This is a genomic window from Mesorhizobium monacense (assembly GCF_056781675.1).
Genome location: NZ_CM165567.1, coordinates 3,987,098 through 4,102,440 on the forward strand (window position 1 = coordinate 3,987,098; position 115,343 = coordinate 4,102,440).

The following is a 115,343-nucleotide window of genomic DNA, read 5'->3' on the forward strand; positions in this document are numbered from 1 at the left end:
GTGACGCGCATCAGCCGAGACCGAGTTTTGCCGCAAGGCCGATGCGTTGCAATTTTCCGGTCGCGCCCTTGGGGATTTCGTCGAGGATGAGAACCTTGCGCGGCACCTTGAAATCGGCGAGGTGCGTCGCGGCAAAGGAGCGGATGTCGGCTTCGCTGGCGCTCAGGCCTTCGCGCAGCACGACCGCCGCCGCCACCTCTTCGCCCAGCTTGTCATGCGGCATGGCGAAGGTGACGACCTGCGCCACGGCCGGATGATCCATCAGCACGCTATCGACCTCGAGCGGCGAGATTTTTTCGCCACCGCGATTGATGATCTCCTTCAGCCGGCCGGTAACGCGCAGATAGCCGTCCTCGTCGAGCACGCCCTGATCGCCGGTGTGAAACCAGCCATGGGCGAAGGCACTGGCGTTGGCGTCCGGGTTCTTCTCATAGCCGGCCGTAACATTGGGGCCACGAATGACGATTTCGCCGGTCTCGCCGGCTTCGAGCAAGCGCCCATCGAGAGCCATGACCGCGACCTCCGGCCCGGCGGCTGCGCCGACGCTGCCCGGCTTGCGCTGGCCGGGGGGCAGGCGGTTGGACGCCATCTGATGCGCGGCCTCGGTCATGCCGTAGGATTCGATCACCGGACAGCCGAAGGTCGCTTCGAGCTCGGCCATCACCTGCGCCGGCAGCGAGGCCGAGGACGAGCGGATGAAGCGCAGCGGTGCCGCGGCCAGCGCATCGGCATTGCGCGCGGCGCGCGGCAGGATCGCCTGATGCATGGTGGGCACCGCCGTGTACCAGTTCGGTCTCGCCTCGTTCAGCCAATGGAAGAAGCGCAGAGCGTTGAAGCCCGGCGTGCAGAAGACGCTGCCGCCGGCGGCGAGCGAGGACAGCACCGCCGCGATCAGCCCGTGGATGTGGAACAGTGGCATGATGTTGAGGCAGCGATCGCCGGCGGTCAGGCCCAGCGTTGCGCCGATATGGGCGGCCGAGGCGGCGAGGTTGGCATGGCTGAGCGGCACCAGCTTGGGGCGCGAGGTGGTGCCCGAGGTGTGCAGCAGCAGTGCGATGTCGCCATCCTCCGCCAGCCCGGACGAAACAGACTGACCGACCGGTTCACCCTCGATGCTGAAGCTTCCGGCCGGCGCATCGTTTTGCGCCACGAGCCTCAGCACGCGGATGCCAAGGCGCTCGGCAACGCCGACCGCCGGACCGTTTTCGTCCTCGGCGACCAGGATCGCCTTGGCGCCGATGTCGGAGAGATAGAAATCGAGTTCGTCGGCCCGGTAGGCGGGGTTGAGCGGCGCCGTCGAAGCGGCGGACGCCACCGCGACGAAGGCCGTCGCCATTTCCGGTCCGTTGGGCAGCACGATGGCCACTCGGCCGCCACGGCCGAGACCCAGCGCATTGAGCCGCACCGCCGTCTCGCGGATCAGGCGGCGCAACCCGCCATGCGTGAGGGTTGTCAGATCGGGTGCCGAAATCGCCGGCGCATCCTCTGCGCCGGGGGCGAGGCGGTGGGCGAGGTCTATTGCGTCAGCTTTATTGGTCATCGTCACCGACTATCTTTCCAACCTGCAAAAATCCAGCCGGAGGGCAGCACACTCTCGTGAGCCGGCTGGAGAATCCATCAATATCCGAGCGCCATTCCATCCTTGCGCGGGTCGGACGCGCCGGTCAGCGTTCCCTTCTCCCAGTCGATCAGCACCGCCTGCCCGCCGCCCAGCGGGTGATCGGGCTCCGTCACCTGATGGCCACGGCTGCGCAGACCCTCGACCGCATCGGCGCGGACGCTTCGTTCCGCCTCGACGACGTCCTTGTTGTAGAAGACGCGCGGCGCGTCCAGCGCCTGCTGCGGGTCCATGCCGAAATCGACCATGTTGGTGAGGAGATGGACATGGCCGAAGGGCTGGTAGCCGCCGCCCATGACGCCGAACGGCATCACCGCGCGGCCATTCCTCGTCATCATGCCGGGCATGATCGTGTGCATCGGCCGCTTGCCGGGCGCGATGCAATTGGGGTGGTTCGGATCGAGCCGGAAGCTGCAGCCGCGGTTCTGCAGCACGATGCCGGTCTTCGGGCCAACCACGCCGCTGCCGAAGGAATAATAGGTCGAGTTGATGAAGCTCACCGCATTCAGATCGCGATCGACGACGGAGATGTAGACCGTGTCACTGCCCGGCAAATCGAGGCGCGGCAGATGCGTCATCGCGCGCTCGCGGTTGATCGCGGCGCGCAGCCTGTCGGCATAGGTGGCAGACAGAAGCTCCTTCACCGGCACCGCGACATGGTCCTGGTCGGCAAGCAGATTGTCGCGATCCCTGTAGGCCAGCCGCCCCGCCTCGATCTCCAGGTGCAGGCGCTCGGCGCCGTTGGGGTCGAGCGCGCCGAGCTCGAAGCCGGAGAGCACATTCAGCATCAGCAGCGCCGTCAGCCCCTGATTGTTCGGCGGCATCTGATGGATGCCGTAGCCGCCATAGGAGGTGCCGACCGGCGTCGTGTAGTCGCCCTTTGTCGCGGCGAAGTCATCGAGCGTATGCAGACCGCCCAACTGGCGCAGCCGGCCGACAATGTCCTCGGCCGTGGCGCCTTCGTAGAAACCGGCGCGACCGGTCTTGGCGATGATGCGCAACGTTTCGGCGAGCTCCGGCTGGCGGTGGACGTCGCCCGGCTTGGGCGGCTTACCGCCGGGCAGGAAGATGCGTGCCGCCGCCTCGTCGAGCGATAGATCGGTCTCCGGATCCTCCCAGTCGAAAGCGACGCGGTCGTGCACGACATAGCCGTTTTCGGCATAGTGGATGGCGGGCGCCAACGCGTCGCCTATGCCCTTGCGGCCATGGTCCTCCAAGAGCCGGCACCAAGCGTCGACGGCGCCCGGCACGGTGACCGCGTGCGGACCTTGCTTCGGCAACTCGCTGAAGCCGTTCTCCAGATACCAGTCGACGGTCGCGGCGGCAGGCGCCCGACCCGAACCGTTGAAGGCCAGCACCTCGCCTTGGCCTTTCGGGCAATAGAGGACAAAACAGTCGCCGCCGATGCCGGTCGACTGCGGCTCGACCACCGCCTGGACGGCGGCGGCACAGACGGCCGCGTCCATGGCGTTGCCGCCGGAGCGCAGCATGTCGATGGCGGCAAGCGTCGCGAGCGGATGCGAGGTTGCGGCCATCGCCTCGGTGGCACGGACCGGCGAGCGGCCTGGAAACTGGAAATCACGCATGCTTTGTGGACATCCCTGCTTAACGCCTGCGGCCGAAAATCTGCGCGGCGGACAACAAAACGATCGATAGCACGATCAGGCAAGTCGAAATGGCGGCGATGGTCGGATCGATCTGGTCGCGCAGCGCATTGAACATGCGGCGCGTCAGCGTCGTGGTCTCGCCGCCCGAAATGAACAGCGACACGACCACTTCGTCGAAGGAGGTGATGAAGGCAAACAGCGCGCCCGACACGATCGAGAAGCGTATCTGCGGCATCGTCACCTGGCGAAAGGCAGAGAAGCGGTTGGCGCCAAGGCTGCGCGCCACCTTCTCCTGGTTCATGTCGTAGGACCTCAAGCCGGAAAGCACGGTCAGCACCACCAGCGGCAGAGCCTGCACCGTGTGCGCGATGACGAGGCCGGTCAGTGTGTTGTTGAGGCCGATGCGCGCGTAGAGGAAGAAGGTGCCGATGCCGATGAGGATCACCGGAATGATCAGCGAAGCGGTCAGCAGTGCGTTGATGGCGCCTGTCATTCGCAGAGTGCCGATGTTGATGGCGTAGGCGGCGGCGGTCCCGAGCGGCGTCGCCACGATCATCGTCATGACCGCGACTTTGACCGAGACGATGGTGGCATCGCGCCATTCCACCGAGCCGAAATAGCTCTCATACCAGCGCAGCGACCATTGCTCAGGCGGGAATTGCAGCAGCGTCGAGCTGGAAAAGGACATGATGACGATGATGACCGACGGCGCGATCAGAAACAGCAACACAAGGCCGCCGAGCGCATAGAGCCAGAGGCGTTGCCGGTGCGAGATGGGCAGGCCGGTTTGCGTGCTCATCGCGAGCTCCACACGCCGGTGGCGCGCGCGCCGAGCAGCCGCTGGAAGAGGCCGAGCAGCGCCAGGGTGACGGCCAGCAGCACGACGCCGAGCGCGGCACCCGCACCCCAGTTGGAATAGAGGCTGGTGGTCTGCTCCATGCGCATCGCCCACATGATGACCTTGCCGCCGCCCATCAGTGCCGGCATGACAAAGAAGCCGAGGCAGAGCACGAAGACAATGACCACGCCGGAGGCGAGGCCGGGAAGCGACAGCGGAAAGAATATCTGGCGGAAAGTGGCGGCCGGGCTGGCGCCCAGATTCATGCCAGCGCGCAGGCAGTCGGTGTCGATGGTCTTCATCGAGGCATAGAGCGGCAGCACCAGGAACGGCAGCATGATGTGCGTCATGCCGATGACGACGCCGGCAAAATTGTTGGCGAGCGGCAGCGGCTGGCTGATGACGCCGAGGTCGATCAGCCAGCTGTTGATCAGGCCCTTGCGCTGCAGGATGACCAGCCAGGCATAGGTGCGCACCAGCACCGAGGTCCAGAACGGCAGGAGGACGAAGATCAGGCAGATCGACGCCGCCCGTCGCGGCAGTTGCGACAGCATGTAGGCCAGCGGATAGCCCAGCAGCACGCAAGCACCCGTAACGACGAAGGCGACCTTGAAGGTGGTGATGAAGGTCCTGATGTAGGAGGCCTGCTCGAAGAAGCGCGCATAGTTGGCAGCGCTGAGCGTCCCGCTTTCATCGAACATCGACAGCCAGAAAAGCCAGCCGATCGGGATGATGATGACGGTGAAGACGAGCAGCAGGCCGGGCGACAACAGTGCCAGAAGCCCGAACGATTCCCGACGCGCATCGGCACGCAGAGCATCGGCGTTGAGCGTCCCGACCAAGCTGCCGGCACTGGCGTCGTGAAGGCGTGCGGATTGCATGCTCATCAGTCCGCCGCCACCAGCACCACGTCCTCGGCATCGATGCCGAGATTGACCGGCTCGCCGGGTCTTGGCAGCTTCGCCAGCACGTCGCTGCGGCAATAGTCGCGCAGCGTCACCTGGCGGCCGTCGCGCAGCACCGCGTAGCAGACGAAACTGTCGCCCTGATAGATGACGTCCCCGACCGTCGCCGGGATCACATTGACGCTGCCCGTCGGTTCGGCGTCGGCGACCAGGCGCAGCTTTTCCGGCCGCACCACCATCAGGTGACTGCCGGAGGACGGCGCCACCGCGGTCATGCGGATCTTCCTGTCCTCGTACCAGACGCTGCCATTGCGGCATTCGACCGGAATGAAGTTGGAGTCGCCGATGAAGCCGGCGACGAACCGGGTCTGCGGCCTGGCGTATAGCACTTCGGGGCGGTCGATCTGCTCGATGCGCCCGGCATTCATGACGGCGATGCGATCCGACATGGTGATCGCCTCACGCTGGTCGTGCGTGACATAGACGGTGGTCATGCCGAGCCGGCGGTGCAGGTTGCGCAATTCGATCTGCATGTGCTCGCGCAGCCCCTTGTCGAGCGCCGACAGGGGCTCGTCCATCAGCACGATGCGCGGCTCGAAGACGATGGCGCGGGCGAGTGCCACACGCTGGCGTTGACCGCCCGAAAGCTGGTCGACGCGGCGCTCGCCCAGACCTTTCAGCTGGACGAGATCGAGTGCCTTTTCGACACGCTCAGCCATGTCGGCAGCGGACACGCGGCGCTGCTTCAGCGGAAAGGCGATGTTGTGGAAGACGTTCATGTGCGGGAACAGCGCGTAGTTCTGGAACACCATGCCGATGTTGCGCCTGTGCGGCGGCGTGGTGATGATCTCCTCGCTGCCGACCTTGATGCTTCCGGAATTTGCCCTGACGAAGCCGGCCAGGATCATCAACAGCGTCGTCTTTCCAGAGCCGGAAGGACCGAGCAGCGTCAGGAATTCGCCGGCCGCGACATCGAGCGACAGGTCGCGCAGCACCGAGACGGCGCCGAACCGTTTTTCGATGCCGCTGATGCCGATGGGAAGCGCGGACGGCGCAATGGACAAAAGCATCTCCCTGGGCTCCGGATCATTGATGGCGCAGACGGAATGGAGCAGCGCCTCGGCGCCGCTCCGTTCCATCAGGCTGCCTGTCTACTGCTGGACCAGATTGTTGAACTTCTCCGTCGCCTCGACCAGCGTGTCGCGCCAGAATTCGGGATCTTGCAGGACCTGCTTCTTGACGTTCTCGGGCGATGAATTGATGTCCTTGATCCGCTCCGGCGGGATCTTGCCGGTCTCGAAAGCCTTCTCGTTGGCCGGCCCGTTGTCGACATAGAGCGGCAGATTGGCCTGGAGGTCAGGGCTGACGAATTTGGCCAGCGCCTTCATGGCGATGTCCTTGTTCTTCGAGCCTTTTGGGATGACCATGCAGTCGGCGGTGAGAACGCCCTGGTCGAAGGAGAAGCTGACCGGCGCGCCTTCCTTCTTCAAGGTGCCGGCACGACCGTTCCAGATGCTCGCCATGTCGACTTCGCCGTCCTTGACCAACTGCATGGCCTGCGCGCCGGAGGTCCACCAGGCATCGACATGGCCACGGATCTTGTCGACGGATTTGAGCGCGCCGTCGATGTCGACCGGATAGACCTTGTCGATCGGAATTCCCTCGGCGAGCGCGGCAACGCTCAGGGTCTCGGTCGCCTGGGCGCCGCTCAGCGCGCGGCGGCCCGGGAACTTTTCGACGTTCCAGAAATCGGCCCAGGTCTTCGGTCCCTTGTCGCCGAAGACGTCGGTCCGATAGATCAGCACGACTGAGGTATAGGAGATGCCGACCCAGTCGTCATGGACGAGCTTCGGGTTGATGCCGCTCTTGTCGATGACGTTGTAGTCGAGCTTCTCGAACAGGCCTTCCTTGGAGCCGCGCGCGCATTCGTCGGCGCCGAGTTCGGTGATGTCCCATTTGACGGCATTGCCGGTGACCTGCAGGCGGACATCGTCGAGGCCGTTGGTGGTGTCTTCCTTGATGGTGATGCCGAGTGCGTCAGCCGTCGGCTTGAAGAAGGCCTTGGTCTGCGCCTCCTGATAGGTGCCGCCCCATGAGGCGACGGTGATCGTATCGGCGGCCAATGCCGGAACCGCCGCCGACGCCAGCAGCCCCGCGAGCGCCAGGCTGTGAATGCAAGAGATCTTGGTCATTTTCGCTTCTCCAACCGGTGTTCCCATTATCGTTGATTTGGTATGCGAATTTGTATACAATTTTGAGTGTAGCCCGCCGAAGGCCGATGTCAACACAGGCATGCGTTTTTTCGCGGCAGAAAATGGGGGCGTCAGTTCAGGGCTTTTAGACCTTCTCGAAACGTCTGCTAAAAGGCTCTAGATTGCGAATCCATGACAGACCGTTGGAGGCGGGACGCTTGAGCAAGGAGAGGAAGAACACGCTGCGCGACTCGGTCTTCGAGTCGCTGAAGGCGTTGATCATCACTGGGCAGATTCCGCCCGGCGCCCGGGTGACGGAGAACGACATGGCGGCGCGCCTGAACGTCAGCCGCACCCCAGTGCGCGAAGCCTTCAACCGGCTCGAGCGCGACGGGCTGGTGATCGGCCGGCCGCGCCAGGGCTATGTGGTGACGGAATTCAACCTGACCATGTTCCGCGAAGCTTTCGACATTCGCGAAATGCTGGATGGCCGCGCAACAGAGCTCGCCGCCGCCAACGCGACCGCGGCCGACAAGGCGCGGCTTCGCGACATGCTTGCCGAATGCGAGCGGCTGGCGGCGATCCCCGACCGCAGCACCAGGGAGCAATTCGAGGAGCTGCAGGTCGGCATCGACCTGCATCGCGTCATCGCCGAGATCGGCGGCAACGAGATGCTGCACGGCATGGTGTGCGGCATCCTCGACAAGTGCCAGCAATATGTGTGGACGGAACTTTTGTGGCTCGACGAGTGGCAGCTCACCCGCGAGGAGCACACCGGCATCGTCGATGCGATCTGTGCGGGTGACGTTGCGCTGGCAGGCGATCGCGCCCGCGCGCATGTGCGTGGGTCGCGTGAGAACATCCTGCGCCTGCTGCAGGCCAAATCAGACTATCAGGGGTTTTTCGCCAAGGCCTCATGAAGGTTGCTTCCCGGCGCATCGCGTGCGCCGGGAGAGCAGTTGGTCAGCCTCAGGCGCCGTAGCCGATGATGCCCTTGACCTCGAGGAAGTCGTGGATGGCCCAGTCGGCATACTCGCGGCCGTTGCCCGACTGCTTGTAGCCGCCGAACGGCGCGAACGTATCCCACTCCGGATAGTTGATCGACACCTGGCCGGCGCGCAGGCGTGCGGCCACTTTGCGCGCACGCTCGATATCCTGCGACTGCACATAGGCGGCGAGCCCGTAGACGGTGTCGTTGGCGATCTTCACCGCCTCGTCCTCGTCATTGTAGGAAATGACCGACAGCACCGGCCCAAAAATCTCTTCCTTCTCGACGGTCATGCCCGGCGTGACGTGGCCGAACACGGTCGGGCGCACATAGTAGCCGCGATTGAGGTGCTCCGGCCGGCCGGGGCCGCCGGTGACGAGCGTCGCGCCTTCCTTGATGCCGGCCTCGATCAGCCGCTGGATCTTGTCGAACTGGATGTTGGAGACGACCGGTCCGAGCTTGGTCTCTTCCGAGCGCGGATCGCCGACCGTGTGGGCTTCGGCTGCTGTCTTGGCGATGGCCAGCGCCTCGTCGTGGCGGCCGGCCGGCACCAGCATACGCGTCGGCGCATCACAGGACTGGCCGCTGTTGCCAAAACAGGCGTTGACGCCCTGGCGCACGGCGGCCTCGAAGTCGGCATCCGGCAGCACGATGTTGGCCGACTTGCCGCCAAGCTCCTGCGCGACGCGCTTGACCGTCTCGGCCGCCGTCTTGGCGACGATGATGCCGGCCCGGGTCGAGCCGGTGAAGGAGACCATGTCGACATCCAGATGGCCGGTCATGACCTGGCCGACATCCGGGCCGGTGCCGTTGATCATGTTGTAGACGCCCTTCGGCGTGCCCGCGGCTTCCATCACTTCCGAGAAGACGATGCCGCTGATCGGCGCGATCTCGGACGGCTTCAGCACCACGGTGCAGCCGGCGGCGATGGCCGGCGCCACCTTGCAGACGATCTGGTTGAGCGGCCAGTTCCATGGCGTGATCAGCGCGCAGACGCCGATCGGCTCTTTGACCACCATGGTGCCGCCGCGCTTCTCCGAGAAATCGTAATCCTCCAGCGCCTTGATGGTGGCTTCCATATGCGCCCTGCCCGCCCAGGCCTGGGCTTCGCGCGCCCAGGTGATCGGCGCGCCCATCTCCTGGCTGACGGCCTGGGCGATGTCCTCGTAGCGCTCATTGTAGACTTCGAGGATGCGCTTCAGAAGCTTCAGGCGTTCGGCCTTGCTGGTCTGCGAGAAGGAGGGGAAGGCCGCCTTGGCGGCAGCGACCGCCTTGTCGACATCGGCCTTGGAGCCAACGGAAATCTTGGTGTAGGCCTCCTCGGTCGAAGGGTCGATCACGTCCAGCGTCGCTGGCACGACCGGTGCCACCCATTTGCCGTCGATGAAAAAGTTCAGGTGATTGCTCATGGTAGGGCTCCGTTATCTGGAAATGGCGAGAAGATTAGCTGGAGAGCATCGGGCAGTTGGCGCCACGGCGCAGGCTGATGTGCGCCACGTCGCCGACGCTGAACTGAAAACCCTCGGCCCGGCGCGGCGCATCGATCACCACCGGCATCCCCTGCCCCAGTTCGGCATGCAGACGCAAGGTGCGGCCGTGGAAGACGATGCTGTTGACCCGCGCCGGCGCGGTGCCGGAGGCTGCTTCGGTTGCCACCAGCAGATCCTCCGGACGCACGCCGATGGTGCGCACAGAACCTTCGCCCGGTGCCTCGCCGGTTTCCGACACGGCCTCCAGCGGCAAGGCGCCTGCGGTGAAACGCAGACGGTCGCCGTCGCGGCCGACAAAGCGCGACTGCAACAGGTTCATGGTGCCGATGAAGCTGGCGACGAATTTGGTGGCGGGCCGGTCGTAGAGCGTCGCCGGCGGCGCGATCTGCTCGATGCAGCCCTTGTTCATGACGACGATGCGATCGGAGATCGACAGCGCCTCGGTCTGGTCGTGGGTGACCATGACGAAGGTGGTGCCGAGCCTTGACTGAAGGCGCTTCAGTTCGACCTGCATCTGTTCGCGCAGATGCGCGTCGAGCGCCGACAGCGGCTCGTCGAGCAAAAGCACGCGCGGCTCGCAGACAATGGCGCGAGCGAGTGCAACGCGCTGGCGCTGGCCGCCCGACAGTTCGGAGACCCGGGCGCCGATCTTGTCGGCGAGGCCGACCATGTCGAGCGCTTCTCCGACGCGCTTGGCCTGTTCGGTTCCGGACAGCTTGCGCAACGACAGGCCGAAGCCGACATTTTCGGCGACGTTCATGTGTGGAAACAGCGCGTAGTCCTGGAACACGGTGTTGACCGGGCGGTCGAACGGCCGGAGCGCGGTGATGTCGCGACCTTCGAGCAGCACCTTGCCGCTCGACGGGCTCTCGAAACCGGCGATCACCCTGAGGCTGGTGGTCTTGCCGCAGCCGGAGGGCCCAAGCAAGGTCAGGAACTCGCCGCGGGCGATATCCAGGTCGACGGTATCCAGCCCGACGATGCCGCCGGGGAAAATCTTCGAAACCGCATCCAGCCGGACGAGTGGATCAGGCGCCATCGCGAACCTCGGACGGTTTTGTCGTGTTGACCCAGAGGATCTGGCAGCGCTCGGCACCCGGATTGCGGAAGGCGTGCAGAAGCGTGCTCTTGAACGCAAAACTGTCGCCGGTCTTCAGCGCATAGGTGGTCGAATCCACCACCAGCTCGACCTCGCCCGACAGGACATAACCAAATTCATGGCCGGCATGGGCATAGGCCTCGGCGGTACCACCGCCGGCCTCGACGCTCACCAGCATGCCGGTCAGCGTGGCGGCCGGCGGCGACAGCAGCGCCTTGGCGATGCCTTCCGACTTGACCGGGATCTGCCGCCGGCTGCCGGCGCGCACGCAATAGAGATCGTTGACCGCATCGTTGCCGTCGGCGATCAGCGCCGACGGTTCGATGTCCAAAGCGGCGGCGAGCGGCCAGATCACTTTGACCCTGAGTGAGGACATGCCGCGCTCGATCTGGCTGAGCGCGCCGATCGACACGCCGGCCTTGGCGGCAAGCTCGGCCAGAGACAGGTTGCGCTCGAGCCTCAGCGCCCGCACGCGCCGGCCGACCCGCACATCGGCATCGTCCTTCGGCCTGTCGGCCGCCTCGTCCAGCATGTCCATCCGTTCGTCCTCGTTGCAGTACTTCAGCAGGCGCCCGAAGGGCCGGCTTCAGGGTTGGATTCGCACTTTACAGGCGTCGGTGCCGCCCCTCACCTGCCTGCCGGCATCCTCTCCCCGTATGGTGACGGGGAGAGGGACGCTCTCATCGCGGATTTCGCCAATTGCCAGCGTTGCAGAAGAGCGCCGAGGTCGCACCCAGCCTCCTTCTCCCCGTCAATTACGGGGAGAAGGTGCCGGCAGGCGGATGAGGGGCGGCGCAAACTTCGCCAATTGGTCGTCTCCATCACGAGAGGCCGAAAACTCAACCGCCCGCCTTCACCTTCTCGAACATCTTGGCGAGGTCGTCATTCTGTTTCATTGGCCCGGTGAAGACGGTGGTCTTCAGCATCACCTCCGGGTCGGACGGCAGCTGCAGTTTGTCCAGCTCCTCCTTCGGCACGGCGGCGAAGGCCGAGCTGGTCGAGCTGCCATAGCCATAGGCCTGGATCAGGTATTTGCCCGAATCCGTCTCCAGCCGGCTGTTGATGAAGTCATAGGCGAGGTCGACGTTCTTGGCGTCCTTCAGTATGACGAAGCCGCAGGACCAGGTCAGCATGCCTTCCTTCGGCTTCATGAACTCGACCGGCACGCCCTGCTTCTTCAGCGAGGTGGCCGACGCGTTCCAGGTCATGGCGGCGACCAGCTGACCGCTGGCCAGCGCCTGCTCCACCGAGGTCATGTCGGTGGTGTAGTTGGAAAGCAGCGGGCGCTGCTCGCGCAACTTCTCCGCCACCTTGTCCATTTGCTCCGGCGTCATGTCGAACGGATTGACGCCGGCGAGAAGTGCCGCCACGACAGGCGTGTCATGCACGGCGTCGATCGTCGCCATGCGGCCGGCATACTGCTTGTCCCACAGCAGGTTCCAACTGGCTTCCGGGTTCTTCACCAGGTCGGTGCGGTAGAGGATCGAGGTGTTGCCCCAGTCCCACGGCACCATCCAGACCTTGCCGTCGCCGGCCTGCAAATCGGGCAGGTTCTTGAACACGGGGAAGATCGAATCCCAGTTCTTGATGCGCTTGGTGTCGATCGGCTGCAGCAGGCCTTCCTTGTTCCAGCGCGCCACCTTGTCGTAGCAGGGATGCGCGATGTCGGGGCGGAAACCGGCCTTGACCTTGGTGAAGGCGTCGTCGTCATCGCCGAAGATCGAGGCCTCGACGCCATCGGGATGCGCTGCAAGGAAGCTCTTGTTGAATTCGGGCAGTTCATAGCCCGACCAGGTGAAGTATTGCAGCTTGTCGGCAGCCAACGCGACGGTCGACGAAAGCGCCAATGCGAGTGCGGCAAGGCCGGCGCGGGCCTTGTGTCCGGCGAGCGATTTCAGGTGGAATGCCATTTTCGTTCTCCTCTTCGTTGTTATGGTCAGGCTGGATTGGCGGCGGCTGTCCGGCGGGCCGTACCGAGCCCGCGGTGGCGCAAAATTTCGGCGAGGGCAGCGATGACGAAGGACACGACCAGGATCGCCGTGCCCAGCGCCATGACGGTCGGCAGCGACCGCGGAAAGCGCAGCTGGCTCCAGATGTAGAGCGGCAGCGTCGGCTCGGTGCCGGCGAGGAAGAAAACGACGATGAACTCGTCGAAGGACGTCAGGAAAGCCAGCATGAAGGCCGACAGCACCGCCGGCAGGCTGAGCGGCAGCATGACGCGCCGGAACGTCGTCCAGTCGGAGGCACCGAGATCGAGTGCTGCCTCGCGGATGGTTTTGGGGATGGCGGCGAAGCGGCTGCGCATCACGACCACGGTCGTCGGCAGCGCCACCAATATGTGGCCGAGCACGATGGCGATGCGCGACGGGCCGAAGCCGACGAGGTTGACCAGGATCAGCAGCGATATGCCGACGATGACGCCGGGAATGAGAATCGGCAGCCGGGCGATGGCGCTGATGGTGGCGGCCAGCGGCGAGCGACCGTAGAGATCCATGTAGGAGACGGTGATGCCGCAGAGCGTGGCGCCGGAAGCGGCTATCGCCGCGATGACGAGGCTGTTGGCGAGCGCGCCCGACAGTGCCGGATTGCCGTAGAGCGTCGCGTACCACTGCAGCGTGAAGCCTTGCAGCGGAAACGCCGCCTGGATCGAATCGTTGAAGGAAAACAGCGGGATCAGCAGGATCGGCAGATAGAGGAAGACCAGATAGGCAAGCACATAGGCGCCGAGCCAGCGGCCGCCTGCATTGGCCTCGGTGCGCGTCGTGCTCATATGCGGCTGCCAAATCTGCGGTCGGCGCCGCGCGCCACCAGGACCACGCAGAGGATGACCAGCATGACGCAGACCGAAAGGGCGGCGCCGAACGGCCAGTCATTGGCCTTGCCGAACTCGGACTGGATCAGCGAGCCGATCATGGTGCTGGTCGGGCCGCCGACCATGGCCGGCGTGACATAGTCGCCGACCGTCGGCACGAAGACGACGAGGGCTGCCGCCAGCACGCCCGGCATCGAGTTCGGCAGCACGACGCGGCGGAAAGAGGTGAAGGGTCTGGCGCCAAGATCCGATGCGGCTTCGAGCAGCGATTTCGGGATGGTATCCAGTGCCACATAGATGGGCAGGATGGCGAAGGGCGCGTAGGCGTGCGCAAGCGTGACGACGACCGCGGCCGGCGTGTTGAGGAAGGCCAGTGTCGGCTCCGACCAGATGCCGCTTTCGATCAGCGCCGAGTTCAGCACGCCATTATAGGCGAGCACGATCTTCCAGGCGAAGACGCGCAGCAGATAGCTGGTCCAGAACGGCAGCGTCACCAGGAACAGCAGCAGGCCGCGCCGCCGCCCGGCATGGAAGGCAAGATAATAGGCGACCGGATAGGCGGTCACCACCGTGGCAAGCGTCACCAGGCCGGCGATCGCCAGCGAGCGCAGCGTCACTGTCCAGTAGAGCGGATCGGACGCTACCGTGGCGAAGTTCGCGATGGTCAGGCCGGCGCCGAGCAGCGACCCGTCATTGCCGCGAAAGGCGAGGAAGAGGACGAGGCCGAGGGCAAACAGGATGAGGAAGAACGTGACCAGCCCGCCCGGCAGCAACATCGCGAAGCGGAAAGCCGGTGAGGACCGGGATTCCGGCAGCGACTGCCCTGCTGCGATGGTCGACATCGAATTGTCCAACAGAATTATGAAATCGGGTTAACTTTTTTCATATTCATGAAACTGTCAAGCTGATTCATGGTTGGCCATGAAATCAGCGCTCGAAGGCGTCCAGCATCCGGTACCAGGCGATCGTCGCGGCAACGCCAATTTGGCGGAAGGCATGGAACGGAATCGGCCGGATCGGTGACAGCGGGAATGGCAACTGGTTGATATCGCCGTTCGCCAGATAGCTCGCCATCCGCCCGCCAAGCGCGGTCATCAGGCCGACGCCGCGGCCCTGGCAGCCGACCACGGCGAGCAGGCCCGGCTCAGGCTCGTGGACATGCGGCAGATGGTCCGGCGTCATCGCCACGCGGCCGAACCAGCGCTTCTCGATGGCGATGCCCGACAGCGCCGGATAGAGCCGCCGCAACGCCCGCTCGAGATGCGCCCAGTCACCCTCACTCGTCGGCAGCGCCATGCGGCCGCGACCGCCCAAGACCAGCCGGCCGTCGGCACTCTTGCGGTAGTAGACGAGGATGCGGCGCGAGTCCGACACCGCCTGCCCCTCCGGCAGGATGGTGGCTGCGAGATTGGACGACAGCGGCGCCGTCGCGATCTGGAAGGAATGCAGCGGCACGATGGTCTGGGCCAGGCCGGGAAGCAGCCCGCCGGTATAGGCGTTGGTTGCCAGAACGACCGCCTTCGCCCGCAATTCGACGCCGTTTGCGGTCGAGGCGCGCCAAAGCCCGGCTTCCTTGGTGAGTTTCACCACCTTCTGGCGCTCGGCGATCCTGGCGCCGGCGGCCGTGGCGATGCGCGCCAGTTCCGACGTATAGGCGAGCGGATCGATGACGCCGGCACGGCGGTCGAGCCAGCCGCCGAGATAGCCTTGCGCACCGGTCATCGCCGCGATTTCCGTCTGGCTCAGAAGCTGGACATCGGCGCCGCGCGCCCGCCACTGCCGGTCGCGGTTCGCTGCCGCCTTCAGCGCGGTCTCGGTGTGCGCGGCCTGAATCCAGCCATTGCGCGTGAACGGCACCGCCAGCTTCTCGTCGCGGATCAGGTTGAACACTGCATCAGCCGTCGCGGCCGCAAAATTGACCAGGGCCGCACCGCGCCCGGGGCCGAAATGCTCGACGAGCCATTCCGGATCATACTTGAGGCCGGGGATGACCTGGCCGCCATTCAGACCCGACGCGCCCTCCCCGATCGCGCCGGCCTCCAGCACCTGAACGGAAAGACCGAGGCGCGCCGCGTGCAACGCCGTCGACAGACCCATGATGCCGCCGCCGACGATGACGACATCGACAGGGCTGCCGGCCGGGAAAAGTGACGGGAATGCGGTTACCGCTTTGGGCTTTTGCCAGATCGGATCGGAAAACGGTGAGGACAAGGATCACCCTGGGTGTTGATTGTGCGTGAAAATCCTATTGTCGATTTCACAAATTTGAAAGAGCGTTTCGATCTTGTTGCGACGCATGTGGGCAATTTGCCGGCCGACCCCGTCGAAAACCGCATCACGAACGGGATAGACCTTTGACCGGAATCCGACGAAAGTGCCGCGCCGATCGGCTCGGCCTTTTCGATCGTTCGGCCAGGGAAGATCGCCGTAACCAGACTGGGGAGAACCGCAGACATGACCAATCCAAGCCTCCTGCCCGCCGACGGCCTCTTCATCGGCCGCGCCAGGACAGGCGAAGCGCCCTATCCGCTGGTGGTCACGGTGCGCGACGGCACGGTCTTCGACATCACCTCGAGCACGGCGCCAACCGTTCGCGACGTCTGCGAAATGGCGGATCCGGCCGGCCACGTTCGCGCCGCCAACGGCAAGCCGATCGGCTCGCTCGATGCGATCGCCGCCAACAGTTTCGAGAGCACGCGGGACGCGCAAAAACCCTATCTGTACTCGCCGGTCGACCTGCAGGCGGTCAAGGCGTCGGGCGTCACCTTCGTCGTCAGCCTGCTCGAACGCGTCATCGAGGAGCAGGCGCGCGGCTCGGCGGAAAAGGCCGATGCCATCCGTGCCGACATTGTCGGGCTGATCGGCCACGACCTGTCGAAGCTGAAGCCCGGCTCGCCGGAAGCGATGGAGATCAAGGCCAAGCTGATCCAGCGCGGCGCCTGGTCGCAATATCTGGAAGTGGGCATCGGCCCGGATGCCGAGATCTTCACCAAGTGCCAGCCGATGGCTTCGGTCGGTTTCGGCGCCGATGTCGGCCTGCATCCGGTGTCGACCTGGAACAATCCGGAGCCGGAGATCGCCATGATCGCCGCCAGCAGCGGCAAGATCGTCGGCGCCACGATCGGCAATGACGTCAATCTGCGCGACGTTGAGGGACGCTCGGCGCTGTTGCTCGGCAAGGCCAAGGACAACAACGCCACGGCCTCGCTCGGCCCGTTCATCCGGCTGTTCGACGACACCTTCTCCATCGATGACGTGAAGCAGGCCATCGTGCGCCTGAAGGTCGAGGGCGAGGACGGGTTTTCTCTGGAGGGCGCCAGTTCGATGGCCGAGATCAGCCGTTCGCCGGAAGAGCTGGTTGCCGCCGCAATGGGGCCGCACCACCAGTACCCGGATGGGCTGGCGCTCTATCTCGGCACCATGTTCGTGCCGTCGAAGGATCGCGGCGAGAAGGGCAAGGGTTTTACCCACAAGGTTGGCGACATCGTCACCATCTCGTCGGAGAAATTCGGCGCGCTGGTCAACCGTGTCCGGCTGTCGCCCGACTGTCCGCACTGGACCTATGGCGCCAGCCATTTGATGCGCGACCTCGCCAAGGCCGGTTTGATCTAGCCGGCTCGCCTCGCCTGCGACCGGGAGCATCTCGCCCCTTTCATTGTTGAATGCCCGGACGCTTCGGTGGGCGAGGACGACAGTCCGTGCCGATGAAGCTCCGGTTGCCCGGGAAATATCACCCCAGCTGATGCAATCTGATGGGATTGCTGATGGCGCTGTGCCGTGCGCCAACGTCCATTGGCGGGTGGAGGCTTGCCAGTGGCCGAAAATGGGAATGTGCTGAGAGCACCCGGTCGGCGCTGGCAGGAGATGCGATCTTTGGGTCGCATCGCACCTGACGGGGAGGTCGTTTTCAACATGGGAGGAAATCAAATGCTGACGAGGCTAAGACTGCTCGTGCTTGGCTTGATCATGGCGCTTGCCATTCCGGCGGCGGCACAAGCCAAGACCTTCTACTGGATTTCGCATGGCGGCCCGGCCGACCCGGTCTGGACCTACTTCCTCGCCGGCGCCAAGCAATGGGCGACCGACACCGGCAACACCGTCAACACCTCGTTCCACAATGGCGACGTGGCGTCCCAGCAAGAAGCGGTGCGCGCCGCCATTTCGGCCAAGGCCGATGGCATCGTCACCACCAGCCCCGATCCGGGCAGCCTTGTTGAGATCGTGAAGGAAGCGCGCGCCGCCAACATCCCGATCATCAACTTCAACACGCCCGACCCGAAGGCGAACTTCAATGCCTATGTCGGCGGCGACAATGTCACCTTCGGCAAGCACTGGGCGCAGTATCTGGTCGACAAGGGCCTGGTGAAGAAGGGCGATTTCGTCTGGATGCCCGTCGAAGTCCCCGGCGCCACCTATGGCGTGCAGGAAGAGGAAGGCATCAAGAGCGTCTTCGAGCCGCTCGGCATCACCTATGAAATCACCGAAGCCACGCTCGACCAGGCCGAAGTGATCAACCGCATGGTCGATTATCTCACCGCCAACAAGGCCAAGGTCAAGGCGATCATCGGCCTCGGCGACCTGGTCACCGGCTCGATCAAGCGGGTGTTCGACCAGGTCGGCGTCAAGCCGGGCGAAATCCCGGTCGTCGGCTGGGGCAACTCGCTCGACACCACCCAGGAAGTGCTGAGCGGCTACGTCAATGCCGCACAGTGGCAGGATCCGCAGGCGACCAGCTATGTGGCGCTTTCGCTCGCCAACATGGCTGCCGCCGGCATTCCTCCGGGCTTCAACGTCATCACCGGCGCGCTCTACGAGAAGGACACCGCCGAAGTGTACGACAAGATCCTGTCCGGCAAATAGCCCCATGACCGAACAGCCGCGACCGCATCGGCGGTCGCGGCTGTCCCGTCCGTTTCGCCGAGCTTCACCCGATGCGGTGCAGGTCTCAGCCCATTCCATTCATGTCGCGGGTTGCTCGTGGAAAATCGCTCCCTCATCCAAAGCCTGATCGGCAGGCCGGAATTCGGGCCATTCGTCCTGCTCGTCATCGAGCTCGTCGTGTTCTGGGGCATCAATCCCGACTTCCTGTCGCCGCAGAACATTTCCAACATACTGGCCTTCACCGTCGAGCTCGGCCTGATTGCATTGGCGATGACGCTTTTGATGACATCGGGCGAATTCGACCTCTCGGTCGGCTCGCTGTTCGGCTTCTCGCCGGTGCTGATGTGGACGCTGTTCAACAGCGGCGTCACCTCGCTGGAGATGGGGCTCGTCGTTGCGCTGGTCGGCGCCGCCTTCATCGGCCTGGTCAATGGCTGGTTCGTGACACAGCTCAAGATCCCGTCCTTCCTGGTGACGCTCGGCATGCTGCTGGTGGTGCGCGGCACGGCTTTGTTCGTCACCGACGGATTCCCGCAACGCACCTGGAGCGCCGAAGGCAGCTGGCTGGCGGAAGCGCTGGTCGGCGATTTCTTCATCGGCCCGTTCCGTGTCTACATGTCGCTGTTCTGGTTCATCGCCGCGGCGATCGCGCTGGGCTACGTGCTGACGCAGAGTCGCACCGGCAACTGGATCCAGGCGGCCGGCGGCAACCCCAACGCGGCGCGCGCCCGCGGCGTCAACGTCAATGGCGTCAAGATCGGCCTGTTCGTGCTGTCGTCGCTGATGGCTTCGCTCGCCGGCGTCATTTCTTCGCTGCGCACCTCGGCGGCCAACCCCAACAGCGGCACCGGCTACGAGCTCGAAGTCATCGCCATGGTGGTGATCGGTGGCACGGCACTGACCGGCGGACGCGGCACCATTATCGGCACCGTGCTCGGCATCCTGATCCTGCGCGTGATGCGCAACGGCATCGTGCTGATCGGCGTGCCGGGGCTCGCTTACAACATCTTCATCGGCGCCATCATCCTCGGCATGATGGCGCTCCACTCGTGGCTGGAACGCCGGCATCAGGCAGGGACGTGAACCATGGCTGAACCGCTCATCCGCATGACGAACATCCGCAAGTCCTACGGGCGCGTGCAGGCGCTGGTGGACGCCAATTTCCACGTCAACGAACAGGAGATCGTCGGGCTGCTCGGCGACAACGGCGCCGGCAAGTCGACGCTGATCAAGGTGCTGTCGGGCGCGGTGCCGCTGACCAGCGGCGATATCTTCATCCGCGGCAAGAAGGTCAATTTGCGCAGCACCAGCGACGCCATCGCCCACGGCATCGAGACGATCTACCAGGATTCAGCACTGGTCACGCAGCTTTCGATCGCCCGCAACCTGTTCCTCGGGCGCGAGCCGATCAAGCCGCCGCGCTTCCTCAACCGCATGGACCAGGAAGCCATGAACGTGGTTGCCCGAGACCTGCTCAAACAGGTCGGTATTTCGAAGAACATCCCGCCGACGACGCCGATCGGCTCGCTGTCCGGCGGCGAGCGGCAAGCGGTGGCGATCGCGCGCGCCATGCATTTCGACAGCGACCTCATCATCCTCGACGAACCTACCAACAATCTCGGCGTCGCCGAAACGCAAGGCGTGTTGAGCTTCGTGCGCAGCGCCCGCGATTCCGGCCACTCCTGCATCTTCATCGCCCACAACATCCATCACGTCTTCCAGGTGGTCGACCGCATCGTCGTCATGCGCATGGGCAAGGTTGTGGCCGACGATATCGACCCGAAGAAGACCAATGTCGCCGAGGTCGAGCGGATCATCACCGGCATGTCCGACAAGGAAATCCGCGCGGCTCTCGCCGAGGACACGCAACGGCCAAGCTGAGCACCACCCATTCGCTGTCTGGCACAGGATCGCACCAGCTCCTATGACTGTGACAATGAAAGCCACCGTTGCCGATATCGCCAGGAGCTGCGGGCTGTCGACCGCGACGGTCGACCGGGTGCTGAACAACCGGGCGGGTGCAAGTGCCGCCAACCGGCAGCGTGTGATGGAAGCTGCCAGGCAGCTCGGCTATCTGCCTGTGGTCGACCAGGTGGCGCTGCCGTCGAAGCCGGCGCATCTGGAGTTCTTCCTGCCGATCGGCTCGAACGCCTTCATGATCGATCTCGCCAAACATATCGAGGATTATGCGGCGCGCCTGCCGCTGGTCGCGTCCTGCCGCATCCACAGCCTCGCCGGCATCGCGCCCGGCGCGCTGCAGAGCGCCATCGAGAACCTGTCGCTCAAGGCAAACGGCGTCGGCGTCATCGCCGTCGATCATCCGAGAACCCGAAACATCCTGCGCGAGGTGGTCGAGGCCGGCATCCGTCTGGTCACGCTGGTATCGGACGTTCCGGCGGCGCCACGCTCGGCCTATGTCGGGATCGACAACCGGGTGGCCGGGCGCACGGCGGCGCTTCTGATGGGACGGTTCCTCGGCGGTCGCACCGGACATCTTGCCATGGTCGTCGGGTCGCGCTCCTATCGCGGCCATGAGGAGCGCGAGATGGGTTTTCGCTCGGTGCTCGGCGAGGAATTCCCCAACCTCACCGTTTCAAGCGCGGTCGAGATCAATGACGAGCCGGAGGTGAGCTACACCGCGACGATGAAGGCGCTGCACAACGAACCGGAATTGTTCGGCATCTATTGCGTCGGCGCCGGTCGCTCGGGCGTGGCCAAGGCGCTGCTGGAGGCAAGGCCGAAGAAGAAGCCGGTGTTCATCTGCCACGACCTGACCCGGGAAACGCGCGGCTACCTGGTCGACGATATCGCCGATGTCGTCATCGACCAGAATGCGCGGCTGATCGCCGAACAGTCGGTCATCCGCCTGCTCGGCTCGATCGCGTCTTCGGCGCCTTACCTGACGAAAAAATTCATCGAGCCGCGCCTGATCTTCAAGGAAAACGTGCCGGTTCAATAGGTTAGCGCGTCGTGGCAAGGTCGCTTTGTCCGGATTTGTAGGACGATTGGTGCGTGATGCGGCAATTCTGCACACCTGCTATGCAACTTTTATGGTTGCCGAATCATTAAGCAATCGGTAGATATCTGGGTGTCGGCCATCTACTCCTCCCAGATGCGATGCCGACGCTGAATGCGGCGCACCTCCTCCCGCGTCTCATTCGAAATCGAGCCCGCTGCCACCTCCTCCCGGCAGCGGGCTTTTTTTATTCTGGCCCGAAATTTTGAGACGCCTCCCCGCGCCGGGAAGGCAGAACCGGCGGCGCCGGCTGCCGTTACCGCGCCCGGAACGACGCGATCAGGCCTTCCGCCATGCGCACGAATTGTGCGCTCGGGCCTTCGGCGCCGACGCTCTGCATCGAGACGCGCGCGCCTTCGAGGAGCAGCGACAGCGTGTCGGCGAGAAGCTCGGCCTGACCGACGCCGGCGTCACGGCAGAGCGCCACGAGCCGTTCGCGCTGGGCCTCTTTGAGTTCCTTGATGACGCGCCGCGCCGGATGGTCGGTCTCGCTGAGCTCGATGGCGGCATTGGCCATGTCGCAGCCGCGGCTGTCGGCATTGAGCATATCGGCGGCCTTGCGAACCCAGGCATGCAGTTGCGCGAGCTTGTCGCCGGGATACTCGGCCTCGAACGCGTCCCATATTGCACCGGCCTTGCATGCTGTGGCGCGAAGGCACTCGATGATCAGGTCGTCCTTGGACTCGAAATGACGGTAGAGCGTCATCTTGTTGGTGCCGGCGGCCTCGGTGATGGCATCGACGCCGACGCCCTTGATGCCATGTTTGTGAAACATGTCCTGCGCCGTCTCCAGGATCCGATCCCGGGGCCGAACGCGTTCCGTAGTGCCGTCTGCCATCGAAGTCTCCTTGTCTCCCTAAAAATTCGGCGCACCTCTTGACTAGGGTGTTACCGGTCTGTAACGTGACGAATGTTACTTACTGGTAACACCCATCTTGCCTCCCGTCAACGACAGGTATCGCCGTTGGGCCCCACCGGGACGAAATAGGGCAAGAACACTGCCTGTCACGCGGCTTCGGCCGGTGAGAACGACGAAAAACGGTTCGCGATCATCCGATGCGAATCGCCAGCCAGGAGCCGCTCCTATGTCGCAGCGCAAGGATTTGACGATCGATGAAGCCATCCGGGATCCGATGATCCGGCTGGTGATGAAGGCGGACCGCGTCGATCCGCGCGCCTTCGAGGCGACGCTGCGTTCGCTGGCGGCCGCGCAGGCGCCAGCTCGCAAGGCGCCGCCGCGTTTTCTGGAAGACTCGGCGCGCAGCCGGCAGCTGTCCAGAATCGCCAACGCGTTTGGCGAAGCCAAAGCATTCAACGAGGCCTGCGTGTCATGGTGAACTATTTCATCCACCGCCCGATCTTCGCGTCGGCGATCGCCATCATCATGGTGCTCGCCGGGGCGATTTGTTATTTCCTCCTACCGGTCTCGCAGTTTCCCGACATCACGCCGCCGCAGGTCGTGGTCAGCGCCCAGTATCCAGGCGCCAGCGCGCAGGTGGTGGCCGACACCGTCACGACGCCGCTCGAGCAGCAGATCAACGGCGTGCAAGGCATGACCTACATGTCGTCGTCGAGCTCCAATGACGGCTCTTCGACCATCACCATCACCTTCGATGTCGGCTATCCGCTGAGCACGGCAGCCGTCGACGTCCAGAACCGGGTGTCGCAGGCGGCGTCCTCGCTGCCGGCGATCGTCAACCAAGGCGGCGTGACGATCAAGAAGCAGAACCCGAATTTCGTCCTCATCGTCGACCTCACTTCGCCCGACGGCTCCGTCGATCCGGTGGCGTTGAGCAACCTCGCCTACCTGCAGGTTGTGGACCCGCTGAAGCGGCTGCCCGGCGTCGGCGACGTGCAGATATTCGGCGAGCGGCGCTATTCGATGCGTGTCTGGCTCGATCCCGACAAGCTCGCCAATCTCGGCATCACCGCCGTCGACGTGCAGAACGCGATTTCCGAACAGAACGTCCAGGTGGCGGCCGGCAAGATCGGCCAGTCGCCGGCGCCTGCCGGCACCGCCTTCGAAATGCAGGTCAACGCGGTCGGGCGGCTGAGCGACCCGAAGGAATTCGGCGACATCGTCGTGCGCGCCAATTCCGCCAGCGGCTCGCTGGTGCGGCTGAAGGACGTCGCCCGCATCGAGCTCGGCGCGCTGCAATATTCCTCGTCGGCCTTCTTCGGCAAGGACCCGACCGTGGTGCTCGCCGTCTACCAGATGCCGGGCTCCAATGCGCTCGACCTGCAGCAGCGGGTCAAGGACAAGATGCAGGAACTGTCGGCGCGCTTCCCGAAGGGCGTCAGCTACGCCATGCATTACGATACGACACGCTTCGTCTCGGCCTCGATGCATGACGTGCTGATCACGCTTGGCGAGGCACTGGTGCTGGTCGTCGCCGTGGTGTTCATCTTCCTGCAGAGCTGGCGCACCACGATCATCCCGACCATCGCCATTCCGGTGTCGCTGGTGGCGACTTTGGCCGTCATGTACATGCTCGGCTTCTCGCTCAACATGCTCTCCCTGCTCGGCATGGTGCTGGCGATCGGCCTCGTCGTCGATGACGCCATCGTCGTGGTCGAGAATGTCGAGCGACAACTCGAAGCGGGCCTCAAGCCGCTCGCCGCCACACGTGCGGCGATGGCCGAGGTGACGGGTCCGATCATCGCCACCACCGCCGTGCTGATGGCGGTGTTCGTGCCGGTCGCCTTCATCCCCGGCGTCTCCGGGCGGCTCTACAACCAGTTCGCGCTGACCGTGGCGATTTCCGTCGGCATCTCCGCCTTCAATTCGCTGACGCTCAGTCCGGCGCTCTCCGCCGCCTTCCTGCGCCATCGCGGCGAAACGCAGTTCTTCCTGTTCCGCTGGTTCAATGCCGGCTTCGAGAAGCTGTCGCATGCCTATGCCAATGGCGTGCGCATCCTGATCCGCCTGCGCTGGATCATGCTCGGCGTTTTCGTGGCAGGCCTGGTGGCGACCTATTTCGTCTGGCAGAAGCTGCCCTCGACCTTCCTGCCGGTCGAGGACCAGGGCTATTTCTTCGTCGTCATCCAGCTGCCTGACGGCGCCTCGCTGGAGCGCACCGACGCGGTGGCGCAAAAGGCGCGCGACATCCTGCAATCGACGCCCGGCGTCGACATTGTCGGCTCGATCAGCGGCCTCAACTTCCTGACCAGTGCGGCGCAGTCGAACTCGGCGGTGGAATTCGCCATCCTGAAGCCATGGGATGAGCGCGGCCCCGACCAGAGCGCGTCCAAACTCGTCGCCGAGGTGCGCAACAAGCTGCTGCAGATTCCAGAAGCCTTTGCGCTGAGCTTCGATCCGCCCTCGATCCCAGGTTTGGGCACCACAGGCGGCTTCGAATTCCAGGTCGAGGATTTGACCGGTCGCGGCAGTGCAGCGCTCAACGACGCCACGCAAGCCGTGATCGCCGAGGCGCGCAAGCAGCCCGAGCTCAACCCGCAGCAATTGTTCTCGTCGTTCTCGACTTCGACGCCGCAGTTCAACTACGACCTCGACCGCGCCAAGGCGAAGCTTTTGGGCCTCAGCCTGCCCGACGTGTTCAACACGCTGCAGATCTATCTCGGCTCGCTCTACGTGAACGACTTCAACCTGTTCGGCCGCACCTTCCGGGTGACGATCCAGGCCGACAAGGACGCGCGCGCCGGGGCGGCCGACATCTCGCGGCTCTATGTGCGCAACGCCTCCGGCGGCATGGTGCCGCTGAGCACGCTGGGCAAGCTGGTGCCGATCGTCGGCCCCGAAACCGTGCCGCACTACAACAACAACGCGTCGGCCCTGATCAATGGCGGCGCCGCGCCCGGCTTCTCGTCCGGACAGGCGGTGGCGGCGATGGAACGCGCCGCGGCCACGGCGCTGCCGAGGGATTTCGGCTATGAATGGACCGGCATCACCTTCCAGGAGCTGAAGGCCGGGTCGATCGCGTCCGTCGTCTTCGGGCTGGCCATGGTGTTTGTGTTCCTGATCCTGGCGGCGCAGTACGAAAGCTGGGCCATGCCGTTCATGGTGCTGCTGGCGGTGCCGCTCGCCCTGTTCGGCGCTTTCGCGGTGCTGCTGCTGCGCGGCATGCAGATCGACGTCTACTCGCAGATCGGCTTCGTCATGCTGATCGGCCTGGCGGCGAAGAACGCCATCCTGATCGTCGAGTTCGCCCGGCGACGGCGTGAGGAAGGCCTCAGCATCGTCGATGCGGCCATGGAAGCAGCACGGCTCAGGCTGCGGCCGATCCTGATGACGGCCTTCGCCTTCATCCTCGGCGTGCTGCCGCTGATGTTCGCCACGGGTGCCGGTGCCGCCAGCCGGCAGTCGATCGGCACCACCGTCTTTGGCGGCATGGTGGCGGCGACGGTGCTGTCGCTGGTGTTCGTGCCGGTCTTCTATGCGGTGATCGAACAGCTGCGCGAGCGTCGCGAGCGCAGCGATGCCGAACATACTGAACCAACGACTGAACCGGCTCTCGCGCGATTGGCCGAGGCGGCCGAATAGGATTGGAGACATCAATCATGCGTAAATGGAAAGTAGCTTTGGGAACCGCTGTCGCGCTGGGCGCGATCTCGGTGGCGAGCGTGCATCTGCTCGACATGGGCAATCTCGGCGTCAATGCCGGCACCGCCGGGGCGGCTCCGGCTCCGGCCGCGTTCGTCATGCCGGTGCCGGTGGTCGGCGTGGTCCGCAAGACCATCCCGATCTATCTCGACTATGCCGCGCGCACCGAACCGATCCGCAGCATCACGCTGCAGGCGCGCGTGCCGGGCTATCTGCAGGAACAGGCTGCCGCCGACGGCAGCGACGTCAAGCAGGGCGACCTGCTCTACAGAATAGCTCCGGAGGATTTCCAGGCGGCTCTCGACCAGGCGAAGGCGCAGGTGCAGCGCGACACGGCAACGCTCGACTATGCGCGCTCCAATCTCGGCCGCGGCACCGAACTCGCCAAGAGCGGCTATCTCGCCAAGGACAGTTTCGACCAGCGCACCAGCACGTTGCGCGAAGCCGAAGCCTCGCTGGCGGTCAGCCAGGCCGCGGTGCGGACGGCGGAGCTCAATTTGAGCTATGCCGAGATCAAGGCGCCGTTCCCCGGCCGCATCGGCCGCAACCAGGCATCAGTCGGCACGCTGGTCAGCGTCGCCGGCACGGTGCTCAACACGCTGGTGCAGCTCGATCCGATCTACGTCACCTTCAATCCGAGCGAGACGGATCTGGTGCAGATCGAGCAGGCCAAGGCGGCAGGCCCGATCTATGTCGATATCCTGCTTCCCGGCAAGACGGAATCGAGCCAGAAAGGTCAGCTCACCTTCATCGACAACACGGTCGACCACTCGACCGGCACCATCACGGCACGCGCGACGATCGGCAATGCGAAGTTCGCGCTGCTGCCCGGCCAATATGTTCGGGTGCGGCTGCACATCAAGGAGCAGCCCGACGCGCTGATGGTGCCGCAGGTGGCGTTGGGCTCAAGCCAGCTCGGCAAATACCTCTATGTCCTCGGCAAGGGCAACACGGTCGACCAGCGCATGGTTTCGCTCGGGCCGGTCAATGGCGATCTCATCGCCATCTCGAGCGGCATTGCCGAAGGCGACCAGGTGATCACAGGCAACCTGCAGAAGATCGGACCCGGAATGCCGGTGTCGCCGCTGCCCCAGAAACCGGCCACCTGACAACCCCCGTCAGGCCCGGTCCAACGGCGCTCTCGGCCTCAAGCCGAGGGCGCCGTTTTGCTGAGCAGTTCGACAAGGCCGGCGACGTCGGCACGCTCGGCCTTCGCCGGAAGCATGAAAGCGCAATAGGGATGGCCAAGCCGCACCGAGACCGGTGACAGCGCGATCAGACGGCCGGCTTCCAGATCGGCGCGGGCCAACACCCGCTGTCCGAGCGCGATGCCGAGGCCGAGCCGGGCCGAGGCGATCGCCAGGCTGGACAGGCCGACGCGCCGTCCTTGCGAGGGATCCGGCGAACGGTTTTGTCCTGCAGCCGCGAACCAGTCTGCCCAGCTCGGATGCGTGGCATAGTTCGGCCCCCAGTTGGTGTGGATGAACATGCTGTCGTGCACGCCCTCGAGGCCGGACCCGCCATTGCCGTGGCGGCGCCAGACGTCCGGCGCGCAGACGGGCAGCACATCGTCGTGGATCAGGCGGACGAGCTTCAAGCCGGGATAGTGATAGTCGCCGTAGCTGATGCGCAGGTCGATGCTCTGGCGCGCAATGTCGACAGGATCATCCTCGGCCCGAACGTCGATCGCCATTTGCGGAAAGCTTTCCAGAAGCACGGCCAGTTTCGGCGCCAGCCACAGTTCGGCCAGCGAAAACGGCACGCTGACGACAAGACGCGTCTTCAAGCCGCCTTCCAGCATGCGCCGGCCGATCGCGGCGATGTCGCCCAGGGCGCGCGACGCCTGCGGGTAGATGGCATGGCCGGCATCGGTCAGCGCGATACGGTTGCCGCTGCGCACGAACAGCTGCTTGCCGAACCAGCTCTCGAGATTGCGTATCTGCTGGCTGACCGCGGCCGAGGAGACGCCGAGCTCGGTGGCGGCCAGCGTAAAACTGCCGGCCCGCGCGGCGACTTCGAACGCCTTGATCGCGTTCAGTGGCGGTAGCCTGTCCATGCTTATCCTCAATAAGCTTTTCTTTCGAAACCCTAATAATTTTCCACGTTGAGAGAAAGATTTTTTTGCCGTCTTCTGTTTCCGAAACCTCGGAGCCTATGACGATGAAAGACATTCTCGACCTCGACCGCTACCCGCTCGACCGCGAAGGCAGCGCCGAATGGAAGCTTCTTCTGGCTCAGTCCGTCGCCGCACTTGAGGCCGACGGCATGTTCAATCTCGAGGGTTTTCTGCGCCCCGGCGTCGCCGAAAAAGCGGTGCGGGAAATCCAGCCGGTGATGGACGCGCGCTCGCATGTTCACAAGCGGATGCACAACATCTACTTCAAGCCATCGATTCCCGAACTTGCCCCCGACCATCCGGCGCTGCGCAAGGTCGAGACCATCAGCCACACGGTCTGTGCCGACCAGATCCCCGGCAGCACCGTGCTCGCCATCTATGAATACGAACCGTTGCTGCGCTTCCTGGCGGCGGCGATGGGCAAGCCTCGATTGCATGTCATGCTGGACCCCCTCGCCCGCACCAATGTCATGGCCTACCGCGCCGGCGAGGCGCTCAACTGGCATTTCGACCGCTCGGAGTTCACCACCACGCTTCTGCTGCAGGCCGCCGAGCGCGGCGGCGACCTCGAATACCGCACCGATCTCCGGTCCGACGGCGATCCGAACTATGACGGCGTTGCCAGGCTGCTCGAAGGGCGCGACCCCGAAGCAAAGATCCTGCGCATGAAGGCCGGCACGCTGAACGTCTTTCGCGGCAAGAACACGGCGCACCGCGTCACCACCGTCGAGGGCGAGCGCGAACGGATGATCGCGGTGTTTTCCTACTACGAGAAGCCAGGCGTGATGTTCAGCGAGGAGGAGCGGATTGGTTTCTATGGCAGAGCAGCCTGACGCACCGCCGATCAAAAAAGCGGGCAGCTGAGAAACTCGCTATTGCTAGATTGTCGACAATCTGCTTGTCTTGCATCCGGTTCTCCCCGGAGTGAGCGCATGGCCAAGCTGGACTTCAGTCCGATCGCGGATACGACCCGCAGGGCCGAGATCGTGGCGCTGCTCAGGCGGGCGATCCTGACCGGCCAGCTGGAACCGGGACAAAAGCTCAACGAACTCAGGATTTCCGAGCAGATGCGGGTGAGCCGCGCGCCGCTGCGCGAGGCGATGCGCGAGCTGGTGCAGGAGGGCATCCTGACCAGCATCCCCTATGCCGGCACATTCGTGATCAATGTGACCGCCAAGGACATCGACGACGCCTATTCGTTCAACAAGGTGATGGACGAACTCGCCATCGAGCGCGCCTGGAAGCTGCGCGACCAGCGCTTCTTCGACGAGCTCGACCGGCGCCACGAAGCAGTGAAGCAGGCGACCCGCGATCTCGACACAACCCGCCAGATCGAAACGGCGCTGCAGTTGCACGGCCTGATCTACGAATGGGCCGACAATTCGGTGCTGCTGGAAACCTGGCAGCGGCTGACCAGCCGGCTGCAGATGTATTTCGCCCTCCACCAGCGAGCCCGCAACGAGCCGGTGCCATCAGAGGACGTCCACGAGACCTATGTGCAGCTGCTGAAGGGCAAGGACATGCGTGCCGCCCAGCGCCATGCCCGTGAACATATCGACCTCGATTTCGAGGAGCTCCTTGCCTACGCGCGCGGCCTCGAAAAGCGTGCGTCGAAGGGTGCCTGACCAATCCCGAACATTGGACAACAACGTGAAGATCAAAACCATAAAAGCCTATCATGTCGTGCAGCCCTTCGTGGACGGGCCCTACCGCATGTCGAAGGGGCGCGTCGCTGACGCGTTCGACGCGGTGATCGTCGCCATCACCTCCGACAGCGGGGTGACCGGCTGGGGCGAAATGGCTCCGCTCGGCAATTTCTATTCGCCCGCCTTCCCGGCCGGCACCCGTGCCGGCGTCGTCGAAATCGCGCCGCATCTGATCGGCCAGGACCCGCGCGGCCTAGCCGGCATCGGCCGACTGATGGACACGGTGTTCAAGGGCCATCCCTACATCAAGTCGGCTCTGGACATGGCCTGCTGGGATCTCGCCGCGCGCGCCGCCGACGTGCCGCTGGTGACGCTGCTCGGCGGCCGCGAGAGCGAGACGGCGGAGCTTTACAAGGTGGTCACGCACGGCACGGTCGATCAAATGGCCGCACTTGCCAAGCGCATCGTCGGCCAGGGATTCCACCGGCTGCAGGTCAAGGTCGGCGGCAATGTCCGCGACGACATCGAGCGCGTGACTGCTGTCGCCGCCGCGGTGCCGAAAGGCACCGTCATCTTCTGCGACGCCAATGCTGGCTGGACGCCCTACCAGGCGCGCCAGTTCGCCGACGCGACGCGCTCCATCGACTACACGTTCGAGCAGCCCTGCACGACGATCGATGAGAACATGTCGGTGCGCCGTTCGCTGGACAAGCCGATGGTGCTCGACGAATCCGTCGCCTCGCTGGACGACATGCTCGACATCCACCGCAAGGGTGCCGCCGATGGGCTGACGCTGAAGATCTCGCGTCTCGGCGGCGTGACCAAGACCCGCCAGATCCGCGACCTCGCCGTCGATCTCGGCTTCATGATCACCGTCGAGGATACCGGGGGCGCCGAGATCGACACTGCCGCGATGGCGCATCTGTCGCTGTCGACGCCAGAGGAACGGCGGTTGCATGCCATCGCCTTCCACGAATGGGTCACGGTGCGCACGGCCTCCAACATGCCACCGGTGACCGGCAGCCGCATGGGCATTCCTGACGGACCGGGCCTCGGCATCGATGTCGTGCCTGACCTGCTCGGCAAGCCCTTCTTCGAGATCGGCTGAGATGAAGATCCGGGGCATCAGGGCAACGCCGATCAATCTCAGGCTCGAAGCCCCGTACGCCTGGGTGTTCGGCGAGCTCGACGGCTTCTCGCCGACGATCGTCGAGGTCGAGACCGAGGACGGGCTTGTCGGCCTTGGCGAGGCGCCGACGCCGGCCGCGGCGGCGATCATCAACGACATCCTGGCGCCGCGGCTCGCCGGCCGCGACGCTTTCGATATCGCCGGCGCGGAAGAAGCCTGCCTGCCCTACTGGACCGGTGTGCAGTCGATCAACGACCGCAGCCGCATCATGGCCTTCGGCGCCGTCGAAATGGCGCTCTGGGACCTGCGCGGCAAAGCGTGGAAGCAGCCGCTCTATCAATTGCTCGGTGGCGCCGTGCGCAAGGACATCCCGTTCACCGACTATTTCTCGTTGCGCGGCGACGGTCCCAAGGTGAAGGGCGAGAAAACGCCGGAGGAAGTCGCCGACTATTGCGTCGAACTGCACGAAACCCACGGCACGACCTTCTTCGAAGGCAAGTTCTCGACCCATGACCCCAAAATCTCGCTCAGGATGATCGAGCTGATCCGCAAGAAGCTCGGCGACGATGTGATGATCCGCATCGATTCGAACCAGGCCTATTCGCTGGCGACCGCCAGGCGGCTGGCGCGGCCGCTGGAAGAGCTCGGGGTGCGCAACTGGGAAGATCCGGTGGCGACCATCGAGGAGATGCGCGAATTGCGCCGCCATTGCTCGATCCCGTTCTCGACCCACAATATCGACATTGCCCGCGCGATGGAGATCAGGGTGCCTGATGCCTTCGTCGGCAATCCGACCGCGCATGGCGGCATCGGCCGCATGCTGCGCTTCGTTGGCGCCTGCGAGCATTCCGGCATCGATTTCTGGTGCTACAGCGGCGACAGCGGCATCGGCAGCGCCGCCTATCTGCATCTGTGCTCAGCCCTCGGCTGGATCAGGGAGCCCAACCAGTCGCTGTTTCGCATGTGGCCGATCGACGTGATCGAGGAAGGGCCGTTTTCGCCGAAGAATAACGTCGTGCGCGTCCCCGAAGGCCACGGCCTCGGCGTCACCCTGTCGCGCGAGAACCTCGCCACCTGCCATCGCGACTTCATCGAGAACGGGCCGTGCAACAAGTATCACGATCCGGCGAAGCCCGGCACCTATCGGCGCCTGCCGTTGAACTAGGAGTGATCACACGAACCGACAGGAGACGGATACAACAAGAGAAGCCCGCAACCGCGACGAGGATCGCGTAACGCGGGACGACGGGTGGAAGCAATGCCTCGAAGATCCGGCCCTTGCCTCGCAAGGTCTGGATGGACCGGGCAAGACCGCATGCTAGAATCCCGGTCGAGAGACCTCGTTGGCGGCCGGGATATGGAGAACATCCACGGAATTCGCCAACCACAAAAAACAGGGGAAAGGGTAAATCCCATGAGCAAGAATTATCGCCTTCTCGATCTCATCCGGCGCTCGCGTTCGCCGCTCGAAAACCATCTCATCGACGGGCTGGTCGATGGCAGGGTCAGCCGCCGCGACTTCATTCGCCACGGCAGCCTGCTCGGCCTGTCGCTGCCGCTTCTCGGCGGCATCGGCGCGGCTGCCGGCTTCAGTGCCATGCCCTCGCTCGCCCGCGCAGCGGGCGCGCCCGGCGCCACCATCCGCGTGGCGAGCAGCGTGCCCGCCGCGGCGATCGATCCGGTTACCATTGCCGATGCCGGCGGCCTGCTGGTGATGCAGCAGGTCGCCGAGTTCCTGTGCATCGACGGTCCCGACCTGGTGCTGCAGCCGGCGCTGGCGGAAAGCTGGAAGCCGAACGACACCGGCACGGTGTGGACCTTCAAGTTGCGCAAGGGCGTCAAGTTCCACAGCGGCGGCGAGATGAAGGCCGACGACGTGGTGGCCAGCATCGACCGCCTCGCCGACCCGGCCAATTCGTCCAATGCGTTGTCGGTGTTCAGCGGCATATTGCAGAAGGGCGCGACCAAGAAGGTCGACGACTACACGGTGGAATTCCACCTCGACGCGCCGAACGGCAACTTCCCCTACATGGTGTCGTCGGACAATTACAACGCCGTCATCATTCCGGCGAGCTACAAGGGCGACTACGAAAAGAGCTTCGACGGCACCGGTCCGTTCAAGATCGAGAAGTACACGCCCAAGGTCGGCGCCTCCTTCGTGCGCAACGAGGATTATTGGGGGACGAAGGCGCTGCCGGAGCGCACCGAGTTCACCTTCTTCGCCGACATGCAGCCGCAGATCCTGGCACTGCAGGGCGGCCAGGTCGACATCATCAACCAGATGCCGGTGCTGGCCGGCGTCGGCCTGCTTAACGATCCGAATGTCGACATCATCAGCCTGAAATCGGTGGCGCACCAGCAGCTGCACCTGCGCTGCGATTCCGATCCGTTCAAGGATCCGCGCGTGCGCCGCGCCATCGCGCTCAGCCTCGACCGCAAGAAGCTGGCCGCCGGCCTGATGAAGGGCCGCGCCCTGGAGGGCAACGACAGCCCGTTCGCCTCTGCCTATCCCTCGACCGACCCGAGCGTACCGCAACGCGAGCAGGACATCGCCCAGGCCAAGCAGCTGATGGAAGCGGCAGGCGCCGGCAAGGGTTTCAAGGTGACGCTGACCACCGAGCGCTACCTGGAAATCCCCGAATATGCCCAGCTTATTCAGAACTGGGTCAAGGAGATCGGCATTGAGCTCGAGCTCAACATCCTCGACCAGGGCGCCTATTATGGCGATGCGGTGTTCGGCAAATCGAACTGGCTGGATTCAGTGATGGGCATCACCGACTACGGCCACCGCGGCGTGCCCAACGTCTATCTTGCGGCACCGCTGAAGAGCGACGGCACCTGGAACGCGGCGCACTTCAAGAACAAGGACTACGACACGCTGGCGACCAGCTATATCGCGGCGCTCGACCTCGAGGCGCAGAAGGCCTCGGCCGGCAAGATCCAGAAGCTGTTGCTTGAGGAAACGCCCGTCATCTTCGGCTATTTCTACGACTATCTGACGGCAACGGCGAAAGGCGTGACCGGTGTGCAGCCGACCGCGATGTCGCAGCTCTTCCTCGACAAGGCAGCGAAGACCTGAGCGGGAGGAAGAGCCGATCCCGCGACCGCCAGCCCCAAGCCAGGGGCTGGCACCCGGCGACCAATCGGGACAGGGCACGCGGCGCCTTGCCCGACATTGGCCAGCGGGATGATCCAGCATTGACGCGTCCCATGGAGTCCAAAATCCTGCTCACCACCATGCATTGGGGGACATACGAAGTTACTGCCGAGAACGGCAGGCTTGTCGGCGTTGAACCATGGAGCGGCGACCCCGATCCGTCGCCGATCGGCAGGTCCATGCTCGGCACGGTACAGGGAGACCTGCGGGTTTCCCGCCCCGCCATCAGGCGCGGCTGGCTCGAAGGGGACAGATCGGCGGCGCGCGGCCGGCGGGGCGGCGAAGCTTTTGTCGAAGTGCCCTGGGAGAAGGCGCTCGACATCGTCGCGGCCGAGCTTGATCGGGTCCGCACCGCGCATGGCAACGCCGCGATCTATGCCGGCTCCTACGGATGGGCGAGCGCCGGGCGGTTCCACCATGCCCAAAGCCAGGTCCACCGCTTCCTCAACACGATCGGCGGCTATACAAGCTCGGTCCTCAGCTACTCCTATGGCGCGGCCGAGATCATCCTGCCGCATGTGCTCGGCGGGACCGACGGCCTGACCGGCAATCATTCCACCTGGGACGGGATCGAGCGGCACAGCGAGCTGATCGTCGCCTTCGGCGGCCTGCCCTGGCGCAACGCGCAGATCCAGGGCGGCGGCGCGGCGCGCCACGAAGCCTCGGCGGCCCTGCAAAAGGCCGTCGGCAACGGTGCCAGGCTCATCAATGTCTCGCCCGTGCGCGACGACGCGCCGCGCGGTGTCGACAGCGAATGGCTGCCGCTTCGGCCGAACAGCGATACCGCGGTCATGCTGGCGCTGTGCCATGTCCTGATCAGCGAGGGCCGTCACGACGAAGCCTTCCTGGCACGCTACTGCACCGGCTTCGAAATCGTGCGGGCCTATGTCATGGGCGAAAGCGATGGCCAGCCGAAGGATCCGGCATGGGCGGCGGCGCTGAGCGGCATGGCCACGGATAGAATCGTCGCCCTGGCCAGGGAGATGGCCGCCAGGCGCACCATGCTGATGGTCAGCTGGTCGCTGCAGCGCGCCGACCATGGCGAGCAGCCTTACTGGGCGGCGATCACGCTTGCCGCGCTGCTCGGCCAGATCGGGTTGCCCGGCGGCGGCTTCGGTTTCGGCTATTCATCGACGAACGGCGCCGGACGGCCGGAGCTCGGCTTTCGCTGGCCGTCCGTGCCGCAAGGCCGTAATGGCGTGCCGGATTTCATACCCGTGGCGCGTGTGGCCGACATGCTGCTCGATCCCGGTGGATCGTTCGCGTTCAACGGCGCCGAGCTGACCTATCCCGATGTCAGGCTCGTCTACTGGGCCGGTGGCAATCCGTTCCACCACCATCAGAACCTGAACCGCCTCGTCGAGGCCTGGCAACGACCCGAGACGATCATCGTCCACGAGCCTTTCTGGACGGCCACGGCGCGCCATGCCGACATCGTGCTGCCGGTCACCACGCCGCTGGAAAGGAACGATCTCGCCTTTTCGAACCGCGAAAACCTGATGGTCGCCATGAAGCAGGCCATCGATCCGGTGGAGGAGGCGCGCGACGACTATCGGATTTTTGCCGATCTGGCGACGCGGCTCGGCGTGCGCGAAGCCTTCACCGAAGGGCGCGATGCCGAAGCGTGGATCCGCCTGCTCTACGGTCAGGCCAGGGAGAATGCGAGCGCCGCCGGCATCGACATGCCGCCTTTCGAGCGTTTCTGGCAGGACGGACACGCCGAACTCACCCGCCGGATCACCTCGCAGACGTTCCTGGGGCCGTTCCGCTCCGACCCCGAGCGCCACCGGCTGGCGACGCCGTCAGGGCGCATCGAGCTCTATTCCGCAACGATCGATGGCTTCGGCTATGAAGACTGTCCCGGCCATGCGGTGTGGCGCGAGCCGCGGGAATGGCTTGGCAGCCGCGTTGCAGAGCGGTTCCCGCTGCACCTGTTGTCGCCGCAACCGGCCGACAAGCTGCACAGCCAATACGACCACGGCTCGGTCAGCCGCGCCGGCAAGGTGTCGGGCCGCGCTCCGCTGTGGATCAACCGAACCGACGCCAGCGCGCGCGGCATTCTCGACAGAGAGATCGTCGTCGTCTTCAATGATCGCGGATCGTGCCTGGCCGGGGCAATCCTGACCGATGGCGTGATCCCCGGCGTCGTGCAGCTGCCGACCGGCGCATGGTTCGACCCCGCCGAACCCGGGCAATCGCCCAGCCTGGAAAAGCACGGCAATCCGAATGTGCTGACGGCGGATCGGGGCACGTCGCGCCTTGCCCAGTCGCCGACCTGCAATTCGACGCTGGTCCAGGTGTCACGATTTGTTGGCGTCGTTCCGCCGGTGACGGCGTTCGAGCCGCCTGTCATACTGAATTTGTCCGACGTCCCCGGCGCGGCCGGCCTTTCATAGGAGTCGATGCCATTCTCTCCTTCCTCGTCCGGCGCCTGGCTCTGTCGCTCGTCACGCTGTTCCTGCTCAGCGTCATGGTGTTTCTCGGTGGCCAGGTGCTGCCCGGCAATGTCGGTCGCGCCATTTTGGGGCCGTTTGCCGACCAGCGCGCCGTCGACACGCTCAATCACACGCTGGGCGTCGATCGTCCGCTGCTCACCCAATATGCGAGCTGGATCTGGAATTTCCTCCAGGGCGACATGGGCACCTCCTATATCTTCCGCTCGCCGGTAGCGCCCTTCGTCATCGATGCGCTCGGTAATTCGATGAAGCTGGCGGCAGTTGCCTTCGTGCTGGTGGTGCCGATCGGCATTCTCGGCGGCGTCATCGCCGCGCTCAACCTGAACCGGCCACTGGACCGCATCATCAGCCTCGGCGGCCTGTCGGTGACGGTGCTGCCCGAATTCGTCACCGGCATCATCCTCATCCTGATCTTCGGCGTCTGGCTGCGCTGGCTGCCGATCTCCGCCGCATGGCCGCGCGACGCCGGCTTCTTCACCCAGCTCTACTATCTGATCCTGCCTTCGCTGCCGCTGTTCCTGGTGCTGTTCGGCTATATCGCGCGCATGGCGCGTTCCGGCATGATCGAGGCGCTCGATTCCGACTACACCCGCACCGCCGTGCTCAAGGGGCTGCCGTGGCGAACAGTGATCTGGCGGCATGTGCTGCGCAATGCGCTGCTGCCGACCATCACCGTCATCGCAACGCAAACCGGCTATCTCATCGGCGGCCTTGTCGTCATCGAGACGCTGTTCCGCTACCAGGGCATCGGCTCGCTGATCTTCACCGCGGCGCGCGGCAAGGATTTTCCGATCCTCGAAGCCGGCATCCTGACCATCGGCATCGTCTATGCGGTGGCCACTTTGGCCGCCGACTTCCTCTATTCCGTGCTCAATCCACGGATCCGGCTGGGGACAGACCAATGAGCGCCACCGACAGCCCCGCCACCAGTCCCGCGCTCGACAATGCAGGGCGACGCGGTCCGACGGCGGAGGTCTTTTTCTCCCTGCTGCGGTCGGGCACCTTCCTCACCGGCCTCTGCATCGTGCTGTTCTGGATCGCCTGCGCGCTGTTCGGCGAGCATTTCGTGCCTTACGACCCGCTAGCCGACGACATCATCAACGCGCTGGCGCCGCCTTCGGCCGAGCACTGGTTCGGCACCGACCAGATCGGCCGCGACGTGTTCTCGCGCGTCATCGTCGGCTCGCGCGACATCCTCACCGTGGCGCCCTTGGCCACCTTGCTGGCGACCGTGGCCGGCACCGCGCTCGGCCTGTTCACCGGTTATTTCCGCGGCATCGTCGACGACATCATCAGCCGCATCCTCGAAGCCTTCATGGCGATCCCGGTGGTGATCGTGGCGCTGCTCGCCATCGTCGCGCTCGGCACCTCCAAGACAACGGTCATCGTCGTCATCGGCCTCAGCTTCGCGCCGATCATTGCGCGTACGGTGCGCTCGGCGGTGCTTGCCGAACGCGAGCTCGACTATGTCGCGGCCGCGCAGCTCAGGCACGAGAGCGCTTTCCATACGATGTTCGTCGAGATCCTGCCCAATGTCATCCCGCCGATCCTGGTCGAGACGACGGTGCGGCTCGGCTATGCGATCTTCGCTGTCGCCACGCTGTCCTTCATGGGCTTCGGCATCCAGCCGCCCTCGCCCGACTGGGGGCTCTCGATCTCCAGCAATTACGGCATGATCGGCGGCGGCTTCTGGTGGACGGTGCTGTTCGACGCTCTGGCCATCGCCTCGCTGGTGATCGGCGTCAACCTCGCGGCGGACGGTGTCCACGGAGCGTTCAATGACTGAGAAAGCCGCCAACGCGCTCGAACTCTCCGACCTCTCCGTCGCCTACCGTGTCGCCGGCCGCAACCGGGCGGTGCTGCGCAACCTCAACCTCGCCATCGGCCAGGGCGAGGCCTATGGGCTGGTCGGCGAATCCGGCTGCGGCAAGTCCACCGTTGCGCTTTCGGTGGTGCGCTACCTGCCCCGCAACGGGTCGATCACCGGCGGCGCGATCTTGCTCGACGGCCAGGATGTGATGAAGCTCGATGGCGAGGCCTTGCGGCGGGCGCGTGCGGAAAGCGTGTCGATGGTCTATCAGGACCCCGGCAAGGCGCTGAACCCGTCGCTGCGCATCGGCCGCCAACTGACCGAGATCTTCGAGCTTGGCGGCGTCACCGGAGGCGCGGCCACTGAGCGGGCGATCGCCATGCTGAACCGCGTGCGCATCTCCGACCCGGCAAGCGTCATGCAACGCTATCCGCACCAGCTTTCCGGCGGCATGCAGCAGCGCGTAGCGATTGCCATGGCTTTGGCCAACGATCCGACCATGCTGATCCTCGACGAGCCGACGACCGGTCTCGACGCGACGGTTGAAGCCGAAGTGCTCGACCTGATCGCGCTGCTCAGGCAGGAACTGTCGGCCTCGATCCTGTTCATCAGCCATAATCTCGCGGTCGTCTCCAAAATGTGCGACCGGGTCGGCGTGCTTTATGCCGGCATGCTCGTCGAGGAAGGCTCGACGCAAGACGTGTTCAACGATCCGCGCCATCCCTATACGGTGGCGCTGCTGCGCTGCCTGCCGCGCGGCGGCCAGCGCAAGGACCAGGGCCGCCTCGACACCATCCCCGGCTTCCTGCCCGGCATTGGCGCGGAGATCAGGGGCTGCGCCTTCGCCGACCGCTGCGCTCTAGCCACCGATCGCTGCCGCAGCGAATTGCCGCCGCTCTACGATCTGGGGGGCCGGCTGTCGCGCTGCCACTACCACGAGCAGGCGCAAGCGCTGCCGCGCGCGACGCCGAGCGATGTGGCTGCTGCACCGAAGGTCAAATCGGAACCGGTCCTCCATGTCGAGGGATTGAACAAGACCTATGCCAGCCACGGCCATGCGCTGAGGGCCGTGAAGGATGTTTCCGTCAGCCTGAGGCCCGGCGAAACGCTCGGCCTGGTCGGCGAATCCGGCAGCGGCAAGACCACCTTCGCCAGGCTGCTGCTCGGGCTGGTGCCGCCGGACGAAGGCGGCTCGATCAGGCTCGAGGGCAAGGCGCTGGCTCCGCGGCTGGACAGCCGGACCGACGACCAGATCAAGGCGATGCAGATCGTCTTCCAGAATCCGGATTCGGCGCTCAACCGCTCGCACTCGATCCGCCATCTGATCAGCCGCGCGCTGAAGCGGCTGGCCGGGCTTCGCGGCGCCGCGCTCCAAGCCCGCCTTGACGAACTCCTCCGTTCGGTGCGGCTTACCGATCGGCATCTCGCCGTCAAGCCGCGCCAGCTCTCGGGCGGGCTGAAGCAGCGTGTTGCCATCGCGCGCGCCTTCGCCGGCGAGCCGCGCATCGTCGTCTGCGACGAGCCGACCTCGGCGCTCGACGTGTCGGTGCAGGCGGCGATCCTCAATCTGCTCGCCGACCTGCAGTCGAAGGAAGATGTCAGCTACATCTTCATCTCGCACGATCTCGGCGTGGTGCGGTATCTCTCCGACCAGATCGCCGTGCTCTATCTCGGCAGGATCATGGAGTTGGGGCCATCCGAAGCGGTGTTTTCCGGCCCGCACCACCCCTATACGGAGGCGCTGCTGTCGGCGGTGCCGAAGCTCGATCAGGCCGAGACCTCACGCATCCGCCTCGACGGTGAGATTCCGAGCGCCACCCATCCGCCGCCGGGCTGCGTGTTCCAGACGCGCTGCCCGCGCAAGATCGGCGCGATCTGCGAGACGCAGGAGCCGCCGCTCATCGAGGCGCAGCCCGGCCACTCGATCCGCTGCCATATTCCCTACCCGGAACTGGCACGGCTGCAGAAGCAGAAAGCGGTCCAGGGCGAGCCGGCCTGACCGCCGATCCGGCCTTGTTCAATCCGCCATGCTGAAGGCGCGGTCGCCTTCGGCAAAGCCCTCGCCCGTCGTCCAGTCCCGCGCAAGATTGCGCAATCCCTCCAGCGCGACATTCAGCGTGTCCGACGAGGCCGGATTCGACGGATAGGCGAGATAGATCGGCCGCTGGAACACCGGCGCGCCCTCGATGCGCCTCAGCTCGCCGCGCTCGATATGGCCGCTCACCGCGCTGAGCGGCAGATAGGCGGCCGCCTGCTGCGACAGCACGTGCTGCAGCCCGATGAAGACCAGCCCGGCCGAGATCGCTGGCTTGACCAGGCCGGCAAAGGCGCGATCGTGCTCGACGCGGAATTCGAGCCCCCAATCCATCAGGATGTAGTTCTCCGTCCACGGACCGGTCTGCGCCGTGTGCTGGACCAGCACCACCTGGTCGACCGCCAGCGTCTCATAGACGATGCCGGGATGTGGCCGCGGCAGATAGAGGATGCAGATGTCGAGCAGGCCTTCGGCCATCTGGTCGATCGCCAGATCCGGGAAACTGCCTTCGAGGCGCAGCGCCACGTTCGGGCGCCTTTCGCGCATCCAGGCGATCCAGGGCGAAGTGATGCGGTCCCACAGATAGGCGGGCGCGGTGAGCCGCAGCAGCGTCTCGTAGCCATCGGGAACGGCGATGTCCTGCCGCGATTGCTCCCAGGTGCGGGTGATGGAGGATGCGTGCGGCAGGAACTGCCGGCCAGCAGGCGTCAGCGTGATGCCATCGCGGTCGCGCACGAACAGCTTGCGCCCCAATTGGTCCTCAAGACCCCTGATCCGGGCGCTGACGGTGGACTGCGCGAGGTTCAGCCGGCTCGCTGCGACCGTGAAGCTGCCATGCGCGGCAACCTCGAGAAAACTGCGCAGATTTTCTGTGTCCATGGCTCCACCTTGCATCGAAGATTTCGATGACCCCCATCAAAAAATATCGCTTTCCGGGTGGGATCAACAGTGAACTAGATGGCCGAGCCCCCACGATAAGCAAGGAATGCCGCCATGCCAAAGCATTTCAGGATGATCGATACCGCCCGCCGGAATCTCACCGAAATCGAAAATTCCGCTATCGACGAGTTGCTTGCAGGCAGGATCGGCCGGCGTGAATTCCTGCGCCACGGCAGCGTGCTTGGCCTGTCGCTGCCCTTCCTCGGCGGCATCGCCTCGGCGGTTGGTCTTGGCGCGCCGCAGGCTCGTGCAGAGGGCAAGTCGGGCGGGACCGTGCGCGCCGGCATAGCCACGCCCGGCGGCGCCATCGATCCCGTCACCTATTACGACAGCGGCAGCTATCAGCTGGTTTTCCAGACGGCCGAATTCCTCTGCATCACCCAGCCGGACCTCACATTGAAGCCGGTGCTGGCGGAGAGCTGGGCGCCGAACGAGGACGGCAGCGTCTGGACCTTCACGCTGCGCAAGGGTGTCAAGTTCCACAATGGCGAGGACTTCAAGGCCGACGATGTCGTGGCGACCTTCGACAGGCTCGCCGATCCGAGCGGCTCGTCCAACGCGCTCTCGGTGTTCAAGGGGCTGCTGTCGAAGGGCGGCACGCAGAAGGTCGACGACCACACCGTCGCCTTCTATCTCGACGCGCCGAACGGCAGCTTTCCCTATTCGGTGTCGATCGACAATTACAACGCCGTCATCCTGCCGGCGAGCTATAAGGGCGATTACGAAAAGACTTTTGAAGGAACCGGCCCGTTCCGGTTGGAGACCTACACACCGAAGGTCGGCGCGACCTTTGTGCGCAACCCCGACTACTGGGGCGAGAAGGCGCTGCCGGACCGGCTCGAATTCAAATTCTACGGCGACGTGCAGCCGCGGATCCTGGCGCTGCAGGCGGGCGAAGTGGATTTGCTCGACGCGGTGCCGCTCGATGTCAGCCAGGTCGTGCTGAACAGCCCGGATATCACCGTGCTGCGCGTCGCCTCGACCGCCCACCGCCAGCTGCATATGCGCTGCGACATGGCGCCATTCACCGACAAACGCGTGCGCCAAGCGCTGGCCTTGTGCATCGACCGTTCCAAGCTGGTGGACGGACTGTGCCGCGGCATGGCGGCGACCGGCAATGACAGCCCGTTCGCGCCGGCTTTCCCGGCCACCGACAAATCGATCCCGCAGCGGACGCAGGACATCGCCAAGGCCAAGCAGCTCATGGAGGCCGCGGGCCTTGGCAGCGGCTTCGACATCACGCTGACGACACTGCGCTATTCCGACATTCCAGGCTACGCGCAGCTGTTCCAGAATTTCGCCAAGGAGATCGGTGCGCGCCTATCGCTCAACATCGAGGACCAGGACAAATATTACGGCAAGGCGGTGTTCGGCCAGTCGGACTGGCTGGACAGCCCGCTCGGCATCACCGACTACGCGCACCGCAGCGTGCCGAACGTCTTCCTGAAGAGCCCGCTGGTCAGCGACGGTCCGTGGAACGCGGCGCATTTCAAGAACACGGCCTATGACGGGCTCGTCGCCGGCTATCTCAAGGCGCTCGACCTCGACGCGCAGCGCAAGGCCGCCTCCGACATCCAGAAACTGCTGCTCGAAGAGACGCCGGTGATCTTCAGCTACTTCCCCGATTTGCTTGTGCCGGTGCGCAAGAATGTCAGCGGCCTGCCGCCGATCGCCGCCGGCCTGCTGCTCGACCGCGTGTCCATAAGCTGATCATGACCGCGCACCAACGCCACGTCACGAAAGAGAAGAAGCGGGAGACTACCATTCGCAAGCCCCATTTGCGCGGTCGCGGGCCGCACTTCCCCTTGCTCGACAATATCGTGCAGTACGAGTTCGAACCGGGCTATGTCGCCTTCACCATGCCGTCGCCGAAGCGGCTGCGGGTGCAGGTCGGATCGATGACCGTGGCCGACACGACCAGGGCGCTGGTGTTGTACGAATCCGATCATTTGCCGGTCTATTACTTCCCGATCGGCGACGTGCGCGAGGAGTTCCTGCTGCCGAGCAAGACGACGACGGAGGACCCGTTCAAGGGCGTCGCCACCCACTATTCTCTCAACACCGGCATCACGCTGGTCGAGGATGGCGCCTGGCGCTATCTCGACCCGGTCAAGGGCTGCCCACCGATATCGGATTACATGTCGTTCACCTGGAGCAAGATGGGCCACTGGTTCGAGGAGGACGAGGAGATCTTCGTCCATGCCCGCGACCCGTTCCGCCGGGTCGACTGCCTGCCCTCGTCGCGGCGTGTGCAGGTCATCCTCGACGGCGAGCAGGTGGCGGATTCACGCCGTGGCGTCTTCCTGTTCGAAACCGGCCATCCGGTGCGCCACTATTTGCCGATCTCGGACACCAGGCTCGATATGTTCGCGCCCAGCCGCTACATCTCGCGCTGCCCCTATAAGGGCATCTCCAACTATTACCACGTGACGACAAGCACCAAGCGCCACGAGAACCTCGTCTGGTACTATCCCGAGCCGGTGCATGAAGCCGAGCGCATCAAGGGGCTGGTCTGCTTCCACCACGAAATGGTCGACAAGATCCTGGTCGACGGCGTCGAGATCCCGAAAGAGGCGACGGCGGCATCGGACGGCTATTTCTGAGCTGCACCTCTCTCCCGCCGTCATTCTGCAGCGAAGCAAGCGGTGCGAAGTAACCGCCGTAGCGATCCTTCGCGCCCCCCTCTGTCCCGCCAGCATCAAAAGGTTCTCCCGCCGCGAGCCGTTCGTGGGCGATTTTGAATCCCGCAGCATTGTCCCATTTGTCGGTTGAAATATTTTTCAAATGGAAATAGGAATGTTCAAAAGATGATTGCGACGCAGCGGCGCGTCAGGAACTGGAGGAAGCGACATGTCCCATCCGCAATTCGCAGCGGAACTTCTGCAGCGGGCTGAAAAGCAGGGGCCGATCACCATCGGCCTGGCCGGCGCCGGGCAGATGGGCACCGACATCGTCGTCCAGGTCGCGCTGATGCCGGGCATGCGCATCGGCGCCATTTCCGAGGTCCGGCCGCAGGCGGCGATCGATGCGGCATTGCTCGCTGGCCATGACCGTTCCGACATCGTCCAGGCGCCCAACGCCGCGGCCATCGACCGCGCCATCGAGGCCGGCAAGATCGCGGTGACCGAGGACCTGCATGCGCTGGCCGCCGCCGGCCGCATCGACGTCATCATCGACGCCACGGGCAATCCCAATATCGGCACGCTGTTCGCGCTCGAAGTGATGAAGAACGGCAAGCATATCGTCATGCTCAATGTCGAGGCGGACATCACCATCGGGCGTTTCCTGAAGGAAGAAGCGCGCAAGGCCGGCGTCGTCTATACCGGCGCGGCCGGCGACGAGCCCGCCTGCACGCTGGAGATCATCGGCTTTGCCAAAAGCCTCGGCTTCAACATCATCGCCGCCGGCAAGGGCAAGAACAATCCGCTGAAGATCGACGCCATGCCGGCCGACTACGAGAAGGAAGCCAGCGAGCGCAACATGAATGCGCGTATGCTGGTCGAATTCGTCGACGGCTCCAAGACGGCGATCGAGATGGTGGCGATCGCCAACGCCACCGGCCTGGTGCCAGACGTGCCGGGCATGCACGGCCCTACGGCGACGCTGGAGGAGCTGGCCAGCGTGCTCTGCCCGCGCGAGGATGGCGGCGTGCTGCATCGTAAAGGCGTGGTCGACTATTCGATCGGCAAGGGCGTAGCGCCCGGTGTCTTCTGCATCATCGAGACGAAGCATCCGCGCGTGCTGGAGCGCATGGTCGACCTCAAGGTCGGCAAGGGTCCGTATTTCACGATCTTCCGCCCCTATCATTTGACAAGCCTGGAAGTGCCGCTGTCTGCGGCGCGCGCCGTGGTCTACAAGCGCGCCGACATGGAACCGCTCGACCATCCGGTGGCCGAGGCGGTGGCGGTGGCCAAGAGCGACCTCGGCACCGGCCAGTCGCTCGGCATGATCGGCGAGAACGATTATCGCGGCTTCGCCATGACCTGGGAGGGCGCGCGCGCCAAGGGCGCACTGCCGCTCGGCCTCGCCGAACGCGCCAAGGTGGTCAAGCCTGTGAAGACCGGCGACTTCCTCACCTACGAAAATTGTGTACCCGACGATTCGATGGTGATAACCCAGATCCGCCGTCGTCTCGACCAGTCGGACGGACGGTTCGTTACCAACGCCGCCTGATCTTCACCGGATCTCCCCCTGATGGACGATGTCGTAATCGGGATCGACGCCTCGACGACGGCCGTGAAGGCGATCGCCTTCACGCGTGACGGCGCGGAGCTGTTCCAGGCGCGCGAGACCTATCCGCTTTCCAATCCTAGGCCCGGCCATTTCGAGCAGGACGCCGAGCATTGGTGGACCGCTTTGCTCGGTGCCTTGAGAGCGGTCGGCGAAAAAGTCGGCGCTGGGCGCGTGGCGGCGATTTCGATCGCCCATCAGCGCGAGACCTTCACGCTGATCGACGGCGCCGGCAAGCCGCTTATCCCCGCCATATTGTGGCTGGACGAGCGTGCCCGCCCGCAGGTGGCGCGGCTTTCGGCCGAACTCGGCCGCGAGGCGATCCGCGACTGGAGCGGCAAGCCGCCGGATCCGACGCCAGCGCTCTACGCCGTCGCCTGGCTCGCCGAACACCAGCCGGAGGCGCTCGCCAAGGCGGCAGCCCTTGTCGATGTGCATGGTTTCTTCGTGCACCGGCTGACAGGCCGGCTGGTCACCAGCACTGCAAGTGCAGATCCGCTCGGGCTGCTCGACGTCGCGACAGGCGCCTGGCACCCCAGGCTTGTCGCTGCCGCCGGGCTCAGATCCGACCAACTGGCGGAGCTTATCGCCCCTAGCACGGTCTGCGGCGGTCTTGCCGAGAGCGTTGCGCGACTCACCGGCCTCAAGGCCGGCACGCCGATCGTCGCCGGCGCCGGCGATGGCCAGGCGATGGGCCTGGGCATGGGCGTCTACGGCGCCGGCAAGAGCTACCTCTCGCTCGGTTCCGGCGTCGTCAGCGGTTGCTATTCAAGTGCCGTCACGACATCGGACGCGTTTCGCACGCTGGTCTCGCCGACCGGCTCCGGCTTCATGCTGGAGACGGTGCTGCGCTCAGGCATGCAACTGGTCGACTGGATCGTGCGCACCACAGGGTCAGCCTCGGCCGCAACGCTGGAGAAGGCGGCGGTGGACGTTGCCGCCGGCAGTGACGGCCTGCTGGTCATGCCCTATTGGGCCGGCGTGATGAGCCCCTATTGGGATGGCGCGGCGCGTGGCGCCATTGTCGGCCTGTCGCTTGACCACCGGCCGGAGCATCTCTTCCGCGCGACCCTCGAAGGCATTGCCTTCGAGCAGGCCATCGCCAGCGAGGCAATGGAAAGCCAGACCGGCGGCAAGCCGGCGGCAATGATCGCGGCCGGCGGCGGCACCAATTCGGCGCTGCTGATGCGGATCATGGCCAGCGTGCTCGAGCGGCCGCTCTCGGTGTCGCCGGTCAACGAGGCTGCGGCCCTTGGCGCTGCGATGCTGGCTGCCTCCGCCGTTGGATGGTTCGCCTCGCCCGAGGCGGCGGCCGAGGCGATGACGGCGCCACCGACCAGACATGTCGACCCCGTCGACGAACTGGTCCCGGGCTATCGCGTCCGCAAAGCGATCTACCGCGACCTCTATCACGCGACGCGTGGCATCCACACACGGCTCGCCAACGCTTCGGCGTAAAGTCGACGTCGCTAGTTTCCCAGATCCAGAACTTCTGGTGTTGTGTCTGCCAGCGCAGCCGCTTTTTGAGTCTTGTCCGGCCAATGCTAGATTTGCGGCCATGAAGACAGCATTTCATCTCGCGGCCCTGCCCTGGATTGTCGCCTTTGCTGCAATCCCGATGTCCGCGCTCGCGCAGGACGAACCTACCGAACCGCCATTCGAGGTCGCGCTCGACATCGACTCTGACGGCCGAATGGATCGGGCCGTGATCGCGCAGGATGCCGACAATGGGCAAGCGGAGCTCTCCATCTTTCTGGCTGCCGGTGAGGGAAAGCTCGACCCTTCACGTCAGCCTGATTTCATCAAGAAGGCGCTTACGGAGGATCGGATTCTGGCGCTCGAAAGCAAGGGCAAGGGATCGCTCGTTGTCACCTCCTGCTTCGGCTGCGGCGCCAACAAATCCTGGGAAGCGACGCTGACAATCGTCTATCGCCAGAGAAAATTCCTGGTCGCCGGCTACAGCCGTGATTGGGACTGGAACGTCCAGAAATCCGATGGCACGGTCGAGACGACGCTCGGCGGTTGCGACATCAATTTTCTCACCGGCAAGGGCGTCGCCTCACAGGATCTCGATGACGGCAAGCCGGTCGAAGGAACGTTCGCGCCCATCGATCTCGCGGACTGGTCGGACGCCAGCCGCCCCAAACCCTGCGAGTTTTGAAACACCCCGGCTGAGCGCCAGACCTCAGCGACCAAGCAGGCCCTTGGCCGCGTCCTCGTCGGTGATCAGCACCGATATCTTGGTGTTGGCGAGCGCTGCACGCATGATGGCCACCTTTTCCTGCCCGCCCGAGACCAGGATAATGTTCGGTATGTCCGACAACTCCTGCAGCGGATAGGCGCAGACCCGGCGATTGACCTCATGGTCGACCGGACGACCCTCGGCGTCGATGAAATGGCAGAGGATATCGCCGACGGCGCCGGCCGCCTGCAGTTCCTCGAGCTCGCTCGGCTTGATGAAACCGTAATTGGCGATCGGGCTGTCGTTGGAGAACGAGCCGACGCTGAGCACGGCGATGTTGGCGCGGCGCGCCCGGAAAACGACGTCCTGGACGCTGCGCTGGCTCATGAAGGCGTCGCGCTGTTCCGGCCTGTCGGCATAGACCGGCACCGGCAGCAGGAAACATTCGGCGCCGATCTTTTCGGCGAACTCCCAGGCGCTTTCGGTCGGGTTGAGCGGCTGGGCATGGGTAAGGCCGCCAAGCATCGAGACCACCGTGGTTCTGGCGATCGGCCGCCTGGGCAGTTCCTTGATGGCGAACTTCAGCGTGCGGCCCCAGCCGAGCGCGATGACATCGCCAATGTTCACATTGTCGGCCAGGTAGGTAGCGGCGGCATGGCCGATCATCAGCGGCGCATTGCTCCTGTCGGCGGCCGAGGGCACCACTACGGCCTGGCTCAGGCCGAAACGCTGCTTCAGGCTCTCCTCGAGTTGCACGCATTCGACGACGCTGTCGCGGATGCGGAACTGGACGACGCCTTCCTCGCGAGCGGCGGAGAGGATGCGATGCACCTTGATGCGGCCGATGCCGAGGATCTCGGAGATCCGCTCCTGCGTCAGGCCCTCGACATAATAGTGCCAGGCCGCGCGGGCCTTCAGTTCGGCGTCCGGAAAGCGCGAGGCCCTCTCGTTCTCCATGGTCGCCATCTTTCTTGCCCTCCCGCAGCAAGCCTTCCCGTAAGGCAAACCGCATTGCCACGCAAACCGCCGCCGAATGGCGCGACGGCACTTGACAATTTTCTGATGAACAGTTTAGCTGAACAAAATTGCATATCAAAGATAAATTGTTCACAGGGAGGTGCCTGGTGAACAAGGGCAGCCGGCGACGCATCGCCGGTTCGCTGACGGAGGAGACGAAGTGGCTGTGAGCAACGATGCGAGCGATTTGAAAGCCGGGACCGGTGCGCAGGCCGCGACGGGCGCCAAGCTTTCGGCGCTGTTCGCCGGAACGATGGGACCGCTGATCGGCCTGGTGCTGCTGTGCCTGGCGCTGACGCTGACCACCGACACGTTCCTGACAGTGCGCAACATCCTCAACGTGCTCGACCAGATCACCGTGCTCGGCATCATGGCGATCGGCATGACGCTGGTCATCCTGATCGGCGGCATCGACCTCTCCGTCGGCTCGGTGCTGGCGCTGGCTTCCATGGTCATGGGCTTCGTCGCCCATCCCGACTATCTCAATCTCGGCCTGCCGGCGGGCATCGCCGCGGCACTCGTCGTTGCCGGCCTGTGCGGGCTGGTCTCGGGTCTGCTGGTGACAGTGACGAAGCTGCCGCCGTTCATCGCCACGCTGGCCATGATGTCGGTGGCGCGCGGCCTCGCCAACATGATTACCGACGGCTCGCAGATCGTCGGCTTTTCCGACTGGTTCACCAACCTGTCGATCATCCGCCATTTCGGCTTCCTGTCGGTCACCGTCGGGCTGATGATCGTGCTGGCGATCGTCTTCGCCATCTTCCTCAACTACCGCGCCACCGGCCGCAGCCTCTATGCGATCGGCGGCAGCGCCGAGGTGGCGCGGCTGTCGGGCATTCCGGTCAAGTCGCTGACCAACTGGGTCTATGCGATCTGCGGCGTGCTGGCTGGTCTCGCCGGCATCGTGCTGGCGGCGCGGCTCGATTCCGTGCAGCCGAGCTCGGGCCTCGGCTACGAGCTGGACACGATCGCGGCTGTGGTGATCGGCGGCGCCAGCCTCTCAGGCGGCGTCGGCTCGGTCGGCGGCACCGCCGTCGGCGTGCTCATCATCGGCGTGCTGCGCAACGGGCTCAACCTGCTCGGCGTCTCGCCCTTCATCCAGCAAGTGGTGATCGGCGTGGTGATCGCGCTGGCGGTCGCCACCGACACCTGGCGACGGCGAGCGCAATGAAGAATGGGGCTCAATAGGAATTCGCCCGGCATCCGGGCGGAAACGGATCGGTCGATCCGAAACTGGGAATGTTCGGCCAAGGGGCGCTGAGGTGCGCAGGCGGGACAGATTGAATATCAACGGAGGAAAACCATGCTGACCAAACGTTCACTCTTGCTTGCCGCCGCGGCCGTCATTCCGCTGCTCGGCCTCACCGACATGGCTTCGGCCAAGGAGGCCAAGAAGCTCGGCCTCGCCGTGGCCAATCTGCAGGCCGACTTCTTCAATCAGATCAAGCAGTCCGTCGAAGCCTACGGCAAGGAAAAGGGCATCGAAGTCGTTACCGTCGACGCCAAGGGCAATTCGGCAACGCAGGTCAGCCAGGTGCAGGACCTGATCACGCAGAATATCGATGCGCTGATCTACATCCCGGCCGGCGCCACCGCCGCCACCGTACCGACCAAGACGGCGAAGGCCGCCGGCATCCCGGTGGTCAATGTCGACCGCAACGCCGATGGCGCGCCGGGCGACACGTTCATCGCCACCAACAGCGTCGCCTCGGCCCAGGCGGTGTGCGACTACATTGCCAAGCAGGCTGGTGGCAAAGGCGAGCTGATCATCATCCACGGCCAGAAGGGCACGACGCCGGAAGTCGACCGTTCGAAGGGCTGCGGTGAAGCACTCAAGGGCTATCCCGATATCAAGGTGGTCGGCGAACTGTGGAGCGAAGGCTGGCACCAGGACGAAGGCTTCAAGCTGACGCAGGATCTGCTTCAGTCGCATCCTGATGTCTCGATCGTCATCGGCCAGGCCGATGCGCTGGCGCTGGGTGCCGCGCAGGCGGTCAAGGTCGCCAATCCCGGTCACAAGGTCTGGGTTGCCGGCTTCGACGGCGACGTGGCGGCGCTGAAGGCGCTGAAGGACGGTGTCTTCGACGTCACCGCGACGCAGCAGACGCAAGGCATGGGCCGGCTCGCCGTCGATGCGGCGATCAAGCTGGTGGCCGGCGAGACAATTCCCGCCGAACAGCTGCAGGACGCGACGCTGACCACCAAGGACAATGTCGAGCAGTTCATCGCCAAGCACCCTTGAGACCTGGCCTGTTCGAGAGTTGGCTTGTCTGAGAGTTTATGAGCGCAACGATGTCGCCTGATCCCCGCCCAAGCGAAAGCCCGCACAACGGGCTCTTCGTCAACGGCCTCTGCAAGAGCTACGGACCGGTCCAGGTCCTGGCCGATGCGAGCTTCGAGGTGCGGCCGGGCGAGGTCGTGGCGCTGCTCGGCGAAAACGGCGCCGGCAAGTCGACTGTCTCGAACATCATCGCCGGCGCGACCAAGTCCGATGCCGGCTCCATCATCTGGCGGGGGAAGCCCTATTCCCCCGCCAACCCCGCCGCCGCCATCGAGGCCGGCGTCGGCATGATCCACCAGGAACTGAAGCTGCTGCCCGATCTTTCGGTGGCGGAGAATGTCTATGTAGGGCGCCTGCCGATGCGCGGCGGCCGCATCGACCGCGCGACCATGAATGCAAAGGCCTCGGCGCAATTGAAGCGGCTCGGCCTCGACGTCTCGCCGGAGCGCAAGGTGCGCACGCTGCGCATCGCCGCCCAGCAGCAGGTCGAGATCGCCAAGGCGCTGACGCTCAATGCCGAGCTTTTGATCTTCGACGAACCGACGGCAGCACTCGGCGGCGAAGAGACGGAGCTGCTGTTCCAGCAGATCCGCAAGCTCAAGGCCGACGGCATGTCCTTCATCTATATCAGCCATCGTCTCGACGAGATCGCTCAGATCGCCGACCGCGTGGTGGTGATGCGCGACGGGCGCATCGTTGCCCGCCACGAGCGCGCCGACATTCCGGTACGCACCGTGGTTGAGCAGATGGTCGGCCGCAGCGTCGAGCGGATGTTCCCAAAGCTGTCGCCGCCGGGCTCGGACACGCTGCTCGAGGTCGAGAACCTGTCGTCACCGGAGCGCAGTTTCAACGATGTCAGCTTCTCGGTGAAGTCCGGCGAAATCCTCGGCATTGCCGGGCTGATCGGCGCCGGGCGCACGGAGCTGGTGCGGGCGATCGCCGGCGCCGATCCGATCTCGTCGGGTTCGGTGCGCGTCGCCGGCAAGCCGGTGCATCTCAGCGGCCCGGCAGCGGCGATCAAAGCCGGCGTCGTGCTGGTGCCCGAGGACCGCAAGGCGCAAGGCGTGGTGCTCGACCAGACCATCGGCGAGAACCTGGCATTCGGCAATTTCGACCATGTCGCGCCGAAGGGCTGGGTCTTCCCGAAGGCGGTGCAGAAATTCGCCGAGGCCGGCATCTCCAGGCTCGGCGTCAAAGGCCGGCCGAACCAGGCGATCTCAAAACTTTCCGGTGGCAACCAGCAGAAGGTGATCATCGCCAAATGGGTGTCGCGGCCGCCCAAGGTGTTCATTCTCGACGAGCCGACGCGCGGCATCGATGTCGGCGCGCGCGCGGCAATCTACGACGTCATCGCCGACCTCGCCCGTTCAGGCATGGCGGTGGTGGTGGTGAGCTCCGACCTCGAGGAGGTGCTCGGCCTGTCGCATCGGGTGCTTGTGCTGAGCCGAGGCCGCCAGCGCGGCATCCTTGATCGCAATGATGCCAGCAATGTCGCGGTGATGGAACTCGCCACGAGCTGAGGGACAAGGAATCGGAACAAAGCGCAGCAGGTGATACTCTCCCAGGCACCGGACCGCGCGGGGCGCCAGCAGGACTGGCGCCCCTTCATTTCGGGAACCGGCGGTTGGAGGAGAGGAACCGACGATGACACTGTTCGATCTTAAGGGCGACGTGGCGCTGGTGACCGGCGCCGGCAGCGGCATTGGGCAAGCGATCGCCATCGGCCTCGCCGAAGCCGGTGCCGATGTCGCCTGTTTCGGTCATACCTCCAAGGGTGGGCTGGACGAAACCGCGCAAAGGATCACCGCACTCGGCCGCAAGGCGCTGGTGCTGACCGGCACGGTGACCTCGGAAGACGACCTTGCGGCAGCGGTCGAGCGTACCGAAAACGAACTCGGGGCACTGACCATCGCCGTCAACAATGCCGGCATCGCCGGAGCAGAACCGGCCGAGACGCTGCCCCTGGAGACATGGCAGAAGATCTACGACGTCAATGTCAGCGGCGTCTTTCTCTCCTGTCAGGCCGAAGCGCGCGCCATGCTCAAGCGGCGCAAGGGCTCGATCATCAACATCGCCTCGATGTCGGGCTCGATCGTCAATCGCGGCCTGACGCAGGCGCACTACAATTCCTCGAAGGCCGCCGTCATCCACATGTCGAAAAGCCTCGCCATGGAATGGGCGGATCGCGGCCTGCGCGTCAACGTCGTCAGCCCCGGTTACACGCTGACGCCGATGAACAAGCGGCCGGAGGTCGCCGACCAGGTCAAGATCTTCGAGCGCGACACGCCGATGGGACGCATGGCGACACCGGAGGAGATGGTCGGCCCGACCGTGTTCCTGGCCAGCCGCGCTTCGAGTTTCGTCACTGGCATCGACCTGATCGTCGATGGCGGATTCGTCTGCTGGTAGGAGAAAAAATGCAGAAGCGTTTTGAAGGAAAGACCGCGGTCATCACGGGCGCCAGCGGAGGCATCGGTGCTGCAATGGCAAAGCGCTTTGCGGCGGAAGGTGCGGCGGTCGTCGTCAGCGCCATCGACCCGCGCGTCGACGAGGTCGCCGCCAGCCTGAAGGCGGCGGGCGCGAAGGTCGCCTCGATGCGGATGGACGTGACCAGGAAGGACGAGGTCGCCGCGCTCTACGATCTCGCCGAGCAGCAATTCGGCCGAGTCGACATCTCGGTGCAGAATGCCGGCGTCATCACCATCGCGCGGATCGAAGCCATGACCGAAGCCGAGTGGGACAAGGTGATGGCGGTGAACACCAAGGGCGTGTTCCTGTGCTGCCAGGAGGCGATCGCGCGCATCCGCAAACATGGCGACGGCGGCCGGCTGATCAACACCGCCTCCGGCCAGGCGCGGCAGGGTTTTATCTACACGCCGCACTATGCGGCGTCGAAATTCGGCGTCGTCGGCATCACCCAGAGTCTGGCCAAGGAAGTGGCCAAGGAGAAGATCACCGTCAACGCCATCTGCCCCGGCATCATCGACACCGACATGTGGGCCTATAACGATGCTGCCTGGGGTAAACTGATGGGCGACTACAAGCCGGGTGAGCTGATGGCCGAATGGGTCAGGAACATCCCGATGGGCCGCGCCGGCAGCGGCGAGGACGTGTCCGGCCTGGTCAGCTTTCTGGCCAGCGACGATGCGACCTACATCACCGGCCAGACCATCAATGTCGATGGCGGCCTGATCATGTCGTGAGCAGCCTGATCGTGCTTGGGCACCGCCGGCCGGTAAGCCAGGACCGGCTGCTCGACGATGCCGAAATGCGCAAGCCGGAGGCTGATAGTGTCCCAGTTTGAAATTTGACGGGTCGTCAACCGCACCCCTAGCTTTTGTTTATCTCTGCCGCCATCATCGTGGCATGCGCATCGAGGACGACATCGCCAGGGTCGAGCAGCACATCCGCGAGCTTGAACAGCGGATAGAGCATCAGCAGGAGGTAATCGCCCAGGCAGAGGCGAGCGGCCTGTCAACAGACAGGGCGCGCGTATTCCTATTGTTTCTCAAGCAAACGTTGGGCATGAGCCGCGACCATCTTGCGAGGCTTCTGACGGATGAGGTCCTAGCGAGCAGATCCCCGGACGGCGGCACAGACTTGGGTCAGTGAATTTCCAACTGAGACACTACCGATGGGCTTTATGCGTTGCGCGGCATGAACGTTGGTATATATAATTTCATCCCATGAAACGGCTGCGGCAAGCCGGACAGCTTGCGGCTGGTGGCCGGGGATTGTGGGACCACCTCGATGGTTGGGACGTTTCGGAGCGCCGCGCGGGTGGCGATCGACCCGTTGATGACTCTTCGGCAGCAGCCCGCCGGCAGCCGTGACGGCGTCCCCCTCGGCATCCTCCGGAATCGAATTTTCACCAATCCCCCTCGCCTGCACGACAATCGATGCATCGGTGCCTTGCGCGCCTGCCGCTTTTGCCAACACAATGAAATCAAAAACCGAGAAGACGGGAACGAGCGATAATTTCCACACGGCTTGACAGGAGAACGAGCATGTTACTTCGCAGCGTGATTTCGAAATTCTCAATGGGAGCACTTGCGCTTGCCGCGGCAAGCGCGCTGACACCACCGGCACAAGCGGCCGCGCCTGAATCCAACGACCCGATCAAGATCGCGCTGTTCGACTGGACCAGCGTCAATTTGAACGCCAAGATCCTTGGCGGCATCCTCGAAAAACTCGGCTACACGGTGGAATATCCGACCGCCGACTACCTCTCCAGCCTGACCACCGGCCTGACCAATGGCGACCTCGATGTCGGCCTGGAATTCTGGGACACGACGGCCGGCGAAGCCATGAAGGCGTCCGACGCCACCGGGCAGACCGAACGTCTCGGCGCGCTCGGCCCCAAGGCCAAGGAAGAGTGGTGGTTCCCCGAATATATGAAGGAGAAATGCCCCGGCCTGCCGAACTGGGAAGCGCTGAAGGATCCAAAGTGCGCCGAAGCCTTCTCGACGGCCGAGACGGCACTGAAGGGGCGCTATGTCGGCGGCCCGGTGACCTGGGAAGGCTTTGACGACGAACGCGTCGAGGCGCTGAAGCTGCCCTTCACCGTCATCCATGCCGGCACCGACGCGGCGATGTTCGCCGAGCTGGACTCGGCCTATCAGCGCAAGGCGCCGATCATGCTGTGGATCTATTCGCCGCATTGGGCGCCGGCCAAATACAAGGGCGAATGGGTGCAATTCCCCGAACATACGCCGGAGTGCTACAGCGACCCGAAATGGGGCTCGAACCCCGACGCCAAATATGACTGCGGCAAGCCGCATGGCGAGATCTGGAAGTATTCCTGGGCCGGCATGAAGGACAAATGGCCGGTCGCCTACAAGGTGGCGAAGGCCTACACGATCGACACCAACGAGCTCAACAAGATGAGCGGCGACATCGATCTGAACGGCAAGACCCCGGAAGAGGTCGCTGCCGCCTGGATCGCCGCCCACGAAGCCGACTGGAAAGCCTGGGCGCAGTGATCGTTCCGACTGGAAAAGTGAGACCCGGCTGTTGATCGGCCGGGCCTCGATCTTTGATACTCCAGAAGGTCGATCGAATGACGGAAGCGACTGAACAGGCGTTGAAGACAGCGGGCAAGGATGCCCGTCCGATAAAACTTGCCTGCCGCAATGTCTGGAAGCTGTTCGGGGCGAACGCGGCCGATTTCATCCGTCAGCGCGACGGCAAGGCGAGCCCTGCGGACATTGCCGCGGCCGGACTGGTCGGCGCGGTGCGCGCCGTCGACCTCGAAATCCGCCAGGGCGAGATCTTCATTATCATGGGGCTTTCGGGGTCGGGCAAGTCGACGCTGGTGCGCTGCATGTCGAGGCTGGTCGAGCCAACCCATGGCAAGGTGGAATTCGAAGGCAAGGACCTGCTCAAGATTTCCGATGCGGCGCTGATCGAGCTCAGGCGCCATCGCATGGGCATGGTGTTCCAGAATTTCGCGCTGCTGCCGCATCTCAATGTGCTCGACAACATCGCCTTCCCGCTGAGCATCCAGGGGCAGGACCGGGCGACGCGCGAGAAACGGGCGCGGGAGGTCATCGAGCTTGTCGGCTTGCGCGGCCGTGAGCATTTCTATCCACGCGAGCTTTCCGGCGGCCAGCAGCAGCGTGTCGGCATCGCCCGCAGCCTGGCGACCAAGCCAGAAATCTGGTTCCTCGACGAGCCGTTCTCGGCGCTCGACCCGCTGATCCGGCGTGAGATGCAGGACGAGCTGATGCGGCTGCAGACCATGCTGCACAAGACCATCGTCTTCATCACCCATGATTTCGACGAGGCGATCAGGCTGGCCGACCGCATCGCCATCATGAAAGACGGCGAGGTCATCCAGATCGGCACGCCGGAAGAGCTGGTGGTTAATCCGGCGACCGACTATGTCGCCGAATTCACCCGCGACGTCGACCGCGCCAAGGTGATCTCGGCGCGAAGCCTGATGCGCGCCTGCGACGGCTCGGAGCACGGCGGCATGGTGGCGCCGGATGCCAAGATCTCAAGCTTTTCGGCCAGCATCGTTTCCGCCGGCAAGCCGTTCGCGGTGGTCAACGGCAGCGGCAAGCCGATCGGCGAAGTGACGCCGCAAGCGGTGATCGACCTTCTGGCCGGCATCGAGCACAAGAGCGCCGGCGCATGACGGTGACGGCCAGCGCCAGCGCAGCGAGGCCGCCGGTTCAGCGGTGGCTGGCGATCTGGGCGCTCGCGCTTGCCGCCGTGCTCACCGTGTTCCTGCTGCAGGACAGCGTGCCCTGGGCCGTCAACTATCCGACCGAAGCAGTGGTCCCGGTCGCCGACTGGGTCAGCGCGCTGATGCGCTGGATAAAATCGAACTTCTCGTGGCTGACGCGCTCGATCACCGCCGTGCTCGGCGTGCCGCTCGATTTCGCGCTCAATCTTTTGGCCAAGAATTTCAAGATCGGCCACGGCGCCGACGCCTATGTTCTGCCGCGCTTGTCCTGGGTCGGAGTCTGCGCGGCCGCCCTCCTCGCAGGGCACGCCGCCGGCGGCTGGAAGCTTGGCGTGCTGGTCGGCGGTTGCTTTGCCTACATCGCGCTGTTCGGCCAATGGACAAGCGCCATGCTGACGCTCGGGCTGATCTCGATCGCGGTGCCGTTCTGCATCGTCACCGGGTTGTTCGTCGGCATCTGGGCCTGGCGCAAGCCTTGGGCCGAGCAGCTCATCATCTCCCCCGCCCTCGACCTGATGCAGACGATCCCGACCTTCGCCTATTTGATCCCGATGCTGCTTCTGTTCGGCAACAGCCCGGTTTCGGCGATGATCGCCACCGCAATCTTCGCTACGCCGCCGATGGTGCGGGCAACGATGCTGGGGCTGGCGCGGGTGCCGTCGGAGATCGACGATTTCAGCGAGATGGCCGGCTGCACAGCCAGGCAGAAGCTATGGCGCGTGCTGCTGCCCTCGGCACGGCCGACGCTGATGGTCGGCGTCAACCAGGTGATCATGCTGGCGCTCAACATGGTGATTATCGCCTCGATGATCGGCGCCGGCGGCCTCGGCTACGACGTGCTCCTGGCATTGCGTGCGCTGAAGGTCGGCGAGGCGATGGAAGCGGGCCTTGCCATCGTCGCTTTAGCCATCGCGCTCGACCGGCTGAGCCAAGCCATCGCCCACAACCATGCGCAGGGCCAGACGTATCAGGCGGCGAGCCCGGTCCTCTGGCGCCGCTACCCCAATCTGACGCTGGCGGTTCTCATCCTTGCTGCCACCACGTTGCTCAGCCTGTTTGTCCCGGCATTCGTCGCGGTGCCGAAGGCGATCACTTTCACCACCGCGCCGCTGTGGAAGGCAGCGGTGAGTTGGGTGACGATCAACTTCTTCGACACGATCGAGGCGTTTCGCGTGGCACTGATCCTCAATGTGCTGAACCCGGTGCGCGCCTTCTGCGAAGGCTTTCCGTGGCTGGGCGCCGTGTTCCTGCTTGGCCTCGCCGGCTATCAGCTCTCCGGCCTGCGGCTCGCCTTCCTGGTCGCCGCGCTGACTGCCTTTTGCGCGATCACGGGGCTGTGGGAAAAGACCATGGCGACGGTCTATCTCTGCGGCATCTCTGCCTTCATCTCGTGCCTGATCGGCATTCCGATCGGGCTCGCGGCCTCACGCAGCGACCGTTTCGAGAAGATCGTCACGCCGATCATCGACACGCTGCAGGTGCTGCCGTCCTTCTGTTTCATCATTCCGGTGGTGATGCTGTTCCGCGTCGGCGACGTCACCGCCATGATCGCCACCGTCGCCTTCGCCGTGGTGCCGGCGATCCGCTACACCAGCCACGGCATCCGCCAGGTGCCGCCGGCGCTGATCGAGGCGGCCAAGGTTTCCGGCTGCACGCCGCGCCAGACCTTCTTTCGCGTGCAATTGCCGCTGGCGCTGCCCGAGATCATGCTCGGGGTCAACCAGACGATCCTGATGGCGCTGGCGATGATCATCATCTGCGCCATGGTCGGCACGCGCGATCTCGGCCAGGAAGTGTTTATCGCACTGTCCAAAGCCGATTCCGGCCGCGGCATCGTCGCCGGGCTGGCCATCGCCTTCATCGGCATCGTCGCCGACCGGCTGTTCAGCGCCTGGACGGCGAAGGCACGGGCGAGGCTGGGATAGTTCAGGCGCGGCGGTTATTCCGCCGCCACGCCTTTCACTTCCAGATACGATTCCATGGAGTCGTCCAGCGCCTGCAGCCAGGGCGTATGGTGCAGCGGCGCCATGGTGCCGGTCATCAGCGAGCGGTAGGCGTGGTCGCGGAAGCTCATAATGTCCTCCCCCTTGTGGTGCTCCCACTCCATGAAGGTCTTGTTGACCGCCTCGACGTCGAAGCCGGGATAGTCGGTCTGGTCCATCAATTCCTTGGTGTAGTCGCCCTGGAACCAGATCATCTGCTCGGCGTCTTCCAGCGTTTCCTCGCGAGCGCGCCATTTCGCGCCATGCGCCGCCATCGCTTCGGCCGACGGCAGTTTGATGCGGCCCATGATCACGTCGCGGGCGAACCAGGCCTGCGCGTCGAACATGTTGAAGGTGTAGAACTGGTCCTGCATGCCGATATAGGACAGCTTCGGGTTCTTCTCCCAGACGACGCCTTCGTAGATGCCGTCCGGCCACATGCGGTTGGCGGTCTTGAGCTTGAGATCGTCGGTGAGGAAGGGGAAAGAATGCAGGTAGCCGGTGCACAGGATGATGGCATCGACGTCCTTGGTGGTGCCGTCCTTGAAGTGGGCCGTCTTGCCGACGACCTTCTGCAGCAGCGGCACTTCCTTCCAGTTCTCCGGCCATTTGAAACCCATCGGCTTCGAGCGGTAGCTGGAGGTGATGGATTTGGCACCGTATTTGTAGCATTGCGAACCGATGTCCTCGGCCGAATAGGAACGGCCTATGATCAATATATCCTTGCCCTTGAACTCCATCGCGTCGCGGAAATCGTGGCTGTGCAGGATGCGCCCGTTGAAGGTGGAGAAGCCTTCGAAATAGGGAACGTTGGGGACGGAGAAGTGCCCTGAGGCGACGACGACATTGTCGAACTCTTCCGAGTAGGTGATGTCGTTGGTGCGGTCATGCGCGGTGACGGTGAATTTTTTCGTCTCGTCCGAGAAGGTGACCATGCGCACCGGGCTGTTGAAGCGCACCCATTGGCGCAGGCCTGACTTTTCGACGCGGCCCTTGATGTAGTCCCACAAAACGGCGCGCGGCGGGTAGGAGCCGATCGGCCGGCCGAAATGCTCCTCGAATGTGTAGTCGGCGAATTCGAGGCATTCCTTCGGGCCATTCGACCAAAGGTAGCGATACATCGAGCCGTGCACCGGGTCGCCATGCTCGTCGAGGCCGGTGCGCCAGGTGTAGTTCCACAGGCCGCCCCAGTCGGACTGCTTTTCGAAGCAGACGACTTCCGGAATCTCGGCGCCCTTGTCGACAGCCGACTTGAAGGCCCTGAGCTGCGCCAGGCCGGACGGCCCGGCTCCGATGACGGCAACGCGACTTTTCATTGCGGACCTCCCGTTCCTGATTTCCCTAGCGAAACAAATTTCACTCACAGTGACACTAATTGGCCCTTCGTTGCTGTCAACAGGCCTTGTGTGGAAAGCGCGTTCCGCACAGGCAAGTTCCGGTGAAAAAGCCATCCGCGAGCGGCAGGCGGGGAAAGCACAATTCGGCCGTGGATGGCTTGCCGTGGTGGTTGCTCTTCTGTATCGGCAGCGAATATGTTCACCTTGGGTGAAATAAATCCGCGAAGCGCGAGGGGGCGACATGGCGAAAAAGAGTTCGGAGCCCAAGCCTGGTGTTGCCAAGCCTGGCGTCGCTGCGGCCAAGCCGCTGCCGAAGGCCGGCGACGGGCGCGCGATCCGCACGCCGCTGACCCAGAACCCGCATGCCATCCGCGACACGCGCGAAAAGGTGCTGGAAGTGGCGATCGGCCGCGAGGTGCGGGCGTTCCGCAAGAAGCTCGGCATCACCGTCGCCGATCTGGCGGTCGCCACCGACATTTCGCTGGGCATGCTGTCCAAGATCGAGAACGGCATCACCTCGCCTTCGCTGACGACGTTGCAGGCGCTGTCCAGGGCGCTCGGCGTTCCCGTCACCGCCTTCTTCCGCCGCTTCGAGGAGGAGCGCAGCGCCGTCTTCGTCAAGGCCGGTGAAGGCCTCGACGTCGAGCGCCGCGGCACGCGCGCCGGCCACCAGTACAATCTGCTCGGCCATATCGGCTCCAACACCAGCGGCGTCGTCGTCGAACCCTATCTGATCACGCTGACCGAGGATTCCGACGTGTTCCCGACCTTCCAGCACGAGGGCATGGAGTTCCTCTATATGCTGGAGGGCGAGGTCGTGTACCGGCATGGCAGCAATCTCTATCCGATGAAGCCCGGCGACAGCCTGTTCTTCGACGCCGACGCCCCGCACGGACCGGAGAAGCTGACACGGTTGCCGATGCGCTATTTGTCGATCATCTGTTATCCGCAGAGCAGCGCGGGTTGAGGCATCTTCCGAACGCTTGTGCCGCCCCTCATCCGCCTGCCGGCACCTTCTCCCCGTAAAGAACGGGGAGAAGGGAGAAGCTCCAACGCTGGCGCCCCCCTCTCCCCGTCCTTACGGGGAGAGGGTAAGGGTGAGGGGCAGCGCCAACTTAGCAGGAAAAACTCAGTCCGGCCCAAACCCCGGGCTCGTCGGGCTGCCGTCATCCAGCTTCGACAGCCATTCGACCAGCGTCGGGCGGTAGCGGGTCAGGCCCTTGTAGGTGGCGAGTTCTTCCGGCAGGTCGCGGATGACGCGGTGCAGGCGCCTCGCCCATTTCGGCTGCGTCACCAGCTCGTCCATCTTGATCAAATAGCAGCGGATCGGGAAGACGATGCCGTTCGAGCGCGGCAGCCGCCAGAAGCTCTGCAGTTCGACGCGCAGATGCACCTTGTCGCCGACATTCTCGGGCGTCACGGTGGTCCGGTCCGGACCCCATTTGTGATAATTTTCCGGGCTGGTGTCGAGGCGCGGATTGATGGTCATCGTCCAGTTCAGGCGCCGTGCCGGCTTGCCTTGCTGGATGTTGGTGAGGAACTTCAGCGCCCGGATGAAAATGCCCTTCTCATGCGCCAGCGGCACCGGCGCGTGCCATTCGAAGAAGTTCATGCCGATGTCGAAATCGAGCGACCAGTCGGCCTGGGTGGTTACCATGCCGGCATCCATCCACAGATTGCCGTCGCGCTGGTCGAGGATGCAGAAATCGCCCTGGCTCTGCCGGGTGATGTATTCCATCGGTCCATAGGGCAAAGTCGACGTGTCACCGAAGGTGAAGGTGTCGTCGATGCCGAGCGGCCGGTTGATCCAGCGCCAGCGGTCGCCGTCGCGGGTCAGCGTGAAATGCTCGGGATAGCCGAGCGCCTGCTGCTCCATCAGCAATTCGAGCAGGTCCCAGCCGGCCAGCGTCATGTGCGGCAGCGACTGGCAGCGCAGCGGGTCTTCGGCCAGCACCAGCGCGCGGTCCTGCATCTCGGCGACATAGTGCTCGTCGACGTCGATCAGGTTTTCGAGCACGCTTCCCGTCGGCCCGACGACATGCGGCTCGATGTTGACCGCATACATGTAGCTGTCTTCGTGGAACGGGAACGGAAAACGCCTGATGTGCTCCGGGCTGTTCTTGAAGGTGAAGTCGTCGCGGAAGGTTTCCTTGCGAAAGGTGATGCCCATGATTTCCTCCTAGAGCGGGATGCGTTCGGGTTTGAACGCGACATCCCGCTCTATCTCTTTGTTTTAGCCGCATTTCTGCGACGCCAAGTGTATCCGCTTGGCTGCAAAATGCTCTACCGCTCCAGCACCAGCGATTTGCCCTCGAAGCGCGACACGCACGGCATGATCTTGCAGCCGGAGCGGTGGTCTTCCTCGCTCAGCCAGTGGTCGTTGTGGATGAACTTGCCGTCATGGGAGACGACATTGGTCTCGCACTGGCCACAGACGCCGCCACGGCAGAGATAGGGCGGATCGACTCCGGCCGCCTCAATGGCTTCGAGCAGGCTCTGCTGCGAACCGACGCGAATGGTCTTGCCGGTGACGGCCAGCGTCACGTCGAACGGAGCGCCTGGCTGCGGGGCCGCGAAATGCTCGAAATGCACGGTTTCCGCAGGCCAGCCAAGTGCGGCCGCGCGGTCGCGCACCCAGTTGATCATGCCGGCCGGACCGCAGACATAGAGGTGCGTGCCAAGCGGCTGCGAGGACAGGAGCCGGTCGAGTTCGATGCGTTCGTCAAGGTCGTCGTGGTAGAGCCTGACCCTGCGGTCGTAGCGCTGCTGAAGCACATCGGCGTAAGTGCCGAGCGAGGCGGTGCGGCAGGTGTAGTGCAGCTCGAAATTGCCACCCGACCCCGCTAGCTGCGAGGTCTGCGCTATGAACGGCGTGATGCCGATGCCGCCGGCCAGCATCAGATGTTTCCTGGCGCGCAGATCGAGCGAGAACAGATTGACCGGATAGCTGATCACCATCTCCAGGCCGGGCTTGACGCTCCGGTGCATGAACAGCGAGCCGCCGCGGCCGACATCGTCGCGGCGCACCGAGATGGTGTATTCGCGCGTATCGAGCGGCGAGCCCATCAGCGAATAGGGATTGAGCCTGGTGCGCTCGCCGTCGCGCATCTCGACCACGACATGGGCGCCGCCGGAAAAGGTCGGCAGCAGCTCGCTGTCGCGCCGGCGGAAATGAAAACGGGTGACCAGTTCGTTGACCGGGACGACGCCGCTGACCACGACATCGAGTTTCGTTGTTCCTGTGCTCATCGAAAAATCTCCTCCATCGGAGGAATCTCGCTGCGGTCCTCGGCGTTGATGCAAACGCCCTGGAAAGCGGCGAGGCGCCTGGAATAGTGGTCGCGCACCAGAAGCAGCAGGCCGCAATGCGAACAGGTCGCCGGCTGTGTCGTCACATTCTCGGTGATGCCCTTGCAGTGCACGCATTGCATGCGCCGCACCAGCGAGCCGCGATGCTCTGTCTGCATCGAGGTGTGGTCGATGCCGGCCTCCAGCGCCACCTGCATGGCCTGGCCGATCAGGCCTTCGGTGCCGGAGAGATAGAGGCGCAGGCCCATATGCGCATTGGTCAGCGTCTGCTTCAGTCGCGGCAGCAGGCTGGCGAAGGACGGCGCCAGATGGAATTGCGCCGGCTTCAGCGCTTCGAGGGCGCCGACATGTTTGCCATCAGGGCCGGGAATGAAGACGATTTCCGCTCCGTCGAAAAACCCGGCCGGAGCGTTCTTGGCCATCCCCGTTATCGCGAGCGCGCCTTCCGCATCCGCCACGAAAAGATGGTGCTTGCCGGGCTGTGGAGACAGGGTTCCGTAAACCGGCCGGCTGATGATGCTTTTGGCTGCCATTCTGTCTTTATGCCTCGAACCCCTCGCTGTTGATCGTGCCTCAGCCTTTGGCGGTGCGCTTGGTCTTCTTGGGATCGTCGAAGGGCAGCGGCTGCGCTGTGGCCTTGATCGAGCCGCTCTTGTTGCGGATCTCGAGCTTGGTGTCCTTGACGGCGCAATCCACGTCGAGCCTGGCAATGCCCATCGATTTCTTGACCAGCGGAGAATACATGGCGCAGGTCACCACGCCAACCTTCTTGCCGTCGCGGTAGACCGGCGCGCCCTCGTCGGCCGGCTCCTTGCCATCCAGCAAAACGCCGTAGATCTTGAAGCGCTCCTTGCCCTTCAGGCGGTAGTGCTCCTCGGCACCGCGGAAGCCGGTCTTGCCGGGGCTGACGGTGAAGTCGAGGCCGAGTTCCCACAGCGTGTCGCCAGGGCCTTCATTGTCGAACGGGTATTTCTGCGAATTGTCGTAGGGATAGAACAGCAGGTAGCTTTCGACGCGCAGCATGTCGAGCGTGGTGAAGCGGCAGGGAATGATGCCGGCGCCCTTGCCCTCGTCGAGGATCCTGTCCCAGATCGTGCCGGCATCCTGGCCGCGGCAGAAGATCTCGTAGCCGCGTTCGCCGGTGTAGCCGGTGCGCGAGATCATCACCGGAAGGCCGAACAGCTGCGTCTGCATGTGGTGGAAATAATTGAGATCGCGAATGCCCGGCACGTGCTTGGCCAGGTAGTCGACGGCGGTTGGACCCTGCAGCGAGAGATCGTGCAGGTTATCGTCGAAGCGCAGCGACACGTCACGCCCAACGGAAGCGCGCTGCAGTTCCTCATGGCCGGTGCCAGAGCCGTGCACGACCATCCAGCTATTCGGACTGATGCGGTAGATGATGCAGTCGTCGGTGAATTTTCCCGCCTCGTTCAGCATGCAGGCATAGGCCGACTTGCCGGGATAGATCTTTTCGACATCGCGCGTCGTCGCCAGGTCGATCAGATGCGCGGCGTGCGGGCCGGTGATGTGGACCTTCTTCAGGCCGGAGACGTCCATCAGCCCGGCCTTGGTGCGGATGGCGACGTACTCCTCGTCGGCGTCCTTGTCGTAGGTCCAGGCGGTGCCCATGCCGCTCCAGTCCTCGAGCTTCGAGCCGAGCGCGCGATGGCGATCCGCCAAGGTCGAAAATCTCCAGGATGCCGTCATCCGCTCGTCCTCCATTCGAAAGTCATGATGTTCCCTGCTCCGTGCGTGGCGGCCGGAGCTTTGGCCGGATATTGACCGCAAACGCCGGAGCCCTGCAATACCCGCAAGCAAATAATTTCATTGTCAGGCAAATTTCGGGGCACCAAACAAGCGGTTAACCAAGCGTAAAACCGTCTTGACAATTCGGCAAATCGGACAGAACTTATGAAAAAAATTTCACTCTCTTGAAAGAGCGAAGAGCGCGGCCGATTCGGAAGCCGGCGTTGAAAAAGGGGAGAAACCGATGTCCGACCTGCAGCAGCGCATCGAAGCGCTGTATCGTTCCGACGTGCGTGGTTCCGTGCTTCTGATCGTCTGCCTGTGGGCGACGATCCTCTTCGTCCTCGTGATGACATGGCCATACATCCCCCACGGCGGGATCAAGCTCGTCGTCGCGGTCGCCGCCGCCGCGGTGCTGATCTTCAACACGGCTGCCATCCTGGCGATGGTCAACCATTACAAGGAAGACAAGGACTTCATCTACGGGCTCGATATCAAGAACGCCGACGCGTACCGCAACCGCAAGTCCTGAGGGGTAGAAGAGATGTCCCGTTATAGACCGCCGGAGCAAAGCAAGGCCGGACAGGTTTTCGATATCGCCGTGGTGGTGGTCGCCATCTTCGTGGCGCTATGGCTGCCGCTCAAGCTCGGCCTGGCCGGCGCGGCAAAATCCATCGACGCGCTCGACACCAAGACGTGGGAATCGCTGGGACAGAACCCGACGATGGCCTCGATCTGGGAAAAGCTCGGCTATACGCCGGAGACCGCGCACGACGTCATTCAGAACCACTTCCACTACATCATCGACTGGCCGACGCTGATCATCATGGCGGCCGTCCTGATCGGCTATTTCGTCTTCCTGTTCCGCGCATCCGACCGCGAGTACCGCGACGTCATCAACGAAAAGTTCGACGACAAGTAATTCGGGGACAAGATCATGTGGATGGCACTCTCCTATGCATGCTGGGGCATCTCGATCGTGCTTGCACTGTGGATGCTCTACGACTGGTTCAAGGTCGACACGACCTTCTCCGAAGAGGTGTTGACCTCATCGCGCGAAGGCGAACTCGAAGCCGTTTCCGAAAAGCACCGGATCTGAGTGAGGATTGAACAATGACGATGGCGCTTGAACCGGCAGTGCATGGCGACAGGGTCTCGCTGCTCAGGGTGCTCGGCCCGGCCCATGTCTGGGCGCTCGGTGTCGGCATCGTTCTGGTCGGCGAGTTCACTGGCTGGAATTTCTCGGCGGACAAGGGCGGTGCGCTGGCAGCGCTGATCGTCTGCTGGATCGTCGGGCTGCTCTACACCTCGGTCGCCATGATCGATTCCGAGGTGACGTCGACGGTGGCTGCCGCCGGCGGCCAGTATGCGCAGGCCAAACACATTGTCGGGCCGCTGATGGCCTTCAACGTCGCGCTGTTCCTGGTATTCGCCTATACGATGCTGGAAGTCTCGGACGCCATCCTGCTCGGCGACACGATCGTCGCCAAGGCGGGAGTCGAGGGGCTCACCCACAATTCCTTCATTGCCGCCACCATCGTGGTGCTGGCGTGGCTGAATTACCGCGGCGTGCTGATGACGCTGAACGTCAATTTCATCATCACGGCAGTCGCCTATATCTCGATCGTCATCCTGTTCTTCTCGGTCAGCCCGTGGACTCAAGGGGCGGTACTGAAGCTCAACGAGCTGGTTACGCCCGGCAATGCGCTGCCCTATGGCTGGATCGGCGTCATCGCCGCCTTCCAGTTCGGCATCTGGTACTATCTCGGCATCGAGGGCACGACACAGGCCGCAGAGGAAGTGCGTTCGCCGGCGCGCTCGCTGCCCTACGGCACGATGGCCGGCATGATCACGCTTTTGATCGCCGCCGCCATGACCTGGTATATCTGCGCCTCGATGATGCCGTGGGAATATCTCGGCATCACCTATTATCCGCTTTGGGACGCGGGCAAGCTGACCGGCAGCCCGCTGCTCGAAAACCTGCTGTTCATCGCGACGCTGCTGGCCGCACTTGCCTCGGCCAATGGCTGCATCAACGATGCGGCGCGCGCCTGGTTCTCGCTCGGCCGCGACCGCTACCTGCCGAGCTGGTTCTCGGCGGTGCACCCGAGATACCGCACGCCCTACCGCTCGATCCTGTTCCTGCTGCCGATCGCGCTGGCCTTCGCCTTCATCGCCGACCTCAACCAGGCGATCACCTTCTCGATCCTGTCGGGTGTGCTGCAATACACTTTCATGAGCATCAACATCATGATGTTCAGGAAGAAGTGGCCGCTCGGCTCGATCCGCCGCGGCTACACCCACCCCTTCCACCCGCTGCCGGCGATCGTGCTGTTCTGCCTGTGCGTGGTGACGTTCTTTGCGATCTTCCTCGGCTTCGGCTCGCAGCTGATCGCCATGGTCGCCTTCTACTTCCTGATCTCGCTTTGGTTCCACTTCTACCGCTACAAATTCGTGCGCCGCGGCGACCAGTTCACCATGCCGTGGCCGAAGCCGCAGGGCTATTGATCGAGACAGGACAGGCTGGCCCCAAGGCAGGGCGAGCCTTTGCATGACGGGAAATCTGAAGTGACGTCAGCATGGCTCGCCGGGGCGCTCGCCCTGGCTCTCGTTGCTCACATCGCCTGGCTTGCGCGCGCCAGCCGCAACAGGGCCTCGGCAGCACTTGCCGCCGAGACGGCCAGCATCCGCACAATCGTCACCGATGCCGTCGACGTCGCGGACGGCACAGTTGGAGTCGCCACCTGGGCCGGCTCGTGGAACGGCCGGCGGGTGCAAATCCGCACCATCGTCGACACGCTGGCGACACGGAAACTCCCGGCGCGCTGGCTCAGTATCTCGGTCACCGAACCGGTGGCGGTGCCCGGCACCTTCGACATGATGATGCGGCCGGGTTCGCCGACAACATTCTCCAATTTCGATCATCTCGACCATACGCTGCCGAAGACCGCCGAGTTTCCGGCCGAGGCGGTGCTGCGCACGGACCGTAAGGGCGTGCGTTTCCCGCAGGACATCATCGCCGGCCATCTCGAAATCTTCGCCGAGGGGCGCGCCAAGGAACTGCTGATCACGCCGAAGGGTGTGCGCATCGTCTGGCTACTGGCCGAGGCCGAGCGGGCACGCTACGGCGTGTTCCGGCAGGCCGAGTTCGGCGCGACCGGCATTGATCCTGATCTGATCGCCAGACTGCTATCATCTGCGTCGGCAATTCGGGACGCCATCAACCAGAGTGAACGGCAGGCCGCATGACCAGCTCGACCACCTCCCCTGCACCAACGAGCCCCTATCTCGTGCTCGGCGCGGCGGTCGTTTTGCCGGCAAGCGGTCATGTCATTTTGGGCGTGCCGGTGCGCGGCCTGCAGTTCCTGTTCTTCATGGTCATCCTGGCCTGGGTGACGACCAAGATTGCACCACCCGACGCCAGCTTCATCGGCCGCCATGCCGGCGGCTTCCTCATCTACGCGCTGTCGATCCTGGATGCCTACAAGTTGGCGCGCATCCGCTATGCGCAATGGCTTCACAGTGCCCGCCGTGACGGCGATGATGCGCAGAGCGGCATTGAGCCGCATACGTAACTAGAGGAAAATTTTTTTCATATGATTGAATTTCGAGAACTCATTCGGTACATCATGTTCTAGCTGCAAACGTCGGAGGCTGACATGTGCGGAATCGTCGGACTTTTCCTTAAGGACAAAGCGCTGGAGCCGAAGCTCGGCGCGATGCTGTCGGAGATGCTGATCTCGCTCAGCGACCGCGGTCCCGACAGCGCCGGCATCGCCATCTATGGCGCGCCGTCCGGCAACGAGGCCAAGATCACCATCCAGTCGGCCAAGCCCGAGCGCGACTTCCGCGGCCTCGACGCCGAAGTCGCCAAGGCCATCGGCGCGCCGGTGAGCATCGCGGTGAAATCGACGCACGCCGTCATCAGGACCACGCCCGCCAAGATCGACGAGGCGCGCGAGACCATCCAGGCGCTGCGCCCCGACATCCGCATCATGGGCGCCGGCGACGTGGTCGAGATCTACAAGGAAGTCGGCCTGCCGGAAGCTGTCGTCGAGCGTTTCGACGTGCGCTCGATGACCGGCACGCACGGCATCGGCCATACCCGCATGGCGACGGAATCGGCAGTGACGACGATGGGCGCGCATCCGTTCTCGACCGGCGCCGACCAGTGCCTGGTGCACAATGGCTCGCTGTCCAATCACAACAATGTCCGCCGCGAACTGATCCGCGACGGTATGAAATTCGAGACCGAGAACGACACCGAGGTGGCAGCCGCCTATCTCTCGTACAAGATGGCGCATGGCAAGAATCTCGGCGAAGCGCTGGAAGGCACGCTCTCCGACCTCGACGGCTTCTTCACCTTCGTCGTCGGCACCAAGAACGGCTTCGGCGTGGTGCGCGACCCGATCGCCTGCAAGCCCGCCGTGATGGCCGAGACCGACCAATATGTCGCCTTCGGCTCGGAATATCGTGCGCTCACCAAACTGCCCGGCATAGACAATGCGAGGGTCTGGGAACCGGAGCCCGCAACCGTCTATTTCTGGGAGCATTGAACTGATGCCCGCAATCAACGTGTCCAAGGCAACACGCGACCAAAGCCATGCGAGGGTGTTCGACCTCGCCGAACTGTCGCTGCGCGAACTCAACCAGGCGCTCCACCAGCTCGCCCCCGGCTCGAACGAGACGGCCTGGGAGGTGCTCAACCCGAAAGGCAGCCATTCGGTCGCGGTCGGCGTCGACCAGCCTGTCGCCATCGATGTGCGCGGCAGCGTCGGCTATTATTGCGGCGGCATGAATGCTGGCGGCGCCATCACCGTGCACGGCTCGGCCGGACCCGGCGTCGGCGAAAACATGATGTCGGGCTCGATCACCATCAAAGGTGACGCCAGCCAGTATGCCGGTGCCACCGGCCGCGGCGGGCTGCTGGTTATCGAAGGCAATGCCTCGTCGCGCTGCGGCATCTCGATGAAGGGCATCGACATCGTCGTGCACGGCAATATCGGCCATATGTCGGCCTTCATGGCGCAATCCGGCAACCTGGTGGTGCTGGGCGATGCCGGCGATGCGCTCGGCGATTCCATCTACGAGGCGCGGCTGTTCGTGCGCGGCAAGGTCGAGAGCCTTGGCGCCGATTGCATCGCCAAGGAGATGCGGCCCGAGCATCTGGAGATGCTGCAGGGCCTGCTCGACCGCGCCGGCGTGACTAACGTCAAGCCGTCGGAGTTCAAGCGCTACGGCTCGGCGCGCACGCTCTACAATTTCAATATCGACAACGCCGACGCGTATTGAGGCAAGATGACCTATCGCAACCCGCCGACGACACCGCGCAAATCCGCGACCTTCGACGACTACACGCTTTCTGAAATCCGCCGCGCCGCGGCGACCGGCATCTATGACATCCGCGGCGCCGGCGCCAAGCGCAAGCTGCCGCATTTCGACGACCTCCTGTTCCTCGGCGCGTCGATCTCGCGCTATCCGCTGGAAGGCTATCGCGAGCGCTGCGACACCAGCGTGGTGCTCGGTTCGCGCCATGCCAAGAAGCCGATCGAGCTGAAGATTCCGATCACCATTGCCGGCATGAGTTTTGGCTCGCTGTCCGGTCCGGCGAAGGAAGCGCTCGGCCGCGGTGCGACGTTGTCCGGCACCTCGACGACCACCGGCGACGGCGGCATGACCGAGGAAGAGCGCGGCCATTCGAAGCAACTGGTCTATCAATATCTGCCGTCACGCTATGGCATGAATCCGCGCGACCTGCGCCGCGCCGACGCGATTGAAGTCGTCGTCGGCCAGGGCGCCAAGCCCGGTGGCGGCGGCATGCTGCTGGGACAGAAGATCTCCGACCGCGTCGCTGAAATGCGCACGCTGCCGAAAGGCATCGACCAGCGCTCGGCCTCGCGCCATCCCGACTGGACCGGACCGGACGATCTCGAGATCAAGATCCTCGAGCTGCGCGAGATCACCGACTGGGAAAAGCCGATCTACGTCAAGGTTGGCGGCGCCCGCCCCTATTACGACACAGCGCTTGCGGTGAAGGCCGGCGCCGATGTCGTCGTGGTCGACGGCATGCAGGGCGGCACGGCAGCCACCCAGGAAGTGTTCATCGAGAATGTCGGCCAGCCGACACTTGCCTGCATCAGGCCGGCGGTGCAGGCGCTGCAGGATCTCGGCATGCACCGCAAGGTGCAGTTGATCGTCTCCGGCGGCATCCGCAACGGCGCCGACGTCGCCAAGGCGCTGGCGCTTGGCGTCGACGCTGTCTCGATCGGCACGGCGGCGCTAGTCGCGCTCGGCGACAACGATCCGCGCTGGGAGGCCGACTATAACGAGCTTGGCACCACAGCCGGCGCCTATGACGACTGGCACGAGGGACGCGACCCGGCCGGCATCACCACGCAGGACCCCGAACTGATGAAGCGGGTCGACCCGATCGCCGCCGGCCGGCGTCTGGCGAACTATCTGAAGGTGATGACGCTGGAGGCGCAGACGATTGCCCGCGCGTGCGGCAAGAACAGCCTGCACAATCTCGAGCCCGAGGATCTCGTCGCGCTCACCATCGAAGCCGCCGCCATGGCCGGCGTGCCGCTCGCCGGCACCAACTGGATACCGGGGAAGAACGGCTTCTAGACACCATCCAAAAATACCATAAGCGAGGAACTATAATGGGGAACGATCTCGCCGCATTCGCCAAGAAGCACGGCGTCAAATATTTCATGATTTCCTACACCGACCTGTTCGGTGGGCAGCGCGCCAAGCTGGTGCCGGCGCAAGCCATCGCCGACATGCAGAAGGATGGTGCGGGCTTCGCCGGCTTCGCCACCTGGCTCGACCTGACGCCGGCGCACCCCGACATGCTGGCGGTGCCGGATCCGGATTCGGTCATCCAGCTGCCGTGGAAACCGGAGGTGGCCTGGGTTGCCGCAAACTGCATCATGGACGACAAGGAGGTCGACCAGACGCCACGCAACACGCTGAGGCGGCTGATTGCGGAAGCGGCCGGCGACGGCATGCATGTCAAGACCGGCGTCGAGGCCGAGTTCTTCCTGATCTCGCCGGACGGCAGCGTGATCTCCGACCAGTACGACACCGCGTCGAAGCCTTGCTACGATCAGCAGGCGGTGATGCGCCGCTACGATGTGATCGCCGAGATCTGCGACCATATGCTGTCGCTCGGCTGGGGTCCCTACCAGAACGACCACGAGGACGCCAACGGCCAGTTCGAGATGAACTGGGCCTTCGACGACGCGCTGGCGACCGCCGACAAGCACTCCTTCTTCAAGTTCATGGTCAGGTCCGTGGCGGAAAAGCACGGGCTGCGCGCCACCTTCATGCCAAAACCCTTCCAGGGCCTGACCGGCAATGGCTGCCATGCCCATATTTCGGTATGGGACAAGGCCGGCAAAACCAATGTCTTCGCCGACAATGCGATGGAGCTCGGCCTGTCGGCCAAGGGCAAGAACTTCCTCGGCGGCATCATGAAGCACGCCTCGGCACTTGCCGCGATCACCAACCCGACGGTCAATTCCTACAAGCGCATCAACGCGCCGCGCACCATTTCGGGCGCGACCTGGGCGCCGAACACGGTGACCTGGACCGGCAACAACCGCACCCACATGGTGCGCGTGCCCGGCCCCGGCCGCTTCGAGTTGCGGCTGCCCGACGGTGCGGCCAACCCGTACCTGCTGCAGGCCGTCATCATCGCCGCCGGCCGCGACGGCATCCGCTCGAAGGCCGATCCCGGCAAGCGCTACGACATCGACATGTACCAGTTCGGCCACACGGTGAAGGGCGCGCCGAAGCTGCCGCTCAACCTGCTCGACGCGCTGCGCGAGTTCGACAAGGACAAATCGCTCAAGGCGGCGCTGGGTGAGGAATTCTCGTCGGCCTATCTAAAGCTGAAGCACCAGGAATGGAATTCCTATGCTTCGCACTTCACGCAGTGGGAGCGCGACCACACGCTGGACATTTAGCAGTCCCTGCGGTGCGAGCGGCCTTGGAATGACGCAATGAAATATTCGATCTTCTCGCTCGCCCGCGCCGCTCTTTCCGGCCACAAGAACTGGCAGCGCACCTGGCGCGACGCCAGCCCGAAGGATCGCTACGACGTGGTGATCATCGGCGGCGGCGGCCACGGCCTGGCCACCGCCTGGTTCCTCGCCAGCGAGTACGGGATCAGGAATGTCGCCGTGCTCGAAAAAGGCTGGATCGGTTCCGGCAATGCCGGCCGCAACACCACAATCATCCGCTCCAATTACGGCCTGCCCGGCAATACCGGCTTCTACGAATTGTCGATGAAGCTGTGGGAGCGGATGGAGCAGGACCTCAACTACAACACGATGGTCAGCCAGCGCGGCATCATCAACCTCTATCATTCCGACGCGCAGCGCGACGCCTATGCGCGGCGCGGCAACACGATGCGCATCAACGGCATCGATGCCGAGCTTCTCGACCTCGCCGCGGTCAAGAAGATGATGCCGTTCCTGAACTTCGACAATGCGCGCTTTCCCGTGCAAGGCGGGCTGCTGCAGCGGCGCGGCGGCACGGCGCGCCATGACGCCGTGGTCTGGGGCTACGCGCATGCCGCAAGCGCGCTCGGCGTCGACATCATCCAGAACTGCGAAGTCACAGGTTTCACGCGTGACGCCAATGGCAAGGTGACCGGTGTCGAGACCTCGCGCGGCAGGATCGGCGCCGGCAAGGTCGGCATGGCGGTGGCCGGCTCCTCCTCGCGCGTCGCAGCGATGGCCGGTCTGCGCCTGCCGATCGAAAGCCATGTGCTGCAGGCCTTCGTCTCCGAGGCGATCAAGCCGCTGCTGCCCGGCGTCATGACCTTCGGCGCCGGGCACTTTTATGTCAGCCAGTCCGACAAGGGCGGGCTGGTCTTCGGCGGCGACTTAGATGGCTACAATTCCTACGCCCAGCGCGGCAATCTGCCTGTGATGGAAGATGTCTGCGAGGGCGGCATGGCGCTGATGCCGATGATCGGCCGCGTGCGGCTCTTGCGCCAATGGGGCGGCATCATGGACATGTCGATGGACGGCTCGCCGATCATCGACAAGAGCCCGGTCGACGGGCTCTATATCAACGCCGGCTGGTGCTATGGCGGCTTCAAGGCGACGCCCGGCTCCGGCTTGGTCTTTGCCCATCTTCTGGCACGCGACACGCCGCACCAGGAGGCCGAAAAATTCCGCCTCGACCGCTTCCAGCGCGGCGCGATGATCGACGAAAAGGGCCAGGGCGCCCAACCGAACCTGCACTGAAGGCGGCTGAGAGAGCATGCGTATTGTCTGTCCCTTCTGCGGCGAACGCGAACTCGGCGAGTTCACCTATCTGGGCGACGCCAAGCCGGGCCGGCCCGTGGCGGATGCCGGCGAAGACGCCGCGTTCGACTACGTCTATCTGCGCGACAATGTTGCCGGCGTGATGAGCGAGCACTGGTATCATGGCGGCGGGTGCCGGGCCTGGCTGAACGTCACCCGCAACACAATCACGCATGAGATATCGGCGGTGGAGCCGGCGGCGGGTGCTGGCGCCGCCAAGGTTGGTGCGTGATGGTCGGCAGCCCGCAAACGAATCGGCTGAGCAACGGTGGACTGATCGACCGCTCGGCGCCGCTGAGCTTCCGTTTCGACGGCAAGACCTTCGTCGGCTTCCAGGGCGACACGCTGGCCTCGGCACTGATCGCCAACGGCGTCAAGCTGGTCGGCCGGTCGTTCAAATACCATCGGCCGCGCGGCATCCTCACCGCCGGCTCGGAAGAGCCCAATGGGCTGGTCGAGCTGCGCACGGGCGCAAGGCGTGAGCCGAACACCAAGGCGACCACGGCCGAGCTCTATGAGGGGCTCGAAGCCGCCAGCCAGAACCGCTGGCCGTCGCTGCGCCACGATTTCATGGCGGTCAACCAGCTGTTCGCGCCGATCTTCGTCGCCGGCTTCTACTACAAGACCTTCATGTGGCCGGCGAAGTTCTGGGAGGCGATCTACGAGCCGGCGATCCGCCGCGCCGCCGGTCTCGGCCGCGCCGCCGGCGTTGCCGACCCTGACCATTACGACAAGGCCTGGGCGCATTGCGATGTGCTGATCGTCGGCTCCGGCCCCGCCGGCCTCGCCGCAGCCCTTGCGGCTGGTCGCAGCGGCGCACGCGTCATCTTCTGCGAGGAGGACTTTGCGCTTGGCGGCCGTCTCTTGTCGGATGGCGGCACGATCGACGGTTTGCCGGCGGCCGAATGGATCTCGCAGACGCTTGCCGAACTTGGCTCGATGCCAGACGTCCGCATCATGACCCGCACGACGCTGTTCGGCGTCTATGACGGCGGCACCTATGGCGCGATCGAGCGGGTCAACGACCATGTGCCCTCACCGCCTGAGCATCAGGTGCGGCAGCGGCTGTGGCGGATCGTGGCCAAGCGTTGCGTCGTCGCGGCCGGAGCGATCGAACGGCCGATCGTGTTTGCCGGCAACGACACGCCCGGCGTGATGATGGCTTCCGCCATGCGAAGCTATGTCACGCGCTATGCGGCGACGCCGGGAAAGCGCATCGCGCTGTTCACCAACAATGAGGATGGCTGGCGCACTGTTGAGACGGCTCTCGGCGCCGGATTGCAGATTGCTGCTGTCGTCGATGCGCGACCGGATGTCTCGCCAACTCACCGCGCGCTGGCCTCCAAAAACGGCTTCACTGTGCTGCACGGCTCCGTCAGCGGCGTGGATGGCGGCAAGGATGGTGTCCGGAAGATCTCGGTGTCGCTGACCGGCGGCGCGCGTGCCGAGGTCGAGGCCGATGGGCTTGCCGTCTCCGGTGGCTGGAACCCTGCCGTCGGGCTGACGTCCTATCAACGCGGCCGGCCGAAATGGCAGGACGATATCGCTGCCTTCGTGCCGGACAGCGCCCCTCCGGGCATGGTTGCCGTTGGTGCCGCCAATGGCTCCTTCGGGCTCGGCGCCTGCCTTGGCCAAGGCTTTGCCGCCGGTGAGGCAGCGGCCGGTGATGCCGGGCACAGCGGGAACACAGGCACAGCGCCTGTCGCCAACGACGAAGCGTTCTCGCTGGCCCCGCTCTGGCACGTCGCCGGCAAGGGCAAGGCCTTTGTCGATTACCAGCACGATGTCACCGCTTCCGACGTCGAGCTGGCGCAGCGCGAAGGTTTCGAATCGGTCGAGCACCTGAAGCGTTACACCACGCTCGGCATGGCGACCGACCAGGGCAAGACCTCGAACATCGCCGGTCTCGCCATCATGGCTGCGGTGTCAGGCAAATCCATTCCCGAGACCGGCACGACGATCTACCGGCCGCCCTATGTTCCGGTCGCCATCGGCGCCTTCGCCGGCCATCATCGCGACGAGACTTTCCACGCGACGCGGCTGACGCCGTCGCATCACTGGGCGGCCGAACAGGGCGCTGTGTTCGTCGACACCGGCCTGTGGAAGCGGTCGCAATGGTATCCGCGCGCCGGCGAAAAGGACTGGCTGGAATCGGTGACCCGCGAAGTCAAGGCGGTGCGCGGCGGCGTCGGCTTTTGCGATGTCTCGACGCTCGGCAAGATCGACGTGCACGGTGCCGATGCCGGCACCTTCCTCGACCGCGTCTACATCAACACCTTCTCCAATCTCGCCGTCGGCAAGGCGCGCTACGGGCTGATGCTGCGCGAGGACGGTATCGTCTATGACGACGGCACCACCTCGCGGCTGGCCGAGGACCATTATTTCCTGACCACCACCACCGCCAAGGCCGGGCTGGTGATGCAGCATCTCGAATTCTGCCGCCAGGTGCTGTTTCCGGAACTCGACGTGCAGCTGACCTCGGTCTCCGACCAGTGGGCGCAATTCTCGATCGCCGGTCCGAAGACGCGTGATCTGCTCCGGGAAATCGTCGACCCGGCCGAGGACCTGTCCAACGAGAGCTTCCCGTTCATGGGTGTGCGCGAAGTGGCTCTGCGCGGTGGCATCAGGGCGCGGCTGTTCCGCATCTCCTTCTCTGGCGAGATGGCGTTCGAAATTTCGGTGCCGGCCCGCTATGGCGAGGCGCTGGTGCGCAACCTGATGATAGCGGGAAGACAATTCGGCGTGACACCTTATGGCACCGAGGCGCTCGGCGTCATGCGCGTCGAAAAGGGCCACGTCGCCGGACCGGAACTGAACGGCACGACGACCGCCACCGATCTCGGCCTCGGCAAGATGATGTCGACCAAGAAGGATTTCATCGGCCGTGTCATGGCTGGCCGCGAGGCGCTGATCGCGCCGGACCGGCAGGTCGTGGTCGGCATCAAGCCGACGGACAAGGCGCGCCGGCTGCGCTCGGGCGCGCATGTCATTCCGAAGGGCCAGACACCCGGCCCGGACAACGACCAGGGCTATGTCACCTCGGTCTGCTTCTCGCCGACGCTCGACCAGTGGATCGGGCTCGGTCTGGTCGAGCGCGGGCGCGAACGCATTGGCGAGATCGTCCATGCGCATGATCCGCTGCGTGGCGAGGACTACGAAGTCGAGCTCTGCAATCCCGTCTTCTATGATCCGGATGGAGGGCGCCAGCGTGGCTGAGTTTTCCTGGGAAGTCCGCAGCCCGCTTGAGCGTGCGCTCGTCGTAGGACCGTATGGCGTGCACGGCGACGCTGGCGTGTCGCTGACCGAAATCCGCAACTTCGACCTGATCCAGGGAATGGCGCGGCGCGGCAAGGTGGCTGACATGGCCGAGGCTGCGAAGGCCCGTTTTGGTGTCCCTGCCCCGGACACGCCCAAGGTGGTTGGCGCGGCGGACGCAACTCTCATCTGGTCGGGGCCTGACCAGTTCCTCGTGCTGTCGAGAAACGGCAAGCATGCGATGGGTCCTCTCGGTCAGGTCTTTGCGTCTTCGGCTTCACTGTCCGACCAGTCGCATGCACGCGTCCTGATCGGTGTGTCGGGCACCAAGGCGCGCGCCATGCTCGCCAAGTTGTCGTCGATCGATCTTCATCCCGATGCATTCCCGATCGGAACTGCTGCGGCAACTTCGATGGATCACACCAGCGTCACGCTCTGGCGTGGCGCCGACGGCCCGGATGGGCAGGCCGTGTTCAATGTCCTTGTGTTCGCGACCTTCGCCGAAAGCCTGTGGCACACGATGCTCGATGCGGCTGCGGAATACGGCGTCGCGATCAGGCATTCCGAGATGCTGGCGTAGCGCTGTGCGCGCCTCATTCCCTTCTCCCATTGTGTGGGAGAAGGGAGAGCCGCACCTGGGCGTTCCGCCTTGCCAAACTGGTAAGCACTGCTATTCTTGCTGCTAAAATAATTTCACGCACAGGCAAACTTGTTTCTCGAACCGCAAGGCTGAGATGAGCCAGTCGCCCTACCCTGCCGTAACAGCCGGACCGCCCCGGCCGAGCCTGATTCTCCGGCCCGGCCAGATCGCGCTGCCGCCCGGCACGGAGCGCTATACGATCCGGGGTAATGGCGCGGTGCTGATCGAGGTCGAGGCCGGCGATACGATCACGGTTCGCAATGTCGAGGGAGGCCAGGCCTGCGAGCTTCTGGCCTGGGACAAGTCTGGCGCCACCGATCCCGCTATTCTCGGCGAAAAATCCAACAGCAATGCCGCCGGCATCAAGGCGCTGCTTGCCGACGGCGTGCGCCGCGGGCTCAAGCGCCGTCAGGTGCAGCTTGACCAGGCGAAGGCGGTGCGCGTGTTCGGCGGCGCCACGCCCGCCGGCACCGAACAGGGTTTTGCTGTCGCGCGTGACGGCGCGATCCTGATTGCCGCGCCCGGCGGGCCGATGCTGGTCGATGGCCACGACACGGCGACACCGCTCACCGTGATTGTCCGCCGCGCCACCATCCGCCCGGCGGCGAAGTCTCAGCTCGGCGACCCGCTTGCCGATCCGGTGCTCGACCTGCGCGTCCATTCGGCGACGGCGGAATCCTACTTCGTCAAGGCCGGGGACTATCTGCAGATCATCGATGTCGACGGCCGGCAATGCACCGACTTCCAGTGCTTTTCAGCGCGCAAACTGGACAAGGGGCGCGATCATCCACTCGACGTGACGACGACGCGCACGCTGATGGGCGCGAGCTATCCGATGCCCGGCCTGCACTCGAAATATTACGATCAGGATATGGAGCCGCTGGTCGAGGTGGTGCAGGACACGTGCGGGCGACACGACGCCTTCGCGCTCGCCTGTGCGGCCAAATATTATGACGACATCGGCTATCCCGGCCACACCAACTGCTCCGAGAACTTCAATCGCGCGCTCTCGGACAAAGGCGTAAATCCCCGCGCGGGCTGGATGGCGATCAACTTCTTCTTCAACACGGCGATCGACGCGCATGGCGTGATGGTGTCGGACGAGCCGTGGTCGCGGCCGGGCGACTATGTGCTGCTCAGGGCGCTCACCGACATCGTCTGCGTATCCTCCGCCTGCCCCGACGATACAACGCCGGCCAATGGCTGGAACCTGACCGACATCCACGTGCGGACCTATTCCGGCCAGCACAAATTCTCGCGAGCGATCGCCAGACGCATGACGCCCGATTCGGAACCGAAAATGACCCGCGAGACATCCTTTCATTCGAGCTTTGCCAAACACACGCGCGACTTCGTCGAGTACAGGGGCTACTGGCTGGCCAATTCCTTCGCCAAAGAAGGGCCGATCGCCGAATATTGGGCCTGCCGGCAGGACGCCGTGATCATGGACCTCTCGCCGCTGCGCAAGTTCGAGGTCACCGGCCCGGATTCGGAAGCGCTGCTGCAATACACGCTGACCCGCGAGGTGAAAAAGCTCGGCGTCGGCCAGGTCGTCTATTCGGCCATGTGCTACGAGCATGGCGGCATGATCGACGACGGCACGCTGCTTCGGCTCGGCAAGGACAATTTCCGCTGGGTTGGCGGCGACGATCTTTCCGGCGAGTGGCTGCGCGAGACGGCCAAGAAACTCGGCCTCAACGTGCTGGTGCGATCCTCCACGGACCAGATGCACAACATCGCCGTGCAAGGGCCGAAGAGCCGCGACATCCTGAGAGAAGTCATCTGGACCTCGCCGCTGCAGCCCTCGATCGACGAATTGGAATGGTTCCGTTTCGCCGTCGCGCGCATCGGCGGCGGCAACGGCATCCCGGTCGTCGTCTCGCGCACCGGCTACACCGGCGAGCTCGGCTACGAGATCTGGTGTCATCCACGCGACGCCGAAAAAGTGTTCGACGCCATCTGGGAGGCCGGCCAGCCGCATGGGCTGAAGCCGATGGGCCTGCAGGCGCTCGACATGGTGCGCATCGAGGCTGGGCTGATCTTCGCCGGCTACGAGTTCTCCGACCAGACTGATCCTTTCGAGGCCGGTATCGGCTTCACCGTGCCGTTGAAGACGAAGACCGACGATTTCATCGGCCGCGAGGCGCTGATCCGCCGCAAGGAGCACCCGCAGACGAAACTGGTTGGCCTCGACATCGACGCCAATGTCGCTGTCGGCCATGGCGACTGCGTCCATGTCGGCCGCGCCCAGATCGGCGTCGTCACTTCGGGCATGCGCTCGCCGCTGCTGAACAAGACCATTGCGCTGGCGCGGCTCGACGTCACGCATTCGGCCATCGGCACCGAGGTCGAGATCGGCAAGCTCGACGGCCATGCCAAGCGGCTGCCGGCGCGCGTCGTGGCCTTCGCCCATTACGACCCGCAGAAGACCAAACCGCGCTCCTGACGGCATTGCAACCAAGCCATATTGCTCGACAAATGACGGCAGTTATGGTATTGTTTTGGCCATGGTGCTGATTTGCGCCGCGACCCGCCTTTGGCGGGTTTTTTCGTTTCAGACCACCCGGCAGCGCCGCGAAAGCCGGCGTTTCGCAAGCGTGATGTGCACAGCGCCACAAAACGCTTGACGTGAAAGCGCGCCGGATCAATCTTCACTGTTAAGAAAAAAATACGACTGAGTGGAAACACCGACAGTCGTCGATATCGTGTCGGGGGAAGCTTCGCGAAGCCGAGGCGTCGCCGGCGGGGACAACCAAAAGGGGAACACAGACACATGAGCACGGTAACCACCACTGCCCTGGTGCAGCCTGCCGAAGGGCAGCTGCACCGGAACATCGACTGGCGCGGCGCCTTCTGGGTGGCAAGCGGCGTTCCAGCCCTCGTCCTGTTTTCGATCGGCGGCATAGCCGGCACGACCGGAACGCTGGCCTTCGCGATCTGGACGGTGTCCATGATCATGGGCTTCCTGCAGTCCTTCACCTATGCCGAAATCGCCGGCCTGTTCCCGAACAAGTCCGGCGGCGCCTCGATCTATGGCGCCACGGCCTGGCTGCGCTACTCCAAGTTCATCGCGCCGCTGTCGGTGTGGTGCAACTGGTTCGCCTGGTCGCCGGTGCTGTCGCTCGGCTGCTCGATCGCCGCCGCCTATATCCTCAACGCGCTGGCGCCGCTGCCGGTGTTCAGCGAGACCTCGCCGGAAGTCATCGCCTATATCGCGGCCCATGCCGGAACGGCTCCCGCCGACGCGATCACCGCGGTGACTGCGGCCGCAACGCCTGTCATCCGCACCTGGTCGCTGTGGAGCCACACACTCGGACCGGTCTCCTTCACCTTCAACTCAACCTTTTTCATCGGCGCGGTGCTGATGCTGATCATCTTCTCGATCCAGCATCGCGGCATTCTCGGCACGGCCAATGTGCAGAAATATATCGGCCTGCTGGTCATCATCCCGATGTTGATCGTCGGCGTGGTGCCGATCTTCACTGGCCAGATCAACTGGGCGAATTTCTCGCCGTTGGTGCCCCTAGCCGCCGCCTACGCCCCCGAGCCCGGTGCGTGGAACATCGCCGGCTGGACGCTGGTGCTTGGCGGCATGTTCATCGCCGCGTGGTCGACCTACGGTTTTGAGACCGCCGTCTGCTACACGTCGGAATTCAAGAATCCCGGCACCGACACGTTCAAGGCGATCTTCTATTCCGGCCTGCTGTGCATGCTTTTGTTCATCCTGGTGCCCTTCACCTTCCAGGGCGTGCTTGGCTTGAACGGCATGCTGGCGACGCCGATCGTCGACGGCTCGGGCGTTGCCGATGCGCTGGCCGGCATGGTCGGCGGCGGCAATCTGATCCACAGCCTCTTGGTGATGCTGATGATCCTGGCGCTGGTGCTCTGCATCATGACGGCGATGGCCGGCTCCTCGCGCACGCTCTACCAGGGCTCGGTCGACGGCTGGCTGCCGCGCTATCTCAGCCATGTCAACGAGCACGGCGCGCCGACACGGGCGATGTGGACCGACCTGATCTTCAACCTGATCGTGCTGGCCATCGCCTCGGCCGACGCGACGAGCTTCTTCTTCATCCTCGCCGTGTCGAACTGCGGCTACATCATCTTCAACTTCCTCAACCTCAATGCCGGCTGGATCCACCGCATCGACAATGGCCATATCGCACGGCCTTGGAAGGCACCGAGCTGGCTGCTCGGCGTCGGCGCGATCTTCGCCTATGTCAACGCGGTCTTCATGGGCGCCGGCGCCAAGGTGTGGAACCCGATGGCGCTGTGGGCCGGCCTGATCACCGCGGCGCTGATCATCCCGGTGTTCTGCTTCCGGCACTACATCCAGGACAAGGGTAAATTCCCCGACCACATGCTGGCCGACCTCGGCATGACATCGTCCGATCTCGCAGTCAGGAAGGCGGGAATGCTGCCCTATTTGACGCTGGTTGCCGGCGTGGTGGTGATGCTGCTGGCCAACTGGCTGTTCGTCATCTGACCTGCAAGCCGACAGGATCGGGCGCGCTTCGGCGCGCCCGATTTTTTTTCGGCAATCGCCTCGAGCCGGCCTGATTAACCAGCCTTGCGGATTGCCGTGTCCTCGAAGAACCGGTTCGGCGGCCGCTTCAGGCCGAGATTCTCGCGCAGCGTCGATCCCTCATACTGCTGCCTGAAGATCCCGCGCCGCTGCAGTTCGGGCACCACCTTCTCGGCGAAATCGTCCAACCCGGCCGGGAGATAAGGGAACATGATGTTGAACCCGTCGGAGCCCTCGGCGACGAGCCACTCCTCCATCTCGTCGGCGATGGTCTTCGGCGTGCCGACGAAGGCGAGGCCGGAATAGCCGCCCAGCCGCTGGGCAAGCTGCCGGACGGTCAGGTTTTCCTCGCGCGCCAGTTCGATGACGCGCTCGCGGCCGCTCTTCGAGGCATTGGTCTCAGGGATTTCCGGCAAGGGCGCATCGGGCTCGAAGCCGGACGCATCATGCCCGATCGCGATCGACAGCGAGGCAATGCCGCTTTCGTAATAGACGAGACTGTCGAGCTTGGCTCGCTTGGCCTGCGCCTCCGAGACGCTGTCGCCGACGACGACGAAGGCGCCGGGCAGGATCTTGATGCTGTCGCGCGAACGGCCGAGCTTTTGCGCGCGGCCCTTGACGTCGGCGAAGAAGCGCTGCCCCGACGCGAGATCGGCATGGGCGGCGAAAATGACCTCCGCCGTTTCGGCGGCCAGCTGCCGCCCCGCCTCCGATGCGCCGGCCTGGACGATGACCGGCCAGCCCTGCACCGGCCGCGCAATGTTGAGCGGCCCGCGCACCGACAGATGCTCGCCCTTGTGGTCCAGCACATGCAGCCTGGCCGGGTCGAAATAGAGGCCGCTCTCGGCGTCGCGAATGAAGGCGTCGTCGGCAAAGCTGTCCCACAGGCCGGTCACGACATCGTAGAACTCGCGCGCCCGCCGGTAGCGCTCGTCATGCTCGACATGCTCGTCGAGGCCGAAATTCAGGGCCGCGTCGGGGTTCGACGTCGTCACGATGTTCCAGCCGGCGCGGCCGCCGCTGATATGGTCGAGCGAGGCGAAACGGCGGGCAATGTGGTAGGGCGCGTCGAAGGTGGTCGAGGCGGTGGCGACCAATCCGATGTGGTCGGTGACGGCGGCAAGCGCCGACAGCAGCGTGAACGGCTCGAAGGACGTCACCGTATGGCTGCGCCGCAGCGCCTCGATCGGCATGTTGAGCACGGCCAGATGATCGGCCATGAAGAAGGCGTCGAACTTCGCCGCTTCGAGCGTCTGCGCAAAGCGCTTCAGGTGCGCGAAATTGAAGTTGGCGTCGGGATGGGCGCCCGGATAGCGCCAGGCTCCGGTGTGAAGACTGACGGGCCGCATGAAGGCGCCGAGGCGCAGTTGCCGTTTTTCTACCATGGGAAACAATCCAGCGATGATGAGCGTGCCGCTCCGGTATCGCTGCAGGATCGGCCTCTATCGGCCTGCTGAAAAGGAATTGTGTTTTGCGAAGCCGGCGCTGGGGAGCATTTTTCGCCCGCCAGGCTGCCTGTGATGCGGATCATCCGCCATCGGCCAGTGGCGATGGCGGATGATCCAAGGTTGCCACCTTATTCCGCGGCCAGCGCCAGTTGCGGCCTTTCGCTGCTGTCGGCCAGTTCGGGCTCCGGCGCCTGCTCTGTATCCCCTGCCTTCTTGGGCTCGCGGCCGAAGAACAGGGCATAGCCTGCCGGAAGCACGAGGATGGTGAGCACGGTGGCGACGAGGATGCCGCCCATCATCGCGTAGGCGAGCGGCCCCCAGAACACGGCGCGCGAGATCGGGATCAGCGCCAACACCGCCGTCATCGCCGTCAGCACGATCGGCCGGAAACGGCGGACAGCCGAGCCGATGATGGCCTCCGAGCGTTCCATGCCTCTGGCTATGTCCTGGTCGATCTGGTCGACCAGGATGATCGAGTTGCGCATGATGATGCCGAGCAGCGCGATGACGCCGAGGATGGCCACGAAGCCGAACGGCGCGCCGCTGATCAGGAGGGCCGCAGCCGCACCGATGATGCCGAGCGGGCCGGTGGCCAGCACCAGCATCGCCTTGCCGAAATGCTGCAGCTGGATCATCAAGAGCACGACGATGACGGCCAGCATGATCGGCGCCTTGGCGGCAATCGAGGCCTGGCTTTCGGCGGAATCTTCCGCGCCGCCCTGGATCTCGATCTTGTAGCCTGGCGCGAGGCCGTCGCGCAGGCCCTTGATGTCGTTGTACATCTTGGTGACGACATCGTTGGACTGCACGCCATCTGGCAGCGTGCCGCGCACGCTGATTGTCGGCAAGCGGTCGCGCCGCCATTCGACGCCCTGCTCGAGCACCGGAACGACCTTGGCCACCTGCGACAGCGGCACGAAGCCGCCGAAGTCGGTCGGGATATAGACCGAGTCGACCGAGGACAGCAGCTTGCGGCTCGCCTCCGGCTCACGGGCGACGATGGAGACCGTCTCCTCGCCGTCGCGGAAATCGTCGAGCGGCGCGCCGGACATGGTTGCCTGCAGCATCTGGCGGATGCGCTGCGAGCTGACGCCGAGTGCGCGGGCGCGATCCTGGTCGATGACCAGCTTCATCGCCGGCACCGGTTCCAGCCAGTCGTCGTGAACGGCGCCGAGCAGCGGATTGGCCTGGAACTTAGCCTTCACCTCGTCGGCGATGCGGCGCACCTCCTGGCGGTCCGGACCCATGACGCGCATCTGCACCGGCCAGCCGGTCGGCGGGCCGAGGAACAGGCGGTCGACCTTGGAACGGATCGAAGGGAAATCCTGCGCCAGGATGGTGCGCAGCTTGACGATCAGCCGTTCGCGGGCCGGTTCGTCCTTGGCCATCACCAGGAGCTGGGCGAAGTTCGGATTGCGCAGCTGCTGGTCGAGCGGCAGGAAGAAGCGCGGCGCGCCCTCGCCGATATAGGTGGCGATGAAGCGCTTGTCCTGGTCGTCCATCATCCTGGATTCCAGCGCCTTGGCCTGCGTCTCGACTTCCTTGATGCTGGTGCCTTCCGGCAGCCAGAGATCGACGAGGATTTCCGGACGCGAGGACTGCGGGAAGAAATTCTGCGGGATGAACTGGAACGCCCACAGGCTGGTGCCGAAGGTGACCAGGGTCATCACCAGGACGATGATGCGATGGCGCACGGCCCAGCCGACAGTGGCGCGCAGCCGGCGATAGAAGCTTGTGTCGAAGGCATCGTGATGATTGCCGGCATGCTTGCGCTGCTTCAGGATCATGTGGCCGAGCCATGGCGTGAAATAGACCGCCACGAACCAGGACACGACCAGCGCGATGCCGACGACGTAGAACAGCGTGCGCACATACTCGCCGGCCGTCGAGGCGGCGAAGCCGACCGGGATGAAACCGGCGGTGGTGATCAGCGTGCCGGTCAGCATCGGGAAGGCCGTCGAGGAGTAGGCGAAGCTCGCCGCCTCGATCTTGACCAGCCCTTCCTCGAGCTTTCGTTCCATCATCTCGACGACGATCATGGCGTCGTCGACCAACAGGCCGAGCGCAATGATCAGCGCGCCGAGCGAGATGCGCTGCAGGTCGATGCCGATCTCGTACATGATGGCGAAAGTGGCGGCGAGCACCAGCGGAATGGCGATGGCGATCACCAGGCCGGAACGCCAGCCGATCGACAGGAACGAAACGACGAGCACGATCAGCAGCGCCTCGCCGAGCGCCTCCATGAACTCGTTGACGGCATCCTTGACGACCTCGGGCTGGTCGGAAACCTGGTCGACCGCAACGCCATAGGGCAGAGCTTCCTCGAAACGCTGATAGGTCGCCTCGACGTCCTTGCCGACGTCCTTGACGTTGAAGCCCTTGGCCATGACGACGCCGACCTGGACGCTCTCGTGGCCATTGAAGCGATACTTGCGCTGGTAGGGATCCTCCAGACCCGAGGTCACGGTGGCGATATCGCCCAGCCGCGTCACCTGGTTGCCGGCGCGCAGGCGAAGCTCGCGGATGTCGGCCGCCTTGGTCACGTCGCCCTCGACCGAGATGCGCACCGAACGCAGGCCGGTGTCGACCGAACCCGCCGGATCGACATTGTTCTGGCCCTTGATGGCGTTCTGCAGGTCGGTGAGCGTCAGGCCGCGCTCGGCGAGCGCCTTGGACGAGACGTCGATATAGAGTTTTTCCGGCTGGTCGCCGATGATGACCGCCTTCTCGACGCCGGGCGTCGTTAGCAGCATGTCGCGCGCCTGGGTGGCGAATTTCTTCAGCTCGGGATAGCTGTAGCCGTCGCCGCTGATCGAATGCAGCGTGATGAAGGTGTCGCCGAACTCGTCGTTGAAATAGGGACCGAGCAAGCCTTGCGGCAGATCGCCGGCGATATCGCCGACCTTCTTGCGCACCTGGTAGAAGGCATCCTTCACCTGGTCGGCGTTGGTGTCGCCCTTGATCTGGACGGTGATGATGGCGCTGCCGGCGCGGGTGTAGGAACGCACGAAATCGAGATGCGGCGTTTCCTGCAGCTTGCGCTCGATCTTGTTGACGACCTGGTCTTCCATCTCCTTGATCGAGGAACCCGGCCAGACCGCCTGGACGACCATGACGCGGAAGGTGAAATCCGGGTCTTCCTTCTGGCCCATGCGCATCAGGCCGAGCGCGCCGGCAATGATGATCAGGCCAAACAGGAAGCGCGCAATGCTCGGGTGTCCGATCGCCCAGCGCGAGAGATTAAACGGTCTTTTTTCATTCGTGTCGGTGGTCATCGGCGTCAGTCCAATCCAATTGATTGTCGGCGCATGCGCGCGGCATGCTCACGGAATTTCCGATGCTGGCTTCCGGGCGACGAGGCTTTCCGAGCGGAGAGACACTCGTCGCGGTGGGGACGCGAGGACGGATGTGGGGGTTACATCGACCTGACGTCTCGACAATCGGGCACTCGCCGCCCGGAAACCGTGACCCACTAAACCCCGCGGCTTTCGCCTAAGGTGATGACAAGTGGGTTTTCATTTTGCCTGCGCTTCAGCGCAGGCTGCTGGTGGTCTCGCCATCATTCTCCGCCGATGCGGCCTGCTGTGCTGCATCGTCGGAGAGCTTGACCTTCAGATTTTCGGTCATGAACTGGGTGCCGGCGGCAATCACCACGTCGCCCTGCTTCAGCCCGTCGGCGACATTGACGCCGTCGGCGGTGAAGTCGCCGACCTTGACCGGGCGCGGATGGACCGTCTCGCTGCTGCGGTCGACGGTCCAGACGATCTTCTGGCCGTCCTTCTCGGCGAGCGCGCTGAGCGGGACCGACACCATCTGCTGTCGGCTCGCCACCGAGGCCTCGATATTGGCGGTCATGCCAAGCAGCACGCGCGGATCGTTGGGCAGCGAGACGCGGACGGCAAAGGTGCGCGACTGCGGATCGGCACTGCCGGCAACCTCGCGGACCTTGCCGGCAAGTGTCAGCGCATCGTCCGACCAGAAGCTCGCCTTGACGTCCTTGCCCGGCTTGAATTCGGCGATATCCATTTCCGGAACAGCGATCAGCACTTCCTTCTCGCCGTCGACGGCGACCGTCATGACCGGCGTGCCGGCGCCGACCACCTGGCCGACATCGGCGGTGACGGCGGTGACGATGCCGTCCTGGCTTGCCTTGAGATCGGTGTAACCGACCTGGTTTCGGGCCTGGGCAAGGGTCGAGCGGGCGGCATCGCGCGTCGCCACCGCCTGATTATAGGTCAGTGTCGCCTGCTCGAGCTGCGACTTGGACGCGACGTTCTTGGCGTAGAGCTGCTCGGCGCGCTTCTTGGTCAGATCGACCGTCTCGACCTGCCGTTCGGCGGCATCGAGGCTCGCCGCCGCACTCTTGACCGACAAGTCGTAGTCAGAGGGGTCGATGCGGGCCAGCACATCGCCCGAAGTCACATGCTGGCCGATGTCGACGAGCCGCTCGGTAACCTTGCCGGCGACCCGGAAGCCGAGGTTCATCTCGGTGCGGGCGCGCACCGAGCCGGAATAATCGAGCTCGCGGGTGGTTTGCGCCTGACCGATCTCGACCACCTTGACCGGCCGGATGATATCCTTGACTTCGGCCTTTTCTTGGCTGCAGCCGGCAAGCCCGAGCACCGCGACGACGAGCACGGCCGGACCGACTGCCGGAAGCCTGCTCATGATGGAATTGGACAAAGACACCTTAGTACTCCCAAACTGGAGATGAACTGTCTTCCGGCGCCCGGCGGGCGGCGGTTATTTCTTCAAGGCCTTGATCGCGTAATCGATGAGGTCGTCGGGCATCGCCCGGTTGGTCTTGGCAAGACATTGCGCCACCATCTGCGGATGGCACAGGATGACGGTGGCGGCGCCGAAGCAGCGCGACGCGATCACCGGATCCTGCTCGGCGAACTCGCCGGCTTCGATGCCGTCGCGGATCACCTCGGCGAACAGATCGTGGATGCTGTCGACATGCTTGTCGATGACGCCCCAATCGCGCTCGAGGGCAACGATGACCATCTCATGCACCTTCTGGTCGTCGAGCATGACTTCCATCGTCATCTTGTACTGCGCATGCACGTAGCGCCGCAGCCGCTCCTCGGCGCTGATCGGCAGGCGAGAAATCTCGTAGGCCATCTTGTAGCTGGCGCCGAGCATACGACCGCAGACGGCTTGGTGGATTTCGACCTTGGTGGCGAAGAAGCGGTAGATGTTGGCCGGCGACATGCCGAGCTCGCGCGCAATGTCGGCGACATTGGTCTTGCCGTAGCCATAGTGGCGGAACAGGCGTTCGGCGCAGTCGAGAATGCGGGTGACATTCTCCTGGCGGGTCGGGTCGGCCACTATGTTTGCGATCTCGGGCATGGCTCTCTGTCAAATTACGAGTGACGAATTTCAATTTTCGTCAGTCATAAATCGAAATTCGTGAGATGTCAACGCGGATTCGACGTACGCGTATAATTGGTGACAGATGGTGACAGTCAGGAGCGGCCGGCCCGCCAGGCGCTTCGTCCCGGACGCCGGGGGCAAACCTATCGAGGACAGAGCGAAAGAGCGTAAAGGCCGCTTACCCTGCCTTCGCCATCTCGCGCAGCCGAAACTTCTGGATCTTCCCGGTCGACGTCTTGGGAATCTCGGCGAAGATCACCGCCTTCGGCACCTTGAAGCGGGCAAGCAGCGCGCGGCAGTGCTCGATGATCTCGGCCTCGGTCGCCGTCCTGCCGGGCTTCAGTTCGACATAGGCGACGGGCACCTCGCCCCATTTGTCGTCGGCCCGGGCGACGACGCCGCAGGAGGCGACGGCGGGATGCTTGTAGAGCGCGTCCTCGACCTCGATCGACGAGATGTTCTCGCCGCCGGAGATGATGATGTCTTTCGAACGATCCTTAAGCTGGATGTAACCGTCGGGATGCATGACACCGAGGTCGCCGGAGTGGAACCAGCCACCGGCGAAGGCCTCGTCGGTTGCCTTGCGGTTCTTCAGATAGCCCTTCATGACGATGTTGCCGCGGAACATGACCTCGCCGATGGTCTCGCCGTCGGCCGGCGTTTCCGTCATCGTCTCGGGGTTCATCACGGTCAGGCCCTCGAGCGCTGCATAGCGCACGCCCTGCCTCGCCTTCTTCGCCGTCCTCGGGCCCTTCTCCAGCCCATCCCACTCATTGTGCCATTCGTTGACGACCGCCGGACCGTAGGTCTCGGTCAGGCCGTAGAGATGGGTAACGGCAAAGCCGGCATCGGCCATGCCCGACAGCACGGCCTCCGGCGGCGGTGCGGCAGCGGTGTTGAAGGTGACCGTCTGCGGGAATTGCCGCTTGTCCTCGTCGCTGGCGTTGATCAGCACCGACATGACGATCGGCGCGCCGCAGAGATGGGTCACGCCATGGTCGGCAATCGCATCGTAGATCGGCTTCGGCCGCACCCAGCGCAGACAGACGTGGGTGCCGGCCTGGACGGCGAGCGTCCAGGGAAAGCACCAGCCATTGCAGTGGAACATCGGCAGCGTCCACAGATAGACCGCGTGCTTGGCCATGCCGGCATGGATGGTGTTGGTGTAGGCCATCAAGGCCGCGCCGCGATGATGGTAGACGACGCCCTTCGGATTGCCGGTCGTGCCCGAGGTGTAGTTGAGCGAGATGGCGTCCCATTCGTCGTCGGGCATCGACCAGCCAAAATCCTCGTCGCCGCCGGCGACGAACTCCTCGTAGTCGAGCGTGCCGATCCGCTCGCCCTTCGGATAGGGCGCATCAGCGGCGTAATCCGGATCGTCATAGTCGATGACCAGTGGCCTGGCCTTGGCCTGCGCCAGAGCCTCCTTGAGGACGCCGGAAAATTCGCGGTCGACGATGAGGACTTTCGTCTCGGCATGGTCGAGTTGGAAGGCAATCACTGCCGCATCGAGGCGGGTATTGAGCGAATGCAGCACCGCTTTGGTCATCGGCACGCCGAAATGCGCCTCCAGCATCGGCGGCGTGTTGGAGAGCATCACGGTCACGGTATCGCCCTTGCCGATGCCGCGCTTCGAGAGCGCCGAGGCGAGCTTCAGCGAGCGCCTCCAGAAATCGCGATAGGCGATGCGCTGGCTGCCATGGATGATGGCGATATGATCGGGATAGGTCCTGGCCGCGCGCTCCAAATAGGTGAGCGGCGTCAGCGGCTGGTGATTGGCGGCGTGCCTGTCGAGATCCTGTTCGTAGGGATTGCCCATCCCGTCCTCCCCAATGTCGAATATCAACTTCTAATCACAGGCCTCGCGCCGCGTCACCACCAACGATGCCACGACAAGGTGCATTTGGCACAATGATGATCCAGATTCAGCGAGCGAAAGGGTATTGCATACTTCGCTCAATTTGACTTTTGTCGAGAGCCGTGAATAATGTCAGCCGAGGAGATGGCATGGCGATCCGACCGGCAGAACAGCTTATCCACAAGGCCGCCTGGCTTTACTACGCCCATGGCCTGCGACAGGATCAGGTAGCCAGCCAGCTCAACATTTCGCGCGCTTCGGTCGCCATGTATCTGCGCAAGGCGCGCGAGACCGGCATCGTCAACATCTCGACCTCGACCCAGCTCTTCACCGACGATGTCATGGCGCGCCGGCTCGAAGACGCCTTGAGCCTCGACGCGGTCTGGATCGCGCCGGAAAACGACTATGTCATCGATCCGTCGACCGACATCGCGGTGCTGGCGGCGAGCGTCTTTCTCGAACTGGTGAAGAAGGGCGACCGCATCGGCGTCGCCTGGGGCCGAACCATCTATACCATCGCCGACATCATGTCCTATGCCGATCTGCAGGATGTCACCGTGGTGCAACTCTGCGGCAATCTCGGCGCGCCCTATTCTTACCGGCCGGACCAGTGCACGATGGAAATTGCGCGCCGGCTCAACGCCAAGGGACTGAATTTCTACGCGCCGCTGGTGCTGACGACGGAAGCGCTGGCACATGGCTTGCGCGCCGAGCCGGTGATCCGCGAGCAATTGTCCGGGATAAGCGACTGTGATCTCGCGCTCTATTCGATCGGCACCGTCGATGCCGACAGCCATGTCGTCAAATGCGGCGCGCTGAGCGCCGGAGAGATGGCTTTACTGCGCGAGGCCGGTGCCGCCGGCGTCATCGCCGGCCAGATCATCGATGCCGCCGGCAAGGCGCTCGACTGCAGCTACAATCGCCGCGTCATCTCGGCGGCGCTGTCGTCGCTGCGCCAGATCGAAAAACGCCTGATGGTGGTGCAGGAGGACAGCAAGTTCGAACCGCTACTCGCTGCCCTCGCCGGTGGGCTGTGCACACATCTGGTGGTCGGCGCGCGCATGGCGAAGCGGCTGCTGGAGCACGCGGGAGCGGCGACCGAAAAGGCCTCCTAGACAGACACAATCCTTGCCGCCGGCGCATTGTCATCAAAGCGTCGCGGCATTCCTGTTCACAGCAACCAAAGACAGCAAAGCGGACGAAGCGAAATGAAGAATTTGTGGAATGACGGCGACGCCGAAAAGATGGTTGCCGACTATGCGAAGAAGGGCGTCAGCCGCGATCTGGCGCTGCGCGTCTACACGACGCGGCTGCTTGGCGGCGAGCCGCGCCTTGTGCTGCATGGCGGCGGCAATACCTCCTGCAAGACCAGGGCCACCGATCTGGTCGGCGACGAGTGGGATGTGCTCTGCGTCAAGGGCAGCGGCTGGGACATGGCCGTCATCGAGCCGCAGGGCCTGCCGGCGGTCAAGATGGGCGCGCTCATCAAGGCGCGCGCGCTGAACAAACTCGGCGACGAGGACATGGTCGCGCTGCAGCGGGCAAACCTCATCGACCCCGCCTCACCAAACCCGTCGGTTGAGACGCTGCTGCACGCCTTCCTGCCGCACAAATTCGTCGACCACACGCACTCCACCGCGATCCTCGCCATCGTCGACCAGGAAGACAGCGAGCCGCTGGTGCGGAAGGTGTTCGGCGAGAAGATGGGCTACGTGCCTTACATCATGCCGGGATTCGACCTGGCAAAGGCGGCGGGCGACGTCTTCGACGCCGACCCGAGCGTCGAGGGCCTGATCCTCGACAAGCATGGCATCTTCACCTTCGGCGACGGCGCCAGGCAGGCCTACGACCGGATGATCCATTATGTGAATGTCGCCGAGGATTATGTCGCGAAGCACGGCAAGCCGCGCAGCGAAAAAGCGGTGCTGCCGGCGCAGTTGGCAAAGCCCGCCGACATCGCGCCGATGCTGCGCGGCGCGGTGGCGGTGGCGCGCGGCGACGGTCGCTTCGATCGCATGATCAGCGACTTCCGCACCTCGGATGCGATCGTCGATTTCATCAACTCGGCCAAGATCGCCGACTATGCCGGGCGCGGCGTGTCGACGCCGGACCTGTCGATCCGGATCAAGACCGGGCCGATGGCGGTGCCGGCGCCGGACGCCGGCAAGGTCGGCGACTACAAGGCCGTCATCAAGAGTCACGTCGAGACCTTCGCCAAGGATTATCGCGCCTATTTCGAGACCAATGACGCGCTCGACGACGTCAAGCGCACCATGCTCGACCCGATGCCGCGGCTGACGCTGGTGCCGGGCCTCGGCATGTTCGGCCACGGCCGCACGCTGAAGGACGCCAGGATCGCCTCGGATGTCGGCGAGATGTGGATCGAAGCGGTGCGCGGCGCCGAAGCCGTCGGCCATTTCCACCCGCTGTCCAAGGCGGACTTGTTCCCGCTCGAATACTGGTCGCTGGAGCAGGCCAAGCTTGCCTCGAACAAGCCGAAGCCGCTGACCGGCCAGGTGCTGCTGGTCACCGGCGGCGCCGGCGCGATTGGCGCTGCGACGGCCAAGCTGTTCGCCGACAATGGCGCCCACGCTGTCATCGTCGATCTCGATCCGGCGAAGGCTGCGGAAGCGGCCAAGAAGGCCGGCAACGGCTCGATCGGCGTCGGCGCCGACATCACCAACGCGACCGAACTGCGCGCCGCCTTCGACAGAGCGGTCGCCGTCTTCGGCGGCCTCGACATATTGGTCTCCAATGCCGGCGCTGCCTGGGAAGGCCGGATCGGCGAACTCGACGACGCCCTGCTGCGCAAGAGTTTCGAGCTCAATTTCTTCGCCCACCAGTCGGCGGCGCAGAACGCCGTGCGCATCATGCTGGAACAGGGCACCGGCGGCGTGCTGCTGTTCAATACCTCCAAGCAGGCGGTCAATCCGGGGCCGAAGTTCGGCGCCTATGGCATCCCCAAGGCGGCGACGCTGTTCCTGTCCAGGCAATACGCGCTCGACTACGGCGCCCAAGGCATCCGCTCCAACGCGGTCAATGCCGACCGAATCCGCTCGGGGCTCTTGACCGACGCCATGATCGCCAGCCGCTCGGGCGCGCGCGGCGTGTCGGAGAAGGAATACATGTCCGGCAACCTGCTGGGGCAAGAGGTGACGGCCGAGGACGTCGCCCAGGCCTTCCTGCACCAGGCACTGGCCGAGCGCACCACCGCCGACGTGACGACGGTGGATGGCGGCAATATCGCGGCGGCAATGCGGTAGCGGCAAGAAAATACCGGAACGGCGAAGGGCGGCCTGCGGCCGCTTTTCTTTTTGTGCTCGAATCAGGGCTGTCTTGGAATCGTCGCTGTCGGGCCATTAAAAACCCCGTTTCGGACCGTTCCTGGCGGCTGGGACCTCCGCAATGATGCCGCTTGCAACATCGATCGCTTTTTCACCAATCGCGGCTCCGCCGCCGATTGTTCAGCCTTCAACCCAGACCCTTTTGGAGACGTTCATGGCCCCGAAAAGATTGCGTATCGCTGTGCTGTTTGGCGGACGCTCGGCCGAGCACGATGTCTCCGTGCTTTCGGCGACCAACGTTATGCGCGCGCTGGAGCCGGCGAAATACGATGCCGTTCCCATCTTCGTCACCCGCGACGGGCAATGGCTGCTGAGCAGTTTCGAAGAAGGCACGCTTGCGACACCGTCTGTTGGTACGGAGCTCTGCCTGGTGCCGGGCGGGCATGGGCGGATGCTGGCGATCCCCGCCGGTGGCGTGCCTCACGACCTGCCTGTCATCGACATAATGTTTCCCGTGCTGCACGGCCTGCATGGCGAGGACGGCGCCATGCAGGGGCTGGCCGAGGTGGCGCGCGTGCCGCTCGCCGGCTGCGGCATCCTTGGTTCCGCGACCGCACTCGACAAGGACATCGCCAAGCGGCTGCTGAAGGCAGCCGGGCTACCCGTCGCGCGCTCGGTGACGATCAATGAGGGTGCCGCACCTTCGCTCGCCGCGCTGGAAGCCGAACTCGGCCTGCCGCTGTTCATCAAGCCGGCGCGGCAAGGCTCGTCGGTCGGCGTCAGAAAAGTCTCGGCCAGCCAGGAATTCGCCGGGGCGCTCGCCGAAGGTTTTCAGCACGACCGCAAGCTTCTGGCCGAAGAGTTCATCCGCGGCCGCGAGATCGAATGCAGCGTGCTGGAGGACACGGAAGGCGGCCTGTTCGTCTCCCGCCCCGGCGAAATCGTGCCCGCCGAAAGCCACGGCTTCTACAGCTACGATGCCAAATACATCGACAAGGACGGGGCGGCGCTGAAGGTGCCTGCCGAGCTGCCACCGGAGATCGAAGACAGGATCCGCGAGACGGCGGCAAAGGCGTTCCGCGCGGTCGGCTGCGACGGCATGGCCCGCGTCGATTTCTTCGTCACGCCGAACATGGATTTCGTCATCAACGAGCTCAACACCATTCCCGGCTTCACCGACATCAGCATGTATGCCAAGGCGATGGCGGCAAGCGGCGTCAGCTATGCGGAAGTCATCGACCGGCTGGTGGCGCATGGGCTGGCGCGGGCTGGCCGATCCGGCTGAACACGAAGCTGCGGCTGCAAACAAAAAGAGCGGCCCGCGAGCCGCTCTTCCTTTGCCGAAGGGCCAGGAATTACTTGGCGTTCGGGTTCGGCATCCACGCCGGCATGGCGACATCGGCATGGGCGAACTGCGGCAGCTTCGCCGACAGGTCCTCCATGTTCTTGATGTCCTTGTCGATCAGGTCCTTCTGGGTGATCAGCGTCGGCGGCACGATGACATTGTGGCCGGGGTCTTCACCGGCCAGAAGCTGCGCCAGCGCGCGCACCGAGACCTGGCCGACGACGGCCGGGTTGGTCGCGGCGGTGGCCGCCCAGGCGCTGTCAGCCTCGCGCATGGCAGCAATGTCGGAGGTCGAGATGTCGGCCGAATAGATCTTGATGTCCTTGTTCATGCCGGCCTCGTCGACGGCGATCTTCACGCCCTTGGCGAACTCATCATAGGGCGCGAACATCACCTTGATATCCGGGTGCGCCGACAGCACCGAGCGCGCCTGGTTGGCGACCGAATTGGCGATCGGGTTGTCGAGCGTGCCGAACATCGCGACTTCGTTGATGCCGGAGAACTTCTTCTTGACGTCGACCCAGGTCTCGTTGCGGCGGTCGAGCGGTGCGATGCCGGCGACATAGACATAACCGGCCTTCCAGCTCTCGCCATTGTCCTTGACCGCCTGTTCGAGCGCCAGGCGCGCGAGGTCGCGGTCGGACTGCTCGATCTGCGGGATCTTGGGATTTTCGACATTGACGTCGAAGGCGACGACCTTGATGCCGGCGTCGACGGCGCGCTGGGCGGCGTCCTTCATCGATTCCGTCAGACCGTGCTGAATGATGATGCCTTGCACGCCGAGCGCGATGGCCTGGTCGACCATGTCGGCCTGGAGCGCTGCATCCTGGCGGCTGTCGAGCACGCGCAGGTCGACGCCGAGCGCCTTCGACTGTGCCTCGACGCCGGACAGATAGGCCTGGAAGAAGTCGCCGGTCGAGAGATAGCGCACCAGCGCGATCTTGACGCCGGGCTTGTCGAACGGCGCCGGCTTGTCGGCGGCAAGAGCCGGCGCCTGCATCAGCATCGTGGCGCCGGCAAGCCCGAGCGCCAGCTTTCCTAGAAGTCTTCTTGTGATCGTCACGTTGTTTCCTCCACTTGTTGAACCCAAAAATCTGCCCCGGTCGAAACCCTATCTCTTGCCCCTGCCGGAAAGGGCGAAGGTGAAGACAAGGGCGACGACGAGAACCACGCCCTTGACGAAATCCTGCGTGTAGTAAGGCGCGTTCATCATCGTCAGGCCCTGCAGCAGCACGCCGACGAACACAGCACCTACGGCGGTGCCGAAGGCGTTGGGCTTGGCGGCCCCAAGGACCGCGTAACCGATGAGTGCTGCCGCCACCGCGTCGAGCAGCAGATTATTACCCGAGGCAATGTCGCCGCGTCCAAGTCGGGCAGCGAGCAAAATCCCGCCGATCGAGGCAAAAACTCCAGAAATGACATAGGCCCAGATTTTGTATGCCTTGACAGGCGCGCCGGCGAGTTCGGCGGCCCGTTCGTTGCTGCCGACGGCATACATCATGCGGCCGAAGCGGGTGTATTCGAGGAAGAACCAGATCAGCACGGCGAGTACGAGCAGGACGACGACCGATACCGGAATGAGGTTCGGGATGAAGAAGTCGAAGCGGTGGCGGCCGAGCGCCAGGAAGGCATCGCCGAACTTGCCGTTGGCGACCGAGCCGTCGGGCATGGTCATGCCGGTGGCGATCGAGCGGCCTTCGGTCGGGATGCGCTGCAGGCCGACCAGCAGGAACATCATGCCGAGCGTCGCCAAGAGATCCGGCACGCGCATATAGACGATCAGCCAGCCATTGATGAGGCCGACCAGAACGCCGATCAGCAGGCAGGCGATGACCGCGACGACGGCGTTCTGTTCCAGCACCACCATCACATAGGAGGCCGCCATCATGGCGCTGGTGGCGACCGAGCCGATCGACAGGTCGAAGCCGCCGACCACCAATGTGGCGGTGACGCCGAGCGCCAGCACGCCGGTGATGGCGACGGACTGGAAGATGAAGACCGCACTTTGCGGCGAGACGAAACCGTCGGCGGCGACGGCGAAATAGGCGATCAACCCGAACAGAAGAATGAGGAAGCCATAGCGGATGGCATGGTCGCGCAGCATCATTCGGCGCACCGGCGCGCTGCTGTCGTCTTAGCCCAACTCATACCTGCTCCATTCCATGTCCTTGGTTCATGCCGCACTGTGCAGCGGGCCGCCCGCCACTTCAGCCAGCAGCCGCTCGAGGTCGATGTCGGCATTCCGGTGCTCTCCGACGATCGTCTGCTCCGACATCACCAGGATGCGGTCCGCCGTCTCCAGCGCCTCGTCGAGTTCGGTGACGAACAGCAGCGTGGCACGACCGTCGGCGCTTGCCCTTAGCTTGGCGGCGATATCGCGCCTGGCCGAAATGTCGACGCCCTGGAACGGCTCGTCGAGGATGAACAGTTTTGCGTCCTGCGCCATCCAGCGCGCGACCATCACCTTCTGCTGGTTGCCGCCGGAAAGGGCCGACATCTCGTCCTTCTCGGAGCGGCAGACGATGCCCAGATCCTGGATCTGCCGGCGGGCCGTGGCACGTTCGATGCGGCGCCTGAGAACACCGAAACGCGACATGCGCTTGTGGAACGGCAGGCTGATGTTTCGCTCGATGTTGAAGCCGCCGACGATGCCGTTTTCGCCGCGGTCCTTGGCAACAAGGAACACGCCGGCCGCGATCGCTTCGCCCGTCGATCGAGGCGCATAGGGCTTGCCGTCCATGGTCATGGTGCCGGCCAGCGGCTTGCGCACGCCAAAGAGTGTCTCGGCCAACGCCGTCTTGCCGACGCCGACGAGGCCGGTGACGGCAACGACCTCTCCGGCGCCGAGCATTAGCGAGATCGGCCGCGCGCCTGGCGCGAGACGCAGACCCTCGACCGTCAGCACGGGGTGCGCCGAATTGCGGGCAACGACGCGGTCGAGATGGACCTTGCGGCCGAGCATGGCGTTGACGGCGCCCTCATAGTCGAGCGGCTTCCGGTCGAACACGCCGCTGACCACGCCGTCGCGCATCGAGACGATGCGGTCGGCCAGCCTGCGGATGTCCGACATGCGGTGCGAGATGTAGAGGACCGCGACGCCCTGTTCGCGCAGCCGGTCGATCAGCGCGAACAGCCGGTCGGCCTCGGCGCTGGACAGAGAGGAAGTCGGCTCGTCGAGGATCAGCACCTTCGGCCGGTGCGCCATGGCGCGGGCAATGGCCACCATCTGGCGGTCGGCCAGTGAAAGGTCGCTGATCCTGGCCCTGAGGTCGATCGCCAGACCCATGCGGTCGGCGACGGCCTTGGCCTCGCGGCGCACGCGCGCTGGATTGGACAATGTCGGCACCCCGCTGCCGCTCAGCCGGTCCAGCGTCAGATTGGTGGCGACGTCGAGGTCGGCGACGACGCCGTCATTGATGTTCTGATGCACGGTGACGACGCCGGCGCGGATCGCCTCCGCCGGAGTCTTCGGCGCGAAATCCTCGCCGGCGAGGCTCATCGTGCCGGCGCCGCGCTCGTAGACGCCACTGATGATCTTGACCAGGGTGGATTTGCCGGCGCCGTTGGCGCCCATCAGCACGGTGACCTCGCCCGCATGCAGCTCGACCGAGATGCCGCCAAGCACCTCGTTCTGGCCAAAGGATTTCCTCAGGCCGTCCACACGGAACACGGCACCATTGCCCATTCGTTCCTCCCTGACCGTGACGCTATGGGCTGCACCGGCAATTGTCAACACGATTGACAATTGCCAGAGCGCTACCTAGCTTGGCCCCACCGCCATGCCTCCGTTATGTTCGGAGCGCATATGCGGGAGGATGACGATGACGCAGAAACTGCCGTTCGAAGCATTGTCGGTCGAAACGCTGCCGGCGCGCCTTGGTACAAACGAAGCGCTGTGCGCTCGGATCGGCAAGGACGCCGGAAGCTGGAAGGTGCGCGAGGTCGGCGACGGCAATCTGAACCTGGTGTTCATCGTCGAGGGCATCACCGGGGCGGCCGTCGTCAAGCAGGCCCTGCCCTATGTCCGGCTGGTCGGCGACAGCTGGCCGCTGCCGCTGAAGCGCTCCTTCTTCGAGTATCATGCGCTGACCCGGCAGGAAGCGCGCGCACCGGGCTCGGTGCCGGCTATCTACCATTTCGACGAAGGCCAGGCGCTGATCATCATGGAATATCTGTCGCCGCACATCATCTTGCGGCGGGCGCTGATCGAAGGCCGGCAATTGCCGAACATCGCTCGGGATATCGGCCTGTTCATGGCGCGCACTTTGTTCCGCGGCTCCGACCTCTCGATGGTGACCAAGGATCGCAAGGCCGATCTGGCGCTGTTCGCCGACAATGTCGAGCTTTGCGACATCACCGAGAACCTGGTGTTCTCCGACCCCTATTTCGACGCCAAGATGAACCGGCACACCAGCCCGCAGCTCGACAGCCTGGTGGCCGAGTTGCGCGCCGACCGCGACCTCAAGGTCGAGGCGCAGCGGCTGAAGCATCTCTTTGCCGCCAGTGCCGAGACGCTGCTACATGGCGATTTGCATTCCGGCTCGATCATGGTCACCGACCAGGAAACCCGGATGATCGATCCGGAGTTCGCCTTCTACGGCCCGATGGCCTTCGACGTCGGTATGCTGCTTGCCAATTTCTGGATGTCCTTCTTCTCGCAGCGCGGCCATGAGCAGAACGGCAAGCGCGACGCCATACGTGCCTATCTGCTCGAAGTCACCGCAGAGACGTGGGCAGTGTTCCGCACCGAGTTCTCGCATCTGTGGCGGACCGAGCGCACCGGCATGCTCTACCAGAGGAGCCTGTTCGAGGATCAGGGTGACCTGCTCGGCGCAGAACAGGCACTCGATCATGTGCTGCATTCGATCTGGACCGACCTTCTGGGTTTCGCCGGCATCGAGGTGCACCGGCGCATCCTCGGCCTCGCCCACAATACCGATTTCGAGACCATTGCCGACGAAGACATGCGCGCCAGATGTGAGGCAAAGGCGCTGAAGTTCGGCCGCCACCTCGCCGTCAACCGGCGCCAGATCCACAGCATCGACGAGGTCAACACCCTGGCCGCGCTGATCGAACAGGAGAGCAGGATTTGAACGTCGGCGAGCGCCACTATCGCACCATCTGGCTGAGCGACGACAAGCGGTCGGTCGAGATCATCGACCAGCGCTGGCTGCCGCATGATTTCCGCATCGAGACGATCGGCACGGTTGCCGGCATCGCCACCGCCATCCGCGACATGTGGGTGCGCGGCGCGCCGCTGATCGGCGTCACCGCCGCCTATGGCGTCGCCATCCAGATGACTGAGGACCCATCGGACGCAGCCCTCGACGCCGTCTGGGAGACCTTGCACGAGACGCGCCCGACGGCGATCAACCTGCGCTGGGCGCTGGACGAGATGCGGCGCTTCCTCAAGCCACTACCGGTTGAACAACGAGCCGAGGCTGCCTACCGCCGCGCGGCCGAAATCGCCGACGAGGATGTCGGTCTGAATCGCGCCATCGGCGAGAACGGGCTTGAGATCATCAAGGCGATCGCGGCGCGCAAGCAGAAGGGCGAGACGGTCAACATCCTGACCCATTGCAATGCCGGCTGGCTGGCGACGGTCGATTACGGCACAGCCACCGCGCCGATCTATCTGGCGACCGAGGCCGGCATTCCCGTCCACGTCTATGTCGACGAAACGCGGCCGCGCAACCAGGGCGCGCAGCTGACCGCCTGGGAGATGGCCGGCCACGGCGTGCCGCACACGCTGATCGTCGACAATGCCGGCGGCCATCTGATGCAGCGCGGCCAGATCGACATGGTCATCGTCGGCACCGACCGCACGACTGCTAGTGGTGACGTCTGCAACAAGATCGGCACCTATCTCAAGGCGCTGGCTGCCGCCGACAATGACGTGCCGTTCTATGTCGCGCTGCCCTCGCCCACCATCGACTGGACGGTCGGCGACGGTCTGGCCGAAATCCCGATCGAGGAACGCTCCGGCGACGAGGTTTCACTCGTCTGGGGCAAGACCGCGGCCGGCGATATCGCCCAGGTGCGCGTGTCGCCGGAAGCGACGCCGGCGGCGAACCCCGCCTTCGACGTGACGCCGGCACGGCTGGTCACAGGCCTGATCACCGAACGCGGCATCGCCAAGGCCTCGCGCGAAGGCCTGAAGACGATGTTCCCCGAGCGCGGTTAGCTCGATCTCCCCCCTTGTGGGGGAGATTGGCAGCTTCGCCGGCATCACCGATTGACAGCGGCGCCCTGCCCTTCCATACAAAGGCCGTTAATGTTCTCAGGGCGGGGTGAAAGTCCCCACCGGCGGTAAGGGTTTCGACCCAAGCCCGCGAGCGCTTTCCGCTTAGCCGGAAAGGTCAGCAGATCCGGTGTGATTCCGGAGCCGACGGTCACAGTCCGGATGGAAGAGAACGAACGGAAGACGGCCGCTTGCGCGGTCCGGATTCCGTATCGTGCGTCCTGATTCTGGTTCGAAACGGAAGGATGGACCCATGAATCAGCATTCCCCAAAAGACTACGAAATCATTCGCGTTGCCGTCATTCGCGCGCGCTGGCATGCCGACATCGTCGACCAGTGCGTACACGCCTTCGAGGCCGAGCTTGCCGTTCTCGGCGGTGGCCGCTTTGCCGTCGATGTGTTCGACGTGCCGGGCGCCTACGAGATTCCGCTGCATGCCAAGACGCTAGCGGAGACCGGCCGTTACGCCGCGATCCTCGGCGCCGCCTTCGTCGTCAATGGCGGCATCTACCGGCACGACTTCGTCGCCGGCGCCGTCATCGACGGCATGATGAACGTGCAGCTGGCGAGCGGCGTGCCGGTGCTCTCGGCGGTGCTGACGCCGCACAATTATCACGACAGCGCCGAGCATCACCGCTTCTTCTTCGAGCATTTTCACGTGAAGGGCAAAGAGGCAGCCAAGGCCTGCGTCGAGATTCTCGCCGCGCGGGAACGGATCGCGGCATAAGGTCCCCTGCCGGGTGGAAATCCCGGCAACACCCGGTAATATCAGGGAAAATACCGAAAGTCGGGAGGATGCCGGTGCAGACCAAGAAGATCATCAATGACGGCAACCGCTCCGTCGACGAGATGCTCGAAGGGATCCTCGCCGCGCATCCCCGCCACCTCCGGAGCGTGGGCGGCAGCCCGCGCTCGATCATCGCTCGCGATGGGCCGCGCCTGGGCAAGGTCGGCCTCGTCATCGGCGGCGGCTCGGGCCACGAGCCGACCTTTCTCGGCTTCGTCGGCAAGGGACTGGCGGATGCCGCGGCCATAGGCAACGTCTTTGCCTCGCCGCCGCCGGACCCGATCGTCGAATGCGCCAAGGCGGTCAGCGGCGGCGCCGGCGTGCTGTTCATGTATGGCAACTATGCCGGCGACGTGATGAATTTCGACATGGCCGCCGAGATGGCGGCGATGGACGACATCGATGTGCGCACCGTGCTGACCACCGACGACGTCGCCTCGGCGCCACGCGACCAGCGGGACAAACGGCGCGGCGTCGCCGGCAATTTCTTCATCTTCAAGGCAGCGGGCGCGGCCTGCGACCGCATGCTTTCCTTCGACGAATGCGAGCGTATTGCCAGGAAGGCCAACGACCACACCTTCACCATGGGTGTGGCGCTGTCGCCCTGTTCGCTGCCGCAGACCCGCCGGCCGAATTTCGAGATCGGCGCCGACGAGATGGAGATCGGCATGGGCATCCATGGCGAGCCGGGCATTGCGCGCGGCAAGCTAAGGACGGCCGACGAGATCACCGACGAGATGCTCGACAGGATCTTTGCCGAGATGGCGCCGTCGCGTGGCGACAAGGTCGCCGTGCTTGTCAACTCGCTCGGCTCGACGCCGCTGATGGAACTCTACATCATGAACCGGCGGGTCAAGCAGAGGCTCGACGACATCGGCGTCTCCGTGCATGCGACCTGGGTCGGCAATTACTGCACCTCGCTCGAAATGGCAGGCGCCTCGGTGACGTTGGAGCATCTCGACGGCGAGTTGCAGACGATGCTCGACCACCCTTGCGACTGCGCCATGTTCCGCGCCGGCTGAGAATATCCATGACGTCCATCGACACGGCCCGGCTGAAGCACATGTTCGACGCCATCGCGGTGGCGATCGAGGCCGACAAGGACCGGCTCTGCCAGCTCGACGGCGTCATCGGCGACGCCGACCACGGCATTGCCATGGAGCTTGGCTTCAATGCGGTACGCGATGCGCTGGCCGCGCTCGACCTTGCGGCGACCGAGCCGACGGCGCTGCTGAACACGGCGGCAAAATCTTTCCTCAATGCCGTCGGCGCGTCGTCAGGCCCGCTCTACGCGACGGCCCTTATGCGTGGCGCTGCCGCCGTCAAGGGCAAGGCAACGCTGAAGGATGCGGACGTCATCGCCCTGTTCCAGGCGATGGCGCAAGGCATCCAGGATCGCGGCAAGGCCGAGATCGGCGAAAAGACGATGATCGACGCCTGGCAGCCGGCGGCCGAAGCGGCGGCCACCGCGCATGCCGCCGGCAAGACCCTGGCAGAAAGCCTTGATACCGCACTGGCCGCGGCCGAGCGTGGTGCGGAAGCGACCAAGGACATGATCGCCGCCAAGGGCCGCTCCTCGCGGCTCGGCGAGCGCTCGCTCGGACACATCGATCCGGGCGCGGCGTCGGCCGTGACCGTCATCGGCGCGATGCGAAATAGTCTGACCTAGAGCGGTTCAGCTTTTGAAAGAACCACCGACCCGCTCTAAGTATTTGTTTTTACGCAATTCCGGACGGAAAACCGCTACGCACTTTTCCTGGAATTGCTCTAAGCCTGTTTCGCGTCGTCCAAGCGATTGATCGCCTGGACGTTGCCGGCCGACAGGCCCTTCTCGTCGAACTCCGAGGCCAGCCAGGTATCGACAATTGCCTTGGCCAGTTCCGGACCGATGACGCGGGCGCCCATGGTGATGATCTGGGCGTTGTTGGATTTCGCCGCGCGCTCGGCCGAATAGGTATCGTGGGTGAGTGCGGCACGAATGCCCGGCACCTTGTTGGCCGAAATCGAAACGCCAATGCCGGTGCCGCAAAACAGGATGCCACGGTCGTTCTCGCCGTCGACGATCGTCTGCGCGAGCTTTTGCGACAGGTCGGCATAGTAGCCAGCCTGGCTGAGATCGCTGACCGTCAGGCCGGATTTGGTGGCGAGGTGGGCGGCGATGACGTCGAGCAGCGGCTTGCCGGCGCTGTCGGCTCCAATGGCTATTTTCATTTCTTGTCCTTTCCTATTCGATGGATTCAGATCGCTGCTGACGCGCGTTGGAGGATGTCGATGTAGCCGTCCGCCTGCCAGGCCGAGCGGCCGATGAACAGGCCGTCGACATGCGGCTGGCCGATCAGTTCGGCGGCATTTTGCGGATTGACGCTGCCGCCATAGAGCACCGGCGGCACGGAGGGCAAAAGGCCGCCGGCAACCTGCTTGATCAGCGCCTGCTGCCTGTCGGCATACTCGGAGCTGGCCGGAATGCCCTTGTCGCCGATCGCCCAGACCGGCTCGTAGGCGAACAGGATTGTTGCGCCCTTCGCCTCGCCCTCGAGGAATTGCAGCGCACCTTGCACCTGCGCGGTCAGCACGGCATCGGCCTTGCCGATCTCGCGCTCCGCGAGCGTCTCGCCGACGCAGATCAGCGGAATCAAACCGTGCTTCACGGCAGCCGCCGTCTTCAGGCCGACGGCATGGTCGGTCTCGCCGAAATGCTCACGCCGTTCGCTGTGGCCGAGTTCGACCAGATCGAGCCCGCAATCGGTCAGCATCACCGGCGAGATCTCGCCCGTCCAGGCGCCGGCATCGGCCCAATGCATGTTCTGGGCGCCGACCTTGATGTGCGTCGACGACAATGCCTGCTTGACCTCGCGCACCGCCGTGAACGGCGGAATGACGAAAGGCTGGAAGCGCTCGTCGAAAGCCGGCACGAACGCGGCCAGCGTTCTGGCGAAATCGAGCGCCTCGGCGAGCGTCTTGTTCATCTTCCAGCTTGTACCGACCCAGTAGACCACGCGTACTGCTCCTTGATCTCTCTGTTTTGACGCAATTCCGGACGGAAAACCGCTTCACACTTTTCCTGGAATTGCTCTAGTCCTTGTTGCCAACCACCGTCAGCGAAACGCCGGCCCCATCCAGCGCTTCGCGCACCTGCGGTTCCAGCTCGCGACCCGTGAAGACGGTATCGAATGCCCTGAGATCGGTGAGGAAATGCAGCGCGGTGCGGCCGAACTTGCCGTGATCGACCAGCAGATATTTGCGCGCCGCGACAGCCATCATCGTCCGCTTGGTCTGCACCACTTCCTGGTCCTGGTGAAAAGCCGACGCACCGTGGATGGCGGACGAAGACAGGAAGGCGACATCGGCGCGCAGCGATTTCAGCATGTCATCGGTGAGCAGGCCGAAGAAGCCATGGAACTTCTTGCTGTACTGGCCGCCCAGCGCGATCAGCGTGATGCCGCCGACGCCGGCCAGCTCCTGGATGACGGCGAGATTGTTGGAGATCACCGTCAGCGGGCGAAGATCAGCGAGGCGACCGGCAATGCCGCCCGCCGTCGAGCCGTCATCGATGATCACAGTCTGGCCCGGCTCGATCATCGCTACCGCGGCAGCCGCCAGGCGCTGTTTCTCCTCAGCCGCCTGCTTTTGCCGGTAGCGGAAATCGCTCTCGAACAGGCCGCTCGGCTGGATCGAGGCGCCGCCGCGCACCTTGCGCAGGAAGCCGCTTTCCTCGAGTTCGTCGAGGTCGCGATGGACGGTCATCTTCGATACGCCGAAGCGCGAGGCAAGGTCGTCGACCGACGCCGTGCCGGCGTCCATCAGAAAATCCATGATGCCCTGGCGGCGGCCGTCGCTCTTCATTCCGGCGCTTTCTCGCGCAACAAGCTGCGCGTTGAACCACGATCCGATATATAACGCCGGAAAAGCGCGTTTGCACCAAAATTTTTGTGATAATGTTATATTTCTCTGGGATATCTGTCCGCCTGTGATTGCGATCCTGTAACAAGAATTGCTTCGTACGCGCGGTCCACAGGTTGCGGTCCGGCGGAAATCCGGCCAGAAGCATCAACGGGCTGGACGACGGTCGGCCAGCCAACAGACAGGTTCGAAACCAGACACGGGAGACTATTGGGTGGCTCGCATCACACTGAGACAATTGCTCGACCATGCCGCCGAACACGGCTATGGCGTGCCGGCCTTCAACATGAACAACATGGAACAGGGCCTTGCCATCATGGAGGCCGCCGAGGAGACCAAGTCGCCGGTCATCCTGCAGGCGAGCCGCGGCGCGCGCGCCTATGCCAATGACGTCGTGCTGGCCAAGCTGATCGACGCGCTGGTCGAAATCCACCCCGACATCCCGGTCTGCATGCATCTCGACCACGGCAACAACGAAGCCACCTGCGTCACCGCGATCCAGTACGGCTTCACCTCGGTCATGATGGACGGCTCGCTGAAGGAAGACGGCAAGACGCCGGCCGACTATGCCTACAATTCCGGCATCACCCGCCGCGTCGTCGACATGGCGCATTGGGGCGGCGTGTCGGTGGAAGGCGAGATCGGCGTGCTCGGCTCGCTGGAAATGGGCGGCGGCGAACAGGAGGACGGCCATGGTGTCGAAGGCGCCGTCAGCCACGACCAGCTGTTGACCGATCCGGAACAGGCGGTGGAGTTCGTCAAGGACACGCATGTCGATGCGCTGGCGGTTGCCATGGGCACCAGCCACGGCGCCTACAAGTTCAGCCGCAAGCCGGACGGCGCGGTGCTGGCGATGAACGTGATCGAGGAGATCCACCGCCGCCTGCCCAACATGCATCTGGTCATGCACGGCTCGTCCTCGGTGCCCGAAGACCTGCAGGAGATCATCAACAAATACGGCGGCCAGATGAAGCCGACCTGGGGCGTGCCGGTCGAGGAAATCCAGCGCGGCATCAAACACGGCGTGCGCAAGATCAACATCGACACCGACAACCGCATGGCGCTGACCGGCGCGATCCGCAAGGTGCTGACCGAGAACCCCTCGGAGTTCGACCCGCGCAAATATCTGACGCCGGCAATGGCTGCCATGCGCAAGCTCTGCAAGGAGCGCTTCGAGCAGTTCGGCACCGCCGGCAATGCGCAGAAGATCAAGCCGCTGCCGGTCGCCGAAATGGCCAAGCGCTACAAGTCGGGCAGCCTCGACCCCAAGTTCGGCTGAGTTCGGCTGCTCTATCTAACCGGGACCACCCGGTTGAAAGGGCGGGAACCACATCGGCTCCCGCCCTTTTACTTTGCCCTTGGCAAAAGGCTGGCCCTGCCGGCATCGATGAACGGGGCCCAGTAGTCGACCGATTCACGGATCATCGCGACGACCCGGTGGTCGACCGGCTCGCGCTCGCGGAACGACAGTTCCAGACAGATCTCATTGTCGGTGCCGCCGCCGCGCCGCACCGTCTCCAGGAATTTCTCCGGTGTGATGCGACCGTCCCTGTTGTAGGCGGCGGTGAAGGGCCAGTGGCCGCCCTTGTTCATCGACGACTGCTTGATGTGGATGATCGGCGACTCCTTGGGAAAGGCCTCGGCCCAGGCGTAGGGGTCGATGTCGGCCGGATTGCTCGAAGTCACGTCGCCATGGTCGATATCGACCATCATCTGCAGCGGAATGGCCATGCCGGCCGCCTCGATCTCCTGGTGCAGCGTCCGGCAGCTTGCGATCGTGTGGCCGAATTCGCGGCCGACCGACATCGGCTCCCAGAACAGGTAGGTCAGCCCGGCCGCCTTGGCATGCTCGGCAACCTCGCGCCAGCATTCGAGCGCGATGTCGATCAGCTGCGCGCGACGCTCGGGATCGTCATAATCCCTGTGGGTGAAGATGGCGAACTGCGTGCCGATGCCGCTGGCACCGAGCTCGGCCGAAATATCGGCGAAGGTCTTGAACCAGTCGACATAGTAGCGGCGCACATCGGCGTCGGGATGGCCGAAATGATTGAGCCGGCCATAGGGACCGGTCATGCCAGATGTGATGCGCACGCCCGTCCGGTCCAGCGCCGAACGGAACAGTCGCACGAACTTGGCGATCGTCGCCGGCGGCCAGCCGGGATTGACGAATTCATGCGTGAGCTGAACGTCCCTGATGCCGATGTCGTAGGCGATCGCGTCGATCAGATCGTCCGGATCGGCGATGCGATTGACCAGCGGGTTGGTGTTGAGGGATAGCGTAAAGGCCAAGATCGAAACTCCTGTTCAGGCCTGCCGGGCATCGCACCCGACGGCACGATCACCCAGACCGCCACCACCGCCATCGAGGCCGAGCGCCGTCATTGCAGCGTGGTTGCGTTGCGCCGGTTGAGCTCCTGGCGGTATTTCTCGGCGTCCCAGTTCAGCAGCTCGGCATTCTGCTCGAGGCTCAGATAGTTGACGCGCGCCGTGGGATCGATGCGCGCCGCGACATCGGCGAGGCAGCGCGCCATCGCCTCGGCGCCGGCATTGGCGTCCCGGCGCATCAGGATGCCCTTGCCGGGAAAAAGGATGGAGGCCGGAGCCGGCTGCCCGGCGGCCGTTGTCCTGGCCACCACGGCGTCGGCGTTCTCGTTCGGACCGGCGATCACCGATCCGGCGCCGAGGAAGATGACATGGTCCGGATAGAGACTGCCGGAGGCCGCGATGCGGCAACTGGCGAGATCGGTGGCAGCGGCATGCGCCTCGACCGCGACGGGAAGCCGGTAGCCGCTGCCCATGGCGAGCCTGATCAGCGCGTCGAGATCGGGCGGTGGTGCCGCGCGCGGCGTTCGCGCGAGCAGGCCGGTCACCCGTCGCAGCAACAGATTTGCCTCGGCAACCGTGTCGGCGGCGACGACCAGTCCGTGATTGCCAAGTACAAGCACGTTGGTGCGAGGCTGCAGCCGCTCGGCGATCCCTTGCGCCAGCGGCAGTCCCGGCCGGCGATAGGGCACGAAGGCCCAGTCGAGGCCACGCAGGCGTTCCTCGAGCAAGGCTTCGGCTTTGGCCTGCACGGCAATCGCGATGGTCTCGACGCAATGGACGTGGACGACGATCTTCTGCGGCAGCAAGGCATGCACCGTGGTCTCGATCGAAGGCCGCAGCTGGTGCGGGTTGAGGTCGGCAAGCGTGAATTCGGCGGCCCTCTCGGCCGCTGGATCCTTGCGCGCAACGGCATCGAGCAAGGGCGCCAGCGCAACCGGGACCATGATGTCGCTGTTGGCCGCATTCATCAGCCAGGTGCCGGAGGCCTTGATCCACAGCAGGCCGGCCTCTTTGAGCGAGGTGTTGCCGCCGGCACCCTGGACCAGCAAGGGATCGGAACCGACGCTGGCCGACAGCACGCGCAGTGCCTCCAACTCGGCGACATCGTGATCAATCCGTGCAGCCATCAGCCGGCCTTCGCCAATCGGTTTGCGCACCAGTCCTCGAAGGAGGCTCTCTCAGCGGCGCTGAGATGCAGGCCGTGCTTGGTGCGCCGGTCCAGAATGTCGGCTGCCGTCACGGCCCATTCGTGCGCGAACAGATAGCTCGCCTCGCGCTCGAAGAAATCCTTGCCGAAGCGCCGCCCCAGTTCGGCGAGCGAGCCGGCGGCGCCGACCAGCGCACGGGTGCGCGTGCCGTAGAGCCGGCCATAGTGCTTGATCAGCGAGGCCGGCATCCACGGATAGTCGCGAGCGAGATCACCGAGGAACTGCTCGAAGTCGGCATTGGCGATGTCGCCGCCGGGCAGATGCGCTTTCGCCGTCCAGCCCTTGCCCATCCTTGGGAAGAAGGGCGCGACACGATCCAGCGCGTGTTCGGCGAGCTTGCGAAAAGTGGTGATCTTGCCGCCGAAGACGGAGAGCAGCGGCGCCTGCCCGGCCGATGCGTCGAGCTCGAAGATGTAGTCGCGGGTCACCGCGCTCGGATTGTCGGCGTTGTCGTCGTAAAGCGGCCTGACGCCCGAGAACGAGTAGACGACATCGCCGCGCGCAAGCCCGCGCTTGAAGTAGCGGTTGACCACTTTGATCAGGTAGTCGACTTCGCTCTCCTCCGCCGTCACGTCTTCCGGGCGCCCTTCATAGGGTATGTCGGTGGTGCCGATCAGGGCCAGGTCGTTCTGGTAGGGGTTGATGAAGATGACGCGCTTGTCGTTGTTCTGGACGAGATAGGCCTGGCGCCCTTCCCAGAATTTCGGCACGACGATGTGGCTGCCCTTGACCAGGCGCACATTGCGCTTGGAATTCTGGCCGGCGACGCGGTTGACGATGTCGTTGACCCAGGGACCGGCGGCGTTGATCAGCGCCCGCGCCTTGACCGTGGTTTTGACGCCGGTCCTGCCGTCGCGCATTTCCACCGACCACATGCCGTTCTCGCGGCGGGCAGCGGTGCAGGCGGTGCGGGTGAAAACCTTCGCGCCCCGCTCGGCGGCGTCGAGCGCATTGATGACGACGAGGCGGGCGTCGTCGACCCAGCAGTCGGAGTATTCGAAGCCGCGTTTGAAGGCGTCCTTGATCGGCGCGCCTTCGGGCGCGGTGCGCAGGTTGAGCGTGCGGGTGGCCGGCAGCCGCTTGCGGCCGCCGAGATGGTCGTAGAGGAACAGGCCGAGCCGTACCAACCAGGCAGGCCGGTCGTCGGGGCTGTGCGGCAGCACGAAACGCATCGGCCAGATGATGTGCGGCGCCGATTCCAGCAGCACCTCGCGCTCGATCAGCGCCTCGCGCACCAGGCGGAATTCGTAATATTCGAGATAGCGCAACCCGCCATGGACGAGCTTGCCCGAACGCGAGCTGGTGCCTTCGGCGAGATCGTCCTTTTCGCACAGGATCACGGAGAGGCCGCGGCCGGCGGCGTCGCGCGCGATGCCGGCTCCGTTGACGCCGCCGCCGATGACGAAGAGATCGACGATTTCGCTCTCGCCGCTCATCGCGCCAGACCTTCGCTGCAGACTGTCCGTTTCATGGCGGCGGCCTTAGCACGGATTGACCGGCGGCAGACCGGCGATGAAGCGACGCACCTCCTCGGCCGCCTGCTCGGCGGCGTAGGTGACGGTACGCACCGAGGCGCCGGCGATGTGCGGCGTCAGCGTGACGTTGGGCAATTGCAGCAGCGGCCAGTCGGAAGGCACCGGCTCGACCGCGAAGGTCTCCAGCATGGCGCTGGCGATGTGGCCGGAGACCAGCGCATCGTAGAGCGCGTCATAATCGACCAGCGGCCCGCGTGCGGTGTTGATGAAGATCACCCCCGGCTTCATCCGGGCGATGGTGTCCTTGTTGATCAGCCCGCGTGTTTCCGCCGTCACCCTTGAATGCAATGTGACCACGTCGGAGCGGGCGAGAAGATCGTCCAGCGCGACCAGCTCGACGCCGGCATTGCGGTCGTCGGCACTCAGCTGCACATAGGGATCGGAGACCAGGATGCGGCAGCCGAAGGCGCGCAGCAGACGCACCAGCCGGGTGCCGATATTGCCGTAGCCGATGACGCCGACAGTCATTTCGCTAAGCTCTCGGCCGGTGCGGTCTGCGCGGTAGAGATCGCCGCGCCATTCGCCCTTGCGCAAGGCTTCGTGCCCGACGCGGATCAGCCGCGTCTCGGCAAGGATGGCGCCGATGGTGAACTCGGCCACTGCGCTCGCATTGCGTCCCGGCACGTTGACGACGGTGATGCCGTGCGTTTTGGCAGCCGCCATGTCGATGTTGATCGGGCCGCCGCGCGACACCGCGACCAGCTTGAGCCCAGGTAGGCGCCGCATCATGGCGTCGGAGAGCGGCGAGAGCTGGGTGACGAAGATCTCGGCGTCGCCGATGAAATCGACCACTTCGTCCGGATCGCCGAAATACTCCTTGACCTTGTCGAGGCCGAGAGCCGGATTGCCGAACTCCATCGGTTCGTCGGGCCATGCGGCCTCGAGCGTGCGGATGTCGAGGCTGTTGCCGCAGGCCTTTTCGATCTCCGACCGGAACACGTCCGGAAGCATGAAACGGTCGCCGATGATCGCTATTTTCTTCTGCATGCTCGATTTCTCAATTTGCCTTCGGCATGGCGGCCATCGACCGCCAGACCGGACGCAGCGCCTCATGCGCCAATGTGTAGGACGGGGCCATCGCCTCGTAGATGGCGGCAAGCTTTTGGTCGCTCGGCTCGGCCGCACCGAGCAAAGGCGTTACCCATTCGGCGACACAATCGTCCATCGATGCGTATTGGCCGACGCACACCGCCGCGATCATGGCGGCACCCGCCGCGCCCGCTTCCTCGCGCTCGCTGGTGCGAATATCGGCGCCGACCGCCGCACCGAGGATCTTGCGCAGAGCCGGGCTGCGGGCGGCGCCACCGGTGAGGCGGATTTCCCTGGGCAGCGGGCCCATGGCGGCGTAGCAATCCCGCGCCGCGAAGGCCAGTCCTTCGAACACGGCGCGCACCATGTCGGCATAGCCGTGGCGCGAGGAAATGCCGACGAAGCCTGCCCTGGCATTGGCATCGACGAAAGGCCCGCGCTCGCCGGCCTCCGACACATAGGGCTGGTAGATCATCGACGCCGGCTTCGATGATGCTATCCACTGGTCGACAAGCGCGATCATCTCGCCATTCGAGCGCGAAATCCCTTGCGAAGCGAGGATGCCGGAGGCGAGGCCGAGCACCCAGTCGATGTTGAGCGTCGCCGCCATGTTCGACTGGAGTTGCGCGAACACGCCAGGTGCCGGCATCGCCATCGTATAGCCGGTCGCGGCCTCATTCAGCTGAACCTCGTCGGGCGTCTCGGCCAGCCGCATATGCATGCCGGTCGAGCCGATGATCGTGCAGCCGGGTTTGCGCTGGCGATCGAACAGGCCGGCGCCAAGCGCCGTGCAGACGACGTCGACATAGGCGAGCACGACCGGCGTGCCGGCGAGCAGGCCGGTGACGTCGGCCGCCGCCCTGGACAGTGCGGCGCTTTGCCTGGTGCCATCGACGATCGGCGGCAGGAGATGCCGGAGATCGGCGACGCCGAGCACGTCGAGCACATCGTCGGAGTAGTCGCGGGTGCGGAAGTCGCCGAAGGTGAAAGTCCCTTCCGACGGATCGGTGGCACGCTCGCCGGTCAGCCGGAAATAGAGCCAGTCCTTGCAGTGGAACGCCGTCGCGGCGCTGGCGAGCATGGCCGGCATGTTGCGCTTGATGAACGCGAACTGCGATCCCTGCTGGCAGGCGGCAAGGCCGCTGCCGGTCCTCTCGAAGCGCAGCCGGTCCTCGGGCCGGGCGCGGATCTCCTCGACCACCGCAGCCGAGCGCGCGTCGAGCCACAGCCAACCCTTGGCGACCGGCTCGCCGTCGGCGTCGATCAGCCAGGTGCCGTCGCCCTGCCCGGTCACCGCGATGGCGATGACGCGGCTGGCGAGATCAGGCACCTTGTCGGCAAGCTGGCGCAACGTCGTCGCCGTATCGGCCCAGGTGCGCGCCAGATCCTGCTCGGCGCCGCCGCCGGGCAGTGTCTCGTATTTGTTCGGCAGCGCCGCGGCTGCGATCTGCCGGCCCGCCGTGTCGAAGGCGACGGACTTGATGACAGACGTGCCGGCGTCGATGCCGATCAGCACATCCCGCATCAGGCAAGCTCCATCCCGTGCGAAATCGCATTGCCGCTCGCCTGGTCGAAGACATGCAGGTTCTTCGGGTCGATGCTGACATTGATCGGCGCGCCCAGTTCCAGGCGGGTGCGGTCGTGCTCGACCAGCACCAGTGAACCGCCGGCGAAATCGGCGGCGATATGCGTCTGGTC

General features: G+C 64.3%; 97 protein-coding genes and 1 riboswitch (2 of these 98 running past the window's edge). Of the genes, 57 read left to right on the forward strand and 40 right to left on the reverse strand.

Annotated features, from left to right (window positions below; all coding sequences use genetic code 11):
- The 7 genes from AC1RUK_RS19520 to AC1RUK_RS19550 form a co-directional block, all read right to left on the reverse strand.
- Positions 1-11: the start of a 2-dehydropantoate 2-reductase gene (locus tag AC1RUK_RS19520; RefSeq protein WP_481834303.1), read on the reverse strand. 973 nt of this gene lie to the left of the window's left edge; the window shows 11 of its 984 coding nt (coding positions 1-11); its start codon is at positions 9-11; its stop codon lies off the left edge, out of view.
- Positions 11-1,540: an acyl--CoA ligase gene (locus tag AC1RUK_RS19525; protein ID WP_481834302.1), complete on the reverse strand. Its 1,530-nt coding sequence runs from the start codon at positions 1,538-1,540 to the stop codon at positions 11-13. The genes AC1RUK_RS19520 and AC1RUK_RS19525 overlap by 1 nt, the downstream gene beginning before the upstream one ends.
- A 77-nt stretch (positions 1,541-1,617) precedes the next feature.
- Positions 1,618-3,204, reverse strand: a complete 1,587-nt coding sequence (ggt, locus tag AC1RUK_RS19530; RefSeq protein ID WP_481834301.1) for a gamma-glutamyltransferase — start codon at positions 3,202-3,204, stop codon at positions 1,618-1,620.
- Between the two features lie 19 nt (positions 3,205-3,223).
- Positions 3,224-4,024 carry an ABC transporter permease gene (locus AC1RUK_RS19535; protein ID WP_481834300.1) on the reverse strand — a complete coding sequence of 267 codons (801 nt, stop codon included), beginning with the start codon at positions 4,022-4,024 and terminating at the stop codon, positions 3,224-3,226.
- Positions 4,021-4,950 (reverse strand): ABC transporter permease, encoded by a 930-nt coding sequence (locus tag AC1RUK_RS19540; RefSeq protein WP_481834299.1) that lies wholly within the window; start codon positions 4,948-4,950, stop codon positions 4,021-4,023. The genes AC1RUK_RS19535 and AC1RUK_RS19540 overlap by 4 nt, the downstream gene beginning before the upstream one ends.
- A complete protein-coding gene (locus AC1RUK_RS19545) occupies positions 4,950-6,032 on the reverse strand; it encodes an ABC transporter ATP-binding protein (RefSeq protein ID WP_481839453.1) in 1,083 nt (360 codons plus the stop codon). Before AC1RUK_RS19545 ends, AC1RUK_RS19540 begins: the two co-directional genes overlap by 1 nt.
- Positions 6,033-6,119: 87 nt before the next feature.
- Positions 6,120-7,160, reverse strand: coding sequence for an ABC transporter substrate-binding protein (locus AC1RUK_RS19550; RefSeq protein ID WP_481834298.1), 1,041 nt, complete (start codon positions 7,158-7,160; stop codon positions 6,120-6,122).
- 218 nt (positions 7,161-7,378) lie between these two features.
- Here AC1RUK_RS19550 and AC1RUK_RS19555 point away from each other — a divergent pair, with 218 nt between their 5' ends.
- A complete protein-coding gene (locus AC1RUK_RS19555) occupies positions 7,379-8,080 on the forward strand; it encodes a GntR family transcriptional regulator (protein ID WP_436171476.1) in 702 nt (233 codons plus the stop codon).
- A gap of 49 nt (positions 8,081-8,129) precedes the next feature.
- Here the strand turns inward: AC1RUK_RS19555 and AC1RUK_RS19560 are convergent, their stop codons facing one another.
- The 7 genes from AC1RUK_RS19560 to AC1RUK_RS19590 all read right to left on the reverse strand — a co-directional run bounded on the left by AC1RUK_RS19560 (position 8,130) and on the right by AC1RUK_RS19590 (position 15,760).
- Positions 8,130-9,557 (reverse strand): aldehyde dehydrogenase family protein, encoded by a 1,428-nt coding sequence (locus tag AC1RUK_RS19560; RefSeq protein ID WP_481834297.1) that lies wholly within the window; start codon positions 9,555-9,557, stop codon positions 8,130-8,132.
- A 34-nt stretch (positions 9,558-9,591) separates the two neighbouring features.
- Complete coding sequence (locus AC1RUK_RS19565) at positions 9,592-10,677, reverse strand: ABC transporter ATP-binding protein (RefSeq protein WP_481834296.1); 1,086 nt, start codon at positions 10,675-10,677, stop codon at positions 9,592-9,594.
- Entirely contained in the window at positions 10,667-11,275 is a 609-nt protein-coding gene (locus AC1RUK_RS19570; RefSeq protein WP_481834295.1) for a cupin domain-containing protein, read from the reverse strand. Before AC1RUK_RS19570 ends, AC1RUK_RS19565 begins: the two co-directional genes overlap by 11 nt.
- Before the next feature lie 301 nt (positions 11,276-11,576).
- The gene (locus tag AC1RUK_RS19575) at positions 11,577-12,647 is read right to left on the reverse strand and encodes an ABC transporter substrate-binding protein (protein WP_481834294.1); all 1,071 of its coding nucleotides are present in this window, start codon (positions 12,645-12,647) and stop codon (positions 11,577-11,579) included.
- A gap of 26 nt (positions 12,648-12,673) precedes the next feature.
- Positions 12,674-13,507 (reverse strand): ABC transporter permease, encoded by an 834-nt coding sequence (locus AC1RUK_RS19580; protein WP_481834293.1) that lies wholly within the window; start codon positions 13,505-13,507, stop codon positions 12,674-12,676.
- Complete coding sequence (locus AC1RUK_RS19585) at positions 13,504-14,391, reverse strand: ABC transporter permease (protein ID WP_481834292.1); 888 nt, start codon at positions 14,389-14,391, stop codon at positions 13,504-13,506. Before AC1RUK_RS19585 ends, AC1RUK_RS19580 begins: the two co-directional genes overlap by 4 nt.
- An 85-nt stretch (positions 14,392-14,476) precedes the next feature.
- Entirely contained in the window at positions 14,477-15,760 is a 1,284-nt protein-coding gene (locus AC1RUK_RS19590) for an NAD(P)/FAD-dependent oxidoreductase (protein WP_481834291.1), read from the reverse strand.
- A 243-nt stretch (positions 15,761-16,003) separates the two neighbouring features.
- Between AC1RUK_RS19590 and AC1RUK_RS19595 the strand changes: the two genes are divergently transcribed.
- The 5 genes from AC1RUK_RS19595 to AC1RUK_RS19615 all read left to right on the forward strand — a co-directional run bounded on the left by AC1RUK_RS19595 (position 16,004) and on the right by AC1RUK_RS19615 (position 21,389).
- On the forward strand, positions 16,004-17,161 hold the full coding sequence (locus tag AC1RUK_RS19595) for a fumarylacetoacetate hydrolase family protein (RefSeq protein ID WP_481834290.1): 1,158 nt from the start codon (positions 16,004-16,006) through the stop codon (positions 17,159-17,161).
- Between the two features lie 315 nt (positions 17,162-17,476).
- Positions 17,477-18,409, forward strand: a complete 933-nt coding sequence (locus AC1RUK_RS19600) for a sugar ABC transporter substrate-binding protein (RefSeq protein ID WP_481834289.1) — start codon at positions 17,477-17,479, stop codon at positions 18,407-18,409.
- A 117-nt stretch (positions 18,410-18,526) separates the two neighbouring features.
- Entirely contained in the window at positions 18,527-19,513 is a 987-nt protein-coding gene (locus tag AC1RUK_RS19605) for an ABC transporter permease (RefSeq protein WP_481834288.1), read from the forward strand.
- Positions 19,514-19,516: 3 nt separating this feature from the next.
- The gene (locus tag AC1RUK_RS19610; RefSeq protein WP_481834287.1) at positions 19,517-20,311 is read left to right on the forward strand and encodes an ATP-binding cassette domain-containing protein; all 795 of its coding nucleotides are present in this window, start codon (positions 19,517-19,519) and stop codon (positions 20,309-20,311) included.
- Between the two features lie 55 nt (positions 20,312-20,366).
- Positions 20,367-21,389 (forward strand): LacI family DNA-binding transcriptional regulator, encoded by a 1,023-nt coding sequence (locus AC1RUK_RS19615; protein ID WP_481840081.1) that lies wholly within the window; start codon positions 20,367-20,369, stop codon positions 21,387-21,389.
- 313 nt (positions 21,390-21,702) lie between these two features.
- Here AC1RUK_RS19615 and AC1RUK_RS19620 read toward each other — a convergent pair whose 3' ends face one another.
- Positions 21,703-22,284, reverse strand: coding sequence for a TetR/AcrR family transcriptional regulator (locus AC1RUK_RS19620; RefSeq protein ID WP_481834285.1), 582 nt, complete (start codon positions 22,282-22,284; stop codon positions 21,703-21,705).
- Between the two features lie 247 nt (positions 22,285-22,531).
- Here AC1RUK_RS19620 and AC1RUK_RS19625 point away from each other — a divergent pair, with 247 nt between their 5' ends.
- From AC1RUK_RS19625 to AC1RUK_RS19635, 3 genes are read left to right on the forward strand one after another with little or no spacing between them, the layout of a single operon-like run.
- Positions 22,532-22,783 carry a hypothetical protein gene (locus tag AC1RUK_RS19625; RefSeq protein ID WP_481834284.1) on the forward strand — a complete coding sequence of 84 codons (252 nt, stop codon included), beginning with the start codon at positions 22,532-22,534 and terminating at the stop codon, positions 22,781-22,783.
- Complete coding sequence (locus AC1RUK_RS19630) at positions 22,777-25,947, forward strand: efflux RND transporter permease subunit (RefSeq protein WP_481834283.1); 3,171 nt, start codon at positions 22,777-22,779, stop codon at positions 25,945-25,947. The genes AC1RUK_RS19625 and AC1RUK_RS19630 overlap by 7 nt, the downstream gene beginning before the upstream one ends.
- Positions 25,948-25,964: 17 nt before the next feature.
- Positions 25,965-27,116: an efflux RND transporter periplasmic adaptor subunit gene (locus AC1RUK_RS19635; protein WP_481834282.1), complete on the forward strand. Its 1,152-nt coding sequence runs from the start codon at positions 25,965-25,967 to the stop codon at positions 27,114-27,116.
- A 38-nt stretch (positions 27,117-27,154) separates the two neighbouring features.
- Here AC1RUK_RS19635 and AC1RUK_RS19640 read toward each other — a convergent pair whose 3' ends face one another.
- Positions 27,155-28,063 carry a LysR substrate-binding domain-containing protein gene (locus AC1RUK_RS19640; RefSeq protein WP_481834281.1) on the reverse strand — a complete coding sequence of 303 codons (909 nt, stop codon included), beginning with the start codon at positions 28,061-28,063 and terminating at the stop codon, positions 27,155-27,157.
- A gap of 104 nt (positions 28,064-28,167) precedes the next feature.
- Here AC1RUK_RS19640 and AC1RUK_RS19645 point away from each other — a divergent pair, with 104 nt between their 5' ends.
- The 9 genes from AC1RUK_RS19645 (at position 28,168) to AC1RUK_RS19685 (ending at position 40,320) form a co-directional block, all read left to right on the forward strand.
- Positions 28,168-28,956, forward strand: coding sequence for a HalD/BesD family halogenase (locus tag AC1RUK_RS19645; RefSeq protein WP_481834280.1), 789 nt, complete (start codon positions 28,168-28,170; stop codon positions 28,954-28,956).
- Positions 28,957-29,055: 99 nt separating this feature from the next.
- Complete coding sequence (locus tag AC1RUK_RS19650) at positions 29,056-29,748, forward strand: GntR family transcriptional regulator (protein WP_006200686.1); 693 nt, start codon at positions 29,056-29,058, stop codon at positions 29,746-29,748.
- A gap of 25 nt (positions 29,749-29,773) precedes the next feature.
- Positions 29,774-30,877 (forward strand): mandelate racemase/muconate lactonizing enzyme family protein, encoded by a 1,104-nt coding sequence (locus AC1RUK_RS19655; protein WP_481834279.1) that lies wholly within the window; start codon positions 29,774-29,776, stop codon positions 30,875-30,877.
- A 1-nt stretch (position 30,878) separates the two neighbouring features.
- A complete protein-coding gene (locus AC1RUK_RS19660) occupies positions 30,879-32,063 on the forward strand; it encodes a mandelate racemase/muconate lactonizing enzyme family protein (protein WP_481834278.1) in 1,185 nt (394 codons plus the stop codon).
- Between the two features lie 249 nt (positions 32,064-32,312).
- A complete protein-coding gene (locus AC1RUK_RS19665; RefSeq protein WP_481834277.1) occupies positions 32,313-33,977 on the forward strand; it encodes an ABC transporter substrate-binding protein in 1,665 nt (554 codons plus the stop codon).
- Between the two features lie 131 nt (positions 33,978-34,108).
- Entirely contained in the window at positions 34,109-36,451 is a 2,343-nt protein-coding gene (locus AC1RUK_RS19670; RefSeq protein WP_481834276.1) for a molybdopterin guanine dinucleotide-containing S/N-oxide reductase, read from the forward strand.
- 74 nt (positions 36,452-36,525) lie between these two features.
- Complete coding sequence (locus AC1RUK_RS19675; protein WP_006200691.1) at positions 36,526-37,416, forward strand: ABC transporter permease; 891 nt, start codon at positions 36,526-36,528, stop codon at positions 37,414-37,416.
- Positions 37,413-38,297, forward strand: coding sequence for an ABC transporter permease (locus AC1RUK_RS19680; protein WP_436171452.1), 885 nt, complete (start codon positions 37,413-37,415; stop codon positions 38,295-38,297). Before AC1RUK_RS19675 ends, AC1RUK_RS19680 begins: the two co-directional genes overlap by 4 nt.
- Positions 38,290-40,320: a dipeptide ABC transporter ATP-binding protein gene (locus AC1RUK_RS19685; RefSeq protein WP_481834275.1), complete on the forward strand. Its 2,031-nt coding sequence runs from the start codon at positions 38,290-38,292 to the stop codon at positions 40,318-40,320. The genes AC1RUK_RS19680 and AC1RUK_RS19685 overlap by 8 nt, the downstream gene beginning before the upstream one ends.
- Before the next feature lie 18 nt (positions 40,321-40,338).
- On the opposite strand, the gene AC1RUK_RS19690 is transcribed toward AC1RUK_RS19685, so the two are convergent.
- The gene (locus AC1RUK_RS19690; protein WP_481834274.1) at positions 40,339-41,235 is read right to left on the reverse strand and encodes a LysR family transcriptional regulator; all 897 of its coding nucleotides are present in this window, start codon (positions 41,233-41,235) and stop codon (positions 40,339-40,341) included.
- A gap of 114 nt (positions 41,236-41,349) precedes the next feature.
- Between AC1RUK_RS19690 and AC1RUK_RS19695 the strand changes: the two genes are divergently transcribed.
- The 5 genes from AC1RUK_RS19695 to AC1RUK_RS19715 all read left to right on the forward strand — a co-directional run bounded on the left by AC1RUK_RS19695 (position 41,350) and on the right by AC1RUK_RS19715 (position 47,686).
- Positions 41,350-43,005, forward strand: coding sequence for an ABC transporter substrate-binding protein (locus AC1RUK_RS19695; RefSeq protein ID WP_481834273.1), 1,656 nt, complete (start codon positions 41,350-41,352; stop codon positions 43,003-43,005).
- Between the two features lie 2 nt (positions 43,006-43,007).
- A complete protein-coding gene (locus tag AC1RUK_RS19700; protein ID WP_481834272.1) occupies positions 43,008-43,898 on the forward strand; it encodes a DUF427 domain-containing protein in 891 nt (296 codons plus the stop codon).
- A 247-nt stretch (positions 43,899-44,145) separates the two neighbouring features.
- On the forward strand, positions 44,146-45,468 hold the full coding sequence (locus AC1RUK_RS19705) for an NAD(P)H-dependent oxidoreductase (RefSeq protein WP_481834271.1): 1,323 nt from the start codon (positions 44,146-44,148) through the stop codon (positions 45,466-45,468).
- A gap of 21 nt (positions 45,469-45,489) precedes the next feature.
- The gene (locus tag AC1RUK_RS19710) at positions 45,490-46,983 is read left to right on the forward strand and encodes a xylulokinase (RefSeq protein ID WP_481839327.1); all 1,494 of its coding nucleotides are present in this window, start codon (positions 45,490-45,492) and stop codon (positions 46,981-46,983) included.
- 100 nt (positions 46,984-47,083) lie between these two features.
- The gene (locus AC1RUK_RS19715) at positions 47,084-47,686 is read left to right on the forward strand and encodes a hypothetical protein (protein WP_481839326.1); all 603 of its coding nucleotides are present in this window, start codon (positions 47,084-47,086) and stop codon (positions 47,684-47,686) included.
- Between the two features lie 24 nt (positions 47,687-47,710).
- Here the strand turns inward: AC1RUK_RS19715 and AC1RUK_RS19720 are convergent, their stop codons facing one another.
- Positions 47,711-48,673, reverse strand: coding sequence for a sugar-binding transcriptional regulator (locus tag AC1RUK_RS19720; RefSeq protein ID WP_481839325.1), 963 nt, complete (start codon positions 48,671-48,673; stop codon positions 47,711-47,713).
- A 238-nt stretch (positions 48,674-48,911) separates the two neighbouring features.
- Between AC1RUK_RS19720 and AC1RUK_RS19725 the strand changes: the two genes are divergently transcribed.
- From AC1RUK_RS19725 to AC1RUK_RS19760, 8 genes are all read left to right on the forward strand, one after another.
- Positions 48,912-49,895 carry an ABC transporter permease gene (locus tag AC1RUK_RS19725; RefSeq protein ID WP_481839452.1) on the forward strand — a complete coding sequence of 328 codons (984 nt, stop codon included), beginning with the start codon at positions 48,912-48,914 and terminating at the stop codon, positions 49,893-49,895.
- Between the two features lie 132 nt (positions 49,896-50,027).
- Complete coding sequence (locus AC1RUK_RS19730; protein WP_481840082.1) at positions 50,028-50,966, forward strand: sugar ABC transporter substrate-binding protein; 939 nt, start codon at positions 50,028-50,030, stop codon at positions 50,964-50,966.
- 50 nt (positions 50,967-51,016) lie between these two features.
- Positions 51,017-52,525 (forward strand): sugar ABC transporter ATP-binding protein, encoded by a 1,509-nt coding sequence (locus AC1RUK_RS19735; protein ID WP_481839323.1) that lies wholly within the window; start codon positions 51,017-51,019, stop codon positions 52,523-52,525.
- 124 nt (positions 52,526-52,649) lie between these two features.
- Positions 52,650-53,414 carry an SDR family oxidoreductase gene (locus AC1RUK_RS19740; RefSeq protein WP_436171441.1) on the forward strand — a complete coding sequence of 255 codons (765 nt, stop codon included), beginning with the start codon at positions 52,650-52,652 and terminating at the stop codon, positions 53,412-53,414.
- A gap of 8 nt (positions 53,415-53,422) precedes the next feature.
- Positions 53,423-54,208 (forward strand): glucose 1-dehydrogenase, encoded by a 786-nt coding sequence (locus tag AC1RUK_RS19745; protein WP_436171440.1) that lies wholly within the window; start codon positions 53,423-53,425, stop codon positions 54,206-54,208.
- Positions 54,209-55,012: 804 nt separating this feature from the next.
- Positions 55,013-55,987 (forward strand): ABC transporter substrate-binding protein, encoded by a 975-nt coding sequence (locus AC1RUK_RS19750; RefSeq protein WP_481839322.1) that lies wholly within the window; start codon positions 55,013-55,015, stop codon positions 55,985-55,987.
- A 77-nt stretch (positions 55,988-56,064) separates the two neighbouring features.
- A complete protein-coding gene (locus tag AC1RUK_RS19755) occupies positions 56,065-57,144 on the forward strand; it encodes a quaternary amine ABC transporter ATP-binding protein (RefSeq protein ID WP_481839321.1) in 1,080 nt (359 codons plus the stop codon).
- Complete coding sequence (locus tag AC1RUK_RS19760; RefSeq protein ID WP_481839320.1) at positions 57,141-59,120, forward strand: ABC transporter permease; 1,980 nt, start codon at positions 57,141-57,143, stop codon at positions 59,118-59,120. Before AC1RUK_RS19755 ends, AC1RUK_RS19760 begins: the two co-directional genes overlap by 4 nt.
- Before the next feature lie 14 nt (positions 59,121-59,134).
- On the opposite strand, the gene AC1RUK_RS19765 is transcribed toward AC1RUK_RS19760, so the two are convergent.
- Positions 59,135-60,493 carry a trimethylamine monooxygenase gene (locus tag AC1RUK_RS19765; RefSeq protein ID WP_481839319.1) on the reverse strand — a complete coding sequence of 453 codons (1,359 nt, stop codon included), beginning with the start codon at positions 60,491-60,493 and terminating at the stop codon, positions 59,135-59,137.
- Positions 60,494-60,755: 262 nt separating this feature from the next.
- On the opposite strand from AC1RUK_RS19765, the gene AC1RUK_RS19770 reads away from it, so the two are divergent.
- On the forward strand, positions 60,756-61,481 hold the full coding sequence (locus AC1RUK_RS19770; protein WP_481839318.1) for a helix-turn-helix domain-containing protein: 726 nt from the start codon (positions 60,756-60,758) through the stop codon (positions 61,479-61,481).
- A 162-nt stretch (positions 61,482-61,643) separates the two neighbouring features.
- On the opposite strand, the gene AC1RUK_RS19775 is transcribed toward AC1RUK_RS19770, so the two are convergent.
- The 4 genes from AC1RUK_RS19775 to AC1RUK_RS19790 all read right to left on the reverse strand — a co-directional run bounded on the left by AC1RUK_RS19775 (position 61,644) and on the right by AC1RUK_RS19790 (position 65,530).
- On the reverse strand, positions 61,644-62,684 hold the full coding sequence (locus AC1RUK_RS19775) for a heme-dependent oxidative N-demethylase family protein (protein WP_481839317.1): 1,041 nt from the start codon (positions 62,682-62,684) through the stop codon (positions 61,644-61,646).
- 113 nt (positions 62,685-62,797) lie between these two features.
- Positions 62,798-63,763 (reverse strand): PDR/VanB family oxidoreductase, encoded by a 966-nt coding sequence (locus tag AC1RUK_RS19780; RefSeq protein ID WP_481839316.1) that lies wholly within the window; start codon positions 63,761-63,763, stop codon positions 62,798-62,800.
- Entirely contained in the window at positions 63,760-64,356 is a 597-nt protein-coding gene (locus AC1RUK_RS19785) for a dimethylamine monooxygenase subunit DmmA family protein (protein ID WP_481839315.1), read from the reverse strand. Before AC1RUK_RS19785 ends, AC1RUK_RS19780 begins: the two co-directional genes overlap by 4 nt.
- A gap of 40 nt (positions 64,357-64,396) precedes the next feature.
- A complete protein-coding gene (locus AC1RUK_RS19790) occupies positions 64,397-65,530 on the reverse strand; it encodes an aminomethyl transferase family protein (RefSeq protein WP_404279561.1) in 1,134 nt (377 codons plus the stop codon).
- Positions 65,531-65,813: 283 nt separating this feature from the next.
- Here AC1RUK_RS19790 and AC1RUK_RS19795 point away from each other — a divergent pair, with 283 nt between their 5' ends.
- The 16 genes from AC1RUK_RS19795 to AC1RUK_RS19870 all read left to right on the forward strand — a co-directional run bounded on the left by AC1RUK_RS19795 (position 65,814) and on the right by AC1RUK_RS19870 (position 83,270).
- Positions 65,814-66,101, forward strand: a complete 288-nt coding sequence (locus AC1RUK_RS19795) for a hypothetical protein (protein WP_006204491.1) — start codon at positions 65,814-65,816, stop codon at positions 66,099-66,101.
- 12 nt (positions 66,102-66,113) lie between these two features.
- Positions 66,114-66,491, forward strand: coding sequence for a hypothetical protein (locus AC1RUK_RS19800; protein ID WP_481839314.1), 378 nt, complete (start codon positions 66,114-66,116; stop codon positions 66,489-66,491).
- A 15-nt stretch (positions 66,492-66,506) separates the two neighbouring features.
- Positions 66,507-66,668, forward strand: a complete 162-nt coding sequence (locus AC1RUK_RS19805) for a hypothetical protein (RefSeq protein WP_095088222.1) — start codon at positions 66,507-66,509, stop codon at positions 66,666-66,668.
- Between the two features lie 14 nt (positions 66,669-66,682).
- Positions 66,683-68,077 carry an APC family permease gene (locus AC1RUK_RS19810; RefSeq protein WP_481839313.1) on the forward strand — a complete coding sequence of 465 codons (1,395 nt, stop codon included), beginning with the start codon at positions 66,683-66,685 and terminating at the stop codon, positions 68,075-68,077.
- Positions 68,078-68,137: 60 nt separating this feature from the next.
- On the forward strand, positions 68,138-68,818 hold the full coding sequence (locus AC1RUK_RS19815) for a hypothetical protein (protein WP_481839312.1): 681 nt from the start codon (positions 68,138-68,140) through the stop codon (positions 68,816-68,818).
- Positions 68,815-69,144 (forward strand): hypothetical protein, encoded by a 330-nt coding sequence (locus AC1RUK_RS19820; RefSeq protein WP_436171426.1) that lies wholly within the window; start codon positions 68,815-68,817, stop codon positions 69,142-69,144. Before AC1RUK_RS19815 ends, AC1RUK_RS19820 begins: the two co-directional genes overlap by 4 nt.
- 84 nt (positions 69,145-69,228) lie before the next feature.
- Complete coding sequence (locus AC1RUK_RS19825) at positions 69,229-70,125, forward strand: class II glutamine amidotransferase (protein WP_481839311.1); 897 nt, start codon at positions 69,229-69,231, stop codon at positions 70,123-70,125.
- 4 nt (positions 70,126-70,129) lie between these two features.
- The gene (locus AC1RUK_RS19830) at positions 70,130-70,861 is read left to right on the forward strand and encodes a protein GlxC (RefSeq protein WP_481839310.1); all 732 of its coding nucleotides are present in this window, start codon (positions 70,130-70,132) and stop codon (positions 70,859-70,861) included.
- 6 nt (positions 70,862-70,867) lie between these two features.
- Positions 70,868-72,196: an FMN-binding glutamate synthase family protein gene (locus AC1RUK_RS19835; protein ID WP_065518184.1), complete on the forward strand. Its 1,329-nt coding sequence runs from the start codon at positions 70,868-70,870 to the stop codon at positions 72,194-72,196.
- Between the two features lie 35 nt (positions 72,197-72,231).
- Positions 72,232-73,539, forward strand: coding sequence for a type III glutamate--ammonia ligase (gene glnT, locus AC1RUK_RS19840; protein WP_481839309.1), 1,308 nt, complete (start codon positions 72,232-72,234; stop codon positions 73,537-73,539).
- Between the two features lie 36 nt (positions 73,540-73,575).
- Complete coding sequence (locus tag AC1RUK_RS19845; RefSeq protein WP_481839308.1) at positions 73,576-74,829, forward strand: sarcosine oxidase subunit beta family protein; 1,254 nt, start codon at positions 73,576-73,578, stop codon at positions 74,827-74,829.
- Positions 74,830-74,845: 16 nt separating this feature from the next.
- On the forward strand, positions 74,846-75,121 hold the full coding sequence (locus AC1RUK_RS19850) for a sarcosine oxidase subunit delta (RefSeq protein ID WP_481839307.1): 276 nt from the start codon (positions 74,846-74,848) through the stop codon (positions 75,119-75,121).
- On the forward strand, positions 75,121-78,105 hold the full coding sequence (locus AC1RUK_RS19855) for a sarcosine oxidase subunit alpha (protein WP_481839306.1): 2,985 nt from the start codon (positions 75,121-75,123) through the stop codon (positions 78,103-78,105). The genes AC1RUK_RS19850 and AC1RUK_RS19855 overlap by 1 nt, the downstream gene beginning before the upstream one ends.
- Entirely contained in the window at positions 78,098-78,724 is a 627-nt protein-coding gene (locus tag AC1RUK_RS19860; RefSeq protein ID WP_481839305.1) for a sarcosine oxidase subunit gamma, read from the forward strand. Before AC1RUK_RS19855 ends, AC1RUK_RS19860 begins: the two co-directional genes overlap by 8 nt.
- Positions 78,725-78,878: 154 nt before the next feature.
- The gene (locus AC1RUK_RS19865; RefSeq protein ID WP_481839304.1) at positions 78,879-81,230 is read left to right on the forward strand and encodes a trimethylamine N-oxide demethylase; all 2,352 of its coding nucleotides are present in this window, start codon (positions 78,879-78,881) and stop codon (positions 81,228-81,230) included.
- 327 nt (positions 81,231-81,557) lie between these two features.
- Positions 81,558-83,270 (forward strand): trimethylamine N-oxide permease, encoded by a 1,713-nt coding sequence (locus tag AC1RUK_RS19870; RefSeq protein ID WP_481839303.1) that lies wholly within the window; start codon positions 81,558-81,560, stop codon positions 83,268-83,270.
- A gap of 74 nt (positions 83,271-83,344) precedes the next feature.
- On the opposite strand, the gene AC1RUK_RS19875 is transcribed toward AC1RUK_RS19870, so the two are convergent.
- From AC1RUK_RS19875 to AC1RUK_RS19895, 5 genes are all read right to left on the reverse strand, one after another.
- Positions 83,345-84,694: an LLM class flavin-dependent oxidoreductase gene (locus tag AC1RUK_RS19875; protein WP_481839302.1), complete on the reverse strand. Its 1,350-nt coding sequence runs from the start codon at positions 84,692-84,694 to the stop codon at positions 83,345-83,347.
- A gap of 191 nt (positions 84,695-84,885) precedes the next feature.
- Positions 84,886-88,032 carry an efflux RND transporter permease subunit gene (locus AC1RUK_RS19880; RefSeq protein ID WP_481839301.1) on the reverse strand — a complete coding sequence of 1,049 codons (3,147 nt, stop codon included), beginning with the start codon at positions 88,030-88,032 and terminating at the stop codon, positions 84,886-84,888.
- A 256-nt stretch (positions 88,033-88,288) separates the two neighbouring features.
- Positions 88,289-89,425 (reverse strand): efflux RND transporter periplasmic adaptor subunit, encoded by a 1,137-nt coding sequence (locus tag AC1RUK_RS19885; protein WP_481839300.1) that lies wholly within the window; start codon positions 89,423-89,425, stop codon positions 88,289-88,291.
- A 75-nt stretch (positions 89,426-89,500) separates the two neighbouring features.
- Positions 89,501-90,109, reverse strand: a complete 609-nt coding sequence (locus tag AC1RUK_RS19890; protein WP_436171411.1) for a TetR/AcrR family transcriptional regulator — start codon at positions 90,107-90,109, stop codon at positions 89,501-89,503.
- A 202-nt stretch (positions 90,110-90,311) separates the two neighbouring features.
- Complete coding sequence (locus AC1RUK_RS19895; RefSeq protein WP_481839299.1) at positions 90,312-91,952, reverse strand: acyl-CoA synthetase; 1,641 nt, start codon at positions 91,950-91,952, stop codon at positions 90,312-90,314.
- A gap of 188 nt (positions 91,953-92,140) precedes the next feature.
- Here AC1RUK_RS19895 and AC1RUK_RS19900 point away from each other — a divergent pair, with 188 nt between their 5' ends.
- The 3 genes from AC1RUK_RS19900 to AC1RUK_RS19910 all read left to right on the forward strand — a co-directional run bounded on the left by AC1RUK_RS19900 (position 92,141) and on the right by AC1RUK_RS19910 (position 96,560).
- On the forward strand, positions 92,141-93,106 hold the full coding sequence (locus AC1RUK_RS19900) for a sugar-binding transcriptional regulator (RefSeq protein ID WP_481839298.1): 966 nt from the start codon (positions 92,141-92,143) through the stop codon (positions 93,104-93,106).
- 93 nt (positions 93,107-93,199) lie between these two features.
- A complete protein-coding gene (locus AC1RUK_RS19905) occupies positions 93,200-95,254 on the forward strand; it encodes a bifunctional aldolase/short-chain dehydrogenase (RefSeq protein WP_481839297.1) in 2,055 nt (684 codons plus the stop codon).
- A gap of 235 nt (positions 95,255-95,489) precedes the next feature.
- On the forward strand, positions 95,490-96,560 hold the full coding sequence (locus AC1RUK_RS19910) for a D-alanine--D-alanine ligase family protein (protein ID WP_481839296.1): 1,071 nt from the start codon (positions 95,490-95,492) through the stop codon (positions 96,558-96,560).
- Between the two features lie 70 nt (positions 96,561-96,630).
- Here AC1RUK_RS19910 and AC1RUK_RS19915 read toward each other — a convergent pair whose 3' ends face one another.
- From AC1RUK_RS19915 to AC1RUK_RS19925, 3 genes are all read right to left on the reverse strand, one after another.
- On the reverse strand, positions 96,631-97,683 hold the full coding sequence (locus tag AC1RUK_RS19915) for a substrate-binding domain-containing protein (RefSeq protein ID WP_481839295.1): 1,053 nt from the start codon (positions 97,681-97,683) through the stop codon (positions 96,631-96,633).
- Between the two features lie 48 nt (positions 97,684-97,731).
- Positions 97,732-98,727 (reverse strand): ABC transporter permease, encoded by a 996-nt coding sequence (locus AC1RUK_RS19920; RefSeq protein WP_436171405.1) that lies wholly within the window; start codon positions 98,725-98,727, stop codon positions 97,732-97,734.
- 66 nt (positions 98,728-98,793) lie between these two features.
- Positions 98,794-100,305, reverse strand: a complete 1,512-nt coding sequence (locus AC1RUK_RS19925) for a sugar ABC transporter ATP-binding protein (protein ID WP_481839294.1) — start codon at positions 100,303-100,305, stop codon at positions 98,794-98,796.
- Positions 100,306-100,441: 136 nt separating this feature from the next.
- Between AC1RUK_RS19925 and mtnK the strand changes: the two genes are divergently transcribed.
- The 5 genes from mtnK to dhaL all read left to right on the forward strand — a co-directional run bounded on the left by mtnK (position 100,442) and on the right by dhaL (position 105,317).
- Entirely contained in the window at positions 100,442-101,713 is a 1,272-nt protein-coding gene (gene mtnK / locus AC1RUK_RS19930; protein WP_481839293.1) for an S-methyl-5-thioribose kinase, read from the forward strand.
- Positions 101,710-102,804: an S-methyl-5-thioribose-1-phosphate isomerase gene (gene mtnA, locus AC1RUK_RS19935; RefSeq protein WP_481839292.1), complete on the forward strand. Its 1,095-nt coding sequence runs from the start codon at positions 101,710-101,712 to the stop codon at positions 102,802-102,804. Before mtnK ends, mtnA begins: the two co-directional genes overlap by 4 nt.
- A gap of 88 nt (positions 102,805-102,892) precedes the next feature.
- A riboswitch (FMN riboswitch) is annotated at positions 102,893-103,039 on the forward strand.
- Between the two features lie 75 nt (positions 103,040-103,114).
- Positions 103,115-103,588 carry a 6,7-dimethyl-8-ribityllumazine synthase gene (locus AC1RUK_RS19940; RefSeq protein WP_481839291.1) on the forward strand — a complete coding sequence of 158 codons (474 nt, stop codon included), beginning with the start codon at positions 103,115-103,117 and terminating at the stop codon, positions 103,586-103,588.
- Between the two features lie 68 nt (positions 103,589-103,656).
- Positions 103,657-104,670 (forward strand): dihydroxyacetone kinase subunit DhaK, encoded by a 1,014-nt coding sequence (locus AC1RUK_RS19945; protein WP_481839290.1) that lies wholly within the window; start codon positions 103,657-103,659, stop codon positions 104,668-104,670.
- Between the two features lie 8 nt (positions 104,671-104,678).
- Positions 104,679-105,317: a dihydroxyacetone kinase subunit DhaL gene (gene dhaL, locus AC1RUK_RS19950; protein ID WP_481839289.1), complete on the forward strand. Its 639-nt coding sequence runs from the start codon at positions 104,679-104,681 to the stop codon at positions 105,315-105,317.
- A 98-nt stretch (positions 105,318-105,415) separates the two neighbouring features.
- Here dhaL and derI read toward each other — a convergent pair whose 3' ends face one another.
- The 3 genes from derI to AC1RUK_RS19965 form a co-directional block, all read right to left on the reverse strand.
- Positions 105,416-105,859 (reverse strand): D-erythrulose-4-phosphate isomerase, encoded by a 444-nt coding sequence (gene derI / locus AC1RUK_RS19955; RefSeq protein ID WP_481839288.1) that lies wholly within the window; start codon positions 105,857-105,859, stop codon positions 105,416-105,418.
- Positions 105,860-105,885: 26 nt separating this feature from the next.
- Positions 105,886-106,614 (reverse strand): triose-phosphate isomerase, encoded by a 729-nt coding sequence (locus tag AC1RUK_RS19960; RefSeq protein ID WP_481839451.1) that lies wholly within the window; start codon positions 106,612-106,614, stop codon positions 105,886-105,888.
- Between the two features lie 106 nt (positions 106,615-106,720).
- Complete coding sequence (locus AC1RUK_RS19965) at positions 106,721-107,491, reverse strand: DeoR/GlpR family DNA-binding transcription regulator (RefSeq protein WP_481839287.1); 771 nt, start codon at positions 107,489-107,491, stop codon at positions 106,721-106,723.
- Positions 107,492-107,762: 271 nt separating this feature from the next.
- Between AC1RUK_RS19965 and fba the strand changes: the two genes are divergently transcribed.
- Complete coding sequence (gene fba / locus AC1RUK_RS19970; protein ID WP_120014302.1) at positions 107,763-108,827, forward strand: class II fructose-bisphosphate aldolase; 1,065 nt, start codon at positions 107,763-107,765, stop codon at positions 108,825-108,827.
- A 68-nt stretch (positions 108,828-108,895) separates the two neighbouring features.
- Here fba and AC1RUK_RS19975 read toward each other — a convergent pair whose 3' ends face one another.
- The 6 genes from AC1RUK_RS19975 to AC1RUK_RS20000 form a co-directional block, all read right to left on the reverse strand.
- Entirely contained in the window at positions 108,896-109,837 is a 942-nt protein-coding gene (locus tag AC1RUK_RS19975; protein WP_481839286.1) for a sugar phosphate isomerase/epimerase family protein, read from the reverse strand.
- 89 nt (positions 109,838-109,926) lie between these two features.
- Complete coding sequence (locus tag AC1RUK_RS19980) at positions 109,927-111,000, reverse strand: class II aldolase/adducin family protein (RefSeq protein WP_481839285.1); 1,074 nt, start codon at positions 110,998-111,000, stop codon at positions 109,927-109,929.
- Positions 111,000-112,517, reverse strand: a complete 1,518-nt coding sequence (locus AC1RUK_RS19985) for a glycerol-3-phosphate dehydrogenase (protein WP_481839284.1) — start codon at positions 112,515-112,517, stop codon at positions 111,000-111,002. Before AC1RUK_RS19985 ends, AC1RUK_RS19980 begins: the two co-directional genes overlap by 1 nt.
- 45 nt (positions 112,518-112,562) lie before the next feature.
- Entirely contained in the window at positions 112,563-113,603 is a 1,041-nt protein-coding gene (locus AC1RUK_RS19990) for a 2-hydroxyacid dehydrogenase (RefSeq protein ID WP_481839283.1), read from the reverse strand.
- Between the two features lie 10 nt (positions 113,604-113,613).
- Complete coding sequence (locus tag AC1RUK_RS19995; protein WP_481839282.1) at positions 113,614-115,170, reverse strand: FGGY-family carbohydrate kinase; 1,557 nt, start codon at positions 115,168-115,170, stop codon at positions 113,614-113,616.
- Positions 115,170-115,343 carry the end of an ABC transporter ATP-binding protein gene (locus AC1RUK_RS20000; RefSeq protein ID WP_436171390.1) on the reverse strand. 951 nt of this gene lie beyond the right edge of the window, so 174 of the gene's 1,125 nt are visible here — the last part of the coding sequence; its start codon lies off the right edge, out of view; its stop codon occupies positions 115,170-115,172. Before AC1RUK_RS20000 ends, AC1RUK_RS19995 begins: the two co-directional genes overlap by 1 nt.

Excerpts from the sequence above, each read along its gene's own strand:
- ggt (WP_481834301.1), bottom strand. The coding sequence starts at position 3,204 with ATGCGTGATTTCCAGTTTCCAGGCCGCTCGCCGGTCCGTGCCACCGAG.
- AC1RUK_RS19565 (WP_481834296.1), bottom strand. The coding sequence starts at position 10,677 with ATGGCGCCTGATCCACTCGTCCGGCTGGATGCGGTTTCGAAGATTTTC.
- AC1RUK_RS19990 (WP_481839283.1), bottom strand. The coding sequence starts at position 113,603 with ATGCAGAAGAAAATAGCGATCATCGGCGACCGTTTCATGCTTCCGGAC.
- AC1RUK_RS19870 (WP_481839303.1), top strand. The coding sequence starts at position 81,558 with ATGAGCACGGTAACCACCACTGCCCTGGTGCAGCCTGCCGAAGGGCAG.
- AC1RUK_RS19680 (WP_436171452.1), top strand. The coding sequence starts at position 37,413 with ATGAGCGCCACCGACAGCCCCGCCACCAGTCCCGCGCTCGACAATGCA.
- mtnK (WP_481839293.1), top strand. The coding sequence starts at position 100,442 with ATGACGCAGAAACTGCCGTTCGAAGCATTGTCGGTCGAAACGCTGCCG.
- AC1RUK_RS19980 (WP_481839285.1), bottom strand. The coding sequence starts at position 111,000 with ATGGCTGCACGGATTGATCACGATGTCGCCGAGTTGGAGGCACTGCGC.
- AC1RUK_RS19755 (WP_481839321.1), top strand. The coding sequence starts at position 56,065 with ATGACGGAAGCGACTGAACAGGCGTTGAAGACAGCGGGCAAGGATGCC.
- glnT (WP_481839309.1), top strand. The coding sequence starts at position 72,232 with ATGGGGAACGATCTCGCCGCATTCGCCAAGAAGCACGGCGTCAAATAT.
- AC1RUK_RS19830 (WP_481839310.1), top strand. The coding sequence starts at position 70,130 with ATGCCCGCAATCAACGTGTCCAAGGCAACACGCGACCAAAGCCATGCG.
- AC1RUK_RS19540 (WP_481834299.1), bottom strand. The coding sequence starts at position 4,950 with ATGAGCATGCAATCCGCACGCCTTCACGACGCCAGTGCCGGCAGCTTG.
- AC1RUK_RS19730 (WP_481840082.1), top strand. The coding sequence starts at position 50,028 with ATGCTGACCAAACGTTCACTCTTGCTTGCCGCCGCGGCCGTCATTCCG.
- AC1RUK_RS19535 (WP_481834300.1), bottom strand. The coding sequence starts at position 4,024 with ATGAGCACGCAAACCGGCCTGCCCATCTCGCACCGGCAACGCCTCTGG.
- AC1RUK_RS19920 (WP_436171405.1), bottom strand. The coding sequence starts at position 98,727 with ATGATGCTGCGCGACCATGCCATCCGCTATGGCTTCCTCATTCTTCTG.
- AC1RUK_RS19790 (WP_404279561.1), bottom strand. The coding sequence starts at position 65,530 with ATGACGGCATCCTGGAGATTTTCGACCTTGGCGGATCGCCATCGCGCG.
- AC1RUK_RS19965 (WP_481839287.1), bottom strand. The coding sequence starts at position 107,491 with ATGAAGAGCGACGGCCGCCGCCAGGGCATCATGGATTTTCTGATGGAC.
- AC1RUK_RS19760 (WP_481839320.1), top strand. The coding sequence starts at position 57,141 with ATGACGGTGACGGCCAGCGCCAGCGCAGCGAGGCCGCCGGTTCAGCGG.
- AC1RUK_RS19625 (WP_481834284.1), top strand. The coding sequence starts at position 22,532 with ATGTCGCAGCGCAAGGATTTGACGATCGATGAAGCCATCCGGGATCCG.
- AC1RUK_RS19645 (WP_481834280.1), top strand. The coding sequence starts at position 28,168 with ATGAAAGACATTCTCGACCTCGACCGCTACCCGCTCGACCGCGAAGGC.
- AC1RUK_RS19660 (WP_481834278.1), top strand. The coding sequence starts at position 30,879 with ATGAAGATCCGGGGCATCAGGGCAACGCCGATCAATCTCAGGCTCGAA.
- AC1RUK_RS19615 (WP_481840081.1), top strand. The coding sequence starts at position 20,367 with ATGAAAGCCACCGTTGCCGATATCGCCAGGAGCTGCGGGCTGTCGACC.
- AC1RUK_RS19750 (WP_481839322.1), top strand. The coding sequence starts at position 55,013 with ATGTTACTTCGCAGCGTGATTTCGAAATTCTCAATGGGAGCACTTGCG.
- AC1RUK_RS19820 (WP_436171426.1), top strand. The coding sequence starts at position 68,815 with ATGACCAGCTCGACCACCTCCCCTGCACCAACGAGCCCCTATCTCGTG.
- AC1RUK_RS19885 (WP_481839300.1), bottom strand. The coding sequence starts at position 89,425 with ATGAGCAGGCTTCCGGCAGTCGGTCCGGCCGTGCTCGTCGTCGCGGTG.
- AC1RUK_RS19905 (WP_481839297.1), top strand. The coding sequence starts at position 93,200 with ATGAAGAATTTGTGGAATGACGGCGACGCCGAAAAGATGGTTGCCGAC.
- AC1RUK_RS19610 (WP_481834287.1), top strand. The coding sequence starts at position 19,517 with ATGGCTGAACCGCTCATCCGCATGACGAACATCCGCAAGTCCTACGGG.
- AC1RUK_RS19985 (WP_481839284.1), bottom strand. The coding sequence starts at position 112,517 with ATGAGCGGCGAGAGCGAAATCGTCGATCTCTTCGTCATCGGCGGCGGC.
- AC1RUK_RS19595 (WP_481834290.1), top strand. The coding sequence starts at position 16,004 with ATGACCAATCCAAGCCTCCTGCCCGCCGACGGCCTCTTCATCGGCCGC.
- AC1RUK_RS19665 (WP_481834277.1), top strand. The coding sequence starts at position 32,313 with ATGAGCAAGAATTATCGCCTTCTCGATCTCATCCGGCGCTCGCGTTCG.
- AC1RUK_RS19850 (WP_481839307.1), top strand. The coding sequence starts at position 74,846 with ATGCGTATTGTCTGTCCCTTCTGCGGCGAACGCGAACTCGGCGAGTTC.
- AC1RUK_RS19620 (WP_481834285.1), bottom strand. The coding sequence starts at position 22,284 with ATGGCAGACGGCACTACGGAACGCGTTCGGCCCCGGGATCGGATCCTG.
- AC1RUK_RS19780 (WP_481839316.1), bottom strand. The coding sequence starts at position 63,763 with ATGAGCACAGGAACAACGAAACTCGATGTCGTGGTCAGCGGCGTCGTC.
- AC1RUK_RS19805 (WP_095088222.1), top strand. The coding sequence starts at position 66,507 with ATGTGGATGGCACTCTCCTATGCATGCTGGGGCATCTCGATCGTGCTT.
- AC1RUK_RS19695 (WP_481834273.1), top strand. The coding sequence starts at position 41,350 with ATGCCAAAGCATTTCAGGATGATCGATACCGCCCGCCGGAATCTCACC.
- AC1RUK_RS19810 (WP_481839313.1), top strand. The coding sequence starts at position 66,683 with ATGACGATGGCGCTTGAACCGGCAGTGCATGGCGACAGGGTCTCGCTG.
- AC1RUK_RS19910 (WP_481839296.1), top strand. The coding sequence starts at position 95,490 with ATGGCCCCGAAAAGATTGCGTATCGCTGTGCTGTTTGGCGGACGCTCG.
- AC1RUK_RS19800 (WP_481839314.1), top strand. The coding sequence starts at position 66,114 with ATGTCCCGTTATAGACCGCCGGAGCAAAGCAAGGCCGGACAGGTTTTC.
- AC1RUK_RS19890 (WP_436171411.1), bottom strand. The coding sequence starts at position 90,109 with ATGCCCGAGATCGCAAACATAGTGGCCGACCCGACCCGCCAGGAGAAT.
- AC1RUK_RS19640 (WP_481834281.1), bottom strand. The coding sequence starts at position 28,063 with ATGGACAGGCTACCGCCACTGAACGCGATCAAGGCGTTCGAAGTCGCC.
- AC1RUK_RS19600 (WP_481834289.1), top strand. The coding sequence starts at position 17,477 with ATGCTGACGAGGCTAAGACTGCTCGTGCTTGGCTTGATCATGGCGCTT.
- AC1RUK_RS19940 (WP_481839291.1), top strand. The coding sequence starts at position 103,115 with ATGAATCAGCATTCCCCAAAAGACTACGAAATCATTCGCGTTGCCGTC.
- AC1RUK_RS19675 (WP_006200691.1), top strand. The coding sequence starts at position 36,526 with ATGGTGTTTCTCGGTGGCCAGGTGCTGCCCGGCAATGTCGGTCGCGCC.
- AC1RUK_RS19795 (WP_006204491.1), top strand. The coding sequence starts at position 65,814 with ATGTCCGACCTGCAGCAGCGCATCGAAGCGCTGTATCGTTCCGACGTG.
- AC1RUK_RS19635 (WP_481834282.1), top strand. The coding sequence starts at position 25,965 with ATGCGTAAATGGAAAGTAGCTTTGGGAACCGCTGTCGCGCTGGGCGCG.
- AC1RUK_RS19735 (WP_481839323.1), top strand. The coding sequence starts at position 51,017 with ATGTCGCCTGATCCCCGCCCAAGCGAAAGCCCGCACAACGGGCTCTTC.
- AC1RUK_RS19720 (WP_481839325.1), bottom strand. The coding sequence starts at position 48,673 with ATGGCGACCATGGAGAACGAGAGGGCCTCGCGCTTTCCGGACGCCGAA.
- AC1RUK_RS19765 (WP_481839319.1), bottom strand. The coding sequence starts at position 60,493 with ATGAAAAGTCGCGTTGCCGTCATCGGAGCCGGGCCGTCCGGCCTGGCG.
- AC1RUK_RS19585 (WP_481834292.1), bottom strand. The coding sequence starts at position 14,391 with ATGTCGACCATCGCAGCAGGGCAGTCGCTGCCGGAATCCCGGTCCTCA.
- AC1RUK_RS19900 (WP_481839298.1), top strand. The coding sequence starts at position 92,141 with ATGGCGATCCGACCGGCAGAACAGCTTATCCACAAGGCCGCCTGGCTT.
- AC1RUK_RS19785 (WP_481839315.1), bottom strand. The coding sequence starts at position 64,356 with ATGGCAGCCAAAAGCATCATCAGCCGGCCGGTTTACGGAACCCTGTCT.
- AC1RUK_RS19995 (WP_481839282.1), bottom strand. The coding sequence starts at position 115,170 with ATGCGGGATGTGCTGATCGGCATCGACGCCGGCACGTCTGTCATCAAG.
- AC1RUK_RS19685 (WP_481834275.1), top strand. The coding sequence starts at position 38,290 with ATGACTGAGAAAGCCGCCAACGCGCTCGAACTCTCCGACCTCTCCGTC.
- AC1RUK_RS19845 (WP_481839308.1), top strand. The coding sequence starts at position 73,576 with ATGAAATATTCGATCTTCTCGCTCGCCCGCGCCGCTCTTTCCGGCCAC.
- AC1RUK_RS19895 (WP_481839299.1), bottom strand. The coding sequence starts at position 91,952 with ATGGGCAATCCCTACGAACAGGATCTCGACAGGCACGCCGCCAATCAC.
- AC1RUK_RS19705 (WP_481834271.1), top strand. The coding sequence starts at position 44,146 with ATGTCCCATCCGCAATTCGCAGCGGAACTTCTGCAGCGGGCTGAAAAG.
- AC1RUK_RS19865 (WP_481839304.1), top strand. The coding sequence starts at position 78,879 with ATGAGCCAGTCGCCCTACCCTGCCGTAACAGCCGGACCGCCCCGGCCG.
- derI (WP_481839288.1), bottom strand. The coding sequence starts at position 105,859 with ATGAAAATAGCCATTGGAGCCGACAGCGCCGGCAAGCCGCTGCTCGAC.
- AC1RUK_RS19575 (WP_481834294.1), bottom strand. The coding sequence starts at position 12,647 with ATGGCATTCCACCTGAAATCGCTCGCCGGACACAAGGCCCGCGCCGGC.
- dhaL (WP_481839289.1), top strand. The coding sequence starts at position 104,679 with ATGACGTCCATCGACACGGCCCGGCTGAAGCACATGTTCGACGCCATC.
- AC1RUK_RS19925 (WP_481839294.1), bottom strand. The coding sequence starts at position 100,305 with ATGGGCAATGGTGCCGTGTTCCGTGTGGACGGCCTGAGGAAATCCTTT.
- AC1RUK_RS19710 (WP_481839327.1), top strand. The coding sequence starts at position 45,490 with ATGGACGATGTCGTAATCGGGATCGACGCCTCGACGACGGCCGTGAAG.
- AC1RUK_RS19670 (WP_481834276.1), top strand. The coding sequence starts at position 34,109 with ATGGAGTCCAAAATCCTGCTCACCACCATGCATTGGGGGACATACGAA.
- AC1RUK_RS19855 (WP_481839306.1), top strand. The coding sequence starts at position 75,121 with ATGGTCGGCAGCCCGCAAACGAATCGGCTGAGCAACGGTGGACTGATC.
- AC1RUK_RS19775 (WP_481839317.1), bottom strand. The coding sequence starts at position 62,684 with ATGGGCATCACCTTTCGCAAGGAAACCTTCCGCGACGACTTCACCTTC.
- AC1RUK_RS19875 (WP_481839302.1), bottom strand. The coding sequence starts at position 84,694 with ATGGTAGAAAAACGGCAACTGCGCCTCGGCGCCTTCATGCGGCCCGTC.
- AC1RUK_RS19825 (WP_481839311.1), top strand. The coding sequence starts at position 69,229 with ATGTGCGGAATCGTCGGACTTTTCCTTAAGGACAAAGCGCTGGAGCCG.
- AC1RUK_RS19630 (WP_481834283.1), top strand. The coding sequence starts at position 22,777 with ATGGTGAACTATTTCATCCACCGCCCGATCTTCGCGTCGGCGATCGCC.
- AC1RUK_RS19770 (WP_481839318.1), top strand. The coding sequence starts at position 60,756 with ATGGCGAAAAAGAGTTCGGAGCCCAAGCCTGGTGTTGCCAAGCCTGGC.
- AC1RUK_RS19570 (WP_481834295.1), bottom strand. The coding sequence starts at position 11,275 with ATGGACATGCTGGACGAGGCGGCCGACAGGCCGAAGGACGATGCCGAT.
- AC1RUK_RS19580 (WP_481834293.1), bottom strand. The coding sequence starts at position 13,507 with ATGAGCACGACGCGCACCGAGGCCAATGCAGGCGGCCGCTGGCTCGGC.
- AC1RUK_RS19835 (WP_065518184.1), top strand. The coding sequence starts at position 70,868 with ATGACCTATCGCAACCCGCCGACGACACCGCGCAAATCCGCGACCTTC.
- AC1RUK_RS19740 (WP_436171441.1), top strand. The coding sequence starts at position 52,650 with ATGACACTGTTCGATCTTAAGGGCGACGTGGCGCTGGTGACCGGCGCC.
- AC1RUK_RS19550 (WP_481834298.1), bottom strand. The coding sequence starts at position 7,160 with ATGACCAAGATCTCTTGCATTCACAGCCTGGCGCTCGCGGGGCTGCTG.
- AC1RUK_RS19650 (WP_006200686.1), top strand. The coding sequence starts at position 29,056 with ATGGCCAAGCTGGACTTCAGTCCGATCGCGGATACGACCCGCAGGGCC.
- AC1RUK_RS19690 (WP_481834274.1), bottom strand. The coding sequence starts at position 41,235 with ATGGACACAGAAAATCTGCGCAGTTTTCTCGAGGTTGCCGCGCATGGC.
- AC1RUK_RS19700 (WP_481834272.1), top strand. The coding sequence starts at position 43,008 with ATGACCGCGCACCAACGCCACGTCACGAAAGAGAAGAAGCGGGAGACT.
- AC1RUK_RS19525 (WP_481834302.1), bottom strand. The coding sequence starts at position 1,540 with ATGACCAATAAAGCTGACGCAATAGACCTCGCCCACCGCCTCGCCCCC.
- AC1RUK_RS19560 (WP_481834297.1), bottom strand. The coding sequence starts at position 9,557 with ATGAGCAATCACCTGAACTTTTTCATCGACGGCAAATGGGTGGCACCG.
- AC1RUK_RS19880 (WP_481839301.1), bottom strand. The coding sequence starts at position 88,032 with ATGACCACCGACACGAATGAAAAAAGACCGTTTAATCTCTCGCGCTGG.
- AC1RUK_RS19960 (WP_481839451.1), bottom strand. The coding sequence starts at position 106,614 with ATGAACAAGACGCTCGCCGAGGCGCTCGATTTCGCCAGAACGCTGGCC.
- AC1RUK_RS19745 (WP_436171440.1), top strand. The coding sequence starts at position 53,423 with ATGCAGAAGCGTTTTGAAGGAAAGACCGCGGTCATCACGGGCGCCAGC.
- AC1RUK_RS19945 (WP_481839290.1), top strand. The coding sequence starts at position 103,657 with ATGCCGGTGCAGACCAAGAAGATCATCAATGACGGCAACCGCTCCGTC.
- AC1RUK_RS19715 (WP_481839326.1), top strand. The coding sequence starts at position 47,084 with ATGAAGACAGCATTTCATCTCGCGGCCCTGCCCTGGATTGTCGCCTTT.